The organism is Pseudoduganella sp. GW821-FHT05F09 (genome assembly GCF_059419605.1).
Window position 1 is genome coordinate 899,934 of the sequence record NZ_JBWKSD010000002.1, and the last position, 91,416, is coordinate 991,349.

General features: G+C 64.3%; 90 protein-coding genes and 2 rRNA genes (1 of these 92 cut by a window edge). 29 read left to right on the plus strand and 63 right to left on the minus strand.

Annotated features, from left to right (window positions below; all coding sequences use genetic code 11):
- From ruvC to tyrS, 8 genes are all read right to left on the minus strand, one after another.
- Positions 1 to 124, minus strand: partial view of a crossover junction endodeoxyribonuclease RuvC gene (gene ruvC, locus AC07S4_RS09320; RefSeq protein ID WP_494986368.1) — the beginning only. 425 nt of this gene lie to the left of the window's left edge; the window shows 124 of its 549 coding nt (coding positions 1-124); the start codon lies at positions 122 to 124; its stop codon lies beyond the left edge, outside the window.
- 125 nt (positions 125 to 249) lie between these two features.
- Entirely contained in the window at positions 250 to 1,836 is a 1,587-nt protein-coding gene (gene purH, locus AC07S4_RS09325) for a bifunctional phosphoribosylaminoimidazolecarboxamide formyltransferase/IMP cyclohydrolase (RefSeq protein ID WP_494986369.1), read from the minus strand.
- A 98-nt stretch (positions 1,837 to 1,934) separates the two neighbouring features.
- The gene (locus AC07S4_RS09330; protein ID WP_056398400.1) at positions 1,935 to 2,168 is read right to left on the minus strand and encodes a helix-turn-helix domain-containing protein; all 234 of its coding nucleotides are present in this window, start codon (positions 2,166 to 2,168) and stop codon (positions 1,935 to 1,937) included.
- Positions 2,169 to 2,210: 42 nt separating this feature from the next.
- Complete coding sequence (dusB, locus tag AC07S4_RS09335) at positions 2,211 to 3,227, minus strand: tRNA dihydrouridine synthase DusB (protein ID WP_494986370.1); 1,017 nt, start codon at positions 3,225 to 3,227, stop codon at positions 2,211 to 2,213.
- A gap of 327 nt (positions 3,228 to 3,554) precedes the next feature.
- Positions 3,555 to 4,196 carry a histidine phosphatase family protein gene (locus AC07S4_RS09340; protein ID WP_494986371.1) on the minus strand — a complete coding sequence of 214 codons (642 nt, stop codon included), beginning with the start codon at positions 4,194 to 4,196 and terminating at the stop codon, positions 3,555 to 3,557.
- A gap of 10 nt (positions 4,197 to 4,206) precedes the next feature.
- Entirely contained in the window at positions 4,207 to 4,857 is a 651-nt protein-coding gene (locus AC07S4_RS09345; protein WP_494986372.1) for a YbhB/YbcL family Raf kinase inhibitor-like protein, read from the minus strand.
- 13 nt (positions 4,858 to 4,870) lie between these two features.
- Positions 4,871 to 5,323: a D-aminoacyl-tRNA deacylase gene (dtd, locus tag AC07S4_RS09350; protein ID WP_494986373.1), complete on the minus strand. Its 453-nt coding sequence runs from the start codon at positions 5,321 to 5,323 to the stop codon at positions 4,871 to 4,873.
- A complete protein-coding gene (tyrS, locus tag AC07S4_RS09355; protein WP_494986374.1) occupies positions 5,320 to 6,555 on the minus strand; it encodes a tyrosine--tRNA ligase in 1,236 nt (411 codons plus the stop codon). The genes dtd and tyrS overlap by 4 nt, the downstream gene beginning before the upstream one ends.
- Before the next feature lie 156 nt (positions 6,556 to 6,711).
- Between tyrS and AC07S4_RS09360 the strand changes: the two genes are divergently transcribed.
- A complete protein-coding gene (locus AC07S4_RS09360; protein WP_494986375.1) occupies positions 6,712 to 8,097 on the plus strand; it encodes a M23 family metallopeptidase in 1,386 nt (461 codons plus the stop codon).
- A 149-nt stretch (positions 8,098 to 8,246) separates the two neighbouring features.
- A complete protein-coding gene (locus AC07S4_RS09365; protein ID WP_494986376.1) occupies positions 8,247 to 9,338 on the plus strand; it encodes an anhydro-N-acetylmuramic acid kinase in 1,092 nt (363 codons plus the stop codon).
- Between the two features lie 42 nt (positions 9,339 to 9,380).
- On the opposite strand, the gene erpA is transcribed toward AC07S4_RS09365, so the two are convergent.
- From erpA to AC07S4_RS09400, 7 genes are all read right to left on the minus strand, one after another.
- Complete coding sequence (gene erpA / locus AC07S4_RS09370) at positions 9,381 to 9,746, minus strand: iron-sulfur cluster insertion protein ErpA (protein WP_161071691.1); 366 nt, start codon at positions 9,744 to 9,746, stop codon at positions 9,381 to 9,383.
- Between the two features lie 56 nt (positions 9,747 to 9,802).
- The gene (locus AC07S4_RS09375) at positions 9,803 to 10,147 is read right to left on the minus strand and encodes a hypothetical protein (RefSeq protein ID WP_494986377.1); all 345 of its coding nucleotides are present in this window, start codon (positions 10,145 to 10,147) and stop codon (positions 9,803 to 9,805) included.
- A gap of 3 nt (positions 10,148 to 10,150) precedes the next feature.
- Entirely contained in the window at positions 10,151 to 11,188 is a 1,038-nt protein-coding gene (gene argC, locus AC07S4_RS09380; RefSeq protein ID WP_494986378.1) for an N-acetyl-gamma-glutamyl-phosphate reductase, read from the minus strand.
- Between the two features lie 124 nt (positions 11,189 to 11,312).
- Entirely contained in the window at positions 11,313 to 11,705 is a 393-nt protein-coding gene (gene rpsI / locus AC07S4_RS09385; RefSeq protein WP_056398368.1) for a 30S ribosomal protein S9, read from the minus strand.
- Between the two features lie 9 nt (positions 11,706 to 11,714).
- Positions 11,715 to 12,143, minus strand: coding sequence for a 50S ribosomal protein L13 (gene rplM / locus AC07S4_RS09390; protein ID WP_056398365.1), 429 nt, complete (start codon positions 12,141 to 12,143; stop codon positions 11,715 to 11,717).
- Positions 12,144 to 12,439: 296 nt separating this feature from the next.
- The gene (locus AC07S4_RS09395; protein ID WP_494986379.1) at positions 12,440 to 12,811 is read right to left on the minus strand and encodes a hypothetical protein; all 372 of its coding nucleotides are present in this window, start codon (positions 12,809 to 12,811) and stop codon (positions 12,440 to 12,442) included.
- A complete protein-coding gene (locus AC07S4_RS09400; RefSeq protein ID WP_494986380.1) occupies positions 12,808 to 14,997 on the minus strand; it encodes an NHL repeat-containing protein in 2,190 nt (729 codons plus the stop codon). Before AC07S4_RS09400 ends, AC07S4_RS09395 begins: the two co-directional genes overlap by 4 nt.
- Positions 14,998 to 15,244: 247 nt before the next feature.
- On the opposite strand from AC07S4_RS09400, the gene AC07S4_RS09405 reads away from it, so the two are divergent.
- A complete protein-coding gene (locus AC07S4_RS09405; RefSeq protein WP_494986381.1) occupies positions 15,245 to 15,667 on the plus strand; it encodes an OsmC family protein in 423 nt (140 codons plus the stop codon).
- 14 nt (positions 15,668 to 15,681) lie between these two features.
- Here AC07S4_RS09405 and coq7 read toward each other — a convergent pair whose 3' ends face one another.
- Positions 15,682 to 16,326, minus strand: a complete 645-nt coding sequence (coq7, locus tag AC07S4_RS09410; protein WP_494986382.1) for a 2-polyprenyl-3-methyl-6-methoxy-1,4-benzoquinone monooxygenase — start codon at positions 16,324 to 16,326, stop codon at positions 15,682 to 15,684.
- A gap of 35 nt (positions 16,327 to 16,361) precedes the next feature.
- On the minus strand, positions 16,362 to 16,817 hold the full coding sequence (locus AC07S4_RS09415; protein WP_494986383.1) for a hypothetical protein: 456 nt from the start codon (positions 16,815 to 16,817) through the stop codon (positions 16,362 to 16,364).
- A 98-nt stretch (positions 16,818 to 16,915) separates the two neighbouring features.
- Here AC07S4_RS09415 and AC07S4_RS09420 point away from each other — a divergent pair, with 98 nt between their 5' ends.
- The 4 genes from AC07S4_RS09420 (at position 16,916) to AC07S4_RS09435 (ending at position 23,528) form a co-directional block, all read left to right on the plus strand.
- Complete coding sequence (locus AC07S4_RS09420; RefSeq protein ID WP_494986384.1) at positions 16,916 to 17,695, plus strand: ABC transporter ATP-binding protein; 780 nt, start codon at positions 16,916 to 16,918, stop codon at positions 17,693 to 17,695.
- 3 nt (positions 17,696 to 17,698) lie between these two features.
- On the plus strand, positions 17,699 to 18,895 hold the full coding sequence (locus tag AC07S4_RS09425; RefSeq protein ID WP_494986385.1) for an ABC transporter permease: 1,197 nt from the start codon (positions 17,699 to 17,701) through the stop codon (positions 18,893 to 18,895).
- A 156-nt stretch (positions 18,896 to 19,051) separates the two neighbouring features.
- Complete coding sequence (locus AC07S4_RS09430) at positions 19,052 to 19,945, plus strand: ABC transporter ATP-binding protein (protein ID WP_494986386.1); 894 nt, start codon at positions 19,052 to 19,054, stop codon at positions 19,943 to 19,945.
- Between the two features lie 10 nt (positions 19,946 to 19,955).
- Positions 19,956 to 23,528: an ABC transporter permease/M1 family aminopeptidase gene (locus tag AC07S4_RS09435; protein WP_494986387.1), complete on the plus strand. Its 3,573-nt coding sequence runs from the start codon at positions 19,956 to 19,958 to the stop codon at positions 23,526 to 23,528.
- On the opposite strand, the gene AC07S4_RS09440 is transcribed toward AC07S4_RS09435, so the two are convergent.
- Both AC07S4_RS09440 and AC07S4_RS09445 read right to left on the minus strand, forming a co-directional pair.
- The gene (locus AC07S4_RS09440) at positions 23,529 to 23,948 is read right to left on the minus strand and encodes a hypothetical protein (protein WP_494986388.1); all 420 of its coding nucleotides are present in this window, start codon (positions 23,946 to 23,948) and stop codon (positions 23,529 to 23,531) included.
- Between the two features lie 80 nt (positions 23,949 to 24,028).
- Entirely contained in the window at positions 24,029 to 25,660 is a 1,632-nt protein-coding gene (locus AC07S4_RS09445; protein WP_494986389.1) for a methyl-accepting chemotaxis protein, read from the minus strand.
- A gap of 308 nt (positions 25,661 to 25,968) precedes the next feature.
- On the opposite strand from AC07S4_RS09445, the gene AC07S4_RS09450 reads away from it, so the two are divergent.
- Together AC07S4_RS09450 and AC07S4_RS09455 are read left to right on the plus strand one after the other, a co-directional pair.
- Entirely contained in the window at positions 25,969 to 26,628 is a 660-nt protein-coding gene (locus AC07S4_RS09450) for a hypothetical protein (RefSeq protein WP_494986390.1), read from the plus strand.
- A complete protein-coding gene (locus AC07S4_RS09455; protein ID WP_494986391.1) occupies positions 26,628 to 27,347 on the plus strand; it encodes a hypothetical protein in 720 nt (239 codons plus the stop codon). The genes AC07S4_RS09450 and AC07S4_RS09455 overlap by 1 nt, the downstream gene beginning before the upstream one ends.
- On the opposite strand, the gene AC07S4_RS09460 is transcribed toward AC07S4_RS09455, so the two are convergent.
- The 5 genes from AC07S4_RS09460 to AC07S4_RS09480 form a co-directional block, all read right to left on the minus strand.
- Positions 27,331 to 27,747: a hypothetical protein gene (locus AC07S4_RS09460; RefSeq protein ID WP_494986392.1), complete on the minus strand. Its 417-nt coding sequence runs from the start codon at positions 27,745 to 27,747 to the stop codon at positions 27,331 to 27,333. The two genes, AC07S4_RS09455 and AC07S4_RS09460, sit on opposite strands and share 17 nt — an antisense overlap.
- Positions 27,748 to 27,857: 110 nt before the next feature.
- Positions 27,858 to 30,557: a DNA topoisomerase III gene (locus tag AC07S4_RS09465; protein ID WP_494986393.1), complete on the minus strand. Its 2,700-nt coding sequence runs from the start codon at positions 30,555 to 30,557 to the stop codon at positions 27,858 to 27,860.
- A gap of 175 nt (positions 30,558 to 30,732) precedes the next feature.
- Complete coding sequence (locus AC07S4_RS09470; protein WP_161071709.1) at positions 30,733 to 31,197, minus strand: Smg family protein; 465 nt, start codon at positions 31,195 to 31,197, stop codon at positions 30,733 to 30,735.
- 52 nt (positions 31,198 to 31,249) lie between these two features.
- Positions 31,250 to 32,521: a DNA-processing protein DprA gene (gene dprA / locus AC07S4_RS09475; RefSeq protein WP_494986394.1), complete on the minus strand. Its 1,272-nt coding sequence runs from the start codon at positions 32,519 to 32,521 to the stop codon at positions 31,250 to 31,252.
- Positions 32,522 to 32,529: 8 nt separating this feature from the next.
- Positions 32,530 to 33,630, minus strand: a complete 1,101-nt coding sequence (locus AC07S4_RS09480) for a LysM peptidoglycan-binding domain-containing protein (RefSeq protein ID WP_494986395.1) — start codon at positions 33,628 to 33,630, stop codon at positions 32,530 to 32,532.
- A 162-nt stretch (positions 33,631 to 33,792) separates the two neighbouring features.
- Between AC07S4_RS09480 and def the strand changes: the two genes are divergently transcribed.
- The 3 genes from def to AC07S4_RS09495 all read left to right on the plus strand — a co-directional run bounded on the left by def (position 33,793) and on the right by AC07S4_RS09495 (position 36,294).
- Positions 33,793 to 34,335 (plus strand): peptide deformylase, encoded by a 543-nt coding sequence (def, locus tag AC07S4_RS09485; RefSeq protein WP_494986396.1) that lies wholly within the window; start codon positions 33,793 to 33,795, stop codon positions 34,333 to 34,335.
- 63 nt (positions 34,336 to 34,398) lie between these two features.
- Positions 34,399 to 35,358 (plus strand): methionyl-tRNA formyltransferase, encoded by a 960-nt coding sequence (gene fmt, locus AC07S4_RS09490; RefSeq protein WP_494986397.1) that lies wholly within the window; start codon positions 34,399 to 34,401, stop codon positions 35,356 to 35,358.
- A gap of 15 nt (positions 35,359 to 35,373) precedes the next feature.
- Positions 35,374 to 36,294 carry a LysR family transcriptional regulator gene (locus AC07S4_RS09495; protein WP_494986398.1) on the plus strand — a complete coding sequence of 307 codons (921 nt, stop codon included), beginning with the start codon at positions 35,374 to 35,376 and terminating at the stop codon, positions 36,292 to 36,294.
- Here the strand turns inward: AC07S4_RS09495 and AC07S4_RS09500 are convergent.
- Entirely contained in the window at positions 36,291 to 36,701 is a 411-nt protein-coding gene (locus AC07S4_RS09500; RefSeq protein ID WP_494986399.1) for a tautomerase family protein, read from the minus strand. The two genes, AC07S4_RS09495 and AC07S4_RS09500, sit on opposite strands and share 4 nt — an antisense overlap.
- Positions 36,702 to 36,806: 105 nt before the next feature.
- Positions 36,807 to 37,625 carry a glycosyltransferase gene (locus AC07S4_RS09505; protein WP_494986400.1) on the minus strand — a complete coding sequence of 273 codons (819 nt, stop codon included), beginning with the start codon at positions 37,623 to 37,625 and terminating at the stop codon, positions 36,807 to 36,809.
- Between the two features lie 113 nt (positions 37,626 to 37,738).
- Here AC07S4_RS09505 and metH point away from each other — a divergent pair, with 113 nt between their 5' ends.
- Together metH and AC07S4_RS09515 are read left to right on the plus strand one after the other, a co-directional pair.
- Positions 37,739 to 41,521 carry a methionine synthase gene (gene metH, locus AC07S4_RS09510; RefSeq protein WP_494986401.1) on the plus strand — a complete coding sequence of 1,261 codons (3,783 nt, stop codon included), beginning with the start codon at positions 37,739 to 37,741 and terminating at the stop codon, positions 41,519 to 41,521.
- A 68-nt stretch (positions 41,522 to 41,589) separates the two neighbouring features.
- Positions 41,590 to 41,976 carry an SPW repeat protein gene (locus AC07S4_RS09515; RefSeq protein ID WP_494986402.1) on the plus strand — a complete coding sequence of 129 codons (387 nt, stop codon included), beginning with the start codon at positions 41,590 to 41,592 and terminating at the stop codon, positions 41,974 to 41,976.
- 49 nt (positions 41,977 to 42,025) lie between these two features.
- Here the strand turns inward: AC07S4_RS09515 and AC07S4_RS09520 are convergent, their stop codons facing one another.
- From AC07S4_RS09520 to AC07S4_RS09575, 12 genes are all read right to left on the minus strand, one after another.
- Entirely contained in the window at positions 42,026 to 43,321 is a 1,296-nt protein-coding gene (locus tag AC07S4_RS09520; protein WP_494986403.1) for an ABC transporter permease, read from the minus strand.
- Between the two features lie 8 nt (positions 43,322 to 43,329).
- Entirely contained in the window at positions 43,330 to 44,304 is a 975-nt protein-coding gene (locus AC07S4_RS09525; protein ID WP_494986404.1) for an ABC transporter ATP-binding protein, read from the minus strand.
- A gap of 90 nt (positions 44,305 to 44,394) precedes the next feature.
- The gene (locus AC07S4_RS09530; protein WP_494986405.1) at positions 44,395 to 45,675 is read right to left on the minus strand and encodes an EAL and HDOD domain-containing protein; all 1,281 of its coding nucleotides are present in this window, start codon (positions 45,673 to 45,675) and stop codon (positions 44,395 to 44,397) included.
- Positions 45,676 to 45,779: 104 nt separating this feature from the next.
- Positions 45,780 to 46,568, minus strand: coding sequence for a class II glutamine amidotransferase (locus AC07S4_RS09535; RefSeq protein WP_494986406.1), 789 nt, complete (start codon positions 46,566 to 46,568; stop codon positions 45,780 to 45,782).
- 49 nt (positions 46,569 to 46,617) lie between these two features.
- A complete protein-coding gene (locus AC07S4_RS09540; RefSeq protein WP_161071721.1) occupies positions 46,618 to 46,875 on the minus strand; it encodes a BTH_I0359 family protein in 258 nt (85 codons plus the stop codon).
- 77 nt (positions 46,876 to 46,952) lie between these two features.
- Complete coding sequence (locus AC07S4_RS09545) at positions 46,953 to 47,393, minus strand: GTPase (protein WP_494986407.1); 441 nt, start codon at positions 47,391 to 47,393, stop codon at positions 46,953 to 46,955.
- On the minus strand, positions 47,393 to 48,112 hold the full coding sequence (locus tag AC07S4_RS09550) for a response regulator (RefSeq protein WP_161071722.1): 720 nt from the start codon (positions 48,110 to 48,112) through the stop codon (positions 47,393 to 47,395). Before AC07S4_RS09550 ends, AC07S4_RS09545 begins: the two co-directional genes overlap by 1 nt.
- Positions 48,113 to 48,195: 83 nt before the next feature.
- Entirely contained in the window at positions 48,196 to 50,499 is a 2,304-nt protein-coding gene (locus tag AC07S4_RS09555; protein WP_494986408.1) for a sensor histidine kinase, read from the minus strand.
- Entirely contained in the window at positions 50,500 to 51,072 is a 573-nt protein-coding gene (locus AC07S4_RS09560; protein WP_494986409.1) for a DUF4390 domain-containing protein, read from the minus strand.
- 82 nt (positions 51,073 to 51,154) lie between these two features.
- Positions 51,155 to 52,468: a 16S rRNA (cytosine(967)-C(5))-methyltransferase RsmB gene (gene rsmB / locus AC07S4_RS09565; RefSeq protein ID WP_494986457.1), complete on the minus strand. Its 1,314-nt coding sequence runs from the start codon at positions 52,466 to 52,468 to the stop codon at positions 51,155 to 51,157.
- Between the two features lie 482 nt (positions 52,469 to 52,950).
- Positions 52,951 to 53,253, minus strand: a complete 303-nt coding sequence (locus AC07S4_RS09570) for a type II toxin-antitoxin system RelE/ParE family toxin (RefSeq protein WP_494986410.1) — start codon at positions 53,251 to 53,253, stop codon at positions 52,951 to 52,953.
- On the minus strand, positions 53,250 to 53,477 hold the full coding sequence (locus AC07S4_RS09575; RefSeq protein ID WP_494986411.1) for an addiction module protein: 228 nt from the start codon (positions 53,475 to 53,477) through the stop codon (positions 53,250 to 53,252). Before AC07S4_RS09575 ends, AC07S4_RS09570 begins: the two co-directional genes overlap by 4 nt.
- A 247-nt stretch (positions 53,478 to 53,724) precedes the next feature.
- Here AC07S4_RS09575 and argS point away from each other — a divergent pair, with 247 nt between their 5' ends.
- From argS to AC07S4_RS09610, 7 genes are read left to right on the plus strand one after another with little or no spacing between them, the layout of a single operon-like run.
- Complete coding sequence (argS, locus tag AC07S4_RS09580) at positions 53,725 to 55,434, plus strand: arginine--tRNA ligase (protein ID WP_494986412.1); 1,710 nt, start codon at positions 53,725 to 53,727, stop codon at positions 55,432 to 55,434.
- A 22-nt stretch (positions 55,435 to 55,456) separates the two neighbouring features.
- A complete protein-coding gene (locus AC07S4_RS09585; RefSeq protein WP_494986413.1) occupies positions 55,457 to 56,167 on the plus strand; it encodes an SPOR domain-containing protein in 711 nt (236 codons plus the stop codon).
- A gap of 10 nt (positions 56,168 to 56,177) precedes the next feature.
- Positions 56,178 to 56,849: a thiol:disulfide interchange protein DsbA/DsbL gene (locus tag AC07S4_RS09590; RefSeq protein WP_494986414.1), complete on the plus strand. Its 672-nt coding sequence runs from the start codon at positions 56,178 to 56,180 to the stop codon at positions 56,847 to 56,849.
- A 13-nt stretch (positions 56,850 to 56,862) separates the two neighbouring features.
- Entirely contained in the window at positions 56,863 to 57,642 is a 780-nt protein-coding gene (locus AC07S4_RS09595; protein WP_494986415.1) for an SDR family oxidoreductase, read from the plus strand.
- A gap of 19 nt (positions 57,643 to 57,661) precedes the next feature.
- Complete coding sequence (locus AC07S4_RS09600) at positions 57,662 to 58,447, plus strand: biotin--[acetyl-CoA-carboxylase] ligase (RefSeq protein WP_494986416.1); 786 nt, start codon at positions 57,662 to 57,664, stop codon at positions 58,445 to 58,447.
- A complete protein-coding gene (locus tag AC07S4_RS09605) occupies positions 58,444 to 59,232 on the plus strand; it encodes a type III pantothenate kinase (RefSeq protein ID WP_494986417.1) in 789 nt (262 codons plus the stop codon). Before AC07S4_RS09600 ends, AC07S4_RS09605 begins: the two co-directional genes overlap by 4 nt.
- 12 nt (positions 59,233 to 59,244) lie before the next feature.
- Positions 59,245 to 59,943, plus strand: a complete 699-nt coding sequence (locus AC07S4_RS09610) for an SPOR domain-containing protein (RefSeq protein ID WP_494986418.1) — start codon at positions 59,245 to 59,247, stop codon at positions 59,941 to 59,943.
- Between the two features lie 9 nt (positions 59,944 to 59,952).
- On the opposite strand, the gene AC07S4_RS09615 is transcribed toward AC07S4_RS09610, so the two are convergent.
- The 6 genes from AC07S4_RS09615 to AC07S4_RS09640 all read right to left on the minus strand — a co-directional run bounded on the left by AC07S4_RS09615 (position 59,953) and on the right by AC07S4_RS09640 (position 67,185).
- On the minus strand, positions 59,953 to 61,161 hold the full coding sequence (locus AC07S4_RS09615) for a septal ring lytic transglycosylase RlpA family protein (RefSeq protein WP_494986419.1): 1,209 nt from the start codon (positions 61,159 to 61,161) through the stop codon (positions 59,953 to 59,955).
- Entirely contained in the window at positions 61,158 to 62,273 is a 1,116-nt protein-coding gene (rodA, locus tag AC07S4_RS09620) for a rod shape-determining protein RodA (RefSeq protein ID WP_494986420.1), read from the minus strand. Before rodA ends, AC07S4_RS09615 begins: the two co-directional genes overlap by 4 nt.
- Before the next feature lie 9 nt (positions 62,274 to 62,282).
- Positions 62,283 to 64,505, minus strand: a complete 2,223-nt coding sequence (gene mrdA / locus AC07S4_RS09625) for a penicillin-binding protein 2 (protein ID WP_494986421.1) — start codon at positions 64,503 to 64,505, stop codon at positions 62,283 to 62,285.
- A gap of 20 nt (positions 64,506 to 64,525) precedes the next feature.
- On the minus strand, positions 64,526 to 65,038 hold the full coding sequence (gene mreD / locus AC07S4_RS09630; RefSeq protein ID WP_161075338.1) for a rod shape-determining protein MreD: 513 nt from the start codon (positions 65,036 to 65,038) through the stop codon (positions 64,526 to 64,528).
- Positions 65,035 to 66,039 carry a rod shape-determining protein MreC gene (mreC, locus tag AC07S4_RS09635; protein ID WP_494986422.1) on the minus strand — a complete coding sequence of 335 codons (1,005 nt, stop codon included), beginning with the start codon at positions 66,037 to 66,039 and terminating at the stop codon, positions 65,035 to 65,037. Before mreC ends, mreD begins: the two co-directional genes overlap by 4 nt.
- A gap of 102 nt (positions 66,040 to 66,141) precedes the next feature.
- Positions 66,142 to 67,185 (minus strand): rod shape-determining protein, encoded by a 1,044-nt coding sequence (locus tag AC07S4_RS09640; RefSeq protein WP_056398240.1) that lies wholly within the window; start codon positions 67,183 to 67,185, stop codon positions 66,142 to 66,144.
- 274 nt (positions 67,186 to 67,459) lie between these two features.
- On the opposite strand from AC07S4_RS09640, the gene gatC reads away from it, so the two are divergent.
- The 3 genes from gatC to gatB are packed head-to-tail and all read left to right on the plus strand — an operon-like array spanning position 67,460 to position 70,740.
- On the plus strand, positions 67,460 to 67,762 hold the full coding sequence (gene gatC, locus AC07S4_RS09645; RefSeq protein WP_132136064.1) for an Asp-tRNA(Asn)/Glu-tRNA(Gln) amidotransferase subunit GatC: 303 nt from the start codon (positions 67,460 to 67,462) through the stop codon (positions 67,760 to 67,762).
- 11 nt (positions 67,763 to 67,773) lie between these two features.
- A complete protein-coding gene (gene gatA, locus AC07S4_RS09650) occupies positions 67,774 to 69,255 on the plus strand; it encodes an Asp-tRNA(Asn)/Glu-tRNA(Gln) amidotransferase subunit GatA (RefSeq protein WP_494986423.1) in 1,482 nt (493 codons plus the stop codon).
- A 24-nt stretch (positions 69,256 to 69,279) separates the two neighbouring features.
- Positions 69,280 to 70,740, plus strand: coding sequence for an Asp-tRNA(Asn)/Glu-tRNA(Gln) amidotransferase subunit GatB (gene gatB / locus AC07S4_RS09655; RefSeq protein ID WP_494986424.1), 1,461 nt, complete (start codon positions 69,280 to 69,282; stop codon positions 70,738 to 70,740).
- Positions 70,741 to 70,907: 167 nt separating this feature from the next.
- Here the strand turns inward: gatB and AC07S4_RS09660 are convergent, their stop codons facing one another.
- The 3 genes from AC07S4_RS09660 to pyrE all read right to left on the minus strand — a co-directional run bounded on the left by AC07S4_RS09660 (position 70,908) and on the right by pyrE (position 72,911).
- Complete coding sequence (locus AC07S4_RS09660) at positions 70,908 to 71,765, minus strand: alpha/beta fold hydrolase (RefSeq protein WP_494986425.1); 858 nt, start codon at positions 71,763 to 71,765, stop codon at positions 70,908 to 70,910.
- The gene (locus AC07S4_RS09665) at positions 71,765 to 72,136 is read right to left on the minus strand and encodes a hypothetical protein (RefSeq protein ID WP_494986426.1); all 372 of its coding nucleotides are present in this window, start codon (positions 72,134 to 72,136) and stop codon (positions 71,765 to 71,767) included. Before AC07S4_RS09665 ends, AC07S4_RS09660 begins: the two co-directional genes overlap by 1 nt.
- A gap of 109 nt (positions 72,137 to 72,245) precedes the next feature.
- A complete protein-coding gene (gene pyrE, locus AC07S4_RS09670; RefSeq protein WP_161075331.1) occupies positions 72,246 to 72,911 on the minus strand; it encodes an orotate phosphoribosyltransferase in 666 nt (221 codons plus the stop codon).
- Between the two features lie 47 nt (positions 72,912 to 72,958).
- Here pyrE and AC07S4_RS09675 point away from each other — a divergent pair, with 47 nt between their 5' ends.
- Complete coding sequence (locus tag AC07S4_RS09675; RefSeq protein WP_494986427.1) at positions 72,959 to 73,732, plus strand: exodeoxyribonuclease III; 774 nt, start codon at positions 72,959 to 72,961, stop codon at positions 73,730 to 73,732.
- Between the two features lie 4 nt (positions 73,733 to 73,736).
- On the opposite strand, the gene AC07S4_RS09680 is transcribed toward AC07S4_RS09675, so the two are convergent.
- The 12 genes from AC07S4_RS09680 to AC07S4_RS09735 form a co-directional block, all read right to left on the minus strand.
- Complete coding sequence (locus AC07S4_RS09680; RefSeq protein WP_494986428.1) at positions 73,737 to 74,645, minus strand: pseudouridine synthase; 909 nt, start codon at positions 74,643 to 74,645, stop codon at positions 73,737 to 73,739.
- A 19-nt stretch (positions 74,646 to 74,664) separates the two neighbouring features.
- Positions 74,665 to 75,552 carry a M48 family metallopeptidase gene (locus AC07S4_RS09685; RefSeq protein ID WP_494986429.1) on the minus strand — a complete coding sequence of 296 codons (888 nt, stop codon included), beginning with the start codon at positions 75,550 to 75,552 and terminating at the stop codon, positions 74,665 to 74,667.
- Positions 75,553 to 75,602: 50 nt separating this feature from the next.
- Positions 75,603 to 76,214, minus strand: coding sequence for a methionine biosynthesis protein MetW (gene metW, locus AC07S4_RS09690; RefSeq protein WP_494986430.1), 612 nt, complete (start codon positions 76,212 to 76,214; stop codon positions 75,603 to 75,605).
- Entirely contained in the window at positions 76,211 to 77,332 is a 1,122-nt protein-coding gene (metX, locus tag AC07S4_RS09695) for a homoserine O-succinyltransferase MetX (protein WP_494986458.1), read from the minus strand. Before metX ends, metW begins: the two co-directional genes overlap by 4 nt.
- A gap of 126 nt (positions 77,333 to 77,458) precedes the next feature.
- On the minus strand, positions 77,459 to 79,204 hold the full coding sequence (gene ptsP, locus AC07S4_RS09700) for a phosphoenolpyruvate--protein phosphotransferase (RefSeq protein ID WP_494986431.1): 1,746 nt from the start codon (positions 79,202 to 79,204) through the stop codon (positions 77,459 to 77,461).
- Positions 79,205 to 79,261: 57 nt separating this feature from the next.
- The gene (locus tag AC07S4_RS09705) at positions 79,262 to 79,531 is read right to left on the minus strand and encodes an HPr family phosphocarrier protein (protein WP_093552146.1); all 270 of its coding nucleotides are present in this window, start codon (positions 79,529 to 79,531) and stop codon (positions 79,262 to 79,264) included.
- A 24-nt stretch (positions 79,532 to 79,555) separates the two neighbouring features.
- Positions 79,556 to 79,957, minus strand: coding sequence for a PTS sugar transporter subunit IIA (locus tag AC07S4_RS09710; RefSeq protein WP_161075324.1), 402 nt, complete (start codon positions 79,955 to 79,957; stop codon positions 79,556 to 79,558).
- Between the two features lie 10 nt (positions 79,958 to 79,967).
- On the minus strand, positions 79,968 to 80,921 hold the full coding sequence (gene gshB, locus AC07S4_RS09715; protein WP_494986432.1) for a glutathione synthase: 954 nt from the start codon (positions 80,919 to 80,921) through the stop codon (positions 79,968 to 79,970).
- A 73-nt stretch (positions 80,922 to 80,994) separates the two neighbouring features.
- Positions 80,995 to 82,296, minus strand: coding sequence for a glutamate--cysteine ligase (gshA, locus tag AC07S4_RS09720; RefSeq protein WP_494986433.1), 1,302 nt, complete (start codon positions 82,294 to 82,296; stop codon positions 80,995 to 80,997).
- Between the two features lie 150 nt (positions 82,297 to 82,446).
- Positions 82,447 to 84,015 carry an ammonium transporter gene (locus tag AC07S4_RS09725; RefSeq protein ID WP_494986434.1) on the minus strand — a complete coding sequence of 523 codons (1,569 nt, stop codon included), beginning with the start codon at positions 84,013 to 84,015 and terminating at the stop codon, positions 82,447 to 82,449.
- A 13-nt stretch (positions 84,016 to 84,028) separates the two neighbouring features.
- Positions 84,029 to 84,367 carry a P-II family nitrogen regulator gene (locus AC07S4_RS09730; protein ID WP_107878151.1) on the minus strand — a complete coding sequence of 113 codons (339 nt, stop codon included), beginning with the start codon at positions 84,365 to 84,367 and terminating at the stop codon, positions 84,029 to 84,031.
- 12 nt (positions 84,368 to 84,379) lie between these two features.
- Positions 84,380 to 85,138: a TorF family putative porin gene (locus AC07S4_RS09735; RefSeq protein ID WP_494986435.1), complete on the minus strand. Its 759-nt coding sequence runs from the start codon at positions 85,136 to 85,138 to the stop codon at positions 84,380 to 84,382.
- A gap of 240 nt (positions 85,139 to 85,378) precedes the next feature.
- Between AC07S4_RS09735 and AC07S4_RS09740 the strand changes: the two genes are divergently transcribed.
- Positions 85,379 to 85,621 (plus strand): accessory factor UbiK family protein, encoded by a 243-nt coding sequence (locus AC07S4_RS09740; RefSeq protein ID WP_161075319.1) that lies wholly within the window; start codon positions 85,379 to 85,381, stop codon positions 85,619 to 85,621.
- A gap of 1 nt (position 85,622) precedes the next feature.
- Here AC07S4_RS09740 and AC07S4_RS09745 read toward each other — a convergent pair whose 3' ends face one another.
- Together AC07S4_RS09745 and AC07S4_RS09750 are read right to left on the minus strand one after the other, a co-directional pair.
- Entirely contained in the window at positions 85,623 to 87,458 is a 1,836-nt protein-coding gene (locus AC07S4_RS09745; protein WP_494986436.1) for a CHASE2 domain-containing protein, read from the minus strand.
- 10 nt (positions 87,459 to 87,468) lie between these two features.
- Entirely contained in the window at positions 87,469 to 88,341 is an 873-nt protein-coding gene (locus AC07S4_RS09750) for a hypothetical protein (RefSeq protein WP_494986437.1), read from the minus strand.
- Between the two features lie 196 nt (positions 88,342 to 88,537).
- On the opposite strand from AC07S4_RS09750, the gene AC07S4_RS09755 reads away from it, so the two are divergent.
- The 3 genes from AC07S4_RS09755 (at position 88,538) to AC07S4_RS09765 (ending at position 91,042) form a co-directional block, all read left to right on the plus strand.
- Positions 88,538 to 90,058: a YifB family Mg chelatase-like AAA ATPase gene (locus tag AC07S4_RS09755; RefSeq protein ID WP_494986438.1), complete on the plus strand. Its 1,521-nt coding sequence runs from the start codon at positions 88,538 to 88,540 to the stop codon at positions 90,056 to 90,058.
- Between the two features lie 41 nt (positions 90,059 to 90,099).
- Complete coding sequence (locus AC07S4_RS09760) at positions 90,100 to 90,636, plus strand: hypothetical protein (RefSeq protein ID WP_494986439.1); 537 nt, start codon at positions 90,100 to 90,102, stop codon at positions 90,634 to 90,636.
- Positions 90,637 to 90,697: 61 nt separating this feature from the next.
- A complete protein-coding gene (locus tag AC07S4_RS09765) occupies positions 90,698 to 91,042 on the plus strand; it encodes a DUF1840 domain-containing protein (RefSeq protein ID WP_494986440.1) in 345 nt (114 codons plus the stop codon).
- A gap of 51 nt (positions 91,043 to 91,093) precedes the next feature.
- On the opposite strand, the gene rrf is transcribed toward AC07S4_RS09765, so the two are convergent.
- Positions 91,094 to 91,206: ribosomal RNA gene (rrf, locus tag AC07S4_RS09770) — 5S ribosomal RNA — on the minus strand.
- 138 nt (positions 91,207 to 91,344) lie between these two features.
- Positions 91,345 to 91,416 (minus strand): 23S ribosomal RNA (locus AC07S4_RS09775); the annotation flags it as partial.

Sequence of the window (91,416 nt, forward strand, 5' to 3'; positions counted from 1 at the left end):
CCGGCAGATCGCCTTCGCCGGACTTGATGGTGCCGGACGCGATATAGCGCAGCTTCGCGCCCTGTTTGTGGATGACGCCAAAGCCGGTGGTGCGCAAACCTGGGTCGATGCCGAGAATAATCATGCTCGGATTGTACATCAACAACATGGCTGGCAAGCAGCAAAAGCTGTATATAAGCACAGTGCAATAAAAAACGGGGCCGGCCAGGTTTCCCTGTCCGGCCCCGCTTGATCAACGCTTACGGCGGATTAATGGCGGAAGTGGCGGGTGCCGGTGTACAGCATCACCACGCCGCGCTCGTCGGCGGCGTCGATCACTTCCTGGTCGCGCATGGAACCGCCCGGCTGGATCACGCAGGTCGCGCCCGCGTCCACCACCACGTCCAGGCCGTCGCGGAACGGGAAGAAGGCGTCCGACGCCACGACCGAACCGGTCAGCGTCAGGCCGGCGTTCTGCGCCTTGATGGAAGCGATGCGCGCGGAGTCGATGCGGCTCATCTGGCCCGCGCCCACGCCCAGCGTCATGTTATTGCCGCAGAAGACGATGGCGTTGGACTTGACGTACTTGGCCACGCGCCAGGCGAACATCAGGTCCTGCAGCTGCTGCTGGGTAGGCTGCAGCTTGGTCACCACTTTCAGGTCCGCCAGCAGCACGTTCTTCGAGTCGGCCGACTGCACCAGCAGGCCGCCGCCCACGCGCTTGAAGTCCATCGCGTTGACGCCGTTGCCCAGCGGGATTTCCAGCAGGCGCACGTTCTGCTTGGCCGACAGGATCTGCTTGGCTTCGGCGGTGAACGACGGTGCGATCAGCACTTCCACGAACAGCTTGGCCAGCTCGGTGGCGGCGGCGCCGTCCACTTCCACGTTGAAGGCGATGATGCCGCCGAAGGCCGAGGTCGGGTCGGTCTGCAGCGCGCGCTTGTAGGCGTCGGCCGCGTTGGCGCCCAGCGCCACGCCGCACGGATTGGCGTGCTTGACGATCACGCAGGCTGCGCTCTGGTCGAAGCCGCCCATCGATTTCACGCACTCCCACGCGGCGTCCGCGTCGGCGATGTTGTTGTACGACAGTTCCTTGCCCTGCAGCTGGGTGTAGCTCGCCAGCGCGCCGGCCACCGGCGCCAGGTCGCGGTAGAACGCGGCGGACTGGTGCGGGTTTTCGCCGTAGCGCATGTCCTGCACTTTTTCAAAGTGCGCGTTCAGCGTTTGCGGGTAGGCGGCGCGGTTGGCGTGCGAACGGTCCGGACCCAGGCTGCTCAGGTAGCTGGCGATGGCGCCGTCGTACTGCGCGGTGTGCGCGTACACCTTCTTGGCCAGCATGAAGCGGGTTTCGTAGGACACATAGCCCGGCGCGTTGTCGGTGGTCTTCATCTCGGCGAGCACCTGGCCGTAGTCGGCCGGGTCGCAGATCACTACCACGTCCTTGTGGTTCTTGGCCGACGAGCGCAGCATGGCCGGGCCGCCGATGTCGATGTTCTCGATCGCGTCGTCCAGCGTGCAGCTGTCCTTGGCCACGGTGGCCTGGAAGGGGTACAGGTTGACCACCACCATGTCGATGGTGGGGATGCCGTGCTCTTCCAGCTTGGCCATGTGCTCGGGGAAATCGCGGCGCGCCAGGATGCCGCCGTGGACTTTCGGGTGCAGCGTCTTCACGCGGCCATCCAGCATTTCCGGGAAGCCGGTGTAGTCGGCCACTTCGGTCACGGGCACGCCATTGTCGGCCAGCAACTTGGCGGTGCCGCCGGTGGACAGGATGTTGACGCCCATGGCGGACAGGGCGCGGGCGAAGTCCAGAACGCCGGTCTTGTCGGAAACGGAGATGAGAGCTTGTTTAATCATGGCTGTGGCTAGGTTGTTGAGTATTCTGTGGGACAAAGGATCAACTCACCGGCCGCACAGGCCGGTCACAGCCATGCAAGCCGGGACGTCAGCGGACCTTACAGCAGGCCGTGCTCCTGCAATTTCTTTCGCAGGGTATTGCGGTTGATGCCCAGCATCTGCGCGGCATGCGACTGGTTGCCGTCGGCGCGGGTCATCACGACTTCGAGGATGGGACGTTCCACGGTCAGCACGACCATGTCATAGATGTTCGACGCCTGCTGCTCGCCCAAATCGTTGAAGTAATCTTCCAGCGATTTCTGGACGACTTCCTGAATGCTTTCTTTGCTCATTTTTATATATTTCTGCTAATTGATCTGCCACGCTGGCGCCGCTCAGGCCGCCAGCATTTCTTCGGCGAGGCGGTATTGTAACCGCTCGCCATACTTCCATTGCGATTCGAAAAATTCTTTAACCGACTGCAACTGTTCCTGCGTGGACTCCAGGCGGTTCATGCGCTGGCGGAATTCCTCGCCGCCTTCCAGGTCGCGCACATACCAGCCGATGTGCTTGCGCGCCGTCAGCATGCCCTTGCGTTCGCCATAAAAAGCGTAGTGCGCCTGCAGGTGTTCATCCATCAGCTGGGCCACTTCGGCCACCAGCGGCGCGGGCAGATGGGTGCCGGTGCGCAGATAATGGTCGATCTCGCGGAAAATCCACGGGCGGCCCTGGGCGGCGCGGCCCACCATGACGGCGTCGGCGCCGGTCTGGTCGAGCACGAAGCGGGCTTTTTCCGGGGAAGTGATGTCGCCGTTGGCCACCACCGGGATGCCGACCGCGGCCTTCACGGCGGCAATGGTGTCGTACTCGGCGTCGCCGGTGTAGCCGTCGGCGCGGGTGCGGCCGTGCAGGGTCAGCATCTGGATGCCGGCCTGCTCGGCGATGCGGGCGATGCGCAGCGCGTTCTTGTTTTCGCGGTCCCAGCCGGTGCGGAATTTCAGCGTCACCGGCACGTCCACCGCGCCCACCACCGCGTGCAGGATGCGCTCGACCAGGTCCTCGTGCGGCAGCAGGGCCGAACCGCACCAGTTGTTGCACACCTTCTTGACCGGGCAGCCCATATTGATGTCGATAATCTGTGCGCCTTTGTCAACATTGTGCTTGGCGCACTCGGCCAGTTCCTGCGGATCGGAGCCGGCGATCTGCACCGCCTTCGGTTCCATCTCGCCGGCATGGTCGAGCCGGCGCGCGCTCTTTTCCGAAGCCCACACGCGCGGATTCGAGGCCGCCATTTCCGACACCGCATACCCGGCGCCCAGCTCCTTGCAGAGCTGGCGGTAAGGCCTGTCCGTCACGCCCGCCATAGGGGCGACGAAGACATTGTTACGGAGGATATGCGGACCGATTTGCACTGGGTAAGCCTGAAAATGAACGGGGAAACCGTCTATTCTAACCGAAGGACTGCTCAAATAATAAGCACTATTTAATCTGAGCGGCGTGACTAAGCATCTTGGCGGTTATGAACGCTCGTTTTCCTTGAGGAAATTATAAGCACGCACGTACTTGACATCCAGCCAAGCTGAGCCGCATTGGGGGTCAGACCCCGAATGCGGCTCAGCTTGGTCGGCTGGCGATAAGTTGACGATGTTGTCGAAAAACGAAGGACGCCATAAACGGGCTCAGCCGCATTTGGGGTCAGACCCCGAATGCGGCTCAGCTTGGCTGGGTTCTTGGACGGCTTAAACGATGTCGTCGAGGACCAGCTGTTCGAGGTGGGCGGTTTCGCCCCAGCTTTGCAGCGCCAGCTTGCCGTTGGCGAAAGTGAACCGGTTGATGCCGGCATTCTTGACCTGGAAGTCGCGCGGGCTCTCCAGCGTCATGCCGTTGGCGGCGCGGTAGGCGCATTCCAGCACGCCGCCGTGGGCGACGATGGCGATGGTCTGGCCGGGGTGGCGCTCGGCCCAGGCGGCGATGCCTTCCGTGCAGCGCTGGTAGAACTGGCGGAAACTTTCCGCCACCCGCACACCGGCCGGCGGCACGGCGTCGATGTCGCGCGCCTGCCAGGCGGCGAACTCGGCCGGATAAGTCCGTTCAATGTCGGCGTACAGCATGCCTTCGAACACGCCATAGCAGCGCTCGCGCAGCTGCACGTCCTGCTGCACGGTGCGGCCCGGGCCGGCCACCGCCTGCGCGGTCTGCAGCGCGCGCTGCAAATCGCTGGAGATAATGGCGTGCAGCGGCTCGGCGGCCAGCGCGCGCGCCAGGGCGTCGGCCTGGCGCTGCCCTTCCTGGTTCAAGGGAATGTCGATGTGGCCTTGCAGGCGGCGCACGGCGTTCCACGCCGTTTCGCCGTGGCGTATCAATAAAATGCTGGTAGTCATGTAAGCCTGGTTAGCGCGCCTGAGGATACAGGCTGTAGACGCCGATGATTTGTGCTTCGTCCAGTATGTGTCCGCGCATGGCGGCGCAGGCCTGCTGGCCGGTGAATCGCCCCTCGACGGGCAGGCGCGGCACATCCAGCGCATACAGCCGGAACACATAATGGTGCGCCAGCAAGTCGTTCCACGGCGGGCAGGGACCATCATAACCGAAATAGTCGCCCGCCATGGCCGGGTCCCCCGCGAACCAGCCGGTGTAGTCGTTCAGGCCCTGGCGCAGAGCATGGCTGGCGCCGTCCAGCACCGCCAGCTCGACGTCCGGCCCGGGCTTGCCCCCGGCCGCTACGCCATCGGCCAGCAGGCCGGCTGGGATGGCGCCCAGCGACGGCGGCATGTCGGCCAGCGCCCAATGGAAGAAGTCGGCGCGCTCGTCGGAGGCGTCCAGGGTCTGGCCTTCCTGGTTGACCTTGGCCGCGTCGGCCGGGGCGTCGCCGTCTATGCACAGCAGCAGCAGCGACTGGGTGCCGTTCGGCACCTCGCTCCAGGCCAGGTGCGGGTTGCGGTTGGCCGCCAGGCGGATGCCGCCCTGCGGGTCCGGCTCGGCAAAGGCAAACTCGGCGGGGATGACGCCGCCGTTCTTGAAAGAATCACTCCACAGTTTCACCGCCGCCTCCGCTTTATGGTTTCTTCGGTTCGACCTGCAGCCAGAACGTGACCGGGCCGTCATTCGTCAGCGACACCTTCATGTCGGCGCCGAAGCGGCCGGTGGCCACTTGTGCATGCTTGAGCCTGGCCTGGCTCACGAAGTACTCGAACAGCCGCGCGCCGTCGGCCGGCGCGGCGGCCGGCGTGAACGAGGGACGCGTGCCGGACTTGGTGTCCGCCGCCAGCGTGAACTGCGGCACCAGCAGCAGGCCGCCGGCCACGTCGGTCACGCTGCGGTTCATCTTGCCCGCCTCGTCCGCGAACACGCGGTAGCCCAGCAGCTTCGCCAGCAGGGCGTCCGCCTCCTTCTCGGTGTCGCCGCGCTCGGCGCACACCAGCACCATCAGGCCGGCGTCGATGGCGCCGACCAGCGCGCCATCGACCACCACGGCCGCGCTGCTGACCCGCTGCAGCAGCCCTATCATGCCGTCAAGGTGACGCGCGCGAACTTGCGCTTGCCCACTTGCAGCACGAACGTGCCGGCGTCCAGCTTCAGCGCCTTGTCGCTGATGACCGTGCCGTCCACGCGCACGCCGCCCTGGTCCACCATGCGCGTCGCTTCCGACACGGAGGCGCACAGGTTGGACTGCTTGAGCAGCTGGGCGATGCCGGCCGGCGCGCCGGCCAGGGTGATTTCCGGCACGTCGTCCGGAATGCCGCCCTTGGAACGGTTGACGAAGTCGGCCAGCGCGTCCTCGGCCGCCTGGCGCGAGTGGAAGCGCTCGACGATTTCCTGCGCCAGCGCCACCTTGGCGTCGCGCGGATTGCCGCCCTGCTCCACCGCCTTCTTCAGCGCAGCTACCTCTTCGATCGATTTCCACGACAGAAGTTCGTAGTAGCGCCACATCATCACGTCGGAAATACTCATGATCTTGGCGAACATGTTATTGCCCGGCTCGGTGATGCCGATGTAGTTGTTCTTCGATTTGGACATTTTTTCAACGCCGTCCAAACCTTCCAGCAGCGGCATGGTCAAAATGCACTGAGGCTCCTGGTCCCAGTCCTTTTGCAGCTCGCGGCCCACCAGCAGGTTGAATTTCTGGTCGGTGCCCCCCAGCTCCAGGTCGGCCTTCAGGGCCACCGAGTCGTAGCCCTGCATCAGCGGATAGAGGAACTCGTGCACGGAAATCGGCGTGCCGTTCTTGAAGCGCTTGGTGAAGTCGTCGCGCTCCATCATGCGCGCCACGGTGTAGCGCGAGGCCAGCTGTATCATGCCGCGCGCGCCAAGCGGGTCGCACCACTCGGAGTTGTAGCGGATTTCGGTCTTGGCCGGATCCAGCACCAGCGAGGCTTGCTTGAAGTAAGTGGCGGCGTTGGCTTCGATCTGCTCGCGCGTCAGCGGCGGACGGGTGGCGTTGCGGCCGGACGGGTCGCCGATCATCGACGTGAAGTCGCCGATCAGGAAGATCACCTGGTGGCCCAGGTTCTGCAGCTGGCGCATTTTGTTCAGCACCACGGTATGGCCCAGGTGCAGGTCCGGCGCGGTCGGGTCCAGGCCCAGCTTGATGCGCAGCGGTACGCCGCTCTGTTCGGAACGCGCCAGCTTCTGCGCGAATTCGGTCTCGATCAGCAGCTCGTCGACGCCGCGTTTAGTGATGGCCAGGGCTTCCTGCACGCGGTCGGACAGCGGCAGAGCGGGTTGGGTTGCAGTTACCATAGGGGGAGCACAATTCTCGTGAAAATGTAGGATGAGTCCGATAGTTTGATATAATTCGCGATCCCATCAATCTTGCCGCATGAAAACTCGATAAGACGACAACTATAAAAATATCAAAGTTCGGAACAGTTCAAGCGGTAAATTTTAACTGATTGCATGAACCCTATAAACAAATTCACAAGCCAAGGCTTGGTCAACTTGCTAGGTTCGACGCGCAAGGCGCGCATCATGAGTGCATCGGCAATCTTTCTTGCTGTGTGCGCCTTTGGTGCGGCCGGCGTGGCTCCGCTAGCGCCAGACGCGGCGGACCTACCGGTCAAGTCGGTCTCCACCACCCTTGAACTTCCGAACATCTCCGCGCAAATCGGCGCCCTCGAGCAACAAGAATCCACCGAAAAATACGTCCACGAAGAACGCATCCGCGCCGGCGACACGCTGGCCGCGCTGATGACCCGTCTCGGCGTGGAAGACGACGCCGCCGAAACCTTCATCAAGAAGGACAAGGTCGCCAAAGGCGTCATGCAGCTGAAGACCGGCAAGAAGGTCCAGGCGCAGACCGACGAAAACGGCAACCTGGTGTGGCTGCGCGCCACCGTGGTGGACGGCAAGGACATTCCGGTCAAGAACATCCTGGTCAGCCGCAAGGGCGACGGCTTTGTCGCCAGCGAAGAAGCGGCCAAGCTGGAGCGCCGCGTGGAAATGCACACCCGCACCATCAACTCCTCGTCCCTGTACGCGGCCACCGACGCCAGCAACGACGGCGCCAAGCTGCCGGACTCCGTGGTGCGCCAGATCGTGGAAATGTTCTCCACCAATATCGACTTCCGCTCCGACCTGAAGCGCGGCGACCATTTCAACGTGGTCTACGAAACGTTCTGGCAAGACGGCGAATTTATCCGGGCGGGCCGCATCCTGGCAGGCGAATTCACCAACCGCGGCACCACCTACCAGTCGGTCTGGTTCGAAGACCCCAGCAGCAACCAGGGCGGCGGCTACTACAGCTTCGACGGCAAGTCCCTCAAAAAAGCCTTCCTGAAATCCCCCCTGGAATTCTCCCGCATCTCCTCCGGCTTCTCGATGCGCGTGCACCCCATCTCCGGCAACTGGAAAGCCCACAAAGGCATCGACTTCGCGGCCGCCACCGGCACCCCGATCCGCGCCTCCGGCGATGGCGTGGTGGACTTCGCCGGCACGCAAGGCGGCTACGGCAACCTGGTGGTGCTCAAGCATTGGGCCAACTACACCACCGCCTACGCCCACATGAGCCGCTTCGCGCCGGGCGTGAAAAAAGGCAGCAAGGTCAGCCAGGGCGACGTGATCGGCTATGTCGGCACCACGGGCTGGTCCACCGGCGCCCACCTGCACTACGAGTTCCGAGTCGGCGGCGAAGCCAAGGATCCGAACAAGCTCAACGTGCAAGCGCAAGCGCCGCTGACCGCGGCCGAGCTGAACCGCTTCAAGACCGTCTCCGGCGACATGATGCACCGCTTCGCGCTGCTGCGTCCGACCAACGCCAACGCCTCCAGCCTGGCCGCCAAATAAGCCGACGTGCTCGGTCTCGACGGCGCCCTCAGGCGCCGTTTTTTCGCCCAAGCAAAAAGGGGTCAGGGTTAATATTGCAAGCAATATTAACCCTGACCCCTTTTTCGCTGGGCTGAGGCACAATAGCGGCACACTATTGGAGGATGTTGATGAGCCTGTATATCGGTTTGATGTCGGGGACCAGCCTGGATGGGGTAGACGGCGTGCTGGTGGATTTCTGGGGCGGCGCGGCGCGCACCATGGCGGCGGCCTATGTGCCGTTTCCGCCGGCGCTGCGCGAGGAGCTGATGGCGCTGCAGGCGGCCAGCCCGAATGAGCTGGAGCGCGAGGCGCTGGCGGCCAATACGCTGGCGGAATATTACGCGCAGTGCGTGGCCGAGGTGCTGGCGCAGACCGAAATGAAGCCGGCCGATGTGCGCGCCGTCGGTTCGCACGGCCAGACCATACGCCATCGCCCGGAACTGGGCTTTACGCGCCAGACCGGCAACCCCGCGCTGCTGGCCGAGCTGTGCGGCATCGACGTGGTGGCGGACTTCCGCAGCCGCGACGTGGCCGCCGGCGGCCAGGGCGCGCCGCTGGTGCCGGCTTTCCACCAGGCCATGTTCAGCGTGCCGGGCAAGACGCGCGTGGTGGCCAATATCGGCGGCATCGCCAATATCAGCGTGCTGCGCGGCGACGGCAAGGCCACCGGCTTTGATACCGGCCCCGGCAATGTGCTGATGGATAAGTGGATCGCCCGCCACCAGGGCAAGGCGTATGACGCCGACGGCGCCTGGGCCGCGTCCGGCACCGTGATCCAGCCGCTGCTGGACGCCATGCTGCGCGAGCCTTACTTCGCCCTGCCCGCGCCGAAAAGCACGGGCCGCGATCTGTTCCACGGCGACTGGCTGGATGCGCAGCTGGCGCCGTTCGCCTCGGCCGCGCCGCAGGATGTGCAGGCGACCTTGACCCAGCTGACCGTGCTGTCGCTGGCGCAGGCGATCAAGGAGCATGCGCCCAGGACGGAGACGGTGTATATCTGCGGCGGCGGCGCCTACAACGGCGTGCTGATGCGCAATCTTGCGGTGGAATTGGGCGTACCGGTGGAATCGACCGACGCGCTGGGCGTGGAACCGAACCGGATGGAGGCGCTGGCTTTCGCCTGGCTGGCCTTCCGCTTCAATGAGCGGCTGGCGGGGAATCTGCCTGCCGTGACCGGAGCACGGGGCGAACGGGTGCTGGGCGCGCTGTATCCGCGCTGAAAACGGCGGGCTGGCGCGTAGCGCGCCGCCCGCCAGTCCGTCTTAGGCCGAGAACGACGAACCGCAACCGCAGGTCGAGGTGGCGTTCGGATTCTTGATGACGAATTGCGCGCCTTCCAGGTCGTCCTTGTAGTCGATTTCCGCGCCGATCAGGTACTGGTAGCTCATGGAGTCGATCAGCAGCTGCACGCCGTTCTTGTCCATGGTGGTGTCGTCTTCGTTGACGATTTCATCAAACGTGAAACCGTACTGGAAGCCCGAGCAGCCGCCACCCTGCACGAATACGCGCAGTTTCAGGTCTGGATTGCCCTCTTCTTCGATCAGTTGCGCAACTTTCTGCGCGGCGCTGTCGGTGAATACGATAGGGACCGGGATTACTTCGTCTTGCACTTCGGCTACTGCATTCATGTGCTACTCCTAAAAATTCATACGGCCATTATAGACCTTAGTCCGGACTCATGCTGTCAAGGCTTGATTTCCTGTACCGGCTTTGGTTCCGGGGCAACAATTTTTGCTTCCTGGCCCGGCAGCGGCAAGCCGGCTTTCTTGACGATGGCCTGCAGCGCGTCGCGCTCGGCGGTCATTTGCGCCAGTTCGGCCTGCACCTGCGCCAGCTGCTGCTCCGGCGTGGGCGCGCCCCGGCTGGCGCCAAAGATGCGTCCGCCCAAGTCCACGCCCCACACCAGCAGCACGCCGGCCAGCGCCAGCACCACGGCCACGCCGGCGATGCGCGCCAGCAGCGGCGCCTTGCGTTCCACCAGGACGGTGGGCGGCGCCGAGGCGCCGCTGCCCTGCCATTTTTTCGCCACTGTTTATGGCATCAGGGCGATGTTGTCCAGGCCCATGCCTTCTTCCAGGCCGAACATCAGGTTCATGCACTGCACGGCCTGGCCGGATGCGCCCTTGACCAGATTGTCCTGCACCACCAGCACGATGACGGTGTTGCCGTTGTCCGGACGGTGCAGCGCCAGGCGCAGCGTGTTGGCGCCGCGCGTGCTGCGGGTTTCCGGGTGCGAGCCGAACGGCATCACGTCCACGAAGGGCTGGTCCTTGTAGGCGTCTTCGAACAGCGCCTGCAGTTCCTCATTCGTCACGTCCTTGGTCAGGCGCGCGTACAAGGTGGAGTGCATGCCGCGTATCATCGGCACCAGGTGGGGCGTGAAGATCAGGTTGACCTTGCCGCTGCTGAAACGCTGCAGCTGGGCCACCGTCTCCGGCGTGTGGCGGTGGCCGGACACGCCGTAGGCCTTGAAGTTGTCGCTCGATTCGGAGAACAGGATGCCGATCTCGGCCTTGCGGCCGGCGCCGGACACGCCGGACTTGCAGTCGGCGATCAGGTTGCCCGCGTCGATGATGCCGGCCTTGAGCAGCGGCACAAAGCCCAGCTGCATGGTGGTCGGGTAGCAGCCCGGGTTGGCGATCAGCTTGGCGGCCTTGATGTCTTCGCGGTTCAGCTCCGGCAGGCCGTACACGGCCTCTTCGATCAGCTGCGGCGCGGTGTGCGGAATCTTGTACGTCTTTTCAAATACGGCCTGGTCCTTGATGCGGAAGTCCGCCGCCAGGTCGATCACTTTCACGCCCGCCTTCAGCAGCGCCGGCGCCTGCTCCATGGCCACGCCGTGCGGGGTGGCGAAGAACACCACGTCGCACTGGGCCAGGTCGACCTTGTCCGGCGCCGAAAACGCCAGCTTGACGCGGCCGCGCAGGGAAGGATACATGTCAGCCACCGGCAAGCCGTCCTCTTTGCGCGACGTAATCGCCGTCAGCTGCACTTGAGGGTGGACGGCCAACAATCGCAGCAGTTCCACTCCGGTGTATCCGGTGCCGCCGACGATGCCAACTTTGATCATGTTCTTTCCTTGGGAGTTAAATAAAGAGGGGACGCCCATTTTAGCAGGGCTGAAAAAAAGCCGCCCGGCGTACCGGGCGGCTTTCTCGCCAGCATGCGCCGTAGCGCACGCTGTAGGAAGCAAATTAACGCTTCGAGAATTGCTTTGCGCGACGTGCTTTGCGCAGACCAACTTTTTTACGCTCAACTTCGCGAGCATCGCGAGTGACGAAGCCGGCACGTGCCAGGTCGCCCTTCAGAGCTGCATCGTAGTCGATCAGTGCGCGGGTGATGCCGTGACGAACAGCACCAGCCTGGCCGGACTCGCCGCCGCCGTGTACGTTGACTTTGATGTCGAAACGCTCAACGTTGCCGGTCAGTTCCAGTGGTTGACGGATTACCATCAGGCCGGTTTCGCGGGAGAAGTACTCAGCCGCTGGCTTGCCGTTAACGATGATTTGGCCAGTGCCTGCCTTGATGAACACGCGAGCCACTGCACTCTTGCGACGGCCGGTGCCGTAGTTGTAGTTACCGATCATGTCAGTTCCTTAGATTTCGAGTGCTTTAGGTTGCTGAGCAGCGTGTGGGTGCGAACCCTCGGCGTATACTTTCAGCTTCTTGATCATGGCGTAGCCCAGTGGGCCTTTAGGCAGCATGCCCTTGACAGCCTTTTCGAGAGCACGGCCTGGGAAACGCTGTTGCATTTTCAGGAAGTTGGTCTCGTAGATGCCGCCTGGGTAGCCCGAGTGACGGTAGTAGGTCTTCTCGGTTGCTTTGGTACCGGTCACGCGCAGTTTGCCTGCGTTGATGATGACGATGAAGTCACCGGTGTCGACGTGAGGGGTGAACTCTGGCTTATGCTTGCCGCGCAGTCGGCGTGCCACTTCGCTGGCAACACGGCCGAGGACTTTGTCCGTCGCGTCAATCACGAACCAATCGCGCTGGACTTCATGGCCCTTAGCGGAAAAAGTTTTCATGTTATGACTTTCTGTGAAAGATAAAAACGCTCATCTGGTGGTTCCGCCCCGGTGTTGCAGCGGACGCATCCTTGTTGTTTACTTTCCCTGAGCGAACGGGAAAGCCGGCAAGTATAACCCCGGCCGGCCATGTCCGTCAAGCTGACTTTGGGTTGGCGGGACATTGAGGTCCGTACGCCTGGCGCTGCCGGCAAGTGCGCTCGGCCTCACGCAAAGTCTTCAGCAAATCCAAACGGAACACCCGATCTCACCAGGAGTCGACGTATCATCGCCTCCTCTACCGTTTGTATGGCTGATTAAAATATCTGAAGCGCAAAGCCCGTTACCATCAAAACCATCCCAATCGTCGCCAACAAGGAAAACCAAACTGGACTATCCACTTTCTGAACAGAAGATAAGTTCTGGTTGCGGATATGCCAAAGTGCAAGCACATCATCGGTGCCACACAAGGCGACGTAAATCGAAAATCCGATATTGACCAAGCCATGTCCAGGCCTGCCGCCAAGGACAGAAGCAAGCCCGAAATATAAAATAAAAATTGCAAGCACTCGAAGGAAAACTTTGCAAATGATGGTCTTATTCATTTTCAGAAAGGTTTTGATTTCAAGGCAATAGCCAGCACCAAGGTATCGCAAGCGAACAACAAATACAACTACATGCTTATTCAATAACCATATACGTTCACGACGTTGAAGGTGGTGTCCGGCACGTACACATTCCCCTTGTGCGCATAGATAAAGAAGGGCATCCACACGCCGCCCGCCTCCGGGTATTTCTTGAACACCAGGTCGCCGGTCTTGTAGGTCAGCGTGTTTTCGCCGATCTTGAACACCTTCAGCGCGCGGTTCACCAGGTCGTTGACGATGAGGTTGTCGTCCTCGTCTATGCACAGGCTGGCCGGCAGGTAGAATTTTTCATAATCTTGCTCCAGGTCGTCGCAATAACCGGCCTCGCCGTAGCTCCACAGGCTCTTGCCGTCGCGGTCGAACACGCGGATGCAGTTGTTGAACTGGTCGCACACGAACAGGCGGTCCTGCGAATCCACATCCATATCGCACGGGGTGAACGAGGCCAGCGGCTTGCCGTCCTCTTCCCACACGAAATTCCTGACGAAGCTGACGATGCCGGTGGCCTGCAGCTGCCACTGCGAGATGCGGTTGTTGAGCGAGTCGGCGATATAGATTTCGCCGTGGCTGTTGACCGTGATGCCCTGCGGCGCCTTCAAAGTGCCCTCGCCGCCCACGCCTTCGCGCCCGAAAGGCACGCCGTAGTTCAGCAAATGCCCGTTCGGCCCGTACTGGTACATGGACACCGTGCACATATTGAAGTTGGTGATGAAGATCAGCGGCGTGCCGGGGCAGACCTGACCCAGCAGCGGCTGCGACGGGTAGTAGGCCGTCATGGCGATGTCGCCGGGCGTGAAGAAGCCGCGCACCATGTCCTGCAATTGCGCGTAGGGATTGACGGCGGTGTTGAAGGTCTTCAGGCACCAGTTGCCGGAATCGATGTTGTACGAGGACGTGCCCACATGGGCCAGCGGGTCCAGCCCGGCGGGCTTGAGCACGTGGTTGTACCAGTACTGGTAGACGCCGGCCGTGGTCTTGGCCCAGCCGTCCCACCAGTTATTGCTGGGCAGGACGCCATCCCCTTTGCGGTTGGGGTCGACGCGGATCACCGAGGTCATGCAATTGAACTGCGAGGTGGCCAGGGCGCGGGAGGCGTTGTCGCGGCGGTGGCCCACGCTGTCGAGCAGCACGGCCACGGTGGGCAGGCTGTCGTCGATGATGTTGATGCTCACGTGCAGCACCGTCGAGGCGAACGGCTCGCTGATGTAATAGGTGTTCTTTTCCTTGCCGGCGCAGATCTGGTAGGGGCCGACGAAGACGCGGTCTTCCAGCGCGCCGTAGATCAGGTCGGTATAGGAATGCACAGGCTCGGGCTCGTGGTTCCACATGGGCAGCATGCCCATCACCTTCTCCTGCAGCTTGCCTTCCGGGTTGTAGACCATGATGGAGTTTTCCACCTGGCCCGGCACGAAAACGTAGTCGTCGATCACGCACACCGAGCGCATCACATTGAACTTGCCGATGCCGGTGGGCTGGCCGAAGCCGTGCAGCAGCGCGGTTTCCCGGGTGGCCTGCACGGTTTCGTTCTTGATGGGCCAGGCGGTATCGATCTTCAGGATTTCGTAGTAGCCGGTGTTGGCCAGGTAGAGGTTGCCTTTCGAGTCGCTGGCCAGGCCTTGCGGCCACAGCAGCTCGTGGGTGCTGTTTTGGTCTTGCACGGCGCGGAACTGCAGCACGAAGTCGCCCGCCAGCGTGAATTTCACGCAGCGGCTGCGCACGTCGCCCGCGGTGTGGAAGAACTCGTCGGCCACGTAGATGTAGTGCTCGCCGTCCGCCTCCTTGATCACGGTGATGCCGTTGGGGTCGGACAGCGGCAAAAAGTTCTTGCTGGCGACGTTGCCGAAGGCGAACTGGAAGTCCGCGCTGTGCTCATCGTACTCGAACGCCACCACGCGGCCGTTGCCCATGTCGGTGCAGTACATGATGTCGTCGCTGGGGTGAGGGCACAGGTGGAAGGGCATGAGCAGGCGCTGGTCCAGGCCGGTGCTGCCCGGGACGCCGTCGATCACGTGCAGCAGCGTGCCGAAGTCGGCCGTGAAGACCAGCACGCGGCTGTTGCCGGTGTCGCACACCCAGACGTGGTTGTAGTTGTCGCGCGCAACGCCAACCGGGGAATTCATGGTGAAGTCGTCCGGCAGCTCGCCGCTCTTGGTCATGCCGGGCAAGGCCAGCTCGCCGTAGTGGCACAGGTGCTTGAAACCGGTCTCGGATGCAGTCATGTTGTTCATGGTTACCTACCTGTATAAAAAAGGATGAAAGCAGGGATAGAAGGAGAAGCGGACGCGCATCAGTATGCGAGATTGCGTGGTTCACGGCAATAATTATGTTGCAGTGCATTGCAGATGAATATCCACTGGGGATTTACTGTTTTGCAGCGGAAGATGCGGCACCGCAACAAAACAACGGCACCGGCGCAAAGCGCGGCCGGCTTTGCTCCATTACAATAGTGGCAAAGTTTTTTTACGGAGAGATGAAATGGAATGCAAAGTCAGCTGGAACGGCCCGTCCGGGATGAGTTTCTTGGCCCAGACCGGCTCCGGCCACCTGGTCAATATGGACGGCGCGCCGGAAGGCGGCGGCCACAACCTGGCGCCGCGCCCGATGGAAATGGTGTTGCTGGGCACGGGCGGCTGCACCGCCTATGACGTGGTGCTGATCCTGAAGCGCGGCCGCGAGGACGTGCGCGGCTGCGACGTGACGCTGAAGGCCGATCGCGCCGATACCGATCCGAAAGTGTTCACCAAGATCCATTTCCACTTCACCGTGACCGGCAAGAATCTCAAGCAGACCACGGTGGAACGCGCGGTGTCGCTGTCGCACGACAAGTACTGCTCGGCCTCCATCATGCTGGCCAAGACGGCCGAGATCACGCATTCCTACGAGATCGTGGAAGGCTGAGGTCCGGCAGGGGACTAAATGTAATACGCGGTGCTGGTCATCAGCTTGCCCATGGCCGTCATGGCCAGGCGCGCCGGCAGGGGGGCGGTTTCGGCCCCCATCTCCTGCGCGGCTGCGCCGTGCGCCACCTCATCCACCCGCATCTGCTCGACGATGGCGCGCGACTTGGCGTCCTGCGGCGGCAGCTTGTCCAGGTGGCTGGCCAGATGCGCCTCCACCTGGCGCTCGGTCTCCACTACAAAGCCCAGGCTGCGCGCATCGCCCAGCACCGCCGCCACCGTGCCCAGCGCGTAGGCGCCGGCGTAAAACAGCGGATTGAGCACACTGATCTGCGAGCCCAGCTCGCCCAGGCGCTGCGCGGTCCAGGCCAGGTGGTCCTCTTCCTCGCGCGAAGCAATTTCAAACTGCCGGCGGATCTCCTCGCTGCGCGCGAAGCGCCCTTGCGAGTTGTACAGCGCCTGCGCCATCACTTCGCCCACGTGGTTCACGCGCATCAGGCCGGCCGCGTGGCGCTGCTCGGACTCGCTCAGCGCCGCATCGGCCGCATGCACGGCGGGGTTCGGACGCGAGGCCGACGCCACGCCCGCCACCACGCGCAGCGCCTTGTCGGCGCCGGCAATGAAACGGTCCAGGGGAGTATGGAAATGGTTTGCTGCCATGGTGCTCTGCTCAAGCTGGTTCAGAAGCCAGCATTTTACACCCCGCCTTCCCTCTCCTCGCGCAGGATGCGCTGGCGCTCGATCCAGTCCGCCACCGGCCCGCGCACGTCGATGCCGGACAAATCCTTGGCCACGCCCAGGTTCAGCCCCAGCAGGAAGGGAATGCTGTCGACCGGCACCGCGTCGCAGTACTCGCTGAAGGCGCGCAGGAAACGCGCCGACTCCACCACCTTGATCACCTTCTCGCCGCTCAGGTACTGCAGGATGCTGGTGATGCTGTGGCCCTTGCCGATGGCATGGTAGATGAAGCGGTTGTATTCCTTGTCCAGGCGCTTGAAGTCCAGCGTTTCCTTGGTCATCAGTCCGGACAGGTAATGCAGGCCCAGCGCCACCCGGAAGAAACCGGTGGCTTCGGACACGGTGGTGCCGCAGCGGGTTACCGCGAGAATCTTTTCCTTGGTGGCTGTGTCGATCAACAGACTGTTTTTCATAGTGGCACGACTATAGCAAGACAAAACCATTTTGTATCTTGCATGTGAGAATTTTGGCATGCTACCCTTGCTCACCATATTTACAACAGGACAATAAAATGCTCGAAGTTCAGGGCTTGGCCAAGCGCTTCCAGCTGCCCCGGCAGAAGGGCGCGGCACCGGCCACGCGCGATCCGCGCGGCCACGACGGCTGGTTCCATGCGGTGCGCGACGTCAGTTTCAGCTGCGCGCCCGGCGAAGTGCTGGGCCTGCTCGGCCCCAACGGCGCCGGCAAGACCACCACCCTGCGCCTGCTGTCGACCGCGCTCAAGGCGGACGCCGGCAAGGCCCTGGTGAACGGCGTGGATCTGTTGCAACAGCCGCTGCTGGCGCGCCAGCAGATTGGCTTCCTGTCCGGCTCCACCGGCCTGTACGGACGCCTGACGGCGCGCGAGAACGTCGAGTATTTCGGCCGCCTGCACGGCATGGACAGCGCCCACCTGAAGCGCCGCTGCGACTATTTGTTCGAATTGCTGCAGATGCAGGACTACGGCAGCAAGCGCGCCGACCAGCTGTCCACCGGCATGAAACAGAAGTGCGCCATCGCCCGCACCGTGGTGCACGAACCACAAATTGTTATCCTGGACGAGCCGACCACCGGCCTGGACGTGATGGCCTCCAAGATCCTGCTGGACTTCATCGCCAGCTACAAGGCGCTGCGCATACCGCTGGTGTTCTCCACCCACCACCTGCACGAGGTGGAAAAGCTGTGCGACCGCGTCTGCATCATCAACCACGGCAAGACCGCCTTCAACGGCACGGTCGACCAGCTGCGCCAGCTGGGCGGCAGCGCCGACCTGTACGACGCCTTTATCGGCGTCATCAACCGCGAGGACTGAGCCATGTGGACCATTTACCTCAAAGAAATCCTGGAGCTGGCGCGCGACCGCAAGACCTTCATCTTCACCGTGCTGATACCGGTGCTGGCCATGCCGCTCATCATGGGCGGCTTCAGCTACCTGTCCACCAATCTGTTCAACAAGGCGCGCACCGCCGAGCTGACCTATGCCGTGTTCGGCAAGGAATACGCCCCCGGCCTGGCGCAGCGCTTCACGGCCGAGCGCGGCTTCCGCGAAGTGGCGCTGGCCTCGCCCGAGCAGATCCGCAGCGCGATCGACAAGGAGGTGATCAAGTTCGCCCTGGTGATCCCGCCCGCCTACCAGCAGCGCCTGCAAGGCAAGGAGCAGGCCAGCGTGGCGCTGCATTACAACAGCGCGGTGAGCATGGACGTGATCCGCAAGCGCGTGTCGGCCGAGCTGGACGCGGTCAACGCCGAGCTGCGCGAGCACGAGCTGTCGGCGCTCAACCTGAGCAAGAAGCAGCTGCGCTTCGCCCTCAATCCCGTCATGCTGGAGGAGCGCTCCACGGCGGGCAAGCGGGAGCAGATGGGCGCCGTGCTGGGCGGCCTGCTGCCCTACTTCCTGCTGATGGGCTGCCTGATGGCGGCCATGTATCCGGCCATCGACCTGGGCGCGGGGGAAAAGGAGCGCGGCACGCTGGAAACGCTGCTGCTGGCGCCGGTGCCGCGCAGTTCCATCGTGCTGGCCAAATTCCTGGTGCTGTTCAGCATAGGCCTGACCTCGTCCCTGCTCATGGTGGGCAGCATGAGCGTGCTGCTGTTCGCCTTCGGCAGCGCGGCGCCGGCCGGCGTGGCCGCCATGGTCAGCTCCATCGGCGCGCTGGACATGGCCATGCTGGCGCTGATGCTGGCGCCCACCGCCGCCATCTTCGCCTCGGTGCTGCTGTCGCTGTCCATCTACGCCAAGAGCTACAAGGAGGCGGCCGGGCTGATCTCGCCGCTGATGCTGCTGTCGCTGCTGCCGGTGATGGTGGCCCTGCTGCCGGGCGTGGAACTGAACTGGCTGTGGGCCATGGTGCCGCTGACCAATGTGGCGCTGGCCATGAAGGAACTGGTCAAAGGCACTATGGATTACAGCATGTTCGCGGTGATCCTGGTGTCGAGCACGGTCACGGCCGGCGCGCTGCTGGCCCTGTGCCGCTGGTGGTTCAGCCGCGAACAGGTGCTGTTCCGGAACTAGCGGCCCGCTGCCCCGTTCCCCGCTTTGCGCGCTCTGGAACCCCGATTTTGCCGACTGTCGCAATCAAGCCACCGCTGAGCGGCAATTTCAATACAATGCCAACATTGAATAGTGGTACGGCCTGTTGCAGTGCAGCAGGTCACGACAGGAGTCAGCATGGAATTACGCATTCGCAATTTGTCCAAAACTTACGCCAACGGGGTGGTGGCGCTGGACAATATTTCGCTCACGATACCGGCCGGGATGTTCGGCTTGCTGGGGCCCAACGGCGCCGGCAAGTCCACCCTGATGCGGACGCTGGCGACGCTGCAGGAATGCGATTCCGGCTCGGTCTTCCTGGGCGAGCTGGACGTGCTGGACGAGAAGGACGAGATCCGCCGCCTGCTGGGCTATCTGCCGCAGGACTTCGGGGTCTATCCCAAGGTTTCGGCCTATGAGCTGCTGGACCATTTCGCGGTGCTCAAGGGCCTGTCCAACCGCGCCCGCCGGCGCGAAGTGGTGGACGGCCTGCTGCAGCAGACCAATCTGTTCGAGGTGCGCCACCAGAAGCTGGGCACCTTCTCGGGCGGCATGCGGCAGCGCTTCGGCATCGCCCAGGCCCTGCTGGGCGACCCGAAACTGATTATCGTGGACGAGCCCACGGCCGGCCTGGACCCGCAGGAGCGCGTGCGCTTCCACAACCTGCTGTCCGACATCGGCGAAGACCGCACCGTGATCCTGTCCACCCACATCGTCAGCGACGTGGCGGACCTGTGCGCCAATATGGCCATCATCAACAAGGGCCATCTGCTGCTCACCGGCCAGACCCAGCAGCTGATCGACGACATCAGCTGCAAGATCTGGGCGCGCTTCGTGGACAAGCGCGACCTGCAGCAGTTCCAGACCCGCCACGCCGTCATCTCCACCCGCTTGCTGTCCGGCCGCACGCTGATCCACGTCTACAGCGACGACGATCCGGGCGACGGTTTTGAGGAAGCCATCGGCGACCTGGAAGACCTGTACTTCGCCACCATCGCCGGCCGCCACAACGCCGCCGACAACTGCGATTAAGGCGGCCACCATGCTCGCCATCGCCCTGTTCGAAGCGCGCCAGCGCCTCAAGCTGCTGTCCACCTGGGTTTATTTCGGCATGTTTTTGCTGCTGGCCATGCTGTGGATGGCGGCCGCCGGCGGCGTGTTCAAGGAAGCCGTGGTCACCTTCGGCGGCCGCGTGTTCATCAACGCGCCGCGCTCCATCATGTTCACCGCCAGCTTCCTCGGCTGCCTGGGCGTGATCGTGGTGGCCGCCATGATGGGCCGCTCGGTGCAGCAGGACTTCGAATACGATATGCACCACTTCTTCTTCAGCGCGCCCATCCGCAAGTACCAGTACATGCTGGGCCGCTTCATCGGCGCCTACCTGACGCTGGCGGTGGTGTTCGCGTCCATCCTGCTGGGCGCCTGGCTGGGCACCTTCATCCCGGGCGTCGATCCCGAACGGCTGGGCAGCCCGCCGCTGGCCGCCTGGCTGATCCCCTATTTCGTCACGCTGCTGCCCAATCTGTTCATCTTCGGCGCCATCTTCTTCGTGCTGGCCGCGCTCACGCGGCGCATGCTGCCGGTCTATATTTCCAGCGTGGTCATGCTGATCGGCTACATCGTCGCGCCCGGCCTGGCGCGCGACCTGGACTACAAGACGCTGGCCGCGCTGATCGACCCCTTCGGCACCGCCGCCGCCATCAACCTCACCGAATACTGGCCCATCGCCGAGCGCAACACGCGCCTGGTGCTGCCGGAAGGCGTGTACCTGCTGAACCGCGTGATCTGGACCTCGTTCTCGGTGGTGGTGCTGCTGCTGGGCTACTGGCGCTTCCGCTTTGTCAGCAGCATAGACAGCGGCAAGGCCGACGCGCGCGGCGACGCCGAACCGCAGTTGCGCATCAGCCAGTCGGCCAGCCACACGCACGAGGCGCCGGACTTCAAGTCGCGCAGCCTGGGCTTGCTGCTGCTCAAAAACATCTACCTGAACCTGCGCGAAACGGTGAAGAACGTCTACTTCCTGGTGATCGTGCTGGCCGGCGTGCTGACCATGTTCGCCGGCGCGCTGGACATGGGCTCCATGTACGGCACCAAGACCTATCCGGTCACCTATATGGTGCTGGAAATGGTGTCGGAAACGTTCGCCCTGTTCATGCTGGTGCTGACCACCTTCTACGCAGGCGAGCTGGTGTGGCGCGAGCGCGAGAACCGCATGGCGCAGATGCTGGACGCGCTGCCGGTGCCGAGCTGGCTGCCGCTGCTGTCCAAGCTGTTCGCGCTGATCGGCCTGCAGGCGCTGCTGATGCTGGTGGTCATGGTCTGCGGCATGACGATACAGATCTTCCACGGCTACTTCCAGCTCGAACCCGGCTTGTACTTCCAGCACCTGTTCACCGTGCAGCTGCCGGCCTACGCGCTGGTGGCGGTGCTGGCCATTGCCGCGCAAGTGCTGATCAACCACAAATACATGGCGCACTTCGCCATGATCCTGTACTACGTGGCCAGCATCACCCTGCCCTCGCTGGGCATGGAACACCCGATGCTGGTGTACGGCACGTCGCCCAGCTTCGTCTACTCGGCCATGAACGGCTACGGCCACTACCTGGTGCGCGAGCGCTGGTTCGAACTGTACTGGAGCGGCGCGGCGCTGATCCTGGTGGTGCTGTCGCTGCTGTTCTGGGCGCGCGGCAACAACACCGAATGGCGCCAGCGCGTCTCGCTGGCGCGCCATGCGCTCACCATGCCGGTGCTGGCCACGCTGGCCCTGGGCGCAAGCATCTTCCTGGGCGCCGGCGGCGTGCTGTTCTACAACCTGCACATCGCCAACAACTACAAATCCGCCTACCGCCAGCTGGCCGAGCGCGCGGACTATGAACGCAAATACAAGCAGCTGGCCGGCCTGGCGCAGCCGCGCATCACGGACGTGCGGCTGGGCGTGGCCATCGAACCGGAAAAGCGCCGCCTGCAAGTGAAGGGCCGCTACATGCTCGAGAACAAGAGCGGCCAGCCCATCAGCGAAATCTACGTCACGCAGGATACGACGGCCGACATGCAGCCGCTGCGCTTCGGCCAGGTGGCGCACCTGAAGACCAGGGACGAGCAGCTGGGCGTGTACAGCTACACCCTGTCCACGCCGCTGGCGCCGGGTGCGCGCATGCCGCTGGAATTCGAACTGGTGTACGCGCCCAAAGGCATCCTCGGCCTGGGCCAGGACACGCCGGTGGTGGGCAACGGCACCTTCTTCAACAACACCAAGCTGCCGCACATCGGCTACCAGCGCCAGGCCGAGCTGACCGACCCGCGCGACCGCAAGCGCCACGGCCTGCCGGCGCAGGAACGCGCCCTGCCGCGCGACGATCCCAAAGGCCTGGCCAATAACTACATCGGCAGCGACGCCGACTGGGTGACCTTCGACGCCGTGGTCAGCACCAGCGCCGACCAGACCGCCGTGGCGCCCGGCACGCTGGAAAAGGAATGGAAAGCCAAGGGCCGGCGCTACTTCCACTACAAGATGGACAAGCCCATCCTGAACTTCTACGCCTTCCAGTCGGCCCGCTACACCGTCAAGCATGACTGGTGGCAGGACGTGGGCATAGAAATCTACTACCAGCCCGGCCACGAATATAATCTGGACCGCATGGCCAAGGGCGTGAAGGACGCGCTGGAGTACTACACCAGGAACTTCAGCCCCTACCAGCACAAGGTGGTGCACATTGTGGAGTTCCCGCGCTACGCCGCGTTCGCGCAGTCCTTCCCGAACACCATCCCGTATTCGGAAAGCGTGGGCTTCATCGCCAAGGTGGACGACAAGAATCCCAAGGACGTGGACTACCCCTTCTACGTGACGGCGCATGAAGTGGCGCATCAATGGTGGGCGCACCAGCTGGTGGGCGGCGACACGCGCGGCGCCACGGTGCTGAGCGAAACGCTGTCCGAGTACTCGGCGCTGATGGTGATGAAGAAGCAGTACGGCGCCGACAAGATGCGCCGCTTCCTGCGCTACGACCTGAACCATTACCTGATGGGCCGCGCGCTGGAAAACAAGAAGGAGCTGCCGCTGGCGGACAACGAGAACCAGCCCTACATCCACTACCGCAAGGGCAGCCTGGCCATGTACCAGCTGCAGGACATCCTGGGCGAAGAGCGGGTGAACGGCGTGCTGAAAGGCCTGCTGGCGCAGCACGCCTTCCACACCGCGCCCTATCCCAGCGTGACGGTGCTGGTGGATGCGCTGCGCAAGATTGCGCAGCCGGACCAGGCTTATCTGATCGACGACCTGTTCAACGCCATCGTGCTGCACGACAGCCGCGCGCTGAGCGCAACGGCGCGCAAGCGTCCGGACGGCAAATACGAGGTGACGCTGAAAGTCCACGCCAGCAAGCTGCGCGCGGACGAACTGGGGGCCGAGAAGGAAATGCCGATCCGCGACCTGATCGATGTGGGCGTGGACGACAAGGACGGCAACAGCCTGCTGCGCGAGCGCAAGCTGGTCACGCAAAAGGAAAGCACTTACACGCTGGTGGTCAGCGGCCGCCCGGCCAGGGCGGGCATCGATCCGGACAACAAGCTGATCGACCGCAAGCCGGACGACAATATGATCGCCGTCGAGCAGTGATTACCTGAGCAGCATGGCCTTGCGGTAAGGCGCGATGGGCGGTTTGGGGAACTGGACCGCCGCGTAGGACTGGCGGAAGCAGGCCGCCTTGCCGTTTTCCACGTCCGTCACGGTGCTGATGACTTTGCCGTTCGCGTCCAGCAGCAGCATGATGGTGACCGGATACTTGGACTTGCCGTGGCAGTTGCCGCGCTCGTCGAACTTCTGCGCGTTGTTGAAGGCGATGGACTCTTCCTCGTACTTGCTGACTTTCGGGTTCGGGAACTGGGCGTTGAATTTCGCCATTTCCGTGGTGAACTCGGGGTTCTTCGGCGAGGGCGCCTCGTCCTGGGCGGCGCTGGAGCCGGTCGGCGTGGTCTGGCAGGCGGACAGCAGCAGCGCGGCGCACAGGGCGCTCAATTTCAAGCAGGTATTTCGCATAATTTCTCCCAAAGCATGTAGTTGTTGTCACACTCTACACAGTTTGGGATTTATGCAGCGCACGCTGCAGAGTTGGCCGATTACGCGCTCAAGCGCAGCGCATGCCGGTTGGCGGCGCGCGGCGCGGCGGCGGCCGATTTGTGCAAGGTCAGCGCCGGCGCATGGCTATACGGCTCGGACAGCTTGAACACGCTCACCACGTCCGCCAGCGATTCCGCCTGCTCCTCCAGCGCGCCCGCGGCAGCGGCGGCCTCTTCCACCAGCGCCGCATTCTGCTGCGTCACATGGTCCATCTGGATAATCGCTTCATTGACCTGCTCGATGCCGGCGCTCTGTTCCATGCTGGCCGAGGTGATTTCGCCCATGATGTCGGTCACGCGCTTGATGCTGTCCACCACTTCGCTCATGGTCATGCCGGCCTGTTCGACCAGCTTGCTGCCGTTCTCAACCTTGCCCACCGAGTCGTCGATCAGCACCTTGATTTCCTTGGCGGCGGCGGCGCTGCGGTGCGCCAGATTGCGCACCTCCGTGGCCACCACCGCAAAACCACGACCCTGTTCGCCTGCACGGGCGGCCTCTACGGCGGCGTTCAGCGCCAGGATGTTGGTCTGGAAAGCAATGCCGTCGATCACGCTGATGATGTCGACGATCTTGCGCGCCGAAGCGTTGATCGATTCCATGGTGTCCACCACTTCGCCCACCACCTCGCCGCCGCGCTCGGCGACGTGCGACGCGGCCACGGCCAGCTGGTTGGCCTGGCGCGCATTGTCGGCGTTCTGCTTCACGGTCGAGGTCAGTTCCTCCATCGACGAAGCGGTCTCCTCCAGGCTGCCGGCTTGCTGCTCGGTGCGGCTGGACAGGTCCTGGTTGCCGGCGGCGATCTGGTGCGAGGCGGTGGCGATCTGGTCGGTGCCGGAACGCACTTCGCCGACGATGCGGACCAGGCCGTCGTTCATGGTTTTCAGCGCCTGCAGCAGCTTGCCGGTTTCGTCGCTGCTGTCGACGACGATGTCGCTGCGCAAGTCATTGGCGGCCACGGCGGTGGCAACTTCCACGGCGCGGCCCAGCGGCCGGGTAATGCCGGTGGTCAGGCGCCAGGCGCACAGGCCACCCAGCGCCAGCACGGCGGCGGCGAAGCCCAGCATGAAGCGGCGGTTTTTCTGGTAGCTGGCGTCGATGCGGGCCGCGTTGGCGTCTATGCTCTGGCGCTGCATGACCAGCAGGCCGCTGAGCGCGTCCAGGTAAGCCTTGCCGTCGGGGATGAAATTCTTTTCCAGCAGTTCGGCGGCTTCCTCGAACTTGTCTGCCTTCTTCAGCGCCACGATGCCGTCGCGCGACGCGACATAGCGCTTGCGCGCGGCGATCATGGTGGCAAACAGCTGCTTTTCCTCGCCGCTTTCCAGCAGCGGCTCAACCTTCTTTTGCAGCTCGTTCACTTCGCTGCTGGAAGCGGCGGCGTCGGCGGCAAAGAAGGGCCCCAGGCTGGCGTCGCTGGACTTGGAAATGGCGGTGGTGCGGCGCACGCTGGTGTGGATCAGGCGGTACCAGTCGGAAATCATGCGTTCCTTGGCCAGCGGCTGCTGCATCATTTCGCTGGTCGCTTCCGCCACGGCCTGCATATGGCTCAGGCCTATCCAGGTCATCAGCATAGTTAGCAGCAAGACAAGTCCAAAGCCGCCGGCGAGGCGGGTGCCAATTTTCAGGTTTTTCATTTTTTCTCTCAAAAACTAAATATGGGACACAGGCGGATTAACCGCGCCCCGGCTGAAAACTGGTGCCAGTGCGTCCATAGGGAAACAGCGATTACGACATTGAGACAGCGTGCGGCATGTGCGAAAAAGCCACACTCGTATTGACAGAACTGCTAGGGAAGGATAAGAGTGTAACACGGAGTTAAAATTAGTGCCTCGTGGAAACTACGTAGACGCAGACACAAGCTGGGCTGTACGCCCCGCGCGGGGCCGCATACCATTACGGTATGAAATCACTCATCCATACAAAATGGCCGCGCGCAGCGGCAATGGCAGCGGCCGGCTGCCTGTTCGCCGCCTCCGCAATGGCGGCCGGCCCCACTTACGGCACCCACGGCATGGCGCTGTTCGGCGGCAAGGAGGGCTTGTATGCCTCGCACCTGCCCATGTTCCATGCGCCGCACGACTACCAGGTGGTGCTGCAAGTGCACGTGGCGGACGCCAGGCTGGACGCGGCGCTGAAAAGCCGGCTGGACGGCAAGACCGCGCTGTGGACCGTGGACCCGGAGAAATTCGAACTGGACCGTTTGGCGCCGGACGCCGCCGCGCCGCTGCGCCAGTTCAAGGCCGACCTGGTGCTCGGCCATTTCGAGCAGGGCGGCAAGACGCAGTACAGCGCTGCAACATTGGTGGTGGATAAAGTTTTGCTGTTCCGGCCACTCTCGCCAGCCGAAAAAACAAACTCCACCGCAACTTATGTGCAAGTAGGCAACGGGAAACAGCGTTACCTCATCAAGGAGATCGACAGCCGTCCCGATTTCGATCATATTGTTTCTTACCGTGCAGCATCGCATGCGCCCTACGCACCGGCCACCATCGCCAAGGACGGCATGGCGGAACCGGACGCCAAAGCGCTGGCCGCCGCGCTGCAGGCAGCTCCGTCCGCCATACGCGGCACGGTCTACTTCTATACCGACGACTTGCGGTGATGACAGTTCCTGCGATCTATCAAGGCTTGTGGCGGCGCACCGGCATCTGGCGCAGCAATGGCACCAGCGACCTGAGCACTCAGGTCTGGTGGTTCCAGTCTGCCAGCTTCCATATCGACCTGCGCATTCCGATCGACCGTCCGTCGCTGGACAGCCGCGCCCAGCTGGCCGCGCTGGCGCCGGCGCAGCTGGCCCGTTTCAGCGCGCAAACCGGCTTTGCGGGCAGCACCGTGGTGGCGGGCGAGCGCTGCGAATGGCGGCCCGAAATCGCCTTCCCGGCGCTGAGCGCGGAACTGGACGCGGGCTGGATGCGCTTCGACAGCGAGGACGCGGTCCACGAAACCGGCCTAGACGCCAGCTACGAGGAAGACTGGGTACGCATGGCCGGCGCGCCGATGCGCGGCGTGCGGCTGGCGCCGGCTGGTGCGGCGGGCGGCGCCGCAGCGGCCTACCTGATTATCGGCGAACGCTGGATGGCCTGGGCTTGCGGCAGCCCCGCCGACGCCTATTCCCCGGCCGCGCCGCAGTCGTCCACCTGGGGCGAATTCACGGTGCTGCACAAAGGCGGCGGCTGGCGCATCGCCGGCTCCAACTGCGCCTGGAAGGAAGGCCAGGAAGTGCCCGGCGCGGACGCGCTGGCCACACAGCAGTTTTCGCTCGGGGACATCACCACCCTGCCCTTCGCCGGCGGCCACTGGCGCGTCACGTCGCTGGCGTAGGCGTTTCCAGCAGCTCCGGCCAAGCACACAGCAGCAAAAGCCAGACGGTAAACGCGCTGAGCGCTACCGCCAGATACGTTGGCGGAAACTGGATCGGACTGATCATCAGCTTGGCCCAGGCGGCAAGCGGTACCAGCAGCAGCGCAAAGGTCGCGCCCCGATAAGCGCGCTCCGGGTACCTGCCCCGCCATCCCACCGCGAACATCACAAAACCGGACGCCAGCAGGAACGCGCCGCCTATCACCAGTACCGTCACCTGCCACGGCGACACCGTCGCCTCCTCGGAAGAAAACGCGTTGAGGAACAGCGCCAGCGGAATGGAAACAAAGAGCATGCCAAAGCCCAGAAGTGCGCAGCACAAGCGCGTGCAAATAACGGCAACCGAAGTGAAAATGTTCATGAGCTGTCCCTGATGATGTGAATCATGCAAGCATAGGGACGGCCTGTGAAGCCATGATGCGCTGCGCGTGAACCCTGAATAAAAAAACGGGACCCGAAGGTCCCGTTTGCTTATTCCGCTGTGGCGGCGGCTTTTTTGGCGGCTGGCTTTTTGGCGGCCGGCTTGGCGGCGGCTTTTTTCGCCGCCGGCTTGGCTGCAGCTTTTTTGGCTGCCGGCTTCGCGGCGGCTTTCTTCGCTGCCACCTTTTTGGCCGGCGCCGCCGCTACCGCGGCTTCGCCTTCGGCGCCTTCCGCCTCGTCCGCCTTGCCTGCTTTCGGCTTGGCGCCCGGTTTGGCCTTGCGTTCTTCGAACTCGAAGCTGATCTTGCCGTCCTTGCCCTTGGTCAGGAAGGCCTTGAACGGACGGCGCGTGCGCTGCGAGACGAAGCCCGGCAGCAGGTCGGTCTTGCCGTCGTTGAGCAGCTTGCTCATCTGCTCGGGCAGGATCTCCTGCTGCAGGATGATGCGGCCGCTGCGGAAGTCGCAGGTCTTGGGCTTGGCCACGCTGTGCTCGCACACATAGGCCAGGCCCATCTCGTACACATTGGCAGCGCATTTCGGGCACGGACCGACCGGGGTCTGGCCGGTGAAGTCCACGCCCTCGCCGTCCTCGCCGCCTTCGTCGTTCTGGCCGAAGTCGAACTCCAGCTTGAAGTTGCTGATGTCCTCGTCGCGCACGATGCGCAGGATGGCGGCGAACGGGCGGCCCATCTTGGAGCGGAAGCCTTGCAGCGGACCGATGGTGCGGTTCTTCAGCAGTTCTTCCACTTCCGCGATTTCAAACTGGCGGCTGCCCGGCGTTTTGCTCATCGAGAATTCGCACTTGGTGCAGGCGAAACGGCGGTAGTTCTCTTTCACCACGCTGTTGCAGTTCGGGCAAGGCGTGACCAGGGTGGCGTAGTCGCCCGGTATGGTGTCGTTGTCGTATTCCTTGGCGCGCTTGACGATGATTTGCGTCATCTGGGCGATTTCGCGCATGAATTCCTCGCGCGAGATGCGGCCCTTTTCCATTTGCGACAGCTTGTATTCCCACTCGCCGGTGAGCTCCGGCGCCGTCAGTTCGTTCACGCCCAGGCCGCGCAGCAGCGTCATCAGCTGCGACGCTTTTGCGGTCGGAATCAGTTCGCGGCCTTCGCGCAGCAGGTATTTCTCGCCCAGCAGGCCCTCGATAATGGCGGCGCGCGTGGCTGGCGTGCCCAGGCCTTTGCCGGCCATGGCGTCGCGCAGCTCGTCGGAGTCAACCAGCTTGCCTGCGCCTTCCATGGCGGACAGCAGCGTCGCTTCCGAGTAGCGCGCAGGCGGCTTGGTGACCAGGCCGTTCGGCGTGACTTTCTCGGTCTTGACCTTCTCGCCCTTGGCGACCGGCACCAGCATGCCGCTGCCTTCCTTGTCGTCCTCGCCTACCGCGTCCTTGCCGTAGATGGCCATCCAGCCGGCGTTGGTCATGACCTTGCCTTCAGTTTTGAACTGGTGGCCGGACACTTCGGTGTAGCGGGTGGTGACCTGGAACTCGGCGGCCGGGAAGAACACGGCCATGAAGCGGCGCGTGACCAGGTCGTACAGCTTCTGTTCCGGTTCGGACAAATTCTTCGGAGCGATGCCGGTCGGAATGATGGCAAAGTGATCCGAGATCTTGGTGTTGTCGAAGATGCGCTTGTTCGGCTTGACCCAGCCCTTGCTCAGGATCTGCTTGGCAAAGGTGTGGTAGTTATGGTTCTCGCCCAGCACGCCCAGCACTTCCTTGACGGTGTCCAGGTAGTCTTCCGGCAGGTGGCGCGAATCGGTACGCGGGTAGGTCAGCACCTTGTGCTTTTCGTACAGCGCCTGGGCCAGGCCCAGCGTGTTCTTGGCCGAGAAGCCGAAGCGGCCGTTGGCCTCGCGCTGCAAGCTGGTCAGGTCGAACAGGCCGGGCGCCATCGAGGTGGTCGGCTTGGACTCCTCGGTGACGTTACCCTGCTTGCTGCGGCAGGCCAGCGCGATGCTGTCGGCGGCGGCCTTGGACCACAGGCGCTCGGCGCGTTTCTCCGGATCGTGCTCGTCCTTCTTGAAGCCGGTGTCCATCCAGCGGCCTTCGTACACGCCGGCCGCGCAGATGAACTCGGCGCGCACTTCCCAGTAGTCGCGCGAGACGAATTTCTTGATCTTTTCTTCGCGCTCGACCACGATGGACAGGGTCGGCGTCTGCACGCGGCCCACGGTGGTCAGGTAGAAGCCGCCCTCTTTCGAGTTGAACGCGGTCATGGCGCGGGTGCCGTTGATGCCGATCAGCCAGTCCGCTTCCGAACGGCAGCGCGCGGCGTCCGCCAGCGGCAGCATTTCCTCGTCCGAGCGCAGGCTGTTGAAGCCTTCGCGGATGGCGTTGGGCGTCATCGACTGCAGCCACAGGCGCTGCACCGGCTGCTTGGCCTTGGCGTTCTGCGCAATCAGGCGGAAGATCAGTTCACCTTCGCGGCCCGCGTCGCATGCGTTGATCAGGCCGGTGACGTCCTTGCGTTTGATCAACTTGTTGAGCACTTTCAGGCGCGACTCGGTCTTGGCGATCGGATTCAGCGCGAAGTACGGCGGGATCATGGGCAGGTGGGCGAAGCTCCACTTGCCGCGCTTGACGTCGTGCTCTTCCGGCACCGCGATTTCCAGCAGGTGGCCGACCGCCGAGGACAGCACGTAGTCGTCGGACTCAAAGTACTCATCGTGCTTGGTAAAGCCGCCCAGCGACTTCGCGATATCGTTCGCGACAGATGGCTTCTCGGCGATGATGAGGGTTTTGCTCATATTTTGTATTCTCTTGTTTTTTTACTCTGGATTTGGCGCAGCATGCGCATCATACAGAACATTCTTATACCGCATGCTGAACTTTTGCAATCCCGCCAGGGTTGCTTCGGCTTGGCGGCACGGCGCTGCAGAGGGTGGTCTTGCGGTGCGCAAGCGGGGAACAACGGGAAGCGTGTCAGTGCAGCAGGCGCGGCATTTGATCTTCATCGGAACCGAACAGGTCGTCAAACATCAAGGCGTCCGGTTCCTTGCCCTGGCTCCACAGCAGCATCAGGACGATGACTTTCAGCTTGCCCAGCGACACCGGCACTTCCTCCAGCGCCAGCGCACGTTCGATGACGATTTCACGCTGCAAGGGCGACAACACCTGGGCGCTTTCCAGGAACTGGATAAAGCCGATGGCGGCGGTGCCCAGCGCGTCCTGCTCCTCCTCCACATAGTAGCGGGTGCCGGTGGAGGCGGCCGTCAGCGTCTGTTCGACTCCCGCCATTTCATTCAGGTCGGTGAGCCAGACCAGCGCTTCGGAGATCTCCTCGTCGTCGAAACCGACGGCCGACAGTTTCCTTGCCAAGGCGGCCGGTTCCGGGCACGCATCGGGGCGGTAATAAGTCTCGTAGAGATAAACAAGGATGTCGAACATGGCGCTACTCTAACAGTTAAGAACGGCGAAACACAAGCCCTGCACCGCATCGTCACAGGCCCCGGCGGTGCAGGCGCTGAAAAATTCCTCCCGGCAATCGCTCGACCAGGCCGGCCAGTTCCAGCGCCAGCAGATGGCTGTGCGCGTCGGCGGCGGACAGGCCGGCGCGCAGCGCCAGCGCGTCGGCCGGGGCCGGATCATGCCCGAGCGCGAGCAGCAGCGCCTCCAGTTCCGCGCGCAGCTGCACGGTGGCCTGCTGCCGCTCGGCGCCGGCGCCACGGGGCGCCTCCGGCAGCATGTCCTCCAGCACGTCGGCGGCGGTTTCCACCAGCTTGGCCTGGCCGGACCGTATCAGCGCGTGGCAGCCCTTGCTCAGCGTGGCGTGGATGGAGCCGGGCAAGGCGAACACTTCGCGGCCCTGGTTGAGCGCGTAGCGCGCGGTGATGAGCGAGCCGGACTGCGCCGCCGCCTCGATCACCAGCACGCCGCGCGCCAGGCCGCTGATGATGCGGTTGCGGCGCGGGAAATTGTCCGGCAAGGGCGCCGTGCCGAGCGGGTATTCGCTGACGATGCAGCCCTCGGCGGCGATGCGCAGCGCCAGTTCGCGGTTGCGGGCCGGGTACAGGCGGTCGATGCCGGTGCCCAGCACGGCCACGGTGCCGGCCCCGTCTGCGCCACCCGCACCGGCCGCCAGCGCGCCCGCGTGGGCCGCCGCGTCTATGCCCAGCGCCAGCCCGGACACAATCACCAGCCCGGCGGCCGACAGCGCGGCGGCGAAGCGGTCCGCATTCTCCACACCCTGCACGCTGGCGTTGCGGGCGCCGACGATGGCCGCCGCCGGCCGGTACAGCAGTTCGCGCCGCCCTCTTGTATACAGCAGCAGCGGCGCGGCGGGGATCTGGCGCAGCTGGGGCGGGAAAGCGGGGTCGTCCAGCGCCATCAGCGCGTGGCCGGGCTGCTCCAGCCAGCGCAGCGTGGCGTCCGCCAGGCGCCCGGCCTCGTCCAGCAGCGCGGCCGGGGGCGAGCGCAGCGCCTGCACAGCGGGGCCGACCAGGCTGCCGGCCAGCACCTCGGCCAGCACGCGCTGCAGATCGGCGGGCTCGGCCTGGAAAACACGGTCGGGATGGGAAAATTCGGCGATCAGCTCGGCGCCGGCGGTCACGCCCACGCCGGGCGTGAGCTGCAGCCGCAGCCAGCTGGCGATGGCCGCGCGGCCCAGGGGCTGGGGGGCGGCAAGGGCCGGCCCCGGACCGGCGGCGGCTGCCGTGGCGGCGGGGCTGGCGGCAGGCTGGCTGCCGCTGTCGGGGGGATCCGTGGCTTGCACGGCGCGGTTTACTCCGGCGATTTGGCGACGTCGCCCACTTCCACTGGCGCCGTTACCTGCATGATCAGGCCGTAAGAAATATGCTTGAACACGCGGAAGATAAACAAGCTGCCCACTTCCTCGTCCGGCAGCTTGACCTGCGGATTCCCCATGTTGAGCCAGCCTTTGCTGGCGCCTGGATCGGTCACCGTCTGCCCCCTATGGTACAGCTGCAGCACAGATCCGATATCGAGTCCGTCAAGCTTTCCGCGATTAATGCTGACCACCTGGTTCTGGCCCGCGTGGCTCACGCCGCCGTAAATGGCCACCACGGCCGCGTCCACCTTGCGCTCCGGCGGGTGCGGCACGTAGTTCTGCATGGGCGTGGGCGGGGACTGCATCAGCAGGTCGCCCTTGCCCATTTCCTCTTTGGCCGTGGCCACCAGGAAGGTATGCACCTCGGAACCGGGCTTGGCGGCGGTCTGCAGTTTGAGCGTGCCTAAATAGAAGGCTTCCTGGCCGATGACGGCCTTGGTAACGGGGTCTTTCAGAGGCTTGCCAGGGCGGAACACCTGGAAGGAGGTGCCGTCCTTCAGGTCGCCGCGCACATAGGCTTTCTCGTCCTTGCCCAGGAAAACGTGGCCTTCCTGCGCCGCAATGATGCGCGGCGCGTTCTTCAGCTCGTCTTCCTCGATGATCAGCGGCTGGGTCAGGAAGGGCTCGATGTCGCCGGTCGGGATGGACTGCACGGCGTCCTTGCCCAGGCCCTCCATGCGCAGCTGGGGCGACAGCCGCAGCGCGGACGGATCGCCGGCTCCGGCGCCCTCGCCCACCCGGCTGCCCAGGCGCAGGCGGCCTGCGGCACGGTCCAGGTAGACGATCTGGCCCGGATAAATCCAGTGCGGATTGCGGATTTCCTCGCGGTTCATGCCCCACACCTGGGGCCAGCACCACGGCCGCTCCAGGAATTTGCCGGAAATGCCCCACAGGGTATCGCCGCGCACCACCACGTGCTGGTCCGGCGCATTCGGCCGGAATTCGCAGTTCAGGGATTGCGCAGAGGCTGCCGTGGCACTGGAAATAAGCGTCGCGATCAACAGGCGTGCGCCGACTGTGCTAAAATTTTTCATTAAGATGTCCGTTAAAGGCGGGCATGGACGAAAGGCTGGATCGCGACCTGAAGGTTGCCCTGCTGAATCAAATTCTGCCCATAATACCCTGAACTAGCAAGAGAAACCACGCTGCGCAGCAGGGTGCGCCTGTTGCATTTTTAAGTCACACCACGAATCCGCATGTCCATACTGAATATCCTCCGCTATCCCGACCCGCGCCTGCACAAGATTGCGCAGCCCGTCACCGCCTTCGACGCGCGCCTGGCCAAACTGGTCGCCGACATGGCCGACACCATGTACGAGGCGCCCGGCGTAGGCTTGGCCGCCACCCAGGTGGACGTGCATGAGCGCGTTGTCGTCATCGACACCTCGGAAGACAAGAGCAATCTGCTCGCCTTCATCAACCCGGAAATCATCTGGTCAAGCGAAGAGCGCACCGTGTACGACGAGGGCTGCCTGTCGGTGCCCGGCGTGTACGACGGCGTGGAGCGCCCGTCCAAGGTGAAGGTACGCGCTTTCGACGTGAAGGGCGAGCAGTTTGAACTGGAAGCGGACGGCCTGCTGGCCGTGTGCATCCAGCACGAAATGGACCACCTGGTGGGCAAGGTGTTCGTGGAATACCTGTCGCCGCTCAAGCGCAACCGCATTAAAACGCGCATGATGAAGGAAGAACGCGGCATGGCGCGCGAAAAAGCGCTGCGGGAACAAGGCCGCCGCATCTGATCCCCGGCGGGTTGCGCACTGCGTGCCAACCCGCCCTACGTGCCGTCTCAAGAGGACAATAGAATGAAAATAATCTTCGCGGGCACACCCGAATTCGCAGCCGTGGCGCTGCAAAGCCTGCACGAGGCGGGATTTGAGATCCCCCTGGTGCTGACCCAGCCCGACCGCCCCGCCGGACGCGGCATGCATCTGCACCCGTCCGCCGTCAAGCAATACGCCGTGGCGCACAATATTCCCGTGGCCCAGCCGCTGTCGCTGCGCATGGACAGCAAGGACCCGCAGCGCGCCGCCGAAGCCCGGCAGGCCCACGAGCTGCTGCTGGCCACCGACTACGACGCGATGGTGGTGGCCGCCTACGGCCTGATCCTGCCGCGCAGCACGCTGGACATCAAGCCCTGCATCAACATCCACGGTTCGCTGCTGCCGCGCTGGCGCGGCGCCGCGCCCATCCACCGCGCCATCGAATCGGGCGACGCGGAGACCGGCGTCACCATCATGCAGATGGAAGAAGGCCTGGACACCGGTCCCATGCTGCTGATCGAGCGCCTGCCCATCGGCCCGCAGGACAGCACCGGCGTGCTGCACGACAAGCTGGCCGCCATGGGCGCGCGCATGATCGTCAAGGTGATGCAGAAGATGGACAGCGGCATCGTGGAAGCGGTGCCGCAGCCGGAAGCGGGCGTGACCTACGCCGCCAAGATCAGCAAGGAAGAAGCGGCGCTGGACTTCAACCAGTCCGCGCGCGAGATCGGCCGCAAGATCCGCGCTTTCAATCCCTTCCCCGGCGCGCATGGCGACGTGAACGGCGTCACCATCAAGCTGTGGGGCGCGGAAGTGCTGGACGCGGACAGCTCGGCGCCCGCCGGCCAGGTGCTGGCGGCCGACGCGCAGCACGGCATCGTGGTGGCCTGCGGCGGCGGCGGCTCGCTGCGCCTGACCGAACTGCAAAAGCCGGGCGGCAAGCGCCTGCCGGCTTCCGAGTTCATCAAGGGCTTTGCGCTGGATGGCTTGCGCTTCGCCTGAGCGGTGGGCGCGCAGTTGACTGAACCCGGGCGCATCGACCAGCTGGCCGCGCTGCGCGCCCTGCGCCGCGTGGTCGAACTGGGCAGCTTCACGGCTGCCGCCGAGGCGCTGGGCCTCAGCCACACCGCCGTCTCGCGCCAGATCAAGCAGCTGGAAGCCCACCTCGGCGCCCAGCTGCTGAACCGCACCACGCGCCGCTTCGCCCTCACCGGCGCCGGGAAGCAATACTACGAAGCCAGCCGCCAGATCCTCGACGCCCTCGACGACGCCGACCGCGCCGTGACCGCGCACCAGGCGCGCCCTTCCGGCACCCTGCGCATCAACGCGCCCATGGCCTTCGGCACGCTGGAGCTGGCCGCCTGGCTGCCCGCCTTCATCGCGCAATACCCCGAATTGACGGTGGACCTGGTCTGCAACGACCGGATAGTCGACCTGATCGAGGACAGCTTCGACGTCGCGCTGCGCCTCACGCGCGGCCTGCCCGACTCCACGCTGATCGCCAAAAAACTGGCCGACAGCCCGCTGCTGCTGGCCGCCAGCCCCGCCTACCTGAAGCAGCAAGGCACGCCGCGCACGCCCGCCGATCTGGAGCGGCACAACTGCCTGGTTTACACGCAGGCGCAGCACCCGCGCGTGTGGACTTTCCTCAGCGCCGGCGGCGGCGAGGAGAGCGTGACCGTGCAAGGCAGCCTGCAAGCCAACACCAGCGTGGCCCTGCGCGCCGCCGCGCTGGCCGGCCTTGGCATCATCAGCGCCGCCTCCTTCATCGTGCACGAAGACGTGCGGCGCGGCGCCTTGACCGCGCTGCTGCCCGACTACCCGCAGCGCCCGCGCGAACTGTACGCCCTCTACCCGCAGAGCCGCCACCTGTCCCCGAAAGTACGCGCCTTCATCGACTTCGCCACCAAGCACTACCGCGAGCGCGGCTGGGCCTAGGCTTGCGCCGCCATCGCCTTCTGCACCGCGCGGTATTGCTGGGTGAGGCCGCCGTAGCCCCAGGCGGCGGGGCGGGCGTCGTCGATGTGAACGTAGCTGACCTCGTGCAAAGGCCCCAGCAAGCCTGCCATTTCTTCGAACACGGCCTTGATGTAAGCCGCCTTTTCGCTGGCGGTGTTGGTTTCGTCGGTGATTTTGATGTCGAGGAAGAAGCTGGCTTTCTCCTGCTGCGCCAGCGGCGCGGCGCCGATGTACCAGTGCTGCGGCGCCACGTGCGAAATGGCGATGGAAGTGAGCGGCTGCGCCTTGTGCAGGATGTCATTGGTCAGGCGCAGCAGGATGGCGGCGGCGCGCTGCGATTGCTCGGCGCTTGGAGCGGTGGACAGGGTGAGGTTCAGGATGGGCATGGCGCTACTCCTACGATAGGTTAAGGTGTAGCCATCGTAGGCCGTCCTCCCCATCCGCACCAGCCACGCGGCCGCACAGGATTTGTGCGCGCCGCGCACCTCGGTTTACGGTTTCAGCTGGCGGATGGGGGAGACGCGGGGGAACACGTGGCGCCGGCTGCGCACTTCCTTGTTCCAGTCCTGGTTGGCCTGGTGCAGCGCCGCGTCGTAGTAGCCGCGCCCGTGGTCCAGATGCAGGCTGACGATGGAGTGCCGCGCGCGCACGCCGCGCACGCCGATGTTGTTCAGCCGGAGGCCGATGTTCAGGTCTTCGCCGCCGTAGGCCATGCTTTCGTCGAAGCCGCCCACTTCCAGCACGTCGTGCCGCCATGCGCAGCTATTGGCGCCGCTGAAGGCGTTGCGCGGCGACAGGAAATCATAGAAGCGCTGCAGGCGCGGATTGCGCAGCAGGCGGTTGCGGCTTTTGTCGAAGCCCGGTATGGCGCTCAGGAAGCCATAGTCGAACAGGCGCTGGTCCAGGATGGCGGGCCGCAGGTCGTTATTCAAATGGTAGGCCTCCGGCACGCTGATATGGCTGCCGCCCGCCAGGAAAGCCCCCGGACGGCTTAGCCGCAGATAGGTCTCGACAAAGTCGTCGCGCGGGATGCAGTCGCCGTCGGTGAACAGCAGCAGGTCGCCGCTGGCCTGCAGGATGGCCTTGTTCAGGGCGCGGCATTTGCCGAATCCCCGGTGCTCCTGGGTCAGGTGGATCAGCGGCAGGCCCAGATGGCGGCAATTTTCCACCGCCTCGGCAATCTCGGGGAATTCGCCGTCCTGCGAGACGATGATCTCGTCCGGCATGCGGGTCTGGGCGGCGTAGCCGGTCAGGACGAACTCCATTTCGCGGCGCTTTTTGTGCGCGGAGATGATAACGGTTATCTTCATGGCGCAATGTTACCGGAAAATGCCTCTTATGCTGCCGATGCTGCAATGCCGTATAATTTTAGACCCGGTATTGTCTTCCCAGCCTCCCTTCAGCCACGTCGCGAAAGTACGAAATGAACAACAAAGCCAGCCAGCCACGCTACTCCAAGACCGAAGCGCAATTGCGCGAGATGCTCTCCAAGCGCATCATGTTCCTGGACGGCGCGATGGGCACCATCATCCAGCAGTACAAACTGGATGAAATGGCTTACCGCGGCGGCCCCACGGGCCGCTTCGCCGACTTCGCCGCCCCCGCTGACAGCGGCGCGCGCGAGCTGTTCGTCAAAGGGAACAACGAGCTGCTGACGCTGACGCAGCCGCAGGTGATCCAGGAAATCCACGAGCGCTACCTGGCCGCCGGCGCCGACCTGATCGAGACCAATACCTTCGGCGCCACCTCCATCGCGCAGGACGACTACCACATGGGCCACCTGGCCTACGAGATGAACGTGGAAGCGGCCAAGCTGGCCAAAGCCGCCACCGCCAAGTACAGCAGCGCAGACAAGCCGCGCTTCGTGGCCGGCGCCCTGGGACCGACGCCGAAGACCGCCTCCATCTCGCCGGACGTGAACGACCCCGCCGCCCGCAACGTGACCTTCGACCAGCTGGTCTCCGCCTACTACGAGCAGGTGCGCGGCCTGGTCGACGGCGGCTCCGACGTGCTGCTGGTGGAAACCATCTTCGACACGCTGAACTGCAAGGCGGCGCTGTTCGCCATCGACCTGTACTTCGAAGAACGCCCGGAGCAGGAGCGCCTGCCGCTGATGATTTCCGGCACCGTGACCGACGCCTCCGGCCGCATCCTGTCCGGCCAGACCGTGCCGGCCTTCTGGAACTCGGTGCGCCACGCGCGTCCGCTGACCATAGGCCTGAACTGCGCACTGGGCGCGGCCCTGATGCGCCCCTACGCCGAGGAGCTGTCGCAGATCGCCGACACCTTCGTCTGCATCTACCCCAACGCCGGCCTGCCCAACCCGATGAGCGACACCGGCTTCGACGAGCTGCCGGCCGACACCTCCGCCCTGCTGCGCGAATTCGCCGACGCGGGCTTCATCAACATGGCCGGCGGCTGCTGCGGCACCACGCCGGACCACATTGCCGCCATCGCCAAGCTGCTGGCCGAGACCAAGCCGCGCGCGCTGCCGGAAGTGAAGGTCGCGCAGCGCCTGTCCGGCCTGGAGCCTTTCACCATCGACGACGACTCGCTGTTCGTCAACGTGGGCGAGCGCACCAACGTCACCGGCTCGAAAGCGTTCGCGCGCATGATACTGAACGAGCAGTACGACGAGGCGCTGTCGGTGGCGCGCCAGCAGGTGGAGAACGGCGCCCAGGTCATCGACATCAACATGGACGAGGCGATGCTCGATTCGCTGGCCGCCATGACGCGCTTCCTGAACCTGATCGCGTCCGAACCGGACATCTCGCGCGTGCCCATCATGATCGACTCCTCGAAATGGAGCGTGATCGAAGCGGGCCTGAAATGCGTGCAGGGCAAGGCCATCGTCAACTCCATCTCGATGAAGGAAGGCCTGGAGGAGTTCATCCGCCAGGCCAAACTGTGCCGCCGCTACGGCGCCGCCGTCATCGTCATGGCCTTCGACGAAAAGGGCCAGGCCGACACCTTCGAGCGCAAGATCGAGATCTGCGAACGCGCCTACAAGGTGCTGACCGAGCAGGTGGGCTTCCCGCCGGAAGACATCATCTTCGACCCGAACATCTTCGCGATTGCCACCGGCATCGAAGAGCACAACAACTACGCGGTGGACTTCATCAACGCCACCCGCTGGATCAAGGACAACCTGCCGCACGCGAAGATTTCCGGCGGCGTGTCCAACGTGTCCTTCTCCTTCCGCGGCAACGACCCGGCGCGTGAAGCCATCCACACCGTGTTCCTGTACCACGCCATCAAGGCCGGCATGACCATGGGCATCGTCAACGCCGGCATGGTGGGCGTGTACGACGACCTGCCGGCCGAGCTGCGCGAGCGCGTGGAGGACGTGGTGCTGAACCGCCGCGAAGACGCCACCGAGCGCATGATCGAAATCGCCGGCACGCTGAAGGCCGGCGGCAAGGCGCAGGAGCAGAACCTGGAATGGCGCAACGCCATCGTGGAGAAGCGCCTGGCGCACGCGCTGGTGCACGGCATCACCCAGTTCATCACCGACGACACGGAAGAAATGCGCCAGCAGGTGCTCGCTTCCGGCGGCCGCCCCATCCACGTGATCGAAGGCCCGCTGATGGACGGCATGAACATCGTCGGCGACCTGTTCGGCCAGGGCAAGATGTTCCTGCCGCAGGTGGTGAAATCGGCGCGCGTGATGAAGCAGGCCGTGGCCCACCTGATTCCCTACATCGAGGAAGAGAAGAAGGCAGAGGAAGCGCGCACCGGCATCGTCGCCAAGCCGAAGGGCAAGATCGTCATCGCCACCGTGAAGGGCGACGTGCACGATATCGGCAAGAACATCGTGTCCGTGGTCCTGCAATGCAATAACTTCGAAGTGGTGAACATGGGCGTGATGGTGCCCTGCTCCGAGATCCTGGCGCGCGCCAAGCTGGAGAACGCCGACATCATCGGCCTGTCCGGCCTGATCACGCCGTCGCTGGAGGAAATGGCCCACGTGGCGAAAGAGATGCAGCGCGACGAGCACTTCCGCATGATGAAGATCCCGCTGCTGATCGGCGGCGCCACCACCAGCCGCGCGCACACCGCCGTGAAGATTTCGCACAACTACGAAGGCCCTGTGGTCTACGTGCCGGACGCCTCGCGCTCCGTATCGGTGGCGCAGTCGCTGCTGACGCCGGAAAGCCGCGACCAGTACATCGCCGAGATCGAGCAGGACTATGTGCGCATCCGCGAGCAGCACGCCAACAAGAAGGCGCTGCCGACCGTGTCGCTGGCGGCCGCGCGCGCCAACAAGGCCAGGCTGGAATTCAAGCCGCTCAAGCCCAAGTTCATCGGCCGCCGCGTGTTCAAGAACGTGGACCTGGCGCTGCTGGCCAATTATATCGACTGGGGTCCGTTCTTCCAGACCTGGGACCTGGCCGGTCCCTTCCCTGCCATCCTCACCGACGAAGTGGTTGGCGAAGCGGCCAGCAAGGTGTTCGAGGAAGGCCAGGCGCTGCTGAAGAAACTGATCGACGGCCGCTGGCTGACCGCCAACGGCGTGGTCTCGCTGCTGCCCGCCAACAGCGTGAACGACGACGACATCGAGATCTACACCGACGACGAGCGCGAGACCGTGGCCTTCACCTACTACGGCCTGCGCCAGCAGGGCGTCAAGCCCATCATCGACGGCGTGCAGCGTCCGAACCAGTGCCTGGCCGACTTCATCGCGCCGAAAGCGTCCGGCATCAAGGACTACATCGGCATGTTCGCCGTCACCTCCGGCCTCGGCATCGAGAAGTACGAGCAGCGCTTTGAAGACGCGCACGACGACTACTCGTCCATCATGCTCAAGGCGCTGGCAGACCGCCTGGCCGAGGCCTTCGCAGAATACATGCACGAGCGCGTGCGCAAAGACCTGTGGGGCTACGCCGCCGACGAAGGCCTGAGCAACGAGCAGATGATCGCCGAGCAGTACGCCGGCATCCGCCCGGCGCCGGGCTACCCTGCCTGCCCCGAGCATACGGTGAAGGCCGACATGTTCAAGGTGCTGCAGGCGGAAGAGATCGGCATGGAGCTGACCGAGTCGTTCGCCATGTTCCCCGGCGCCGCCGTGTCCGGTTTCTACTTCGCGCATCCGCAATCGAAGTACTTCACCGTCGGCAAAATCGGCAGCGACCAGTTTGAAGACATGGTGGTCCGCCGCGGCATCGACAAGGCTGAACTCGAACGCTACCTCGCACCCAACCTGTAAAAAAAACCGGGAACCTTTGCGCGCTGCGATGGCCTAAGCATGGAGTTAACCACTTCAACGGAGGCCATATGGAAAACGCAGTTGCAATCAAACGCTGGCAGGATCAGCTGATCCTGCTGCTCGGTTTGTGGCAGTTCATTACGCCCTGGGTGTTTGGCTACGGCATCCCGTCGCAGCTGGCGTGGAACGCCTTCGTGACCGGCGCGGTCATGGCGGCGCTGGCCGCATTTGATCTGTACAAGACCTATTTCTGGGCCGTGGTGCTGAACCTGCTGGTTGGCGTCTGGGTGGCGGTATCGCCCTGGGTGCTGGCGCGGGCCGAGCAGATCACCGTGCCGCAGACGGCCATGTGGAACAACCTCATCGTCGGCGTGGCGGTTGCCGTGCTGGCGCTGTGGGAGATGCGTACCGATCCGGAACTGCGCACGCATTGGCCGGGGGCGGCGCATCCTTGACCGTGGCGGAGCTTGGCGGGTTACGCGCCCAGGCGCTAACCCGCCGGTTTCACTGCTGGTCGCGGCGGAACTTCCAGATCGCGAGGCCGGCGAACACGGCCGCAAAGCCCAGCTGCACCGCCATCGGTCCCAGCGCGCCGTCCATGCCCAGGCCGCGCCACGTTACCGCGTCGAAGCCATCGACGGCCCAGCGGGTCGGAATGACAAAGGTCAGCTGCTGCATCCAGGCCGGGAACACGAAGGACGGCACCCAGGCGCCGCCCAGCATCACCATGATCAGCGTGGCGAACACCGCGATGCCGCGCGCGGCTTCGGGCGTTTTGCCGAAGGCGGCGATCAGCAGGCCGAAGCCGGCCGTCATCAGCGCAAAGCACAGCCCCACGCCCACGAAGCCGAGCGGGTTGGCGATCTGTACCTTGAAGATCAGCATGGCGCACAGGAAGATGGCCACCAGCAGGCCGGAGGCGATCACGGCGGCCGATACGGCGCGCGCCAGCAGCACCGTGGTCAGCGATACCGGCGCGGCCAGCAGCCGGCTCCAGATGCCCATGCGGCGCGCCAGCAGGATGCCGATGCCCATGTCCACGCCCATGAACAGGATGAACTGCACGCTCATGCCCGCGAACGAGTGCGCGTAGCCGTTGTACTTGGGACCCGAGCTGAGCGCTTCGTCCTTGGTGGCGAAGGGCATGCTCAAGCCGGGCTTGGCCTTGCCGCCGTCCGCGCCTTCCTGCGCAGGCTTGGCCTGCTCGGTCTTCTGGAACTTGCGCACGCTGGCCAGCATGTCGTGCAGCTCGGGATTGCCCTTGCCTTGCGCGCTCTTCTGCTCCAGCTCGAGCAGGCTGGTGTCCATGAACTTTGCGCCCGTGTCGCCGCCGAACATTTCCGCGCTGACGATCTGCATCACCTGCTGCGTGAGCATGCCTTTCACCATGGCCAGCGTGGTCGATTGCGAGGGGTCGTAGAACACCGGGATCTCCGGCTTGTTCCCCGCGCTGAACAGCGCCTTGCCTGCGGCTTCGCCGAAGCCTTGCGGAATCACCACGGCCACGGTGAGCTTGCCGGAGCGGACCCGGGCTTGCGCTTCGTCCAGCGGCAGTTCAATGATGCGCAGCGTGGCGTCCGCCTTCAGGCCGTCGGCAATCTTCACGCCGACCGGGCTGCTGTCCTGCAGCACCAGGCCGACGTCGATTTTGCCGGTCTTGGAATCGCCGCTGCCGCCGAACAGGGAGCCGAAGAAGGCCGCCAGCACGATGGGCAGCATCAGGTTGATCAGCAGCGCGCGCTTGTCGCCGAGGTAGAGGATCAGGTCTTTGCGGACCAGTGCGAAAAATGCGGTCATCATGGTCCTTTTCAGTCGCGCAGGCTGCGGCCGGTGAGGTTGAGGAAGATGTCTTCAAGATTGGTCTTGGCGGTGGCGAAGTGCTGCAGGGCGCAGCCTTGCGCGTTCAGCCAGGCCAGCACGGCAGCCGCGTGCGGCGTGGCGGCCAGGCCGATTTCCAGCACCGGACCGCCCTCGCCGGCCAGGCTGTCCAGTTCGCGCACGGTGCTCACGCCGGGCAGGCCGCGCAGGCCGGCGAGCAGGCCGGCCATGGCTTCGGGCGCCAGCGCCTGCGCCAGTTCGGCGCGCAGCGCGGCTTGCGCGGGCAGGCGGCGGTACAGGTCGGCCGGGCTTTCATCGGCCAGCACTTTGCCGTGGTCGATGATGACGATGTGGTCGGCCAGCCGCGCCACTTCCTCCATGTAGTGGCTGGTGTAGATCAGCGCCATGCCTTTGGCCTTGAGCGCTTCCAGCGTGTCGAAGATGGCGTTGCGGCTTTGCGGATCGACGCCGACGGTAGGCTCGTCCAGGATCAGCAGCTTGGGTTCATGCAGCAGCGCGGCGGCGATGTTGAGGCGGCGCTTCATGCCGCCGGAGAAGGTGGATGGCTTGTCGGCGGCGCGGTCCGCCAGGCGCACCATGTCCAGCGCCTGCGCGCAGCGCTCCTTGAGCAGCGCGCCTTTCAGGCCGTACAGCGCGCCGAACAGCTTGAGGTTTTCCAGCGCGGACAGGTCTTCATACAGCGCCAGGTCCTGCGGCACCAGGCCGATCTTGAGTTTGGCGCCGGTCTGGCCCTGGGCCATGGCCTCGCCTTCCAGTTCGACGCTGCCGCCGTCGCTGCGCAGCAGGCCGCAGATCATGCTGACGGTGCTGGACTTGCCGGCGCCGTTGGGGCCGATCAGGCCCACGGTCTGGCCGTGGCGGACCTGGAAACTGACGCCGTCGACCGCGCGGCGGCCGCCGTAGGATTTACTGAGTTGATTAACGCTGAGCAGGACTGAAGTCATGGCGCGGTGCGATCCGTTGAAAGAATCGCAAGCTTATCGCGCCTGTTAGCCTTCTAGCAAGTGACAAGTGTCATGACTTGTTGTGACAAGTCACAATGCGTAGCGCACCACGTTGTCGCTCCACTCGAACGCGGCCATTTCCAGCTCCACCAGTTCGTCGGTGGAGACGGCCAGGTCGCGCAGCGTGGGCACGATCTGGTGCTCCAGCTCCTCGATCTGCTCGATGGATTCGGCCAGCTTGAGCAGGTCGCCGAAGAAGCCGCCACGGAACATCAGCGCGTCCTGCACTTCGTCGATGACGGGGATCTGCGCCAGGATTTCGGACATGGGAATGCCGAACAGCGTATCCATCAGCGACATGATGCCGACCGTGAAAGCGATGTCGGCGCAGTGGCGCTGGCTGGGGCGCAGCTTGAGCGCCAGCAGCTCCAGCAGGCGGCCGCGCGTGGTGGCCAGCATCAGCAGCGGCGTCATGCTGTGGCCGCGCTTGCTCGGCTCGGCGTACAGCATGATTTGCAGCCAGCGCTGCAGCTGGCGCCGGCCCAGGATGGTCACGGCCTGGCTCAGCGAATCGATGCGCTGGCGCGCGCCCACGGCCGGCGTGTTCACCAGGCGCAGCAGGTTCAGCGCCAGCGACACGTCGCGCTTGATGGCGCGTTCGATTTCCAGGTTGTCCGCTTCCGAGGTGACCAGGGTCATCAGCTCCATCACGGCCAGCTGCGACGGCGACAGCTTCTTGCCGCTCATGATGACCGGCTTGGCAAAGTAATAGCCCTGGAAATAGTCGAAGCCCAGGTCCAGGCAGTGCTTGAACTCCTCGCGGGTTTCCACTTTTTCGGCCACCAGCTTCTTGCCGTCCTGCTTGAAGCGCGGCGCCAGCTTCATCAGGACGGGCAGCGGCGTGTCGCGCATGCTCATCTTGACGTATTCGATCATGGGCATCAGCGACTGCACATTGCCGGTTTCGCCGGTCACGTCGTCCAGCGCGAAACTGAAGCCGTGGCTCACCAGCTCGGCCATGCGCTTGAGCACAGGCGGCGTGGCCTCCATGGTTTCGACGATTTCCAGCACCACTTTTTCGCGCGGCAGGAAGCCGAAGATGTCGCTCATGATGACGTCGGCATCGACATTGACGAAGCCGAGCGCGTCGCCGATCACTTTTTCCATGCCCAGCTGGGAAGCGTGGGCGATCACGGACGCGGTGGCGCCGATGTCGCTGACGATGTTGGCCGGCCCCACGGGCGCGTTGCGGAACAACAACTCATAACCGAACAACGCCTGGTTGCGGTCCAGCATAGGCTGACGGCCAAGATAGAACTCGCGCACACGCAAATTCCTGGAGGCCGCACTAGTAGGCGAAAGGTCGATCATGGAAGGGTCCGTCTCAGTTCAGGAAACAATGGTGCCAAATGGCAACTAACCCGCTGTTTTACGCGGTTTTACCTGATATTTTGGCATCATTCACGCATGTTGTCTCAAACAATTTTCGCGTTACCCGGCGCATCAGGTATTCCATCGAGAAATACTTTCAGTTCACCGGGCGCAAACGCCGTCCATTGCTCGTTGGTCGTCAGCGGCTGGGTGACGATAATGGCCACGCGGTCGTCCGGCGTGGTGACTTCGGAGAAGTCCACGCTCACGTCCTCGTCGGACAGTTCGGCCGTCAGGAAGGGATACTGGCGCACCAGGTAATACAGATTGGTGGAGCAGTGCGCGTACAGCTCGTTGCCGCTGGCCAGCAGCATATTGAAGGTGCCGTGCGCGGCGATGCCGGCCACCAGCTCCTCCAGCACGGCGCGCAAGGCGGCGCGGCCGGGGCGCTGGTCGCCGAAACGGCTGCGCAGCGTTTGCAGGATGTAGCAGAAGGCGCGCTCGCTGTCGGTGCTGCCGACCGGGCGGAAAGCGCCGTCCAGCACCGGATGGAATTCCTTCAGGTCGCCGTTGTGGGCGAACACCCAGTAGCTGCCCCACAGCTCGCGCACGAAGGGATGGCAGTTCTCCAGCGCCACCTGGCCTTGCGTGGCCTTGCGGATGTGCGCAATCACGTTGCGCGACTTGATGGGATAGTTTTTGATCAGCTCGGCGATCGGCGAGGCGATGGCGGCTTGGTGGTCGACAAAATGGCGCACGCCGGCACCCTCGAAAAAGGCGATGCCCCAGCCGTCATGGTGGGTGTCGGTGCGGCCGCCGCGCATGGCGAAGCCGGTAAAACTGAACACAATGTCGGTCGGGACATTGCAGTTCATGGCTAGTAATTGGCACATAGTAAGGGAGAATCTGCAACAGACTCTCACCTTACCATGCCTGCGGCGTTTAATGCAGCAGCACGGGCTGGCTCATCAGGGACTCGTAGCTGCCGAGGAATTCGTCGACTTCCTCCATGGTGGGCTCGCTGGCAATCAGCTGGGTGACGTCGCGCCGGAAGCTTTGCGCCAGCACGCCCGCGATGAAGATCTCGCGCTTGCAGCCTTTGTCCACAATTTCATAGCCGCCAAAACGCAGGGCTTCCAGGTCGCGGTCCGCACCGAATTCAACCACGCTGTACTGCTCGCTGTTGTAGATCAGGTTCATTTGGCTTCCTTCACGCTAGAGGCGGAAGCTCATGTGTTCCGCCGGTCCATATTGAAGTGGGGACCGGGCGCCGCTTTTCAAGCCTGGGCTTGCAAATCGGCGGCCAGGTCCAGCAAATCGCCATACGGAGCTTGTAGCAGCATGCTGCGCAACTGGTCCACATGCTCCGCATTTGCCAGGCTGATGAACAGCTGCGCTGGCGGACGGCGCAGCAGACGGTTCAATGTTACCCGCAAAACGAGATTTCCTGCGCAGCACAGGCAGCCGGGAGCGATGCGCTGCACGTTCAGGCCTGTTTCAGGGGAGGAGACGAGGGGGGAATTGGCGTCCGCCAGGCCTTCCAGGATCACTGCGGACTGGGCGGCGGCCGGCAGGCCGGCGAGCGCGGCGGCGATGGCCGCTTCGCGCACGGCCGCGCGCGGACCGGTCACCAGCGTGACGCGGGTGCGCACAGGCGATGGCGCACCGCCCGCGCCGGACCCGGCTGGGCCGGGAGCGGCGTCGGCGGCGCTGGCCATTATTGGTTCTTCTTGGCCAGCTTGCCCGGCTCCACGCCCAGCTGCTTGAGCTTGCGGTACAAGTGGGTGCGTTCCAGGCCGGTCTTCTCCGCCACCCGCGTCATGCTGCCGCCTTCGCGGCCCAGGTGGTGTTCGAAGTACATGCGCTCGAAGGCGTCGCGCGCTTCGCGCAGCGGCAGGTCGAACGACAGATTGAACATATGGCCCTCGCCCGCCGTGGCGCCCGCGCCGCGCACCGAGGCGTGGGCTTGCGGCATGGCGGCGCTGAACGGCGCACCGGCGGCCACCGCGCCGTCTTCCGGCGGCGGCGCCACGGCCGGACGCGGCGCCAGCGACGGCGAACGCACGGTTTCCTGGGCGCGCGTCAGGCCTGCTTGCACTGCTTTCAGCAGTTTCTGCATGGCAATCGGTTTTTCCAGGAAATTCAGCGCGCCGATGCGCGTCGCTTCCACCGCCGTGTCGATGGTGGCGTGGCCGGACATCATAATGACGGGCATGGTCAGCAAGCCGTCGCGCTGCCATTCCTTCAGCAGCGTGACGCCGTCCGTGTCCGGCATCCAAATGTCGAGCAGGACCAGATCCGGCGCGCCTTGTGCACGCGCCTCGCGCGCCTGCTGCGCGTTTTCGGCAAGCTGTATTGCGTGTCCCTCGTCGCTCAAAATTTCCGAGAGCAACTCGCGGATACCCATTTCATCATCCACTACCAGAATGTTTGCCATCTATCCCTGCCCTTTTTCGTTCGCCGGTCATGCCTGGCATTGTAAGCCTGCATGCTAGCAATTATTTTATTAGTCTTCCAATATTATGCCAACTGCACCGGTGCCAACTTTAACAGCAAAATCAGTACCGAAGCGCCACTTCTATCGACATGGTTCTGGATATCAATCCGGCCCCCGTGTTCGTCGATAATCTTTTTCACCATCGCCAGCCCCAAACCGGTGCCGCGCGCCTTCGACGTCACGTACGGTTCAAAGGCGCGCGCCAGGATTTTGGGCGCGAAGCCGGGGCCGTTGTCCGATATCGCCAGGCGCACCGCGACGCGGGTGCCGCCGTCTGCGCTCTGGTAATGGATGGCCTCGGTGACGACGTCGATGCGCGGGGCCACGCCGGCGGGCGGCTGGTCCAGCAACGCATCTTGTGCATTCTGCAGTAAATTATGGATCACCTGGCGCAGCTGGGTGGCGTCGCCCATCACCAGCGGCAGCTGGGGCGCCAGCGCCAGGTGGATGATGTCGCTGGCCTCGCCGCTCAGGTACAGGTTCAGGATCTCCTCCACCAGCGCGTTCACGTCCAGCGGCTCGAGCACGGCCGGCGGCGTCTTCGCGTAGTCGCGGAAGTCGTCCACCATGCGCTTCATGGCGGCCACCTGGTTGACGATGGTGGTGGTGGCCTTGTTCAGCAGGTCCACGTCGTTCTGCATTTCCAGCTTGGACTCGAGCTTCATCTGCAGGCGCTCGGCCGACAGCTGGATGGGCGTCAGCGGGTTCTTGATTTCATGCGCCAGGCGGCGCGCCACCTCGCCCCAGGCGATGGAGCGCTGGGCCGAGATCACGTCGGTGATATCGTCGAACACCACGATGTAGCCGCTGCCGTTTTCCACCGGCAGGCGCGAGCCGCGCGTCAGCAAGGTCAGGTCGTGCTCGTCCGGATTGGCGCTGTTGGCCGGGCGCGGAATTTCGATCTGGCGCTGCCAGTGCAGGCGCTGCACATTGCGGCCCGCCGCCGAATGCGCGCTCTGCGCCGAGAACGCGGCCACGATGGCGCCGGCGAACTCCTGCAGGCCGTCGATCTCGGTCAGCTGTTGGCCTATCATGGTCACGCCGGCGTGCTGCAGGATGCGCTCGACCGAGTCGTTGCAGCTGACCAGGCGGAAGTCGCCGTCCAGCACCATCACGCCGGCCGACATATTGCCCAGCACGGACTCCAGGTGGGCCTTGGCGTTCTGCAGCGCGGCGCGGTTCTTGTCGACGGCGATGCGCGCGTCCGACAACTGGCGCGTCATGGTGTTGAACGACTGCGTCAAGGTGCCCAGCTCGTCCGAGCTGGCCACGATGGGGCGCGGCGACAGGTCGCCGCCGGCCACCGCGCGCGTGCCCTCGGCCAGCAGCAGCAGCGGCTGGGCCAGGTCGTTGGCGATCAGGAAGGCCGCCGCGATGGCGCCAAACACGGCCAGCAGCAAGGTCAAGGTCAGCGTTTCGATATACATCTTGCGCAGGCCCACGCGGGCCACGAAGCGTTCCTTGTATTCGCTGTAGGCGGTGCGCAGCGTTTCGCCGTTGGCGGCCAGCTTGGGCGGCACGGCCTGGATAATCTGCAGGAAGCGCGGCGCCAGATGGGTGCCGTTGGGCTGCACCGGGTCCGGTATGGCCAGCAGCACGCGCACGCGCAGCACGTTGGAGGCGTCCGGCACCGGCGGCGGCGGCGCGCCCACGCGGTCGTCGCGCAGTTCGCTGCCGCCCTCGGCCTGGGCATAGGAGTCCTCGTTCTTGGCCACCGCCAGCATGGGCGCGTTGGGCAGGTCGGCCGACAGGTTGATGCGCTGCGGCCCGGTGGCCGACACGATCAGCCCGCCCTCGGCGTCGACGATGATGGCGCTCTGCGTGCCGGGATGGGTTTTGACGAAGCGCGCCAGGATGGCCGGCGCGGCGTAGAACTGTTCTTCGGCCAGCAGGCTGGCGGTTTTCTTGCTCTGGCCGTTGAGGTCGGCCACCGCCTTGTCCAGCGCGTCGCGGCCCAGAGTCAGGCCGGCGTCCAGCGCCTCCTCGATGCGCACGTTGAACCAGGAATCAATCGAGTGGGACACGAACTGCACCGACACCAGGAAGATCACCAGTCCCGGCAGCACGCCGATGGCGGCGAACAGCAGCACCAGCCGCGTCATCAGCTTGGAGCCGAACTTGCCGGCCCGGTAGCGCGAATACAGGCGGAACAGCGACACGCCCACCAGCACCAGCAGCGCCACGGCGACCGCCGCGTTCAGGCCCAGCAGCCAGCCGTAGTAGCGGTCGAACAGGCCGGAGTTGTCGGACGCCGAGGCCAGCAGGAACAGCAGGATGCTGACCGCGGCGCCGGCGACGACGAACAGATACCGCAAGGCCGGTCTCACTTATTCAGCCCTGTACAGGAAGGTTTTCTTGTTCGACGCCAGGCGCCACTCGCTGTTGTTGAACGCGTTGACCTGGATGGGCTTGGGCAGGTAGTCGCGGTCCATGCCCATGCGCAGCGTGACGTTGTAGACTTCGCCCACCTTCAGCGCGCCGCGCGGCGCCACCACCCAGCGGCTGGGCCGGCGTATCAGGAACAGCGCGTCCTCCAGCGTCGGGAAGCTCTGCCGCACGTTGCCGACCGGGCCGACGTGGTACTGGCGCGTGAGCACGTTGTAGGAGATGCTGAAGGTGCGTTTGACGCGCACGGCCTTCTCGTCCACCCAGTACCAGCGCGGGCGGGTGAATTCGATTTCGGTGGTGAAGTACAGCGGCATGCCGTACAGCAGCGCGTCCTCCAGGCCGTGGTTCAGTTCAAAGGAATACGCGGCCGACAGGCGGTAGCCCTCTTCCGCCGCCTCGATGGTGGCGCGGGTGATTTCGACCGTTTCCTCCGACGCGCGCGCGGGCGGCAGCGCGCAAGCGAACATCAGCAGCAACTGCCAGGCGAGGAGTCGAAAAAAACGTTGCGTCACGAGTGGGCCGGTACTAAATATATCCGTCGGGAATAGCGCGAAAAATTGGGCAAAACATGGAGTCGCTACGCTTATGCGCCGTTCACGCATTTTTCTGGAACAAGGCGTAGAACAGTCCATCGTGATCCTGTTCGGCACTGCCGGTGGGCAGCAATTGACCGGGCGCATCGAGACGGGTGGCGCCGTGACGCACCGCGAAGGCGGCCGCCTGCGCCTCGGATTCTTGCGGCCACAACGAACATGTCACGAACAGCAATTTACCATTGGGGGCAAGCATCTGCCAAAGGTTGTCGAGAATTTTGGCGGAAAGTGTTGCAAGTTGGAGCGCGTCGCCCTTGCGGCGCAGCCAGCGGATGTCCGGATGGCGGCGCACGATGCCGGACGCGGTGCACGGCACGTCAGCCAGGATGCGGTCGTAGGCCTGGCCGTCCCACCAGTCCGGATGCTGGGCGTCGGCCGCCTTCATGGTGGCGTGCAGGCCCAGGCGCTCCAGGTTCTCGCCCACGCGCAGCAGGCGCTTGGCGTCCGCGTCGAGCGCGGTCACGTCGGCGTCGGCCAGCTCCAGGATGTTGCAAGTTTTGCCACCGGGCGCGGCGCAGGCGTCCAGCACGCGCATGCCGTCCTGGACATCGAGCAGCTGCGCGGCCAGCTGGGCCGCCGCGTCCTGCACCGAGACCACGCCGTCGTCGAAGCCGGGGATCAGGTGCACGCCGACCGGCTTGGCCAGACGCACCGCCTGCGGGCCGATCTGCGCGGCGGCGATGCCGGCCTGCTCCAGCCGGGCCAGGTAATCGGCCACCGTGCTGCGGCGCAGGTTCACGCGCAGCGTGAGCGGCGGCGGCTGGTTGCCGGTACTGAGCACGGCTTGCCATTGGTCCGGATAGGCGCTGCGCACCGCGTCTATCCACCACTGCGGGTAATTCCATTTCGCCACCGGCTGCAGCGCGGCGGCGGCCAGCAGCTCGGCGCGCTCGCGCTGGAAGCGGCGCAGCACGGCGTTGACCATGGGCTTGGCGCGCTCGGTGTCCGGGTGGGCCCAGGCGGCGCTGACGGTCTGGTCGACCACGGTGAACTGTTCGTAGGCGGAGCTGCCGTCGGCGTCCTTCTGCATCAGCGGCAGGGCGCAGGCCAGCAGGGCCGCCACCAGCGGCTCGGGCGCTTTCGGCGCCATCAGGGCGATCAGCGCGTCGCTATGGCCCAGCGCGCGCATGGCGCGGTAGGCGATGTCCTGCATGGCGCCGCGCGCCTGCGGGGTGGCATTGGTGCTGGCGAACACGCCGGCCAGCGCCTGCGGCAGCGCCATGCCGGTGCGCACCTGGGCCACGGCGGTGGCCGCGCCCAGCAGGGCGAAGGCCAGCGAATCGTGGCGCAGGTCGGTCTGGAAATTGACCTGCAGCGCAGGTTTCAGGTCGCGGTGGTGGCTCTCGCGGAACTCCGGTTTCGGGCGCGGCGGCGCGAATTTGGGCGCCGGGGCGGCCGGGGCCTTCCTGGCCTTGGGCGCCGCGTTGGCCCAGAACGCGGCGGCGGTGGGCGCATTTTCAGTGACCGGGCGGCGCTCCTGGGCCGGGCGGGCCTGGCCGCGCTCCGGCGTGCCGGGGCCGCCTGCCGCAGCGGCCGGCTTGGAGGATGCCGGCTTGGCATACGCTGGTTTGCCGGCGGCCGGCTTGCCTGAAGCGCCCTTGTAGGGGGCCTTGCCGGCGGCGGTCTTGGCCGGTGCGGCAGGGGTTTTCAGTTTCAGGACTGGGCGCTCTTTGGTCATCTTGTTATTTCCGTAATGGCTCGCGTCCGCCCATGGCAGGGCCGAGCGGCCCGCCGGGCCGCAAAAATCGCGGAATTGCTATAAAGGTGAGATTGTAACCGGGTTGTGGACAACTCAGGCTAAACCGCAGGCACGCGTCTACTCCAATAACCTGGCTTGCGCGACTGATGAGCGACGGCGACGATCAATATTCCGCCTGGTTCGGGCCGATAAATCAGCCAATATGGGAAGTTCTTTACCGGGATGCGTCGGGCACTTTTGATGGTCGGCCCGCCCGCATCCGGCAACGACAAGGCACGAGATACAGCAGCCTCAACGGCATCTACAAAGCGCAACCCCAGGCCCGCTCTGGCCTGGTTATAGTAAGTGATAGCAGCGAAAAACTCATCTTTCGCTGAAGGAAGAATGAGCGCGCGGCTCACGGCGCCGTCTGGCGGGCTTCTGCGAATACGGAGGCGGCATCCAGGGCCGCAACTTCGCCTCGGGAATAGGCATCCAGACGGTCGGCAACCTCAAGCGCCCACGCTGCATCAACCTCCGGCGATGGCGCCTCGGCCAACGAAGCCAACAATGCGTCAGCGAGCTTGCCCCGGTCATCAGGCGACATCGCGAGGGCCATCGCCTCGATTTCAGCCAAGGTATACATCTAGCGCCTCCAAAAACTATGCTGACCTCATATTTTACGCCCTGGCTTCGGAAAAATACTCCACTACCGGAACGGCCATTGACGGAGATCAAAACCGGCAGCGGAATCGTCGTACCGGCCAAACGTTTATTCGCTCTTGCAAACCAGTATAATTACCGCTGTTTGGCCGGGGCGACGCCGCCGGCCGTTTCGCTTTCAGAAGCGCTTTATCGGATTACTTAGCGCGGCCCAGCCGCCACCTACGCACATGCTCGCCCAACAGAAACAAGAGATCACCGCCCTGTTCAACGCCGCCCTGGCGCCCATCCTCGACGGCTCCGGCGTCAGCGCCAATGTCGTGCTGGAGCGCCCGCGCGATGCGTCGCACGGCGACGTGGCCTGCAATATCGCCATGCAGCTGGCCAAGCAGCTGAAGATGAACCCGCGCGAACTGGCCACCAAGCTGGTCGCCGCGCTGCTGGACAACCCGGCCGGCAAGCACATCGTTGCCGCCGCCGAGATCGCCGGCCCCGGCTTCATCAACCTGCGCGTGACCGACGCGGCCAAGCAGGCCGTCGTCAAGGCCGTGCTGGCGCAAGGCGCGCAGTTCGGCGGCAGCGACGCGGGCAAGGGCAAGAGCGTGATCATCGAATTCGTGTCCGCCAACCCGACCGGCCCGCTGCACGTGGGCCACGGCCGCCAGGCGGCCCTGGGCGACGCGCTGTCCTCGCTGTTCGGCTCGCAAGGCTACGCGGTCACCCGCGAGTTCTATTACAACGACGCCGGCGTGCAGATCCAGACCCTGGCCACCTCGGTGCAGGCGCGCGCGCGCGGCTTCAAGCCGGGCGACGCCGAATGGCCTGAATCGGCCTACAACGGCGACTACATCCAGGACATCGCGGACGACTTCCTGGCCAAGAAAACCGTCGCCGCTTCCGACGGCGCCCCCGCCACCGCCTCCGGCGACGTGGACGACCTCGAGTCCCTGCGCGCCTTCGCCGTGACCTATCTGCGCAACGAGCAGGACATCGACCTGCAGGCCTTCGGCGTGAAGTTCGACAACTACTACCTGGAATCGTCGCTGTACAAGGACGGCAAGGTGAGCGCCGCCGTGGAAGCGCTGCAGAAAGCCGGCGTGACCTACGAGCAGGAAGGCGCGCTGTGGCTGAAGACCACCGACTACGGCGACGACAAAGACCGCGTGATGCGCAAGACCGACGGCACCTACACCTACTTCGTGCCGGACGTGGCCTACCACATCGTCAAGTTCCAGCGCGGCTTCGACCAGGCCATCAACATCCAGGGTTCCGACCACCACGGCACCATCGCGCGCGTGCGCGCCGGCCTGCAGGCGGTGAACATCGGCATCCCGAAAGGCTATCCCGACTACGTGCTGCACAAGATGGTCACCGTCATGAAGGACGGCGCCGAGGTGAAGATCTCCAAGCGCGCAGGCTCCTACGTGACCGTGCGCGACCTGATCGAATGGTCGGGCGGCGGCGACACCACCAAGGGCCGCGACGCGGTGCGCTTCTTCCTCATCTCGCGCAAGGCGGATACCGAATTCGTATTCGACGTGGACGTGGCGCTGAAGACCTCGGACGAAAATCCGGTGTATTACGTGCAGTACGCCCACGCGCGCATCTGCCGCATGCTGGAGCAGTGGAACGGCGACGAAGCCACGCTGGCCAACGTCGACCTGTCGCCGCTGACCGCGCCGTCGGAAGCGACGCTGCTGGCCGCGCTGGCCGCCTATCCTGAAGCGCTGGCGCGCGCGCAGGCCGAACTCGGCCCGCACCAGGTGGCGTTCTACCTGCGCGACCTGGCCGCCGCGCTGCACAGCTTCTACTTCGCCGAACGCGTGCTGGTGGACGACGAGGCAACCAAGCTGGCGCGCCTGGCGCTGATGGTGGCAACCCGCCAGGTGCTGCGCAACGGCCTGGCGCTGATCGGCGTCTCCGCTCCGAACAAAATGTAAATCGCTTAGGGTATCCCGCACAATGAGTTTCCGTCCCACTTCTTTGCAGCGCCAGCGCGGCAACACGCTGGTTGGCATCATCATCGGCCTGGTTATCGGCCTGGTCATCGCGGTCATCGTGGCACTGGTGATCACCAAGGGTTCGACGCCGTTCACCGACAAGTCCGGCAAAACGGGCAAGGCGGCGGAGCCGACTGCGGGACAGATCTCGGACCCCAACAAGCCGATGTACGGCAACAAGGAAGCTGCGCGCGAAGCGGCGCGGGACCTGGCGCGCGACCCGAACGCAGCGGCGCCCGCGGCCCCGGCGGCGGCGCCTGCAGCGCCTGCGGCCCACACCACGCCGGCCGCGCAGGCCAAGCCGGCGACCGACGAGCTGCAGCAAGTCGTGGACAAGATCGAAGCAGCCAGCAAGAAGCCCGGCGCCACCAACGTGCAGCCCACCGTGCCCGCACCGGCTGCGGCTGCGGCTGCGCCGGCGGCGGCAGGCGAAGAGAAGTACGTATATTATCTGCAGGCTGGCGCTTTCCGCGAAGTGGCGGACGCTGAAAACGCGCGCGCCAAGCTGGCCCTGCTGGGCTTCGAGGCCACCGTGTCCGACCACACCAACAGCACCGGCGTGCTGCACCGCGTCCGCATGGGTCCCTACAACCAGGTGGAAGCAATGAACAAGGTGCGCGGCAAGCTGTCGGAAAACGGCATCGACGTGGCCGTCGTGCGCAATCAAAAATAAGGAATCGAGCATGCGTATCCTGAAGCAGTTGTTGAGCGTAGTAGCACTGTGCAGCGTGGCCTTTGGCGCCGCCGCGTCCCCGGCCGCACCGATCAGCGGCGTGGAATACCAGACCCTGCAAACCGCCCAGCCCACCGACACCGGCAAGAAGATCGAAGTCATCGAGTTCTTCGCTTACTACTGCCCGCATTGCAACAACCTGGAACCGATGCTGGAAGCCTGGGTCAAGAAACAGGGCGACAACATCGTCTTCAAGCGCGTGCACGTGCCGCGCGACGAGAGCGTGCTGCCGCAGCAGAAGCTGTTCTTCACGCTGGAGGCCATGGGCCTGCTGCCGCAGTACCACAAGAAAGTGTTCAACGCCATGCACGCGGAACGCAACCGCCTGAACCGCGACGAGCAGGTATTCGACTGGGTGGCGGCCAACGGCATCGACCGCCAGAAATTCATCGACACCTACCGCTCCTTCGGCGTGCAAGCCAAAGTGAAGCGCGCCGACGGCATGATGGACTCGTACAAGATCGACTCCTGGCCTACGCTGATCGTGGACGGCCGCTTCCAGGCTTCGCCGCACCTGGCCGCCTCCGGCATGCAGGGCAACCCAAGCGAAACCGAGCTGCAAGCGGCGGCGCTGCAGGTCATGGACTTCCTGGTCGCCAAGGCGAAAGCGGAAAAGAAATAAGCATGGGCCGCCGTTGAAACGCGTATTCATCACCGGCGCGTCCAGCGGCATAGGCGCAGCCCTGGCGCTGCGCTATGCGCAGCACGGCGCCACGCTGGGCCTGCTGGCCCGGCGCGGCGAATCGCTGCAAGCGCTGATCGCCACCCTGCCCTCTCCTGAAAAGCACCGCGCCTACGCCGTGGACGTGCGCGACCATGCCGCCATCCGCGCGGCGGCCATGGACTTCATCGAATACACCGGCGGCACCGACATCGTCATCGCCAACGCCGGCATCTCGCACGGCACGCTGACCGAACACGCGGAGGATCTGCCGGTGTTCGAGGCCATCATCGCCACCAACCTGAACGCCACCGTGGCCACTTTCGCGCCCTTCATCGCCGCGATGAAGCTGCAGAAAACGCCCGCGCGCCTGGTGGGCATAGGCAGCGTGGCGGGCATACGCGGCCTGCCCGGCGCGGCCGCCTACAGCGCCTCCAAGGCTGCGGTGATCAGCTACTGCGAATCGCTGCGGCTGGAAATGAAACCGCACGGCATCGACGTGGTGACCATTGCGCCGGGCTACATCGATACGCCGATGACGCAGCGGAACGCCTACCCCATGCCCTTCCTGATGGCGCCCGAAAAATTCGCTGCGGCGGCGGTGCGCGCCATCGAACGCGGCAACAGCTACGCCGTGATTCCGTGGCAAATGGGCGTAGTGGCCAAGCTGCTGCGCATGCTGCCGAACGGCGTCTACGACCTGGCCTTCGCCAGGGCGCCGCACAAGGCCCGCCTGCACAAGCCTGAACCATAAAGCACGTCGAACAGCCATCATGACCCAGCAACTGACTTCCGCCGCGATTGCGCGCCATTGCGCCGAGTGCGCCAACCATGTGGCGATCGAAGTGGTGGCCGAAACCGGCTCCACCAATGCGGACCTGCTGCAGCGCGTGAATACGATGAGCGGCCCGGTGCTGCTGATCGCCGAGCGCCAGACCGCCGGCCGTGGCCGCGCGGGCCGCCCGTGGCTGTCCGCACCCGGCTCCACGCTCACGTTTTCGCTGGCGTGGCGCTTCAAGGGTCCGCTGCAGAACCTGGCCGGCCTGCCGCTGGCGGCGGGCGTGGCGCTGGCCGAAGCCATGTCCGCGCTGGGCGTGCCGGTGCAGCTGAAGTGGCCGAACGACGTGATGAAAGACGGCGCCAAGCTGGCCGGCATCCTGGTTGAAACCCAGGCCGCGCAGGACGGCGCCATCTGGGCGGTGATCGGCGCGGGCATCAATCTGCTGATGCCGGACCAGCTGGAGGCGGACATCGGCCGCGAGGTGGCGTCCGCGCCCTGGCTGGCCAAGATGGAGCGCAACGAGCTGATGGCCGCACTGCTGAACCGCCTGACCTCGGTGCTGGCCGAATTCGACGACACCGGCTTCGCCGCCTTCACCGAACGCTGGAACCGCCTGCAGGCATGGCGCGGCCAGCCGGTACGCATACTCGACCACGGCGAAGCCCTGCACGAAGGCCTGAGCGCCGGCGTGGACGGCTCCGGGCGCCTGCTGCTGGACACGGCCCAGGGCCGCGTGGCCGTGCTGTCGGGCGACGTGTCGCTGAGGCTTGCGCCATGATGCTGCTGATCGACGCGGGCAATACCCGCATCAAGTGGGCGCTGGCCGCTCCCGGCGCGGCGCTGGGCGACTGGCTGGACTATGGCGCCCTGATGCACGCGGACGCCGCCCAGCTGCCCGCAGCCTTGCAGGCCGCCGCTGCCGCCCATGCCGCAGGCGCGGCAGGCGCCGCCAACACCGCCATCACCCGCGTACTGGCCGCCAACGTGGCCGGCGCCGCAGTGCGCGGCCAGATCACGGCAGCCGTGGCCACGCTGGCCATCGGCGCGGACGCCATCGACTGGTTCGCCTCCGTGCCCGAGCGCGCGGGCGTGAAGAACGGCTACCGCAACCCCGCCCAGCTGGGCTGCGACCGATTTGCCGCCGCCATCGGCGCGCATGCGCTGGCGCCGGGACAAGCCGTCATCGTGGCCAACTGTGGCACCGCCACCACCATCGACGCGGTGACGGCGGACGGCGTCTTCCTCGGCGGGATGATACTGCCCGGCCTGGGTCTGATGGCCACTTCGCTGGCGCGCAACACGGCGCAGTTGCCGCAGATAGCGCAAGGCGGTAAGCTGCCGTCTGGATTCGCCGACAATACCGACGACGCCATCCTGAGCGGCCTGCTGGCGGCGCAGGCGGGCGCCATCGAACACGCATGCGCGCTGCACCGCGCCGAGGCCTGCCTGGTCTCGGGCGGCGCGGCGGCGTATATCGCGCCGGCCCTGCCGGCGCAGCTTGCGCACCGCCTGGTGGACAATATCGTGCTGATCGGATTACAAGCTGCCGCCGGCAGCGCCTGACATGGAACGCCCGTGCTGAAACTCATCTTCTGGTTGCTGCTTGCTGTGAACGGCGTCCTGTACGCCTACGGACAGGGTTATCTCGGCCATTTCAGCGGCAACGAGCGCGAACCTGCGCGCCTGAAGAACCAGCAGAATGCGGACAAGCTGGCGCTGATCCCCGCCGCCAAGGCCAATGCCGCAGCGGCCGCGCTCAAGCCCGCCGCGCCAGCGGGGTCCGATGCGCCGGCGGAGAAAAAACCGGAGACCGTGGCCTGCTATGAAGTGGGCAATTTCGTGCTGGCCGACGCGCGCCGCTTCGAGGCCGCCGTGGCGCCGCTGGACCTGGGCGATCGCCAGGCCCGCCGCAACATGCCCGGCACCGAGGTCTCCAGCTACATCGTGCATATCCCATCGCAGGGCAGCAAGGAAGCCGCCGACAAAAAAGCGGCCGAGCTGCGCGGACTGGGTGTGAGCAATTACTTCATCATGGCCGACAATCCGGCCATGCGGTGGGCTATTTCGCTGGGTGTGTTCAAAACGGAAGCGGCGGCGCAAAACCAGCTGGCCATGCTGCAGAAGCAAGGCGTGCACAGCGCCCGCGTGGCGCCGCGCATGAGCGGCAGCAAACTGCTGGCGTTTCAGTTCCGCGATATCAGCGCCGACGTGAAGGCGCAGCTGGAGGGCAAGCTGAAGGCCTTCCCTAGCCAGGAAGGCCGCAGCTGCAAGTAGTGACGCCGACTAGCGCTGGATAATCAGGGGCTTCAGGCCCATTGCGGACGGCAGCGCCGGTATGGCCTGCGCCGCCTCCTGGCGCGTAGCATACGGGCCAGCGTACAGGCGGTGCACATCGCCGGACGGCACAATCTCAAGGCCGCTCAAAGCACCTTCCATGGCCAGCTTGGCGCGCACGGCTTCGGCGTTCTCCTTGCGTCCATACGCTCCCAATTGAAGATAGAAGCCGCCCGCAGCGGCAGGCGCAGTCATGGCTGCCTGCGAGACGGCGACAGGCATGGCGGCGCCGGCCTGCGGCGTCAGTATCAGCGGCGCGGCGCGCGGCATGGCTTGCAAAGGCTGCGGTCCCTGGCTGGCATGTGCCGGGGCGGGCGCGGCGCTTTCCTGTACCGCTGCGGGTGCGACTACGGGTGCGACTGCGGTTGCGGTTGCGGCCACGGCCGAGCCGGATGGCGGCGCCGGATACAGCATGGCGGCCATCTCCGACGGCGCGAGAGGCTTGGGTTTGTTCTCGGGCTTGGGCGCGGGCGGCGCGGCGGCGGCCTTCTGCTGGCTGCGCTCGGCGTTGAAGCGGTCCACGTCCGCAGGCAGGATGCGCTCCACTTCCAGCTGGTGGCTGCCCTTGCCCAGCAATCCCAGCTTCAGCGCGGCGGTGTAGGACACGTCGATCACGCGCGTCGAATGGAAGGGACCACGGTCGTTGATGCGCACCACCACCTGGTTGCCGTTGTCCAGATTCGTCACCTTGGCGTAGGAAGGAATCGGCAGCGTGGGATGGGCGGCGGACATCTTGTACATGTCGTAGATTTCACCGGACGAGGTGCGCTGGCCGTGGAACTTCTTGCCATACCAGGTGCCCAGGCCGCGCTGCACGAAGGTTTTGTCCGGGTCCGTAATCGGCGTATAGGTTTTACCGAACACCACGTAAGGCTTGCTGTTGCGCGGATTGAGCGGCTCGTTGCGCACTTCCGCATCCGGCGTCGCCATCAGGTTGGGCGGCGGGTTCTCGCCCGGGCCGTCGTCCTGGTAGTAGCCGCCGCGCCCCGAGCCGGCAGGCGGCAGCACCGGCACGCCGGGCTCCGGTTTGGCGGACGGCTTGGCGGCGGGCGCGGGCCGGACGGCGGGCGTGTGCGCCGGCTGCTGCGGCGCGCTGCCGCAGCCGGCCAGCGCCAGCAGCGCCGCCAGCGCCAGGCCATAAGTGGCGCGGCGCATCATGTCTGCACCAGCTTGCGGTGGCGCTGGATGCTCATCAGGATGCCCGATGCCAGCCCCAGCGTCAGCAGCGCGGTGCCACCGTAGCTCATGAACGGCAGCGGCACGCCGACCACCGGCAAAATGCCGCTGACCATGCCCATGTTGACGAAGGCGTAGGTGAAGAAAATCATGGTAACCGCTCCCGCCAGCAGGCGTGTGAAGAAGTTGGGGGCGTTCGCGGCGATCATCAGGCCGCGCCCGACCAGCAGCAGGTACAGCGTCATGAGGAACAGATTGCCCATCAGCCCGAACTCCTCGGAGTAGACCGCGAAAATAAAGTCGGTGGTGCGCTCGGGGATGAATTCAAGGTGGGCCTGCGTGCCCTCTTTCCAGCCTTTGCCCATCATGCCGCCGGAGCCGACGGCGATGGTGGACTGGATAATGTGGAAGCCCTTGCCCAGCGGATCGGTGGTGGGGTCGATCAGCGTCATGATGCGTTCGCGCTGGTAATCGTGCATCAGCGACCAGGCCACCGGCAAGCTGGCGCCGGCGGCGATGGCCAGCGCCACGATCGCCTTCCACGACAGCCCCGCCAGGAAAATCACGCAGAAACCGGCCATGACCACCAGCAGCGCCGTGCCCAGGTCGGGCTGGCGCGCAATCAGGAACACCGGTATCAGTAGCAGCACGGCGGCAATGGCGTAGGAATGCCAGCGCAGCGTGCCCTGGCGCTGCTGGAAGAACCACGCTAGCATCAGCGGCACGGCGATCTTGGCGAACTCGGAAGGCTGGATGTCCACCACGCCGATATGCAGCCAGCGCCGCGCGCCCAGCTTGATGGTGCCGGCCACCGCCACCGCCAGCAGCAGCGAGATCGTGACCACGTAGGCGGGCAGCGCCACGCGCATCATCATCTGCGGAGACACGTTCGCCACCATCCACATCATCAGGAAGGACATGCAGATGTTACGGACCTGGTCCTCGATCTTGCCCGGGATGCCCATGCTGGCCGACACCAGCGTGACCAGGCTGGTGGACAGCAGCAGCGTGATGATGAGCATCAGCGGACCGTCGAACACGGTCAGGTAAGGTTTCATGCGGCGCCACAGCGAGCGCCTTTCGTTAATACGCATACGCGTCCCTTATTCTTTCTTGCGCGGCTGCGCAGGCGGCGCAGGCGGCGTTACGGCTGGCGGCGGCGCATGCGGCTGCGCACCGGGCGGCAGCACGGCGGCATGCTTGCGCTGCGCCGCCGGCGCCTGCGGCGGCGGCGTCTGGATCAATGGCGGATTCTGCGGCGGCTGCGGCTTGGGCGCCACGGCAGGCTTGCCCGCCGCTCCCGGCGCTGCGGCCGCTGCACCAGCGGCGGCAGGGACTGCAGGGGCGGCGCCGCCCGCAGCGCTGCGCTGTTCGTTGATGACGGCAGCCGCTTCCTCGTCGGCCGGATCGAGCACCGGCTCGAAGGCGTCCGCATCCTCTTTCGGCACCTTGGTGGTGTCCTTCTCCGGCGTCTTGCCCAGCAGGTAGTAGTCCAGCACCTTGCGCGCGATAGGCGCGGCGACCGCGCCGCCGAAGCCCGCGTTCTCCACGATCATGGCCAGCACGATCTTCGGTTTCTCCGCCGGAGCGAAAGCCGTGAACCACGCGTTGTCGCGCAGGCGCTCGTCGATCTTGGCCGCGTTGTACTTCTCGTTGGCCTTGATTGCCACCACCTGCGCAGTACCGGTTTTGCCGCCCACGGCGTAGCCGGCGTTGGTAAAGGCGCGGTAGGCGGTGCCGCCCGGCTCGCTGGTCACGCCCACCATGGCGTCCTTGATCAGGTTGATGTTTTCCTGCTTGAGCGGAATGCGGTAGCTTTCCTTGGGCACGGTCAGCGTGCGCGCGCGGGTGGCGCCGTCTTCGACGATCTTCACCAGGTGCGGCTTCATTACCACGCCGTTGTTGGCCAGGATGGACACGGCCTGCGCCACCTGCAGCGGCGTGTAGGCGTTGTAGCCGGAACCGTTGGCGATGGAGATGGTGTCGCCGCCCACCCACTTGCCGGCCTGCGGATTTTTCTTGAAACGGTTGCGCTTCCATTCCTGCGAAGGCAGCACGCCGGTTTTCTCGTTATCGAGATCGATGCCGGTCGGCTGGCCGAAGCCGAACGGCTTCATGAAGTCGTGAATGGCGTCGATGCCCATGTCACGGCCCAGCACATAGTAATAGGTGTTGCAGGAGACGACGATGGACTTGCGCAGATCCACCGTGCCGTGGCCGCCCACCACGTCGTCGCGGAATTTGTGCGCGCCGAGGTAGAAGAAGCCGGGGTCGCCTATCGCCTGGCTGGGCGTGCGCTTGCCCAGTTCCAACGCGGCCAGCGCCATAAAGGGCTTGAAGGTGGAACCGGGCGCATACGTGCCGGACAACGGCCGGTTCAGCAAAGGCCGGTCCAGCGAGGTATTGAGTTCATTCCAGCTTTGCGAGTCGATGCCGTCCACGAACAGATTGGGGTCGTAGCCGGGACGCGACACATAGGCCAGGATGTCGCCGGTTTCCGGTTCGATGGCCACCAGCGCGCCGCGCCATTCGCCGAACGCTTCCTCCACCACCTGCTGCAGCTTGATGTCGATCGACAGTATCAGGTTGTTGCCCGGCGTGGCCGGCGTGCGCGACAAGGTGCGCACCGCGCGCCCGCCGGCCGACACTTCCACTTCCTCGTAGCCGGTAACGCCGTGCAGCTGCTTCTCGTAGCTCTTTTCCAGGCCTTCCTTGCCGATATGCTCGGTGCCCTTGTAGTTGCGCGCGTCGTCGCCGGCCTCGATCACCTTCGCTTCGCTCTGGTTGATGCGGCCGATATAGCCCAGCACATGCGACGCGGTTTCGCCCAGCGGATACTGGCGGAACAGGCGCGCCTGGATCTCCACGCCGGGGAAGCGGAAGCGCTGCGCCGTGAAGCGCGCCACTTCCTCGTCTGACAGGCGGGTGCGCAGCGGCACGCCTTCGAAGCTCTTGGTTTCTTCCAGCAGGCGCTTGAAGCGCTTGCGGTCCTTGGTTTCCACCGACACCAGCTTGGACAAGTCGTCGATCACCTGCTCCAGCGGCACCCGCAGCTTGGACGGCGTGATCTCCAGCGTGTAGGCCGAGTAATTGCTGGCCAGGACCACGCCGTTGCGGTCCACGATCAGGCCACGGTTGGGCACCACCGGCACGAAGGCGATGCGGTTCTCCTCGGCTTGGGTCATGTAGTGGTCGTGGTGCAGCACTTGCAGCCAGATGAAGCGCGCCAGCAGCAGCCCAAAGCAAACGAACACCAGCAGGCCGAGCGCCGACAGGCGCAGCCGGAACAGCTGAAGTTCGCGTTCTGTATTCTTTATTTCAGTCATTGCAGGGTGAGGCCCAAGCGCTAGATAGGACGCGTGTGGTCTTTATCCACGGCGCGGCGCTGCGGCGCCAGCAGCAGCATGGAGATCACTGGCCACAGCACCACGGCCACGGCGCTTTCGATGAAGTACCAGAAGCCGGGGAATTTGCCCGACACGAAGAAGCGCACCAGCAGCTGCACCGACTGCGCCATGAGCAGCAGCGGGAACACGTGGACCGCCTGCGTCATCATCGGGAACCACAGCACGCGGCGGTGCATCATGATGGCGAAGTAGGACAGCAGCGTGTAGGCCAGCGCGTTCTCGCCCAGCAGCGTGGCGTCGTGCACGTCCATCAGCAGGCCGAGGAAGAAGGCGGTGCCGATGCCGACCTTGCGCGGCTGGTGCACGCCCCAGAAGACCAGCGTGAGCGCCACGAAGTCCGGCGCGCCCACGAAATGGCCCCAGGGCAGCAGGTTAAGCAGGAAGGCGCAGAACAGGCTGAAGGCAATGAACAGCGGGCTGACCGGCAGCAGAATATAGTGGGGGCGATTCATCGCGCGTCTTTCTTAGGTTCGGCGGCGGGGGCTGCGGCAGGCGTGACAGCCGGCGCGGCAGCCGGCGCGGCCGCTGCGGCAGCGGCTGCGGCGGCAGCCTCCTTGGCGGCTGCCTTGCCCTTCTTGGCCGGCTTGATCGGCTCTTCCTCCGGCGGCCGTGGCGGCAGGTCCGGCGGCGACATCAGGATCAGCAGCTGGCGGTGGTTCTGGATGCCGGCCAGCGGCTGGCACACCACGCGGCCAAAGGCGCCGTTGCCGTTGTTCTCCACTTGCGACACGCGCGCCACGGCCAGGCCGGCCGGGTACACGCCGTCGATGCCGGAGGTGATCAGGATATCGCCCACCTGCACGTCCGCATTGGGCGCCATGAAGCGCAGGTCCAGCTGGCCGGACTGGCCGCGTCCATAGGCCACGCTGCGCAAACCGTTGCGCAGCAGCTGCACGGGAATGGCCTGCTCCTTGTCGGTCAGCAGCGTCACTTCGGACGTGAACGGGAACACCCGCGTCACCTGGCCCACCACGCCCTGGTTGTCGATCACCGGCAGGCCCAGCTGCACGCCAGCCTGCGCGCCCCGGTCCAGCACCACCTTGCGGCTGGCGCTGTCGCGCGCGTCGTACAGGATCTCGGCCAGCATGGACTTGCCCGGCACGTGGCCGCGCGCGTCCAGCAGCTTGCGCAGCTGCGCGTTTTCCGTGCTGTGGAGCTGCGCCTGCTGCAAAGCCTGCGCCGTGGCGATCTGCTGCTGGCGCAGCTCGCGCACCTGCTTTTCCAGCGAAGACAGCGAGGAGAAATAGTCGCCGACGCCGTAGATCGCGTCACGCGGCATGAGGGCCGCCATTTGCAGCGGATAAAGCACCGTGCCCACCACCTGGCGCACCGCCGTCAGCGCGTGCATGCGCGAATCGGCCAATAGCAATGCGATCGAAATGCAGGCGAACAGCGTCATCTTGACGCGTGCGGACGCGCCTTGTTTGAAGAGTGGCGGAGGACTGTATTCCATGACTTCCAATAATCCGGCGCTCGCGCGCCCCGAACGGCCTTAGCCTGAAAAAACCAGCTTAAAAAGCAGAGGGGCGGCTCCTGGCCGCCCCGCTTACTCAGATCATTCGTAGGAGAAGATGGAGCCCAGCTGGTCCATCCGCTCCAGCGCCATGCCGGAGCCGCGCACCACGCAGGTCAGCGGATCTTCCGCCACCAGCACCGGCAGGCCGGTCTCCTCCATCAGCAGGCGGTCCAGGTCGCGCAGCAGTGCGCCGCCGCCGGTCAGCATCATGCCTTTTTCGGCGATGTCCGCGCCCAGTTCCGGCGGGGTCTGTTCCAGCGCGTTCTTCACGGCCGAGACGATGTTGTTCAGCGGGTCGGTCAGCGCTTCCAGGATCTCGTTGGACGAGATGGTGAAGGAACGCGGAATGCCTTCGGACAGGTTGCGGCCCTTGACTTCCATTTCCTTCACTTCGGAACCCGGGAAGGCGGAACCGATGGCTTTCTTGATCGCTTCCGCGGTCTGTTCGCCGATCAGCATGCCGTAGTTGCGGCGGATGTAGTTGACGATGGCTTCGTCGAACTTGTCGCCGCCCACGCGCACGGAACCCTTGTACACCATGCCGCCCAGCGAGATGATGCCCACCTCGGTGGTGCCGCCGCCGATGTCGACCACCATGGAGCCGGTGGCGTCGGAAACCGGCAGGCCTGCGCCTATTGCGGCGGCCATCGGTTCTTCAATCAGGTACACCTGCGAGGCGCCGGCGCCCAGCGCCGATTCGCGGATCGCGCGGCGTTCCACCTGGGTCGAGCCGCAAGGCACGCAAATGATGATGCGCGGCGACGGGCGGAAGAATTTGGAGTCGTGCACCATGCGGATGAACTGCTTCAGCATCTGCTCGGTCACGGTAAAGTCGGCGATCACGCCGTCTTTCATCGGGCGGATCGCCTCGATGTTGCCGGGAACCTTGCCCAGCATCTGTTTTGCTTCCTTGCCGACCGCCTGGATGGTCTTCTTGCCGTTAGGACCGCCTTCCTGGCGGATTGCAACTACCGACGGTTCGTCCAGCACAATGCCGGAGCCGCGTACATAAATCAGGGTGTTGGCCGTGCCCAAGTCAATGGCCAGATCGGTGGAAATATACCTGCGTAAAAAACCAAACATGAGTATCCTGTGGCGCGTTGCCCGCACACGCGGGCAGTTATAGGGAGTATCCGTGGAAGCGGCGGCGGCCTGTGCAACAGGTGCATGGCGCCAGCTACGCATCAACCCGCCATTCTACCTTATAATTCCAATGTTATTTACCAATAATCCACTCTAAAGTGCGAGGCCGCAACGCGTAAATTACGCGGTAATTGCCGGGTTTTCAAGGTCAAATAGCCGGATTTACAAGTTCTTTATCAATACTACAACCGCGCGGTCCGCCGCGCCTCTCGCCATGTCCCTGACACTATCCGACGTAAAACGCATCGCCAACCTGGCACAACTGGAAATGAGCGAAACCCAGGCGGGAACCGCCTTGGAACAGCTGAACGGCATTTTCGCGCTGGCCGAGCAGATGCAGGCCGTGGACACCACCGGCGTCGCTCCGCTGAGCCACCCGCTGGCGGCCCACATGAATAACATCGCCCTGCGCCTGCGCGAGGACGTGGCCACCGAACCGAATCGCCGCGAGCATTATCAAAAGGTCGCGCCGAAAACCGAAGATGGCCTGTATCTGGTACCAAAAGTGATTGATTAAGAATAATGTCCATGCACACCAAAACCATTAAAGAGCTGTCCACGCTCCTGCAGAGCAAAGAAATTTCCGCCACCGAACTGGCGACGCATTTCCTGGACCGCATAGAGAAAAGCGAGCTGAACGCCTTCCTGCACGTGGACCGCGCGCTGACCCTGGCGCAGGCGGCCGAAGCCGACGCGCGCATCGCCGCCGGCACCGCCACGCCGCTGACCGGCGTGCCGATCGCGCACAAGGACATTTTCGTCACCCAGGGCTGGCGTTCGACCGCCGGCTCGAAGATGCTGGCCAACTACGTCAGCCCCTTCGACGCCACCGTGGTGCAGAAATTCAACGCGGCCGGCATGGTCACGCTGGGCAAGCTGAACTGCGACGAGTTCGCCATGGGCTCGGCCAATGAAAACTCGGCCTTCGGCCCGGTGAAAAACCCCTGGGACCACGCGGCCGTGCCGGGCGGCTCCTCGGGCGGTTCCGCCGCCGCCGTGGCCGCGCGCCTGGCGCCGGGCGTGACCGGCACCGACACCGGCGGCTCGATCCGCCAGCCGGCCGCCTTCTGCGGCATCACCGGCATCAAGCCGACCTACGGCCGCGTGTCGCGCTTCGGCATGATCGCCTTCGCGTCCTCGCTGGACCAGGGCGGCCCGATGGCCCAGACCGCCGAAGACTGCGCCCTGCTGCTGAACGCCATGGCCGGCTTCGACGAGCGCGACTCCACCAGCCTGACGCCCGAGCAAGGCGGCGTTGAGGAAGACTTCGGCCGCGACCTGAACCAGCCGATGGCCGGCCTGCGCATCGGCGTGCCGAAAGAATACTTCGGCGAAGGCCTGGCGGCCGACGTGGAAGCGGCCGTGCGCGCCGCGCTGGCGAAATACGTGGAACTGGGCGCAACCCTGGTCGACATTTCGCTGCCGAACACCGCGCTGTCGATTCCCGCCTACTACATGATTGCCCCGGCTGAAGCCTCGTCCAACCTGTCGCGCTTCGACGGCGTGCGCTTCGGCCACCGCGCGGACGGCTATAAAGACCTGCAGGACATGTACAAGAAGACCCGCGCCGAAGGTTTTGGCCCGGAAGTGCAGCGCCGCATCATGGTGGGCACCTATGTGCTATGCCACGGCTACTACGACGCCTACTACCTGAAGGCCCAGCGCATCCGCCGCCTGATCGCGCAGGACTTCGAAGCCGTGCTGAACGGCCCGAACGCCGTGTGCGATGTCATCATGGGACCGGTTGCCCCTACCGTGGCCTGGGACCTGGGTTCCAAGTCTGACCCGGTGGCCAACTACCTGGCCGACATCTACACCCTGTCCACCAGCCTGGCCGGCCTGCCCGGCATGTCCATCCCTTGCGGCTTCGGCCAGGGCGACAAGAACGGCAAACGCCCGGTCGGCCTGCAAATCATCGGCAACTATTTCGCCGAAGCCAAGCTGTTGAACGTGGCACACCAGTTCCAGCAAGCAACCGAGTGGCACAAACAAGCCCCGAGCGGCATCTAATCCCTTACTTGAGAGAACAGAAATATGGAATGGGAAGTCGTCATCGGTATTGAGAACCACGTGCAGCTCACCACCGAATCCAAAATCTTCAGCGGTTCGCCGATCAAATTCGGCGCCGAAGCCAACACCCAGGCCAGCCCGGTTGACCTGGCGCTGCCGGGCGTGCTGCCGGTCATGAACAAAATGGCCGTGGACCGCGCCATCCGCTTCGGCCTGGCCGTGGGCGGCAAGATCGCGCCGCAGTCCATCTTTGCGCGCAAGAATTACTTCTATCCGGACTTGCCAAAAGGCTACCAGATCAGCCAGTTCGAAGACCCTGTGGTCATCGGCGGCCAGCTGACCTTCGGCTACGAAAAGGACGGCAAGTTCGTGACCAAGACCGTCAACCTGACCCGCGCCCACCTGGAAGAAGACGCAGGCAAGTCGCTGCACGAAGACTACCAGGGCATGTCGGGCATCGACCTGAACCGCGCCGGCACCCCGCTGCTGGAGATCGTCTCCGAGCCGGAAATCCGCAGCGCGGCCGAAGCGGTGGCCTATTGCAAAGCGCTGCACGGCCTGGTGATGTGGCTGGGCGTTTGCGACGGCAATATGCAGGAAGGTTCTTTCCGCTGCGATATTAACGTGTCCGTCCGTCCAAAAGGCGCGACCGAATTCGGCACCCGCTGCGAAATTAAAAACCTGAACTCCTTCCGCTTTATCGAAGAAGCGGTCCACGTTGAAGTGCGCCGCCAGATTGAATTGATCGAAGACGGCGGCACCGTGGTGCAAGCCACCCGCTTGTACGATCCGGATAAAAAAGAAACCCGCCAGATGCGCAGCAAGGAAGACGCGCAGGATTACCGTTATTTCCCGGACCCGGATCTGCCGCCGCTGGCGATTTCGGAAGACTGGATTGCGCGCGTAAAGGCCGATATGCCGGAACTGCCGGGCGTTATGCGCACGCGCTTTATTGAAGAATATGCGCTGCCGGAATATGACGCACTGGTATTGACCGCATCCAAAGCCATGGCGGTTTATTTTGAGTCCGTGGTGGCAAAAGCCGGCAAGGAAAATGCAAAAGCCGCAGCCAACTGGATGATGGGCGATGTATCCTCCACGCTGAACCGTGAAAATACGGAGATAGGCGCGGCGCCGGTAAAACCCGAGCAATTGGCAGCCATGCTGAAGCGCATCGCCGACGGCACCATTTCCAACAAGATCGCAAAAGAAATCTTTGCGGCCATGTGGGAAGCCAATTCAGCGGATGAAAACCTGGTGGATGCGATTATCGACGCCAAGGGTTTGAAGCAGATTTCGGATACCGGCGCGCTGGAAGCCATTGTGAATGAAGTATTGGCAGCCAACGAGAAATCGGTGGAGCAATACCGCGCGGGCAAGGAAGCGGCGATTAACTCGCTGATCGGCCAGGCCATGAAAGCGTCCAAGGGCAAGGCGAATCCGGCGCAGCTGACTGAGCTGCTGAAACAGAAGCTGGCTGGCTGATATTCATTCAGCTGACAATGCGAAAGGCGCCTGCGGGCGCCTTTTTTATTGGCGGCGCTGGCGGGTTAGCGCGGCGTAACCCGCCATTTTTGAGCACAATCGCGCCAATATCTGGCATGGAGCGGCCGAAACACGCCGCTCAAAGGCTCCATGCCTGCTATGGGAGCTCAGGAAGCGATGCGGGGCTGCATCCAGTCCAGGATATCGGCAAAGATTTCTTCGCGATTGGACTCGTTGAAATTCTCGTGGTAATTCTTCAGCTGGTAGCTATAGCGCAGCAGATTGCCGTCTATCGAGGTCAGCATGGCTTCCGCCGCCTTGGCGTCGGCCAGCTTGTCGTCGCCAGCCACCACGGCGAATAAAGGATAGCGCCAGCCAGCCATTTTCCCGGCCAGCCCTTTTTGCGCCTCGCTTAAAGCATGGCCAAACCGCACCGTCAATTCGGTGGCGCGGGTACCATCGCTTTCATCGGCATAATGGCGGGCGGTAATCGCCGCGTCGTGCGTCAATACATCGGTAAAAGACGCCAGCGGCACTTTCATGCGCGGCACCAGCCGGGCCAGCAGGCCGGATATTTTCTGCAGCAGCGGAGAAATCCGCACCGCATTCACATAATAAGGCGAGGACAATATAAAGCCCTGCACTTCATCGCTGCGGCGCAGGCGTTCCAGCCCAAATTTGGTGGCAATCAACGCTCCCATCGAATGCCCCATGATAAATATGGGAAGATCCGGATAATTCTTCTTCACCCATTGCAGAAACAACTCTGCCTCGTCGAGAAAAATATCAAAGTCGGGGATATCGGCGCGGCGCTTGCCGTCGTGGCCGCACATATCGAAACTGGCGGTGGCAATGCCGTGGCTGCGGAAATACAGCGCGGGAGTAACATAATCGCCCGCATGCGCCATGGCGCCATGCAGCGCCATAATAACGGCGCGCGGCTGCGAGGGTTCCCAGACATGAATGGCGCGTTCCGCCCCGCCCCGTCCTTTAAAACGGGCCAGCCTGTCTTCGGAAAAGCGCATCAGGAAGCAATACTGAGCGTAATGCCCATCTCTATCAGCAGATTCAATTCCGCCAAGGAGAAATCCAGCGTGGGAGCGCCGGGAGTGGCGTCGCCGACGTAGGCGATGCGCAATTCTGCTTCGATATTCGAAGCGTCGAAGGAAATGCCGCGTGCCTGGCACTCCATCAGAAAGCCGTGCACCTGTTTCAGCAGGACCATCGGATTCTTGTCCGTGCCCAGGTTGACATAGAAGCCGGCGTCGATGCGCACACGGCCGTCCGGCCGCACATCGCCCTTCTTCCAGTCGCTATCCGGTTCAGCCGGAAGACCGTCGCGCACGTCGGCCAGCGCCTCGCTGTCGCCGTACACCTTCAGCGTTGCAATATTCATTGTTGCCCCATCATCAATGTTACAGCAAAGAAAACACAGTCTAGCATATGCTTGCGCACTGTAAAGCGCGGCGCACCGGGGCGCCGCGCAGAAGTGCTCCGCTGTGGCTTTACGCCACGCCGTACTGGGCGCGGTAGGCGGCTACCGCTTCTTTATATTGCTGCAAAGCCGGATCGGCCGTAGCGCCGGACAAGTAGGTGAACAAGTCGTCCAGGTTGCCGATGGAGATGACCGGGATGCCGTAGGTCTGCGCCACCTCCTGCACAGCGGACAGCTCGGACATCACGCCGTCCTTGGCGCCGCGTTCCATGCGGTCCAGCGCGATCAGCACGGCGGCCGGTTCGGCGCCGGCGGCGCGTATCATGGCCACCGATTCGCGCACCGAGGTGCCGGCCGAGATCACGTCGTCGATAATGACAACCTTGCCTTGCAGCTTGGCGCCGACGATGGTGCCGCCCTCGCCATGGTCCTTGGCTTCCTTGCGGTTGAAGGCGAAGGAGGTGTTGCGGCCCTTGCCGGCCAGCGCCACCGCCGTGGCGGACGCCAGCGTGATGCCTTTGTAGGCCGGGCCGAACAGCATGTCGAACTGCACGCCGGAGTCCAGCAGGGTCTGCGCGTAGAACTGCGCCAGCTGGGCCAGGGTGGCGCCCTCATGGAACAGGCCGGCGTTGAAGAAGTACGGCGACTGGCGCCCCGCCTTGGTGGTGAACTCGCCAAAACGCAAAACTCCCGTTGCCACGGAAAACGCGATAAACTCTTGCCGTAAATTTTTCATAATGCCTCGTCAGTAGTAAGTGCCTGTATTTTAATCCCTGTGCCCCTATGCCAAAAATCATTTCAGCAAATCTGAACGGTATCCGTTCCGCCGCCACCAAAGGCTTCTTCAACTGGATGGCAACGCAAGATGCCGACTTCGTCTGCGTACAGGAGCTAAAAGCCGTCGCCACGGACATGACGCCCGAGTTCCTCAACCCCGGCGGCTACCACGGCCACTTCCACTACGCCGAGAAGAAAGGCTATTCCGGCACCGGCGTTTACAGCAAGATCGCGCCCGATGCGGTGATGATAGGCTTTGGCAGCCCGGAGTTCGATGCGGAAGGCCGCTACGTGCGCTGCGACTTCGGCCCGCTGACGGTGATTTCGGTCTACTGCCCGTCCGGCTCGTCCGGCCCGGAGCGCCAGGAAGCCAAGTTCCGCTTCATGGACCTGTTCATCGAGCATCTGAAGCAGCTGCATGCGGAAGGCCGCGAGGTAGTGATCTGCGGCGACTGGAATATCGCGCACCACGAGATCGACCTGAAGAACTGGAAAGGCAACAAGAAAAATTCCGGCTTCCTGCCGGAAGAACGCGCCTGGCTGACGCGCGTGTTCGACGAAATTGGCTATGTCGACGTGCATCGCGGCCTGGACAAGCGCGAAGAACAATACACCTGGTGGAGCAACCGCGGCCAGGCATACGCAAAGAACGTGGGCTGGCGCATCGATTACCATGTGGCAACCAAGGGCATCGCCAGCAAGGCGCACCAGGTGGCCATCTACAAGGACGAGCGCTTCTCCGACCACGCGCCGCTCATCATCGACTACCACGCCGACTAAGCATCTACAGGCTGCGGCGGCTTTCGTAATGGCGGATGCCGCCGCTCACCGGGTCCGGGAAGGTAATCGAGCGCGCCAGCAGCTTGAGCGGCTGCGACACGTCGTCCTGCTTGCACGGCAGGGCCACCGGATAGAAGGCGTCGTTCACGATGGGCACGCCGAGCGAGGCCAGGTGCAAACGCAGCTGGTGCTTGCGGCCGGTATGCGGCCACAGCCGGTATAAGGTGGCGTCTTCCCGGTGTTCGATCACGTCGATCACCGTTTCCGAATTCGGCTCGCCCGCCACTTCCTTCATCACAAAGAATTTCTCGCCATCTTCCATGCGGCTGCGGTAGGTGAAGGGGAAGTCGCGCCCGTGCAGGCACGGCGCCAGCGCCTCGTACTCCTTCAACACTTCCCGTTTCTGGAACAGCGACTGGAAAGCGCCCCGGCTGGCGATATTGGACGAGAACACCACCACGCCGGCGGTCTCGCGGTCCAGGCGGTGGATGGGCGTGAGGTCCTGCAGGCCGGTGCTCTTTTTCAGGCGCACCAGCAGCGTCTCCTGCAGGAAGCGGCCGCCCGGCGTCATCGGCAGGAAGTGCGGCTTGTCCACCACCAGCAGGTGCTCGTCCTGGAACAGGATCTCCTCCTTGAACGGGATGGGCGTTTCGGCCTGCTCCAGCTCGCGGTAATAGAAGATGCGCATGCCGCGCCGGTAGCGGCTGGACGGCTCCAGGCGGCGGCCGTCGCCGTCCACCACTTCGCCGCGCGCCATGCGGTCGCGCCACGCGGCCTCGGTCACGGCCGGATAGCGGGCCAGCAGGAAGGACAGCATGTCCGGCCAGTCGCCTTCCGGCAGCCACAGATAGCTGGGGGCGACACCGTCACGGACCGGCAACGGCGCGCCTGGCCTGGCTTGCGAGGTTTGCATGGCTTGTGGAAGCGGCATCTCAGTTCGGCGCAGGCGTGGTGCGGTACGGCGGCAGCGCGGACTGCTGCACGCCCTTGGTCCGCGCGTACACTGGCATCACCAGCGGCAGCGACTCGCTCATGCGCTGGATGCGCTCCTTGCCCGCCGGGTGGGTGGAGAAGAACGCCGGCGGCGCGCCGGAACTGGCCTTGCCCATTTTTTGCCACAGCACTTCGCCGGCGCGCGGATCGAAGCCGGCGCGGGCCGCCAGGTCCATGCCGACCAGGTCCGCTTCGCGCTCGTCGTCGCGCGAATACTTGAGCGCCCAGCCCTTGGTGAACAGGTCGCTGCCGACTTCGCCCAGGCGTGGATCGACGCCGAAATAGGCGGACAGGCCGGCGCCCAGCAGGCGCGAACCCACCGACGTGATGGTGGTCTTGCCAGCCTGCTCGCGCGCATGCTCGCGCAGCGCGTGCGCGATTTCATGGCCCATCACCATGGCCACTTCGTCGTCGGTCAGGTTCAGTTTGGACATGATGCCGGTGTAGAAGGCGATGCGCCCGCCCGGCATGCAGAAGGCGTTGACGGTAGGCGCGTCCAGCAGGTTGACCTGCCACTTCCAATTGGCCGCGTCCGGATTCCAGCGCGTGGCGAAGGGCACGATGCGGCGCGCGATGGCGCGCAGGCGCACCACGCGCGGATCGCCGTCGGGCAGCAGCGCGCCCTTCTTCTGCGCCTCGCTCATCAGTTGCAGGTATTGCTGCTTGGACTGCTCGTCGAACTGCTCGGAACTGTTCAGCTTGCGGAACGGCGACATCTTTTCCACTGGAATGCCGTCCTGCGCGGACGCAGGCGCGGCGGCGCTGTTGAACGCGGCGCTGCCGATGGCCAGCGCCAGCATGGCGGCGTTGAAATTCAGGCGTTTCATGGTGTGCTATTCCAAAGACTTTATCGGCGCTAGCATACAATAAAGCGCTGTCAGTGCGCAGCCTTCTTGCGCAGTCGGAATACCGCCAGCTCGCCGCGCAGATTCGGCAGCACCGTGACGATTTTGCCTTCGGCCAGGGCCACGCACTCCATCACTTCCAGCCCCACCTCCTCCGCCAGCTCGCGGAAGTCGCTGATGGTGGCGCAGCGCACGTTGGGCGTGTCGTACCACTCGTAAGGCAGCGATTCGGATACCGGCATGCGGCCCTTCAGCAGCGCCACGCGGTGCGGCCAGTAGGCGAAGTTGGGGAAGGACACGATGGCCTCTTTACCCACCCGCACAATGTCGCGCAGCAGCGGCTCGACGTGCTTCATCATCTGCAAGGAGGACAGGCACAGCACCGTGTCGAAGGAATTGTCGCCGAACAGGGACAGGCCGTTCTCCATATCGTGCTGGATCACCTGCACGCCGCGCTTCGTGGACTCCAATACCTTGTCGTCGGCAATCTCGATGCCGTAGCCGCTGCAGCGCTTGTCGCTCTGCAGGTAGTCCATCATCACGCCGTCGCCGCAGCCCACGTCCAGCACGTGCGCGTCCTTGCCCACCCAGTGGGCGATAAAGGCCAGGTCCGGCCGCGCGCTGCTCAAATCGTCAAAAGTCATGCCTGTTCCCCCGCTGCTTCCTGCCGCTGTTCTTTCCATACGCGCTCGTAATAAGCGCGCACCATGTTCATGTAGCGCTCGTCCTCCAGCAGGAAAGCGTCGTGGCCGTGCGGCGCGTCGATCTCGGCGTAGGTCACTTCGCGCCGGTTGCTGATCAGCGCCTGCACGATTTCACGGCTGCGTTCCGGCGAGAAGCGCCAGTCGGTGGTGAAGGAAGCCAGGAAGAACTTGGCCTTGGTGGCCGCCAGCGTCTTGGCCAGGTCGCCGCCGTGGCGGCGCGCCGGGTCGAAGTAGTCCAGCGCCTTGGTAATGAGCAGATAGGTGTTGGCGTCGAAGTATTCGGAGAACTTGTCGCCCTGGTAGCGCAGATAGGATTCAATCTCGAAGTCCACACCGAAGCCGAACTTGTAGTCCTCCACGCCGCGCAGCTTGCGGCCGAATTTCTCGGCCATGTCGTCGTCCGACAGATAGGTGATGTGGCCTATCATGCGCGCCACTTTCAGGCCGTTCCTCGGCACCACGCCGTGTTCGTAGAAGTCGCCGCCGTGGTAGTCCGGGTCGGTCAGGATGGCGGTGCGGGCCACGTCGTTGAAGGCGATGTTCTGCGCCGACAGCTTGGGCGTGGAGGCGATCACCACGCAATGGCGCAGGCGGTCCGGGTACATGATGGACCAGGCCAGCGCCTGCATGCCGCCCAGCGAACCGCCCATGACGGCGGCAAACTGCGCAATGCCCAGCTGGTCGGCCAGGCGCGCCTGCGCGGCCACCCAGTCCTCCACCGTCACCACGGGGAAGGCGGCGCCGTAAGGCTTGCCGGTGGCCGGGTTGTTGTGCATCGGGCCGGTCGAGCCGAAGCAGGAGCCGAGGTTGTTCACGCCGATGACGAAGAAGCGGTCGGTGTCGAGCGGCTTGCCGGGACCGACCATATTGTCCCACCAGCCCACGTTCTTGGGCTGGTCGGCATACACGCCGGCCACGTGGTGGGAGGCGTTCAAGGCGTGGCACACCAGGACCGCGTTGGATTTGTCCGCGTTCAGGGTGCCGTAGGTTTCATACATGAGCATATAGTCGCGCAGCTGTGCGCCGCTTTGCAGCTGCAGCGGCTCCGCGAAATGCATGGTTTTCGGCGATACGATTCCTATGGAAGGCATGGGTGGTCAGAATAAATACTGCGCGGCCCCACGGGCCAATAATCAATGCGGAACCGCGAGGATGGGTTCCGCAGGCTTGCTTTGTTTTTAGCGTTACATCGCCTGCAGTGCGGCCACGGCGTCGGCGATGGCGCCCGGCTCCATCGAGCGCAGCACCTTGCGGGTTTGCGGCACGATGCGCGTCAGGTCGCTGTTGAGGATCTCCTGCTTGACCGACAGCAGCTGCGCCGGATGCATGGAGAACTCGCGCAGCCCCATGCCCAGCAACAGGCGGGTGAGCTTGACGTCGCCCGCCATTTCGCCGCACACGGCCACGTCGATGCCTGCCTTGTGGCCGGCCGAAATGGTCATGGCGATCAGTTGCAGCACTGCGGGATGCAGGGGATTGTAAAGGTGCGCCACCTCATAATCAACCCGGTCGATGGCCAGCGTGTACTGGATCAGGTCATTGGTGCCGATGGACAGGAAGTCCATGCGCTTGACGAACATGGGCAGCGCCAGCGCGGCGGCCGGAATTTCTATCATGGCGCCCACGTCCACATTGGCGTCGAACTTCACGCCGGCGTCGCGCAGCTGGCCCTTGGCCTGCTCTATCATGGCCAGCGACTGGTCGATCTCGAAGGCGTGCGCCAGCATCGGGATCAGGATGCGCACCTTGCCGAAGGCCGAGGCGCGCAGGATGGCGCGCAGCTGGCTCAGGAAAATCTGCGGCTCGGCCAGGCAGTAGCGGATGGCGCGCAGGCCCAGCGCCGGATTGAGCGCGGTGTGCTCGGACTGGTCCAGCGGCTTGTCCGCGCCGATGTCGAGCGTGCGGATGGTGACCGGGCGGCCCTTCATGGCCACCACGGCTTTCTTGTACTGCTCGAACTGTTCGTCCTCGGTCGGGATGCGCGCGTCGCGCCCCATGAACAGGAACTCCGAGCGGAACAGGCCCACGCCGTTGGCGCCGGACTCCATGGCCGACTCGCAGTCCTCCGGCAGTTCGATATTGGCCAGCAGCGTAATGGCGGTACCGTCCTTGGTGACGGCGGCGGTTTTCTTCAGCTTGTTGAGCTTTTTGCGCGCGCGCGACTGCGCCTGCTGGCGGTCGCGGTACTGCTCCAGCACCAGCGCGCTCGGATTGGCGATCACCACGCCGGCGTCGCCGTCGATGATGATCCAGTCGTCCTGCTCGATCAGCGTGGAGGCCTGCGACATGCCGACGGCCGCCGGAATATCCAGGCTGCGCGCCACGATGGCGGTGTGCGAGTTCTGGCCGCCCACGTCGGTGACGAAGCCGATAAAGGAGCGGTCGCGGAACTTGAGCATGTCGGCCGGCGAAATGTCGTGCGCCACCACGATCATCTGGGCCTGGAAATCGTCCGCGTCGCCCGCGCTGCGGGCCTGCAGCGGCTCGCTGCCCATCAGCACCTTCAGCACCCGCTCGGCCACCTGCTGGATATCGGCCTTGCGCTCGCGCAGATAGGGGTCTTCAATCTCGTCGAACTGCGCCGACAGCTCGTCGATCTGGGTCAGCAGCGCCCACTCGGCGTTGTAGTGGCGGGTGCGGATGATGTCGAGCGGCGCTTCGGAAATCAAGGGGTCCGACAGGATCAGCACGTGCACGTCGATGAAAGCGCCCAGCTCCGTCGGCGCGTCCTGCGGCAGTTCGTTCCACAGCGTTTGCAGCTCGCGGTGCACGGTGGCCAGCGCCTCCTGCAGGCGCAGCACTTCCGCCTCCAGGCGTTCCTCCGGCACCAGGTAGTGCTTGACGTCCAGCGCCGCCGGCGCCAGCAGGTGCGCGCGGCCGATGGCGATGCCGCGCGAAACAGGAATACCGTGTAGGGTGAACGATGCCATGGGCGGGCCTGTCAGAAAGCGGAGGGATTGCTGCGTAGCGCTGCGGTCGTCCGGCATTTACTCGCCTTCGCCGAACTTGTCGTTTACCAGTGCGGACAGGGCGGCGATGCAATCGCCTTCATCGGCGCCGTCGGCCTCCAGCATGACTTTGGCGCCCTTGCCGGCGGCCAGCATCATCACGCCCATGATGGACTTGGCGTTGATGCGGCGGGCATTGCGGGTCAGCCAGACATCGCTTTTATACTTGGCTGCCAGTTGGGTGAATTTGGCGGAAGCGCGCGCATGCAGGCCGAGCTTGTTGATAATTTCGAGTTCTTGCTGAATCATTTTTATAGTCGTCTCAAAATACGGTTAAACCACCCTGATGCGGTTGTCCACCCTCACCGCGCCGCTCTGGGCGCCGGCCAAGGCCATTTCCACTACCACGTCCAGCGTATCGCGGCGGTAGGTGATGGCGCGCAGCAGCATCGGCAGGCTGATGCCCGCTATCACCTCGACCCGGCCCGCGTCGGCCAGCTTGTTGCAGCAATTGGCGGGCGTGCCGCCCTTCACGTCCGTGATCACCAGCACGCCGTCGCCCGCGTCCAGGCGCTTGATGGCGGCCGCCGCCAGCGCCTGCACTTCCTCCAGGTCCTGGTCGGCCATCACGTCGATCGCCTCCAGCCGCTCCGTCACGCCCCGGAACACGTGGTTGCAGGCCGCGATGAAAGCCTGCCCCAGCGGCGCGTGGGTCATAAGCAGTATGCCTACCATATTCGCCTTCTTATACCTGGGCTGCCTGGCTGTGCGCCTCGACCGCATCGATGAACATGGCCGCGACCTGGAAACCGGTCTGCTCCGTGATCTCCTGGAAGCAGGTCGGGCTGGTGACGTTCACTTCCGTCAAGTTTTCGCCAATGACATCTAATCCTACCAGCAACAGTCCCCGCGCCGCCAGTACCGGGCCCAGGGTTTCCGCGATTTCCAGGTCGCGCGCGGTCAAAGGCTGGGCCACGCCGGTGCCGCCGGCGGCCAGGTTGCCGCGCACTTCGCCGGCCTGCGGGATGCGCGCCAGCGAAAACGGCACCGGCTTGCCGCCGATGACCAGGATGCGCTTGTCGCCCTTGACGATGTCGGGAATGTAGCGCTGGGCCATGATGGTGCGCTTGCCGTTGTCGGTCAGCGTCTCAATGATGGCGCCCAGGTTCAGGCCGTCGGCCTTGACGCGGAACACGCCGGCGCCGCCCATGCCGTCCAGCGGCTTGAGGATGATGTCCTGGTGCTGCTGGTGGAAGGCGCGCAGGCGCGCTTCGCTCGAAGCCACCAGGGTGGGCGCGGTGAACTGCGGGAACTGGGCGATGGACAGCTTTTCGTTGTGGTCGCGAATGGCGGACGGGCGGTTGAACACGCGCGCGCCCTGCTTCTCGGCCAGCTGCAGCAGATAGGTGCCGTAGACGTATTCCATGTCGAACGGCGGGTCCTTGCGCTGGATCACGGCGTCGAAGGCGTCCAGGCGGGTTTCCTCCTGCGGCTCGGCGCGGAACCAGTCGTGGGCGTCGCCGGTCAGGGTAATGCGCGACACCAGCGCCGTCACGGTGCCCTCGTTCAGCGCCATGTCCTTCTGTTCAAAGGCGTACAGCGTGTGGCCGCGGCGCGCCGCCTCCACCATCATGGCGTAAGTCGAATCCTTGTAGGTTTTAAAGCCTGCCAGCGGATCGGCAAGGAATGCAATTTTCATGGGCGCGTCCAGTCGGGGTAATGCCTGATTTTAGCCGAGTTTGGCCGGACGCACCGGCCACGGCGCCGGCGCCTTAGTACACTTCGGGATTCGGATCGGTGCGTTCCATCTCCAGCGACGCGGCCAGCAGCGCCAGGCGCGCCACCACGCCGTACACATAGAAACGGTTCGGCGCGGCCGTGCCCGGCTTGGCTTTCAGGTCCGGCACCGCGTGCTGCTGCGCGAAGGCCAGCGGCACGAACTGCGAACCGGGCGCATTCAGGTTCTGCTCCACGCCGCGCTCCGCGTGCACGCGGTAGTAACCGCCCACCACGTAGCGGTCTATCATATAGACCACCGGCTCGGCCACCGCATCCTTGATGCTCTCGAAGGTCGGCACGCCTTCCTGGATATTCAGGTCCGACACCACGCGCCCGTCCTTCACCACCGACATCTTGTTGCGCTGCGCCGCCGACAGGTCCTTCAGCTCGGCCGCGTCGCGGATCGAGATGATGCCCTTGCCATAGGTGCCCGCGTCCGGCTTGATGATGACGAAGGGCTTCTGGTCCTTGATGCCGTATTCCTTGTACTTCTTGCGGATCTTGGCCAGCACCGCGTCCACATTGGTGGCCAGGCAGTCCAGGCCCTCGCCGCTGTCGAAGTCCACCCCGCCGCATTTGGCGTGGAAGGGATTGAGCATCCACGGGTCCACGCCGATCAGCTTGCCGAACTTCTTCACCACCTCGTCGTAGGCGGTGAAATGGTTGCTCTTGCGGCGCAGCGCCCAGCCCGCGTGCAGCGGCGGCAGCAGGCTCTGCTCGTGGATGTTCTGCAGGATGTCCGGTATGCCGGCCGACAAGTCGTTATTGACCAGGATGGTGCAAGGGTCGAAATCCTTCAGCCCCAGGCGGCGCCCGTTGGCCGAGCGCACCAGCGGCTCGATCACCAGCATGTTGCCGTCAGGCAGCGCCAGCGGCGTCGGCTGGGTGATCTCCGGGGACAGCGAGCCCAGGCGCACATGCAGGCCGGTCTGGCGGAAGATCTGCATCAGGCGCGCCACGTTTTCCAGGTAGGTCGGGTGGCGGTCGTGCACTTCCGGGATCAACAGCAGGTTGCGCGCGTCCGGGCAGTATTTGTCGATGGCGGCCATGGCGGCCTGCACCGACAGCGGCAGCATTTCGCTGGCCAGGTGGTTGAAGCCGCCCGGGAACAGATTGGTGTCCACCGGGGCCAGCTTGTAGCCGGCATTGCGCAAGTCCACCGAACAATAGAACGGCGGCGTATGTTCCTGCCACTCGAGGCGGAACCAGCGCTCAATGGCCGGCGTGGCGGCCAGGATTTTTTCTTCGAGGTCGAGCAGCGGTCCGGTCAGGGCCGTGACGAGGTGGGGAACCATGGCTACATCCTTAACAACTGGGGAAACTGTCTAATCTTACCGTGCGAGCTCACCAAATCGGGGCAAAAACGCCAATTTAAAGGCCGGAAATGCAAAAAGGCGCCCCGGAGGGCGCCATTTACTGCATTTTTACGAAAAATCCGGCGTCATTTATGCGTGATACGCGGACTCGCCGTGGCTGGTGATATCCAGGCCTTCGCGTTCTTCCTCTTCCGGTACGCGCAGGCCGATGGCGATGTCCACCAGCTTGTAGGCGATCACGGACACCACGGCCGACCACAGGATGGTGATGCCGACCGCGGTCAGCTGGGTAATCACCTGGCCGCTGATGGAGTAGTCAGCCGACGCCTTGTTGGCCACGTAGTCGAAGATGCCCTGGCCGCCCAGCGAAGGCGCAGCGAACACGCCGGTCAGCACCGCGCCCAGGATACCGCCCACACCGTGCACGCCGAACACGTCCAGCGAGTCGTCGGCGCCGATCAGGCGTTTCAGGCCGTTCACGCCCCACAGGCAGACCACGCCGGCCAGCAGGCCGATCACCAGTGCGCCCATCGGACCGACAAAGCCGGCCGCAGGGGTGATGGCCACCAGGCCGGCCACTGCGCCGGACGCGCCGCCCAGCATGGATGGCTTGCCCTTGGTGATCCACTCGCCGAAGACCCACGATACGGTGGCGCAAGCGGTGGCCAGCAGGGTGTTGATGAAGGCCAGCGCGGCGATGTCGCCCGCTTCCAGGGCCGAACCGGCGTTGAAGCCGAACCAGCCCACCCACAGCAGCGAAGCGCCCACCATGGTCATGGTCAGCGAGTGCGGCGCCATGGATTCACGGCCGTAGCCGACGCGTTTGCCGATCATGATGGCGCCAACCAGGCCGGCCACGGCGGCATTGATGTGCACCACGGTGCCGCCGGCGAAGTCCAGCGCGCCTTTTTGGAAGATGAAGCCGGCTTTCGCGCCTTCAACTGCGGCGGTGGCCGCGTCCTTGATCGCGTCCGGACCGGTCCAGAACCAGACCATGTGGGCGATAGGCAGATACGAGAAGGTGAACCACAGCACCATGAAGGCCAGCACGGCGGTGAACTTGGCGCGCTCGGCGAAGGCGCCGACGATCAAGCCGCAGGTGATGGCGGCGAAGGTGCCCTGGAAGGCCACGTAGACGAACTCAGGAATCACGACGCCCTTGCTGAAGGTGGCCGCCACGCTGAACACGCCCTTGACCGGATCCCAGATGCCGTTCAGGAACAGGCGGTCGAACTTGCCGTAGAAGGCGCCGCCTTCGGTGAACGCCAGCGAGTAGCCGTAGATGCACCACAGCACGATGATCACGGCGAACACCATGAACACCTGCAGCAGCACGGACAGCATGTTTTTCGAGCGCACCAGGCCGCCGTAGAACAGGGCCAGGCCGGGGATGGTCATCAGGATGACCAGCAGGGTGGAGACGAACATCCAGGCAGTGTCGCCCTTGTTCGGCACCGGGGCGGGAGCGGCAGGCGCTTCGGCCGGCGCGGCGGCTGCCGGTGCGGCGGCGGCTGGTGCCGGTGCGGCGGCGGCAGGTGCTGGTGCTGCGGCCGCAGGCGCGGAGGCGGCAGGTGCGGCGGCCGCGCTGGCGGCAGGCGCATCGGCAGGCTTGGCGTCTTGCGCGTAGCCCGGCAGGGCCGCGCTAAAGGCAAACAGGACAGCGGCCCCGGCCAGCAATTTTGTTATGGTTTTCTTCATTTCAAAGTTCCCCTTAGAGAGCGTCGTTGCCGGTTTCGCCGGTGCGGATACGGATAACCTGTTCCAGGTTGTAGACAAAGATCTTGCCGTCGCCGATCTTGCCGGTGCGGGCCGCGCCTTCAATCGCTTCGATGGCCTGTTCCACGACCGCGTCGTCCACCGCCGCTTCGATCTTGGTCTTGGGCAGGAAGTCGACCACGTATTCGGCGCCACGGTACAGCTCGGTGTGCCCCTTCTGGCGGCCGAAACCCTTCACTTCGGTCACGGTAATGCCTTGCACATTAATCGCCGACAAAGCCTCGCGGACCTCGTCCAGCTTGAAGGGCTTGATAATGGCGGTAATCAGTTTCATGAGGTGCCTCGCTTAGAAGATTTTGGAAACGGTCAGCACAGCGCCCATCTTGGCCAGATCTTTGCCATTGCGCGGCGAGGTGTAGACATCGGTCGTGGCCTTGATGGCCGCCAGCGAGACGGTGACCACGCCGAAGTCCTTGGTCACGCCCACTTTCCAGTCGGTGTAGCTGGAAACGCTGTTGTGCTTCACGTTCTGGCGGCCCACGTGCAGGTTGAGGATGTAGCCGTCCTGGATTTCCTGGTTGACCGAGGCGTCGAAGTAGCCGCTGTTTTTGCTGTCGGCAAAGCCGAACAAATTGGTGGTCGAGTGCGAGTATTTCAGCGTGGCCGGGCCGTAGCTGACGGCGCCGTACAGTTCGAAGGTGTTGGCGCTGGGATGCAGGCCGTTGGACGGGTAGAAGTAGTACAGGCCGCCCACGTCGTAGCTGAAGCCGCCGCCGATGTCGCCGCGCTTGCCGCCGTAGATATCCCATTCCAGGTTCACGTCGCCGCCCGCGTCGTCGATCCACTTGATGCTCGACGCCCAGGTGCCGGCGTAGAAGCCGGTCGGATTGTTGACCCAATCCGCGCCCGCTTGCAGCGCAGGCTTGAGGCGGCTCTGGGAAATGCCGCGATAGCGGTAGTCGGTGGTCAGTGCCACGTTGTAAGACACTTCGTTATCCGGTTTCACCGCTGGAGCGTCTTCCGCACGGGCCAGACCGGCTCCCAGGCTAGCCATCGCGAGAGTGATTGCTGCTGCAAGAGTCAGGTGCTTGGTCATGTATTTCATGGCGATATCCTTTAGTTTGAACTTTTGGAGCGGTTGCGGTTTAAAATCCAGGCTAAGCCTAAGCGTTCACTACCTCTTTAGCAGAATGCGTGCCAGCTGACTTCGTGCAAGCTTGTTAGATAGTTAGCGGGAATTACAGGAATGACAGCGCGGCAGAGAGCGTATTCCGCACCATATTAATGCTTAATTTACTGGCATCGCACCGGGATGGTGCGAAAACACATCAATCTAGGAAACATCATGGACATGAACAACTTCTTCAATGACTTGCAAGGCAAGATCAACCAGGCCATCGAGAGCTCGCCGGCCAAGGACATCGAGAAAAACGTGAAATCGATGATGACCCAGGGCTTCGCCAAGCTGGATCTGGTGACGCGCGAGGAGTTCGATATCCAGGCGCAAGTGCTGGCCAAGACGCGCGCCAAGCTGGAACTGCTGGAAGCGCGCCTGGCGGAGCTGGAAGCGAAGCTGCCGCCGCAGTAAGCTATCCGTCCCGGGGCGCGGCGCGCTCGCCCTGCGGATCCCAGCCGTAGACCGGCACCGCGCTATGCCCTTTCAAGCCATGCTCACCCAGCGGCGACAGCATGGCGGCGCCGTCCGGCCCCAGCCGTTCGGCCACGGCGCCCGAGCAGATAATGGGATAGCCCAGCTGCTTGCACAGCCCCTCCAGCCGCGACGCCACGTTGACCGTGTCGCCGATGGCCGTGTATTCGTGCCGGTGGCTGGAACCGATATAGCCTATCACCGCCGGCCCGCTATGCAGGCCTATGCCCATCGCCAGTTCGGCCTTGCCTTCGGCGCGCAGCTCGGCGTTCAGCTGGGCCAGTTCGGCCAGCATGTCGCGCGCGGCCTCCAGCGCCGCCAGTTCCGGGCTGGGCAATTCATTGGGCGCACCAAAAAACGCCATCATGCCGTCGCCGATGAATTTATCCACCGTGCCGCCATGCTTGTGCACCATGGCGGTGATGCGGCCGAAATAGCGGTTCAGCAGCGCCACCACCTGCTCGGCGGGCAGGAGCTCGCTCATGCTGGTGAAGTTGCGGATGTCCGAGAACAGCACGCACACCTCCACCTTGGCGCCCTGCTTGCGCGCATCCACCCCGCCCTCCACGATTTGCTGCATCACCTGCGGGCTGACATAGCCGGAGAAGGTGCGGCGCAGGCGCTGCTTTTCGCTGAAGTTGCGCCAGCCCTGGTCCGCCGAACGCGACAGCACGGCCAGCCACAGGCTGGCCAGCATGGCGCTGGGCGCAATCCACACGCCCTGGCGCAGCAGGATATTGCTGGCCGCCAGCAGCGCCGCGCTGGCCAGGATGGCCAGCAGCACCTTGCGCGCCACCGCCGCATGGAACCAGAACAGCGCGCCGGCGGCCGCCATGCCCCAGGCCCAGGCCGGCCCCAGCGGCTGGATCAGCCCCTGGTTGAGCATGCTGCGCACGGCCTGCGCATGCACCAGCACACCAGGCAGGCGGCGCCCTTCGCGCCAGGCCGCCATCGCCGCCGGCAGATTCAGCAGGTCGGTGTCGTCCTGCACCGTGCCCACCAGCACGGCCTTGCCGGCAAACATGGCGCGCAGCTGCGCCTTGCCGCCGCGCTCTGCCAGGCGCAGCACCTCCTGCAGCGGCAGATAGCGGAAGGCGGGGCCGATCTGGTAATTGATCAAACCGCTCCACGGCTGGCGCTTGCCCATGGCGGCGCTGATTTCGCTGGACAGCGTGTAGGGGCTGCGGTCCGGCAGGCAATTCCAGGCGGGATCCGGATAGCGCCGGATGCGGGTGTCGTCGTCGCTGCAGAACAGCGCCGAGGCCAGCGCCTGCACGCCGTCCTGCTGGGTATTGAGCACGGCGGCGTAGTCGATCTGGATGTCGCGGTAGTGGCTGCGCTCGGTGTCCCACACTTTGGCCAGCACCAGTTTGCTGCGCGGCAGCGTGCGCATCAGCCCCGCCAGCAGGGTGCGGTGAAAGTCGAAGTCCGGCTCGCGGGCGGAGATCAGCGTGTCGAAGCGCTTTTCCGGCAGCACCAGGTCGAGCGCGATCACGCGCGCGCCCGCTTCGCTGGCGGCGTCCAGGAAGGCGGCCAGATAGCGGTGGCTCAAGGTCAGCGGCTCCTCCACCGTGTCGAGGAAGGCCTCGTCTATACCCACCAGCACCACGTCGGTCTGCACCGGCTGCGGGAACCAGGCGCGGTTCAGGGCGAACTGGGCGTCCAGCAGGCGCTGGTCCAGCGCCGGCGCGGCCAGCAAGGCCAGCAGCGTGCACAGCGCCAGCGCGGCGGCGTTGATGCCGGCGGCGGCCAGCCTGGCGGACGGGTGCGCAGCCACAGCGGCGGAGCTAGCGCGCCATGGTGTGGGCGGTGGTCAGGTCCGGGCGCTGGGCGGCAATGTCGCGCCAGACCTGGCGCGCCTCGTCCAGCATCTGGCGGTCGCGCAGGATGGCGGCGTACAGCACCCACTCGTCCACCGCCGCGCCCGCGCCGGGCTTGAGCGCACGCATGGCGTCGGCGTCGGCCTGGCTGGCCACCGTGAAGTCGGCTGCGGCCGAGCGCTGCTGGCCGTCCGGCGCCGTATAGCTGACGCTCCAGCGGTATTCCTTGCCCGCCGCCAGCATGGTGCCGGGCGGCAGATCCCAGGTCGAACCTTCCACCGTGGCCTTGGCCACCACGCGCTCCGGCGCCTCGGTCAGGACCAGCTGGAAACTGGCCGGCTCGGGCACGCTCCACTGGAAGCGCGGCCGCGCCCCCAGCTGCACGCTGCGGTTGATCGGCGACTGGATGGCGATTTCCTGGCCCAGCGAGCGCATCTTGAACGCCGCCGCCCCCATATTCGGATGCACGGCAGCCGCCACCACTTTTTCCGCCAGCGACTTGGTGGTGGCGGGCGTGCCATTGAGCACTTTTACACCGTCCTCGCCAACCTCGGCCAGCACCGGCCCCACCAGCTGGTAGATCAGCTTGGCGCCGTAGTGCGACAAGGAAGCCTTGCTGCCGGCCTCCAGCTTGAACTGCGCGCCCGGCTTGATGTAGCTGAGCAGCTGCAGCTTGCTGGAACGTCCGCTGCGCAGCAGTTCGCCGCCGCCCTGCACGTCCAGCACCATGCCGACCACGTCGTCCGGACCGGCGGCGCGCGCCGCGCCGGCTACCATCAATTGGCCCAGAACCAGCAATAACGCGCAGCAAATATTGCCGGCGCGGAGCATTTTGCACATGATCAACCCCTTAATGAATAAGGCATGCGTAGGAATTCTCTTACAACCTTGTACCAAGTCTATGCTCGTCCGCAAGCAGGCGCAATCAACTTTGTGGCAATAACGACATTACAACGCCGCCGGCTTGCGCGGCCTCAAAAACTCGGACCGGGCAGCGCGCTAAGATGGCCAATCGCCTGGCCCCGAGGGGAAACGCATGAGTCTCGCCGTTCTGAGAAGCCGCGCGCTGGCGGGCATGGAGGCGCCCGAAGTCAGCGTCGAAGTCCACTTGGCGAACGGCTTGCCCGCCTTCGCCATGGTGGGTTTGCCGGAAACCGAAGTGAAGGAAGCGCGCGACCGGGTGCGCGCAGCCATCCAGAACGCCGGCTTCGAGATGCCGGCCCAGCGCATTACCGTCAACCTGGCCCCGGCCGACCTGCCCAAGGAATCCGGCCGCTTCGACCTGCCGATTGCGCTCGGCATTCTGGCCGCGTCCGGCCAGATTCCCACCACCCCGCTGCGCGACTACGAATTCGCCGGCGAGTTGTCGCTGTCTGGCGAGCTGCGGCCGATACGCGGCGCCCTGGCCATGACCTACGCCATGCACCGCAACGCCCGCAGTAAAAGGCGCGCCTTCATCTTGCCGCTGGCCAACGCCGATGAGGCGGCGCTGGTAAGCGACGCGCTGATCTACCCGGCCACGACGCTGACGCAGGTGTGCGCCCACTTCGCCCACCGGGGCGACGGCAGCGGCGGCCTGCAGCGCCACCAGCCCGCCGCCGCCGCGCTGCCGCCGGACTACCCGGACTTGTCCGACGTCAAAGGCCAGGCCGGCGTCAAGCGCGCGCTGGAAGTAGCGGCGGCCGGCTGCCACAGCGTGCTGCTGGTCGGTCCGCCGGGCACCGGCAAAAGCATGCTGGCAGCGCGCTTCCCCGGCCTGCTGCCCGCAATGACGGACGAGGAGGCGCTGGAGGCGGCGGCGGTGCAGTCGCTCAGCGGCCATTTCGACGCCGGCAGCTGGAAGGCGCGCCCATTCCGTTCTCCCCACCACACTTCGTCCGGCGTAGCGCTGGTGGGCGGCGGCAGCGTGCCCCATCCCGGCGAGATTTCCATGGCGCACAGAGGCGTGCTGTTTCTCGACGAACTGCCCGAGTTCGACCGGCGCGTGCTGGAAGTGCTGCGCGAACCGATGGAATCGGGCAAGGTCACCATTTCACGCGCCGCCCACCGCGCCGACTTTCCGGCCCGTTTCCAGTTGCTGGCGGCCATGAACGGCTGTCCCTGCGGCTATCATGGCCACCCCAGCGGCAAATGCCGTTGCCCGCCGGACGTCATCCTGCGCTACCAGGGCAGGATTTCGGGCCCGCTGCTGGACCGCATGGATCTGCTGATCTCGGTCCTGCCGCTCTCGCCGGACGAACTGGAGGCGCCGGCGGACGGCGAAAGCTCGGCCGTGGTTGCCGCGCGCGTGCAGCAAGCCTGGAATATCCAGCAGGCCCGCCAAGGCAAAACCAACCAGCTGATGGGCACGCGGGACATCGAACGGCACTGCAAGCTGGACCGCGAAGGCCGGGCCGTGCTGCGCGGGAGCATGCTCAAGCTGCACTGGTCGGCGCGCGCCTATCACCGCGTGCTGCGGATGGCGCGCACCGTTGCCGACCTGGACAATTCCCCCGCCATCACCGCCCACCATGTCAGCCAGGCCATCCAGTTCCGCCGCGCGCTGCTCGATATGTAGCGCCGATGGCGGACACGCTTGCCGCCTGATACCATCGCATCATGGATACCAAAATCACCACTGCCGTTCGCGCGGCCCTCGGTGCGGCGCTGGCCTGCGCCGCACTCGCCGCCTGCAGCCCCAAGTTCGACTGGCGCGACTTCCGCAGCACCGAAGCGCCCTATGCCGTGCTGTTCCCGGCCAAGCCGGCGACGCACACGCGCAGCATCAACCTGGGCGGCGCCACGGTGAACATGCAGATGGCGGCGGCGGAAGTGGATGGCGTCACCTTTGCCGTGGGCGCCGCCGAAATGGCCGATGCCGCCCAGGCCCAGGTTGCGGTTGGCGCCATGAAAACCGCCATGGTCGCCAATATCAACGGCACCATCACCACGGAAAAACTGGCCGCAAAACAAGGCCAGCGGCCGCAGGCGATCGAAGTGGATGCAAAGGGGTCGCGCAACGGCGAAGCGCTGCGCATGGTAGGGCGCTTCATTGCCAGCGACAAACGGGTCTACCAACTGATCGTGGTGGGCCGGGACAAGCACATGCCGAACGACGAGATCGAGATGTTCATGCGCTCGTTCAAGCCGAACTGATGTGCGGGGATGAAAGTCGTGTTATCGTTTGAACACGCACAACAAGAGTGGGGGAAACGCCATGATCACATTCAAATCCAAATCCTCTCCAGCGGTCATGATGTACAAGGAACACGCCGAGCGCATACTGGAACTGCTGAACAAGAGTCCCACGCGCGGCGTAATCACGGCGGCGGAAGCGGCGGGCGCATTGGCTGCGCTTGAGCACGAGGTTGCGCTCAGCAAGCTGCACCCCGACCAGGACATAGAACACCACCAGGACAAGACCCACTCGACCGCGGCGCTGGATGACGACGAGCCGCTGACGGAAAAACAGCACATCGGTTTCGCAACCCGCGTGTTTCCCCTTCTGGAAATGCTGCGCGCCGCCATTTCGGACGGGCATGACATTGTTTGGGGCGTGTAAACGTCAAAAAACCCCGCCAGGATCACCTGACGGGGTTTTTCTATATAACTAGCCTGACGATAACCTACTTTCACACTGGTTGCAGCACTATCATCGGCGCAAAATCGTTTCACGGTCCTGTTCGGGATGGGAAGGGGTGGGACCGATTTGCTATGGTCATCAGGCTTTGACTTGTACAAGCTTCGCTCCCGAATGGGCAGCCAAGCTCTAAAATTTGGAAGAAATTCAGATTTATTTTGGTGTGATTGCGTATCAACTACGCACAACATGCGCACTTCTCGCCTATAACCAATCAATGTTATAGGGACAAGCCTTACGGGCAATTAGTACTGGTTAGCTTAATGCATTACTGCACTTCCACACCCAGCCTATCA

What these genes read in the sequence shown, in the direction of transcription:
- purH (WP_494986369.1), bottom strand. Translation starts at nt 1,836, where the DNA reads ATGATTAAACAAGCTCTCATCTCCGTTTCCGACAAGACCGGCGTTCTG.
- AC07S4_RS09330 (WP_056398400.1), bottom strand. Translation starts at nt 2,168, where the DNA reads ATGAGCAAAGAAAGCATTCAGGAAGTCGTCCAGAAATCGCTGGAAGAT.
- AC07S4_RS09340 (WP_494986371.1), bottom strand. Translation starts at nt 4,196, where the DNA reads ATGACTACCAGCATTTTATTGATACGCCACGGCGAAACGGCGTGGAAC.
- dtd (WP_494986373.1), bottom strand. Translation starts at nt 5,323, where the DNA reads ATGATAGGGCTGCTGCAGCGGGTCAGCAGCGCGGCCGTGGTGGTCGAT.
- tyrS (WP_494986374.1), bottom strand. Translation starts at nt 6,555, where the DNA reads ATGGTAACTGCAACCCAACCCGCTCTGCCGCTGTCCGACCGCGTGCAG.
- AC07S4_RS09360 (WP_494986375.1), top strand. Translation starts at nt 6,712, where the DNA reads ATGAACCCTATAAACAAATTCACAAGCCAAGGCTTGGTCAACTTGCTA.
- AC07S4_RS09365 (WP_494986376.1), top strand. Translation starts at nt 8,247, where the DNA reads ATGAGCCTGTATATCGGTTTGATGTCGGGGACCAGCCTGGATGGGGTA.
- erpA (WP_161071691.1), bottom strand. Translation starts at nt 9,746, where the DNA reads ATGAATGCAGTAGCCGAAGTGCAAGACGAAGTAATCCCGGTCCCTATC.
- argC (WP_494986378.1), bottom strand. Translation starts at nt 11,188, where the DNA reads ATGATCAAAGTTGGCATCGTCGGCGGCACCGGATACACCGGAGTGGAA.
- rpsI (WP_056398368.1), bottom strand. Translation starts at nt 11,705, where the DNA reads ATGATCGGTAACTACAACTACGGCACCGGCCGTCGCAAGAGTGCAGTG.
- rplM (WP_056398365.1), bottom strand. Translation starts at nt 12,143, where the DNA reads ATGAAAACTTTTTCCGCTAAGGGCCATGAAGTCCAGCGCGATTGGTTC.
- AC07S4_RS09400 (WP_494986380.1), bottom strand. Translation starts at nt 14,997, where the DNA reads ATGAACAACATGACTGCATCCGAGACCGGTTTCAAGCACCTGTGCCAC.
- AC07S4_RS09405 (WP_494986381.1), top strand. Translation starts at nt 15,245, where the DNA reads ATGGAATGCAAAGTCAGCTGGAACGGCCCGTCCGGGATGAGTTTCTTG.
- coq7 (WP_494986382.1), bottom strand. Translation starts at nt 16,326, where the DNA reads ATGGCAGCAAACCATTTCCATACTCCCCTGGACCGTTTCATTGCCGGC.
- AC07S4_RS09415 (WP_494986383.1), bottom strand. Translation starts at nt 16,817, where the DNA reads ATGAAAAACAGTCTGTTGATCGACACAGCCACCAAGGAAAAGATTCTC.
- AC07S4_RS09420 (WP_494986384.1), top strand. Translation starts at nt 16,916, where the DNA reads ATGCTCGAAGTTCAGGGCTTGGCCAAGCGCTTCCAGCTGCCCCGGCAG.
- AC07S4_RS09425 (WP_494986385.1), top strand. Translation starts at nt 17,699, where the DNA reads ATGTGGACCATTTACCTCAAAGAAATCCTGGAGCTGGCGCGCGACCGC.
- AC07S4_RS09430 (WP_494986386.1), top strand. Translation starts at nt 19,052, where the DNA reads ATGGAATTACGCATTCGCAATTTGTCCAAAACTTACGCCAACGGGGTG.
- AC07S4_RS09435 (WP_494986387.1), top strand. Translation starts at nt 19,956, where the DNA reads ATGCTCGCCATCGCCCTGTTCGAAGCGCGCCAGCGCCTCAAGCTGCTG.
- AC07S4_RS09440 (WP_494986388.1), bottom strand. Translation starts at nt 23,948, where the DNA reads ATGCGAAATACCTGCTTGAAATTGAGCGCCCTGTGCGCCGCGCTGCTG.
- AC07S4_RS09445 (WP_494986389.1), bottom strand. Translation starts at nt 25,660, where the DNA reads ATGAAAAACCTGAAAATTGGCACCCGCCTCGCCGGCGGCTTTGGACTT.
- AC07S4_RS09450 (WP_494986390.1), top strand. Translation starts at nt 25,969, where the DNA reads ATGGCAGCGGCCGGCTGCCTGTTCGCCGCCTCCGCAATGGCGGCCGGC.
- AC07S4_RS09455 (WP_494986391.1), top strand. Translation starts at nt 26,628, where the DNA reads ATGACAGTTCCTGCGATCTATCAAGGCTTGTGGCGGCGCACCGGCATC.
- AC07S4_RS09460 (WP_494986392.1), bottom strand. Translation starts at nt 27,747, where the DNA reads ATGAACATTTTCACTTCGGTTGCCGTTATTTGCACGCGCTTGTGCTGC.
- AC07S4_RS09465 (WP_494986393.1), bottom strand. Translation starts at nt 30,557, where the DNA reads ATGAGCAAAACCCTCATCATCGCCGAGAAGCCATCTGTCGCGAACGAT.
- AC07S4_RS09470 (WP_161071709.1), bottom strand. Translation starts at nt 31,197, where the DNA reads ATGTTCGACATCCTTGTTTATCTCTACGAGACTTATTACCGCCCCGAT.
- AC07S4_RS09480 (WP_494986395.1), bottom strand. Translation starts at nt 33,630, where the DNA reads ATGAAAAATTTTAGCACAGTCGGCGCACGCCTGTTGATCGCGACGCTT.
- def (WP_494986396.1), top strand. Translation starts at nt 33,793, where the DNA reads ATGTCCATACTGAATATCCTCCGCTATCCCGACCCGCGCCTGCACAAG.
- fmt (WP_494986397.1), top strand. Translation starts at nt 34,399, where the DNA reads ATGAAAATAATCTTCGCGGGCACACCCGAATTCGCAGCCGTGGCGCTG.
- AC07S4_RS09500 (WP_494986399.1), bottom strand. Translation starts at nt 36,701, where the DNA reads ATGCCCATCCTGAACCTCACCCTGTCCACCGCTCCAAGCGCCGAGCAA.
- AC07S4_RS09505 (WP_494986400.1), bottom strand. Translation starts at nt 37,625, where the DNA reads ATGAAGATAACCGTTATCATCTCCGCGCACAAAAAGCGCCGCGAAATG.
- metH (WP_494986401.1), top strand. Translation starts at nt 37,739, where the DNA reads ATGAACAACAAAGCCAGCCAGCCACGCTACTCCAAGACCGAAGCGCAA.
- AC07S4_RS09515 (WP_494986402.1), top strand. Translation starts at nt 41,590, where the DNA reads ATGGAAAACGCAGTTGCAATCAAACGCTGGCAGGATCAGCTGATCCTG.
- AC07S4_RS09520 (WP_494986403.1), bottom strand. Translation starts at nt 43,321, where the DNA reads ATGATGACCGCATTTTTCGCACTGGTCCGCAAAGACCTGATCCTCTAC.
- AC07S4_RS09525 (WP_494986404.1), bottom strand. Translation starts at nt 44,304, where the DNA reads ATGACTTCAGTCCTGCTCAGCGTTAATCAACTCAGTAAATCCTACGGC.
- AC07S4_RS09530 (WP_494986405.1), bottom strand. Translation starts at nt 45,675, where the DNA reads ATGATCGACCTTTCGCCTACTAGTGCGGCCTCCAGGAATTTGCGTGTG.
- AC07S4_RS09535 (WP_494986406.1), bottom strand. Translation starts at nt 46,568, where the DNA reads ATGTGCCAATTACTAGCCATGAACTGCAATGTCCCGACCGACATTGTG.
- AC07S4_RS09540 (WP_161071721.1), bottom strand. Translation starts at nt 46,875, where the DNA reads ATGAACCTGATCTACAACAGCGAGCAGTACAGCGTGGTTGAATTCGGT.
- AC07S4_RS09545 (WP_494986407.1), bottom strand. Translation starts at nt 47,393, where the DNA reads ATGGCCAGCGCCGCCGACGCCGCTCCCGGCCCAGCCGGGTCCGGCGCG.
- AC07S4_RS09550 (WP_161071722.1), bottom strand. Translation starts at nt 48,112, where the DNA reads ATGGCAAACATTCTGGTAGTGGATGATGAAATGGGTATCCGCGAGTTG.
- AC07S4_RS09575 (WP_494986411.1), bottom strand. Translation starts at nt 53,477, where the DNA reads ATGTATACCTTGGCTGAAATCGAGGCGATGGCCCTCGCGATGTCGCCT.
- argS (WP_494986412.1), top strand. Translation starts at nt 53,725, where the DNA reads ATGCTCGCCCAACAGAAACAAGAGATCACCGCCCTGTTCAACGCCGCC.
- AC07S4_RS09585 (WP_494986413.1), top strand. Translation starts at nt 55,457, where the DNA reads ATGAGTTTCCGTCCCACTTCTTTGCAGCGCCAGCGCGGCAACACGCTG.
- AC07S4_RS09590 (WP_494986414.1), top strand. Translation starts at nt 56,178, where the DNA reads ATGCGTATCCTGAAGCAGTTGTTGAGCGTAGTAGCACTGTGCAGCGTG.
- AC07S4_RS09600 (WP_494986416.1), top strand. Translation starts at nt 57,662, where the DNA reads ATGACCCAGCAACTGACTTCCGCCGCGATTGCGCGCCATTGCGCCGAG.
- AC07S4_RS09605 (WP_494986417.1), top strand. Translation starts at nt 58,444, where the DNA reads ATGATGCTGCTGATCGACGCGGGCAATACCCGCATCAAGTGGGCGCTG.
- AC07S4_RS09615 (WP_494986419.1), bottom strand. Translation starts at nt 61,161, where the DNA reads ATGATGCGCCGCGCCACTTATGGCCTGGCGCTGGCGGCGCTGCTGGCG.
- rodA (WP_494986420.1), bottom strand. Translation starts at nt 62,273, where the DNA reads ATGCGTATTAACGAAAGGCGCTCGCTGTGGCGCCGCATGAAACCTTAC.
- mrdA (WP_494986421.1), bottom strand. Translation starts at nt 64,505, where the DNA reads ATGACTGAAATAAAGAATACAGAACGCGAACTTCAGCTGTTCCGGCTG.
- mreD (WP_161075338.1), bottom strand. Translation starts at nt 65,038, where the DNA reads ATGAATCGCCCCCACTATATTCTGCTGCCGGTCAGCCCGCTGTTCATT.
- mreC (WP_494986422.1), bottom strand. Translation starts at nt 66,039, where the DNA reads ATGGAATACAGTCCTCCGCCACTCTTCAAACAAGGCGCGTCCGCACGC.
- AC07S4_RS09640 (WP_056398240.1), bottom strand. Translation starts at nt 67,185, where the DNA reads ATGTTTGGTTTTTTACGCAGGTATATTTCCACCGATCTGGCCATTGAC.
- gatC (WP_132136064.1), top strand. Translation starts at nt 67,460, where the DNA reads ATGTCCCTGACACTATCCGACGTAAAACGCATCGCCAACCTGGCACAA.
- gatA (WP_494986423.1), top strand. Translation starts at nt 67,774, where the DNA reads ATGCACACCAAAACCATTAAAGAGCTGTCCACGCTCCTGCAGAGCAAA.
- gatB (WP_494986424.1), top strand. Translation starts at nt 69,280, where the DNA reads ATGGAATGGGAAGTCGTCATCGGTATTGAGAACCACGTGCAGCTCACC.
- AC07S4_RS09660 (WP_494986425.1), bottom strand. Translation starts at nt 71,765, where the DNA reads ATGCGCTTTTCCGAAGACAGGCTGGCCCGTTTTAAAGGACGGGGCGGG.
- AC07S4_RS09665 (WP_494986426.1), bottom strand. Translation starts at nt 72,136, where the DNA reads ATGAATATTGCAACGCTGAAGGTGTACGGCGACAGCGAGGCGCTGGCC.
- pyrE (WP_161075331.1), bottom strand. Translation starts at nt 72,911, where the DNA reads ATGAAAAATTTACGGCAAGAGTTTATCGCGTTTTCCGTGGCAACGGGA.
- AC07S4_RS09675 (WP_494986427.1), top strand. Translation starts at nt 72,959, where the DNA reads ATGCCAAAAATCATTTCAGCAAATCTGAACGGTATCCGTTCCGCCGCC.
- AC07S4_RS09680 (WP_494986428.1), bottom strand. Translation starts at nt 74,645, where the DNA reads ATGCAAACCTCGCAAGCCAGGCCAGGCGCGCCGTTGCCGGTCCGTGAC.
- AC07S4_RS09685 (WP_494986429.1), bottom strand. Translation starts at nt 75,552, where the DNA reads ATGAAACGCCTGAATTTCAACGCCGCCATGCTGGCGCTGGCCATCGGC.
- metW (WP_494986430.1), bottom strand. Translation starts at nt 76,214, where the DNA reads ATGACTTTTGACGATTTGAGCAGCGCGCGGCCGGACCTGGCCTTTATC.
- metX (WP_494986458.1), bottom strand. Translation starts at nt 77,332, where the DNA reads ATGCATTTCGCGGAGCCGCTGCAGCTGCAAAGCGGCGCACAGCTGCGC.
- ptsP (WP_494986431.1), bottom strand. Translation starts at nt 79,204, where the DNA reads ATGGCATCGTTCACCCTACACGGTATTCCTGTTTCGCGCGGCATCGCC.
- AC07S4_RS09705 (WP_093552146.1), bottom strand. Translation starts at nt 79,531, where the DNA reads ATGATTCAGCAAGAACTCGAAATTATCAACAAGCTCGGCCTGCATGCG.
- AC07S4_RS09710 (WP_161075324.1), bottom strand. Translation starts at nt 79,957, where the DNA reads ATGGTAGGCATACTGCTTATGACCCACGCGCCGCTGGGGCAGGCTTTC.
- gshB (WP_494986432.1), bottom strand. Translation starts at nt 80,921, where the DNA reads ATGAAAATTGCATTCCTTGCCGATCCGCTGGCAGGCTTTAAAACCTAC.
- gshA (WP_494986433.1), bottom strand. Translation starts at nt 82,296, where the DNA reads ATGGTTCCCCACCTCGTCACGGCCCTGACCGGACCGCTGCTCGACCTC.
- AC07S4_RS09725 (WP_494986434.1), bottom strand. Translation starts at nt 84,015, where the DNA reads ATGAAGAAAACCATAACAAAATTGCTGGCCGGGGCCGCTGTCCTGTTT.
- AC07S4_RS09730 (WP_107878151.1), bottom strand. Translation starts at nt 84,367, where the DNA reads ATGAAACTGATTACCGCCATTATCAAGCCCTTCAAGCTGGACGAGGTC.
- AC07S4_RS09735 (WP_494986435.1), bottom strand. Translation starts at nt 85,138, where the DNA reads ATGAAATACATGACCAAGCACCTGACTCTTGCAGCAGCAATCACTCTC.
- AC07S4_RS09740 (WP_161075319.1), top strand. Translation starts at nt 85,379, where the DNA reads ATGGACATGAACAACTTCTTCAATGACTTGCAAGGCAAGATCAACCAG.
- AC07S4_RS09750 (WP_494986437.1), bottom strand. Translation starts at nt 88,341, where the DNA reads ATGTGCAAAATGCTCCGCGCCGGCAATATTTGCTGCGCGTTATTGCTG.
- AC07S4_RS09755 (WP_494986438.1), top strand. Translation starts at nt 88,538, where the DNA reads ATGAGTCTCGCCGTTCTGAGAAGCCGCGCGCTGGCGGGCATGGAGGCG.
- AC07S4_RS09760 (WP_494986439.1), top strand. Translation starts at nt 90,100, where the DNA reads ATGGATACCAAAATCACCACTGCCGTTCGCGCGGCCCTCGGTGCGGCG.
- AC07S4_RS09765 (WP_494986440.1), top strand. Translation starts at nt 90,698, where the DNA reads ATGATCACATTCAAATCCAAATCCTCTCCAGCGGTCATGATGTACAAG.